Origin of the sequence: Kineosporia babensis, assembly GCF_021129305.1 — a bacterium.
In the GTDB taxonomy this organism is placed as follows: Bacteria; Actinomycetota; Actinomycetes; order Actinomycetales; family Kineosporiaceae; genus Kineosporia; species Kineosporia babensis.
Genome location: NZ_JAJOMB010000003.1, coordinates 1 through 115,343, shown reverse-complemented (window position 1 = coordinate 115,343; position 115,343 = coordinate 1). Strand labels below are relative to the sequence as shown.

Genomic DNA, 115,343 nt, shown 5'->3' with positions numbered 1-115,343 from the left:
AGCCCTTGCCCGGAGCTCTGCCCCGCGTACGGACGGCCGGGACCGTTGCGGACCTCGACGAAGAGTTCTTCCTCCGCGTAGCGCACCTCCACGCGGATCGGTGCGCCACCGGCGTGCTTGAGGGCGTTCGTCAGCCCTTCCTGCACCACGCGATAGGCGGCGTGCTCGGCGAGCAGAGGCAACGGCCGAGGCTCTCCGGCCCGGACCAGCTCGACCTGGGTCCCGGTCGCCCGGGCCGAGGCCACCGTCTCCTCGACCTCCGCGAGCGAACGCCCACCGGCATCGTCCGAGGCGTCCTGGTGGAGGATCTTCAGGATCTGGCGGAGCTCACCCATCGCCTGGCCCGAGGTGTCACGCACCAGGTCCAGGGCCTGCCGGCGTTCCGGGCTCAGCGCCGCCAGTTCCGGCGCCTGGGCCAGCCCGCCGGTGTAGAGCGAGAGCAGGGTGAGCCGGTGGCCGAGCGAGTCGTGCAGCTCCGCGGCGATCCGGTTGCGCTCGCGGGCCTGGGCCTGCCCCTCGATGGCCTGGCGTTCGGCGTGCAGTTCGACGTTGCGCTGGTGCATGGTCATCACCAGCAGGCGACGCTGCGCAGCCATGGCTCCCACGGTGCCCGGCAGGACGACGTAGGCGCTGAACTGGGCCAGGGCGAACAGGAACACGGTCAGCCAGGAGAGGCCCCCACTCAGGCCGACTCCGGTGATGCCGCAGGCAAAGACAGCCAGGTAGGCCAGGGCGAGTGGCACCTTGCGGCGGACGCGGTACCCGACCGCGGCGCTCAACGGGATCATGACCAGGCCCGTACTACCCAGCGGGATGCTCAGCAGGCCGCCCAGAACCAGGGCGGTCAACGGGCGGACCAGCCTCAGCGGCAGCACGACGGCCCAGGCCAGGAACGCGAGCACCGCGAACCCGAGCGCCGTCTGCGGGTTGCCTCCGAGGAGGTTGTCGGTGAAGCGCAGCGCCACGGCGATGGACCCGGTCCCGAAGACCAGGACCAGACCGACCTCGAAGGCCAGCCGGAGCCGGCTCACCGTCCTCACCGAACGCATTGCCACAGCTACTTTTCGACGCATCTGCTTCATCAGGGGATCAGGGTAGGCCTCAGAGAAGACGCAGGCCGTCGACGGTCGCCCGGCCGAGCACCCACCACGCCAGCGCGACCAGCAGAATCGCGGCGGCCGACCAGAGGAGCGATCGGACGACCTCGTGAACGCTCAGGTCGTCCGACGCGCCCGGGCTCTCCTCGTCGAACGCGTCGTCCGGTGGCTCCTGACCGGACGGGGATGCCGACATCGCCAGGATCGCCCACTGCGCTGGGGCTGCGTCCGGCAGTCGGCTGGGAGAAACATCGGCCGCAACTGCCGTGCGCCACTTCATTGCTGAGTATCCCGTCCACGATGAGTACGTTTCCGCGGATGCACCGAGCGCTCATCCGGCTTTCGGGGAGTCTGGCAGGGCAGGCAGGCGGGTTCGCCATCACGACGGATGATCTTGCGGTCGGCGGCCTCATCCGAAGGTCGGATGCAGGAGTGCACCAGGGACTGTAGTGCCCAGGTTCGTCACCTATGATCACCGCCGACAGCGCCCGGCGAGTGGTTGTGGGTAAGGAAATGACGCAGCTCAAGCGGTACGACGGCCCTTTTCAGGACAACGCGCGCTGGCAGTCGGTGACGCTGCGCCCAGATGATGTGATCGTCGCGGCACCGATGAAATCGGGCACCACGTGGGTGCAGTCGATCTGCGCGATGCTGCTGTTCCGGGCCACCGGCTTCGATGCTCCGCTGAGCCGGCTCTCGCCCTGGATCGACATGAAGGACACCCCGATCGAGGACGTCGTGGCGCGCCTGGAGGCCCAGGCGCACCGTCGCATCCTGAAGTCGCACACTCCGCTGGACGGCCTGCCCACGGCTGAGGGTGTGAAGACCGTGTTCGTGGCCCGGCACCCGCTCGACAGTGCGTTGTCCTGGTACCACCACCTGCACAACATGGACTCCCCGGCGATGATGACGAGCCTGGGCTTCCCGCCGGAGATCAGCCTGTACCCGACCACCGACGACCGGACCTGGCTGCGGGAGTGGGTGATGGCCGACAGCGCCCCGGCCGGCGAGAGCCAGTCGATGAACGCCTACCTGGACCATGCCCGGATCGCCTGGGAGCAGCGCGACCGGGACGACCTGGTGCTCCTGCACTACGCCGACCTCTCGGCCGACCTGGAAGGGCAGATGCGCGCGCTCGCCGAACGACTCGGCGCGCAGGTGCCCGACGAGCTGTGGGCCGAACTCCTCGAGGCCGCGTCGTTCAAGCAGATGTCGGCCCGGCCCGAGGTCTGGACGCCCACCCAGCCGTTCCACGACCGCGCCGCGTTCTTCCGTGAGGGTCGCTCGGGTGGCGGCGCAGCACTGCTCGAACCCGAGGTGCTGGAGGCCTACCGCGAGCGGGCGGCTCAGGTGCTTCCGGCCGAGCTGAACACCTGGCTGCACCGGCCGGAGCAGTAGGACCGGCAACCCCGGCAGTCGCACAAGTCCGTTTCGGTTGCCTGCCGTCACGCACGGTGCCTTTTCGTAATGTGATCCCGGCGACCCGGTGCCATGCTGCGGCGCATGCCGATGAGTTCAGCCGAAGGAAAGAGCTGGATCCGCGACCGGGTCGCCGAGCTCGCTGCCGACCGCCCGGTGTCTGTGCTGGACATCGGCCCGGGGGTCGGTACCTACGCCAAGCTGCTGCGGGAGCTGCCGATCGAGCGGATCACCGGGATCGAGATCTACGAGCCGTACGTGCACACCTACCGGCTGCGCGACCACTACGACGAGATCGTGCTGGGAGACGCCCGGAAGCTGGAGTTCCCCGACGCGGATGTGGTGATCCTGGGGGACGTGGCCGAGCACATGAGCGAGCCCGAGGCCCTGGCGCTGTGGGACAAGTCGCGTAAAGCCGCGGCCCGGGCCGTGTATCTGTCCATCCCGGTGGTGCATTACCCGCAGGGCGCGCTCGAGGGCAACCCGCACGAAGTGCACGTGGTGGACGACTGGGACCACGAACGGGTGCTGGCCACTTTCCCCGGGATCGGCAACAGCTGGACGGGTTCCGAGGTCGGCGTGTACGAATGCCGTACCTCGTGAGGCTGAAGGTTCTGCAGATCCCGGGTGAGCATCCGTACGTGCGCCAGGTCTGCCCCGGCCGGTGGCGATTCGCCAGCTCGCCCCTGGAGGTTCCGAGCCTGGCGCTGACCCCGGAGTGGATCGGCCGGCACCACCACGAGTTCGACCTGGTGCACCTGCATTTCGGCTATGAGCACCTCAGCGCCGACGAGATGCAGGTGTGGATCGCCCAACTGGGGATTCTTCAGGTCCCGCTGGTGCTGACCGTGCACGACCTGCGCAACCCGCATCAGCTCAGCTCCGAGGCCCACGACCGGCATCTGGATCTGCTGGTGCCGGCCGCGGCCGCGGTGATCACCCTCACCACCGGTGCCGCGGCCGAGATCCGTCACCGGTGGGGGCGCAAGGCTCAGGTGCTCGAGCATCCGGCGGTCTTCGGCACCCCGACCCAGCCGATGCTCGCCAGCGGCCGGGAACGCATGATCGGCATCCACTTCAAAGACCTGCGCCGCAACGTGGTCGAGCCCGACCTGGTGGTGGAGGCAGCGCTGATCGGGGCGCAGACGGCCTCGGCCCGGTTACGGGTCGACCTGCACCCCGGGGTACGAAACCGGTTGGAGCTGAGACTGACTCGCGGCCTCGCTGAGCAAGGGCTGATCGACCTGGCGGTCCACGAACGCTTCAGCGATCCTGAGTTCGCCGCCTACCTTCAGGGCCTGCACGCGTACGTTCTGCCCAACCGGTTCGGTACTCATTCTGGGTGGCTGGAGGCCTGCCGGGACTTGGGCACCCGGGTCGTGGCCCCTTCGTGCGGGTACTACGCAGACCAATGGGACGAGGTGGTCGGCTACCAGCACGACGAAACCTTCGGTCTGGATCCGGTTTCGCTGTCGGCCGCGGTTCAGCAGGCGCTCACCGCCGACCCGGTACCACCCGCGGACCCGCAGATGCGGGCGCGACAGCTCACCGACGTCCGAAGGCGGCACGAAGAGATCTACCGAGGAGCCGTGCGCCGACTGATCGAACCCCGGCAGGCGCAACCGATGGCGGTGATCTCCGGATGAGCGAGGTGACGCATCTGGTGATCGGGCCGCGTGAGCACGGGGTGGTGATCTTCGCGGACTGGCTGGCCCGCAGTACCGGGGGTCGGCGAGTCTTTCTGGCCGATCCGCAGAATCTGGAGCCGGAGGGTATCCGGCGGGCGCATGTGCATTACACCGAGGCGCTTTTCGGGCCGGACGCTCGTGCGGCCGCTGCTGCGTTCCTGCGGATGCGCGCGAACCTTCCGGTTCCGCTCAGCGTGACGCTGCACGACCTGCCGGACCCGGGGGACGAACCATCGCGGTACCGGCGCCGGGCGGACGGGTTCCGGGCGGTGGCCGAAGCCGCGGATGCGGTCTTCGTGAACAGCCGCCATGAACTCGGCCTTTTGCAGACGTTCGCCAAGCTTGTGGTTGCTCAGGTCGTTCCGCTGCCCATGGTTGCCGGTTCGCCGATCGAAGCGCAGCAGCGTCCCCGCCCACTTCGGCAGGCCGCCGTCTTCGGATTTCTCTACCCGGGCAAGGGGCACGAGGAACTGCTGGAGGAGATGCGCGAACTGCCGACCGATCTTGGGCTGACCGCGATCGGTCGTCCGGCCGAGGGCCATGACGGTCTGATCGCTCACCTGTCGTCTCGGGCCGCGCAATCCGGACGCGGCTTCGAGGTGACCGGGTACGTTCCGCAAGAGGATCTGCTGAAAAGGTTGCGGCAGGTTGCGCTTCCCGTCGTCCCGGCCCCGAACATCTCGGCGTCGGGCTCGCTGAACAGCTGGATCGCGGCCGGACGTCGTCCGTTGGTGGCTGCCGGTCCTTACTCCCGGGAACTGGCCGAGGCCTGCCCCGGGCTGGTGAATCTCTACCGGCCCGGGTCTTTCGCCGAATCGGCGAGGGCAGTCCTGGCCGAACCGGCCCGGTCCTGGCTGGAGGTCGGGCCACCTACGGATCGGCACGAGGCGTCGGTGGCGGCGGCCTATGCCCAGGCTCTGGAACCGTCCCGGCCCGGACCGGTCCTGAGCCGATGATCTGTCTGCCCGACGGCCGGTACGTGGTGCCGGGCAACCGCTGGGATCTGGTGACGGCAGCCCATCCTCGCCCGTTCCTCAGCGTCATCGTGCCCTATTACCAGGGTGAGCGGCAGTTGGCGATGCTGCTTGAAGGGCTGCGCCTGCAGAGCTATCCGCGTTCCCGGTTCGAGGTGATCGTGGCCGACGACGGCTCACCGCAACCCTTGACCCTCGACGCCTGCTCTCTGGACGTGCGCGTAGTACGCCAGGAGGATCTGGGTTTTCGGGCTGCCGCAGCCCGTAACCTGGCCGTTCGATCGGCCCGGGGGCAGGTGCTGGTGTTCTTGGACCAGGACACCATCCCGACCACCGGATACCTGGAAGCAATCTCGCGCCTACCGTCCCTGGTTCCTGATGCTCTGGTGGTCGGCCGTCGTGAGCACGCCGATCTGGCGGGCTGGACGCCATTGGAGGTGAGGGACTGGATCAACGGACACGGGCCGGCGCCTCGGGAGTTGGGCGCACCGGAGTGGTTGAGCCGGGGATACCGGGACAGCTCCGATCTGCTGAGGGCGGATTCGTCCAGCTACCAGTACGTGATCAGTGCGGTGATGTGCTGCAGCGCCCAACTGTTCAGCGAGATCGGCGGGTTCGACGAGTCGTTCCGGCACTACGGGGGCGAGGACTGGGAGTTCGCGTTCCGCGCCTGGAACGCTGGAGCCGTGCTGGCCCACGAGCCCGCGGCGGTGGCCTGGCACGACGGTCCGGACTGGGCCGGCCGATCCAGTCCCGACAGCCGCCGGCAGGAGAAGGAGGAGGAGAAGCGGGCGCTGCTGGAACGGATCCCGCCGGAGGACGTCAGCCGAGGGGAGTACCCGGCCAACCTGCTGCTGTCGCTGAACGGACCGGTCTCACCGCGGCTGCTCCAAGCATTGCTTGCGTGCCGATTGAACGTGGCCGTCTACCCGGACGGCGAGACACCGGGTCGGCTGGCCCGATCCCGAGCCCGTTACCAGGCCACGTTTCACGGCGAGGCACCCTCGGACGACCTGGTGGCTCTCCTGCAGGACGCAGTGGATCAGCTGCGTGAGAACACCGTGGGCGAGGTGCGTTTCGGTCGGCTCCTCGTACGGTCCTCACGTGTCCTCGGCCGGGTGGCGCGGTGGCAGCACGCCCTACCCGGCCGGGACCTGATGGCCGAACTCTTCAGGCGCTGAGGTCGATTCCCTGGTGCACCCAGTCCTCGAAGTCCGAGTTGGCCAGGGCCAGGTTCACTGTCATCAGCTCGGCCTGCCGGGCCTCGATCCGGAAGGCCTCCGGCACCTCGTCCGGATCGAAGTCCTCGGCGAATTCCTCCGGATTGAGCAGTCGTTCGGCGTGAACGGCCAGCAATCCGCGATCGTCGGTGCTCATGGCTTCGGAGTCCGCGACGAAAACCGCCTCGGGAGCATCCGCAGGCAGGGCCGAGACAATCTCCTCGTAGTGGGCGCCGGCCCAGATCGGATCGTCGATCAGCCGCGGCGTCGCCGGCTCGGAGTCCGGCACGCCCTGCATCGGCAGGTGCAGCTCGGCCACGATCCGGGCCCAGGCCTCGGGATGCTCGAAGTCGGTGCGTACCACCAGCGCGTCGAACTCGTTGTGATCGGACAGGTCGATCTCCGGGCGCTCCGAGGACCGCAGCCGGCGCTCGGGTATATCGGCCGGCCACTCGGCGTCCCGCAGCATGCCCTGAGGAGCCTCACCGGCCCACAGCACCTGGCCGGACCCGTCGGCCAGCGTGATCCGTCCTTCGTCGCTGACATAGCACTCGTGCACGCCCTGCCAGCTGGGGGCCAGGGTCCAGCTCGACACCGTCCCGTTGGGGTGCCGGACGTCCAGGCTGCCCTCGTCGTCCATCACCAGGCCGGCACCCGGCTCGAGCCGCCGTAGCCAGCGCACCCCCACGTCCTTCTCCCGCAGGTACACCTGGCCGCCGTGGTCCCACACCAAGGTGAAGCGGCCGTTGGCCGAAGTCAGGGACTGCCCCCGCAGCGTCTGGCCACGGCGCAGTCGGTGGCCGTCGGACACGGACTTCCACACGCGCCAGTACTCGGGCGGGCGCGGCGAGTACCAGACCTCCCGGCCCGAGCCGTCCACCAGAAGGGCCTGGCCCCGGTCGGTCACCACCAGGCTCAACTGCGCCGGGTTCGGCTGCGCCGGGCTCTGCCACAGGTAGATGCCGTCGGAGTCCTGCACCGCCAGCGAACCGTTCTCGCGTAGCGTCAGCCGGCCCGTGCGCGCGCCCAGATCGACATCGCCCTGGAAGTTGGTGCCGGTCGCCCAGACCGCGTGGCCGTCGGCGTTGCGGTAGATCACCACGTTGCCGTCGTGCTGGTGCACCAGGCTGAACTCGCCGTTCGGGCTGCTCACCGCCCGGTCGGAGAGATGTTCCCCGGGGCGGAGGACTGTTGCGTAGGTGGGCGGGAGCATCGCTGCCTTCTCTGGTCGGAACCGTCTCCCTGAAGCACGGCGAGGCCGGAGGCCGAGTTCACTTTCGAGGCTCCGGTGATCAGCCCCAAAAGCGCCGCAGGTCCTCGGAAGTCTCCAGACCGCTCAGCACGACGTCCGCGCCCAACCCGACCAGTGCGTCCATTGGTGTCCGCCCGGTAGCCACCAAGGCGCAGCGCGTACCGACCGCCCGGGCGCAGGCCAGGTCGCGTGGGGTGTCACCGATGATCCAGCACTCGGCCGCGCGGGAGCGCCACTCGGCCCCGAAGAGAGACTGCAGGCCGGCGGCAGCAACGTCGGCCCGGGTGGCGCCGCTGTCGCCGTAGCCGCCGGCCTCCACGTCGATGGGAGGCACCAGCCCGGCGGCGGCCAGCTTCATCGCGGCGACGGAGCGGATGTTGCCGGTGACAACGGTCTGCCGGACCTGGGCCTGGGCGAGTTCGGACACCAGGGCCTGGACGCCGGGCAGAGCCCGAGTCCGGGAGTTCAGTGCTTCGGTGCGCTCGCGCATCAGGTCGTGGTAGTGGGCCAGGGCGGCCGGGACATGGCTGACGTCGTGCTCGATGGTTTCCAGGAGCAACTGTGCGATCTCGGGATCGATCCGGCCGCCGAACTCGATCCCGTCCGGTATCGGCGCCCGGCCGGTCACCTGCTCGACAGCCTCGAGGAAGGCGCGGGCGGCAACTCCTCCGGAGGTGAGCAGAGTGCCGTCGATGTCCCAGAGCACGGCGGCGGGGGTCTGGGTGGCGGCCGGGTCCATCGGGCCAGGCTACGAGATGTGGACCGAACGGGTGACGTCGGGCGCCGGTGCAGAAGATGCTGCAGGCAACTAAAACGGTGACGTCAGAAGCTAAAGCGAACCGGCAAGATTGTTAGTCGTTCGTAATGAGCTGGTGAATCGGCTCTTGGGTAAGGCTTTCTCGGCTCCGGGGCATCGTTCCGGGGCCGGGTCGTGCGGCTTTGAGATTCTCGCGGGACGGGGCGCCAAAGGCGTTGATCTGGTGCGGGGATGGAGATCTCGCCCACTTTCGCCCGCGAAACATGCTGCCGCATCAGGCTACAGCCACATAACGGTCAGGCCCCGACGTGCCGACCGAGGGTAACTGTCGATAGGTTGACCCTATGAGCGCCCCTGCATCTACTGAGCGTCTCCGGTGGCCGCTCGTCCTCCCTGTCGTCTCCGCACTCGTCCTGGCCGTGACCTGGTTCCGGCACGACCACTGGCTGGAGCTCACGCTGGTGACGGTGGCGCTGATCGCGTCGATCGTCGCTGCGGTGCACCACGCCGAGGTGGTGGCCCACAAGGTCGGTGAACCGTTCGGCTCGCTGATCCTGGCGGTCGCGGTCACCGTGATCGAGGTGGCGCTCATCGTGCTGCTGATGACCAGCGGCGGCCAGGGGGCCAGCACCTACGCCCGGGACACGGTGTTCGCGGCGGTGATGATCACCTTCAACGGCATCGTCGGTCTGTCGCTGCTGCTGGGCGCCCGCAAGCACCACATCGTCAGCTTCAACGCCTCCGGCACCGGCTCGGCCGTGACCACGGTGATCGCGCTGGCCGGGATCGCGCTGGTGCTGCCCACCTTCACCACCTCCGCGGCGGGCCTGGCCTACTCCACGTCGCAGCTGGTCTTCGCGGCCGTCGCGTCGCTGGCCCTGTACGGCACCTTCGTGTTCACCCAGACCATCCGGCACCGCGACTTCTTCCTGCCGGTCTCCAGCGACGAGCAGGGCAAGGTCACCGGCCTGCTGGACCTGGACGAGGACGGTCACGCCGACCCGCCGCCGGCCAGCGCCGCCTGGGTCAGCCTGGGCCTGCTGATCGTGTCGCTGGTGTCGGTGGTCGGCCTGGCCAAGCTGCTCTCGCCGACCATCGAGAACGTGGTCAGCGACCTGGGCCTGCCCTACGCGGTGGTCGGTGTGGTGATCGCGCTGTTCGTGCTCGCCCCCGAGTCGATCGCGGCCGGCCGCAACGCCGCCCGCAACCGGGTGCAGCTCAGCCTGAACCTGGCCTACGGCTCGGCGATGGCCTCGATCGGCCTGACCATCCCGGCCGTGGCGATCGCGATGATCTGGCTGTCCGGACCGCTGGAGCTGGGTCTGGAGCCCACCCAGATGATCCTGTTCGCGCTGACCATCGTGGTCACCGCGTTCACCGTGGTGCAGGGCCGGGCCTACACGCTGCAGGGTGTGGTGCACCTGGTCCTGCTCGGCGCCTGGCTGTTCCTCACCGTCCAGCCCTGATCCTCGGCCCGCGCGGACGGCCCACCGGCTTGGAGCCGGTGGGCCGTCCCAGTTTCAGGCCATCAGCCGGGCGGTCGCCGCGACCGCCCGCCTGATCTGTTCCGGAGTGTGCTCCGAGGTGACGAAGAACCGCAGACGTCCCTCGGTCTCCGCCACCGCCGGATGCACGATCGCCGTGGTGTGGATCCCCTGGTCCAGCAGGGCCAGGCAGATCCGCATGGTGGTCTCGGTGCCCCCGGTGATCACCGGCACCAGCGGGGTACCGGGCTGGGCGAGACCGGTGTCCAGTCCGGCGGCCCGGGCCGCCCCGAGCATCTGCGCCTGGTTGTCACGCAACTGCTTCAGCCGTCCGGGCTCGGCCAGCATGATGTCGAACGCCGCCCCGGCCGCGGCCATCTGCGCCGGTGGTGGCGCCGCGGCGTACAGGCTGATCCCGGCCGCCGACATCTTCATCGCCGCCATCAGCTCCCGGGACCCGGCCAGATAGCCGCCGTAGCTGGCCATCGACTTCGACAGGGTCCCCATCCACAGATCGACGTCGGTGCCCGCCAGTCCGGTGTGCTCGTGGATCCCCGCACCGGTCTCGCCGAGCACCCCGAACGAGTGCGCCTCGTCCACCATCACGAAGCACTCGTGCCGGCGCGCCACCTCGACCAGCTCCGGCAGCGCGGCCACGTCGCCGTCCATGCTGTAGACGCCCTCCAGCACCACCAGAGCAGTACCGAAGTGCCGACGGCTGCGGCTCAGCAGCGCCTCCAGGGCGTCCGGGTCGTTGTGCTGGAACGACATCCGCCGGCAACCGGCCCACCGGGTCCCCGAGACGATGCTGTTGTGCACGAGGGAGTCGCACACCGCCAGATCACCCTCGCCGAGCAGGAACGCCAGCGCCGCCGCGTTGGTGAGGAAACCGCTGCCGGTGACCACCGCGTCGTCCACCTGGTAGGCCGCCGCCAGGCGTTCCTCGAGCTGGGCGTGCAACGGCAGTTCACCGCCGATCAGCCGGGCCGCCGAGGCCGACGTGCCGAACGTGCCGATCGCCTCGGCGGCGGCCGCCTGCACCCGCGGGTCACCGGCCAGGCCCAGGTAGTTGTACCCGGCGAAGTTGACCATGGTGCGCCCGAGGATCTCCACCTCGGCGCCGTTCACACCGTTGTGCGGCAGGTAGTACGGGTTGGGGGCGTCGAGCAGGGCCAGCCCGGCGGCCAGGAACGAGTCGCGCTCGCCGCTGAGCACGACCTGCGGCAGTTCCTCGATGGTGGCCACGCGGCGCTCGCCGGCCGCCACCTGGTTCGTGGGCCGGGCCTCGATCAGGCGGCGGGCGTTGGCCAGCAGGTCTTCGGGGTTCATGCCTTCTCTCCGGTCAGTCGCAGGGTGAAACGTCCGGCCAGGCCGTGCAGGCCTCCGCCCCGGCTGAACTCCAGGGCCGAGACCTCCAGGCCGAGGGCCAGGTTGATCCGGGCGCCCAGCTCGACCGCCATCAGCGAGTCCATGCCCAGCTCGGGCAGGGGAGTCGCCGGGTCGATCGAGTCGGCCGGGATACCCAGCACCGTGGCCACCTGATCGGTCAGGATCGCCGAGACCACCTGCGTCCGTTGCTCCTGCTCCAGCGCGAGAAGCTGGGCCCTCAGGGCACTGCCGGACTCGCCGCCGCCGTTCTCGGCGATCAGGCCGGCGAAGCGGGAACTGCGGGCAGCCTCCGGATGGGTGCGGGCCCACTGCGCCCAGTCGACATCCACGACCGCCACCTGACTCACCCCGGAAGCGATGACCTCGCCGAGGTATTCGCCCGCGCGGTCCATCCCGATCGGGTTCAGGCCGAGCAGGCCCAGGTACCGCTCGATCTCCTCGCTGGACTGAGCCATCCCACCGCCGCGCATGGCTCCCCAGTCGACGGCCACGGCCGGCCAGCCGTCGGCCCGCAGCCGGGCCGCGGCGGCATCCAGCACGCTGTTCGCCGCCGCGTAGGAGAACTGCGGCACCGTCCCGGTCAGGGCGCTGGTGGAGGAGAACAGGACCAGGTGGTCGAGCTCGGCCCCGGCCCGGACCAGCGATCGGTGCAGGTGTTCCAGCCCGGCGACCTTGGTGCCGATGACCCGCTCGGCTCCTTCCTGGGTGAGGTCGGCGAACGACTCGTCCTGCAGCACCCCGGCCGTGTGATAGACGCCGCGCAGTTCGCTGCTGCGCCGGATGACGGCGTCCAGGGCCCCCGCAACGGTGACGTCGGTGCGCTCGATCGCCACGTTCACCCCCTCGTCCTCGAGGTAGGCCAGAGTGGAGCGGGCCGCCGCGGACGTTGCGCCGCCGCGGCCGACCAGCACCAGCGAGCGCGCTCCTTGCCCGGCCAGCCAGCGGGCGATGGCCAGGCCGAACGCGCCGAACCCACCGGTGATCAGGTACGTCGCGTCCGGCCGGATCCCCGGGGTCGGGACGGCCGGCAGCGCGGCCGGGGCGGGGGTGCTCAGATCCAGGCAGACCCTTGCCTTCGTGCTGCCCCGCATCACCGCGTCGAAGGCTCCGGACAGGTCGCCGAGCCCGAACACCTGGGTCGGCAGTGGCCGGTACTGCCCCTCGGCGAACCGATCGCTCACCTCGCCGATCAGCTGCAGCACCAGGTCGCGACGGTGCCGCATCATCCGGTCCAGGTCGATCGCGGTGAAGGAGAGGTTCTTGTCGAACGGCCGCAGATCCAGCACCGCACCGGTGTAGATGCCCTGCTTGCCGACCTCGACGATCCGGCCGAACTCGGCCGCCACGGTGAGGTTCTGCTGGGTGACTTCACCGGGGGCGGTGTTCAGGACGACGTCGACGCCTCGTCCGCCGGTCAGGGCCAGGACCTCCTCGACGAAGCCGATCGAACGGGAGCGGACCGAATAGTGCGCGCCCGCAGCTTCGACCTCGGCCCGGCGTTGTGGGGTACCGGCGGCCGCGATGACCGTGGCGCCCAGAGAACGGGCCACCTGGATGGCGGCCCGGCCCGTGCCGCCGGCCCCGCCGTGGATCAGGACGGTCTCGCCCGCCCGCAGCCGGGCTGCGTGCGCCAGGCCGTAATGCGCGGTCAGGAACGAGACGGCCGAGGCGAAGTCCTCGGCGTTGTCCCAGCCTGCGGGGGCCGGGACGGTGCCGCCTTCGTCGAGCCGGATGGTGGCGAAGCGCCGGCCCATGCCCCGGGCGGCCACGATCAGCCGGTCGCCCACCTTCACCTCGGTGATGTCCGGCCCGGTGCGGGTCACCACGCCCAGGCCCTCCATGCCCAGCCCGGTGCCGAAGTACGTGCCCTCCATCTCGACCTCGGTGAGCAGGCCGATCGCCTTCAGTCCGTCCTTGTAGTTCAGGCCCAGGCTCTCCATCCGCACCTCGACCTCACCTCGTTCCGGAGCGCGTCGTGGCACCCGGCGCAGGCGGATCCCGGCCAGGGACCCCGGCGCCTCGATCGCGAACGACTCCTCCTGGTCGAGGACCGGTGAGGCCAGCCCGCGCAGTTCCAGCAGCTCGGGCAGCGTGCGGCGCAGGACCGGCACCAGGCGCACGCCGTCGCGCAGGGCCACCTCGTCCGGGCCGTCGGCGGACAGTTCCCGGGCGAGGTAGTCCAGGTCGTCCTCGGTCTGCTGTGCGGTGTCGACCAGCCGCCACCGCACGTGCGGTTGCTCGTTCAGCAGCACCCGGCGGGCTCCCACCAGCGCGGCCGGCAGCAGCTGGGGACCGGTCCGGTCACCGGGCAGGGCGAAGGCGTTCTGGGTGACCACGACCACCGCCAGCCCGGCCTCACTGGCCTCCGGCAGGCACCGGGCCACCCCGGCCAAGGCCCCGACCAGCGCCGTCACCTCAGCCGCGCCGTGCTCCGGCAGCAACTGGCCGGGAGCGACCTGAGCCGCTGGAGCGATCACGGCCACCACGACGGGCTGATCGGCCGGCAGGTGGGACAGCGGTTCGGTGAGCAGGGCCTGCACCCGCTCGGCGCTCAGCGGGCCCTCGCACCCGGCCAGAGCGTCGATCAGGTGCGTCCCGGGACGACGGGCGTTCAGTGCCGCGGCCAGAGGCAGACCGTCGGCGTGCAGGGGCAACGCGACCAGCGCTTCCGCTACCGAGGTGCTTTCCCGCTCGGCCACGGCCTCGAAGACCGGCTCGTACCAGAGCGGGCCGAGCTCGGCGAGAACCGGCTGGGCCGGCGTCAGCGGGCGGAACCGGACCCCCAGCAGTTCCATCACCACCGCGCCGTCCGGATCACGCAGGACGACATCGGCCTGAAGTTCTTCGCCGGCAACGCGATCGGCGGTGACCTGGATCCGCGCCGGCAGTGCAGCCAGCAGGCGCACGGCCCGGATCTCGGACGGCACCAGAGGACCGCCACCGGCCTGGGCCATCAGCGCGGCCACGCACTGCAGGGCTGCATCGGTGACCGCCGGATGCGCCGGATGCCCGTCGGAGCCGACCGAGCCGTCCACCTCGGCCACCACGCGATCCTGGCTCAGCTCCAGGTGCTGCACCCGCCGGAAGGCCGGGCCGTATTCCAGGCCGCGAGCCGAGAGACGGGCGTACAGATCGACACCACTGATGTGCTCCGCGGTGATCGGCACCCCGCTGACCCCGGGGACCGGCTCGGCCAGGGCATCGAGCACCCGCCCGGTGGCGTGCACCGTCCATTCGCCGCCGGTGGCCGGACGGGAACTGATGGTGAACCGGCCGGTGCTGGGCTCGACCGAGGTGCGTAGGACCGGCACCTCGCTCTCGCCGATCACCAGCGGCGCGATCACCCGGACCGCCTCCAGCACCGCGGACTCGGCCCCCAGCGCCAGGGTCGCCGACAGGGCTGCGTCCACGAATCCGGTGGCCGGCAGGAGCACCGTGCCCGCCACGACATGGTCCGGCAGCCAAGGCAGCTGGGCTCGCGACAGGTCGGCCTGCCACTGCGGCGCTGCCGTTTCGGTGCGGTCACCGAGCAGCGGCGGCGCATCGGGCGTTCCCAGCCACTCGCGCTCGACGCTCGGGGCCTGAACCCACAAGGGGGAGCGGTCGAAACGATGCCGGGGGAGTTCGAGGTGCGGGGCGACCCCGGGATCGGCGCCCGGGGCGTGGGCGGTGGCCAGGGCGGTGTCGAGACAACCGGCCGCGTAAAGGTCCGTCACCACCGTGGACATGCTCTCGGCGTCGTCCTGGCGACGCACCAGCGTGGGCACGGCCACCCCACTCACACCCGAGCGCACCAGGATCTCGCGAATGTTGCCGGACAGCACCGGATGCGGGCCGACCTCCAGGAAGGCGGTCTCACCGGCGTCGACGATCCTGGCCAGGGTCTCGGCGAACAGAACCGGCTTACGGACGTTCTGGGCCCAGTAGGCGGCCCCCCACAGTTGGTCGGCGGCCGGCTGCCCGGTCACGGTCGACCAGACCTCCAGTTCGGGCGGCCGAGGCGAGATTCCGGCCAGATCGGTGGTCAGCGGTTCCAGGATCGGATCCATCAGACGGCTGTGATAGGGCACCTCGACCCGCAGCTTGCGGGCGAACACGCCGTCCGCCTCCAGCAGCAGGGCCAGTTCGTCGATCGCCTCGGAACAGCCGGCGAGCGTGACCCCGGTGGGGCTGTTCACCGCTGCCACATCGATCTCGCGGCCTCGGATCAGTTCGGCGGCGGTGGCTTCGGAGAGGCCGACGGCCAGCATCACGCCGGTGTGCGCCAGCGTCGCCTGCAGGCGGCTGCGATGGTAGGCGACCGCGACAGCGTCCTGGAGGCTGAGCATTCCGCTGACGTAGGCGGCCGTCACCTCGCCGACGCTGTGGCCGATCACCCGGGTGGGCTGTACCCCGAGACTGCGCAGTTCGGCCATCAGGCCGACCTGCACAAGGAAATTCGTGGGCTGGGCGAATTCGGTGCGGGTGATCCGTGAGGAGTCCTCGTCGCGCAGCAGCTCGCCGATCAGCGAGACACCGCTGATGCTGCGGTACGCCTCGTCGACCTCGGCCGCGGCCCGGGCGAACGGGCCCTCGGCCTGCAGCAGGCCACGGCCCATACCCCACCACTGCGGTCCCATCCCGCTGAACACCACGGTCGGGTTCGTCGCGGTCACCGTCCGGGCCGGGACCCGGCCTTCACCGGCGGCGACGGAATCGAGCTTGCGGCGCAGGTCTTCGGCATCGGTGTAGGGCAGGCCGATCCGCTGCGGGTGATGCGCCCGGCGGGTCCAGGCCGCCGCGCACAACGCCTGGGGTTTCACCGTCTCCAGCGCCTGCGACCACTTGGTGGCGATCTCCCGGACCCCCTGAACCGTGCGACCGGACAGCGGGAACACCTGCACCGGCCCGGCCGTACCGGGGCGCCGCGCGGGCTCGGGAGCACTGGCCAGCAGGGCGTGGGCATTCGTCCCGCCGTAACCGAAACTGTTGACCGCGGCCAGACGTCGCTCCCCGAGCACCGGGAAGTCCTGGCCCTGGGTGAGGACCTGCAGCCGGTACTGCCCGAACGGAATGGCCGGGTTGAGCTCGTTCAGCCAGGCCTGCGGTACCAGTTCGGCGTGCTGCAGGCACAGGACCGTCTTGATCACGCTGGCCACGCCGGACGCGGCCTCGGTGTGCCCGATCGCGGCCTTCACCGAACCGACCCACAGGTCCCGGCGCCGCCCGGGCACTGCCCCCAGAGCGGCGCCGATCGCCTGCATCTCCAGGGGATCGCCCACGGCAGTGCCGGTTCCGTGTGCCTCGATGTAGCCCACCTCGGCCGGATCCACCCCGGCCTCGCCCAGAACCTGCCGCATCAGCGCGGTCTGGGACTGCGGGTTCGGCACCGTGATACCGGGCGTGCGGCCGTCCTGGTTCACCCCGGTTCCGCAGATCACCGCGTAGATCCGGTCTCCGTCCCGTTCCGCCGCCTCGCGGGTCTTCAGGACCAGCAGACCCGCGCCCTCACCCCGGGCGTAACCGTCGGCGGCGGCGTCAAAGGTCTTGCACCGGCCGTCCGCAGCCAGGAAACGGCCCTTGCTCATGGAGACGAACGTCTCCGGGCTGAGCATCGCGTTCACCCCGCCGACCAGCGCCACCGAGCACTCTCCGCTCAGCACGGCCCGGTGCGCCTGGTGGAAGGCCACCAGCGACGACGAGCAGGCGGTGTCGATGGTCAGGCTGGGCCCGCGCAGGTCGAAAACATGCGAGAGCCGGTTGCTGAGCATGGTGTGGGTGCCGGATGTGGCCGTGTGCGAGGTGATCTGGGACCGGGCCCCGGAGGTGTGCCGGGCCGCCTGGTTGTCGCTCATGAAACCACCGACGTACACCCCGACCTGCTCGCCGGCGACCCGCCCGGCCAGGCCCGCGTCGTCCAGCGCCTCGGCCGTGACCTCCAGCAGCAGACGTTGCTGCGGGTCCATCACCTGGGCCTCACGCGGGGAGATACCGAAGAACTCGGCATCGAATTCCCAGAGTGGATCGGTCAGGAAACCGCCGTGCCGGGTGTACATCCGGCCCGGGGTGTCCGGATCGGCGTCGTAGTAACGGTTGATGTCCCAGCGATCACCCGGGACGGCTGTGATGCCGTCCCGGGCCTGCACCAGGAACTCCCAGAACCCTTGGGGGGAGCGGATTCCCCCGGGGAAACGGCATCCGATGCCGACGATCGCCACTTCGGTTTTCTTCACACAGGTCTCCTGAGCACGGACGGGCATGATCGATGGCCTCCTGGCAGGGGACCAGGAAGCGAGATGGACGGCGGGCCGGGAAGACTCGGCCGGACGGCGAGAGCGCACGGTCAGGGCGTGCGGGCATTCGCCGGAATAACGATCAAGTGCTGCCAACCATACAAGTCAATTGGCGCAGAAACGGGCAAAGTGCAGAACCCGGGAACTTTTCTCGAAAACTACTCGGGATTAACCGCAATGCCCTCAGAGGGGGCCTGGGTCATCGCCGATCTCCGGGAAATCAATGGTTCAAAAAAATCCCATGAATGACTTCTGCAGCAGGAGATTCTTCCGTCGCACGGGCGTCGAGAATCCTTCGGGGATCACCTTTTCCGGCGAAAGTCCAGAGGTGTGCGGTTGCAGGGCAGCAGCGTCCCAGGGGGAAACACTGCGCCGGCGAAAGATGCGAGAACGAGACCCCTGCCGAGGTTTCGATCTGCGGATGGGGCGGTCAGTACCAGCCCTTGGCCTCGCTGTGCTCCCAGGCGCCGCACGGATTGCCGTAGCGCTCGGCGATATAGTCCAGGCCCCAACGGATCTGGGTGATCGGGTTGGTCTTCCAGTCCGAGCCCGAGGCGCCCATCTTGTCGCCGGGCAGGGCCTGAGGAATGCCGTAGGCGCCGGACGAGGGGTTCGTGGCCTGGTAGTTCCAGTTGCTCTCGCGGGTCCACAGCGAGTCCAGGCAGGTGTACTGGGTGGACGACCAGCCCCGGTCGGTCAGCAGGACCTTGGCCGCGGCCTGCGGGTTCTTCCGGGCGTTCTCCACCGCCAGCGCCTTCTTCCGGCTCGAGGTGGGGGCCGCCTTCTTCTCCTCGGCCTTGGGCTCGGCGGCCTTCTTCCTCTCGGCTGCCTGGGCGGCTTGGGCGGCCTTGGCCTCTCGCGCCGCCTCGGCCTTCTCCTTGCGCTCCTGCGCTTCCTTGCGCTCGCGGGCCTGCGTGGCCTTGGCCTTCTTCGCCTGGTCCAGGGCCGCCTGCGCCTTGGCCGGCGAAGCGTCTTTCACCTTCTCCAGGGCTACCGCCGTGGTCTCGGCCCGCTCTTTCTCCGCCGCCAGAGCCTCCTCAGCCTCTTGCGCCGCGGCGTCTCGCTGAGCCTGCTTCTGAGCGTCCTCGAGGGCGAAGGCAGCGGTGGTGGTGGCATTGCTGTCCGGCGCCGCGATCGGGCCCGCGAACTGGGAGAACGCCACGCCCTCGGCGCCGACGACCAAGGCCATCACCAGCAGTCGGGTGGCCGTGCCACGCAACCGCCCCGAGCGCGGGGAAACGTCGGACGGGGCGGACTCCTCCTCCGTGAGGTCCAGGCCCCAGTCGGTGGAGACGGCGATGGGCGCGGCTTGCGGGGGAACCCGGTGGAAGGCGTCGGGCGACGGGGGCATTGGGACGTCGATACCGGCCGGACGCCGCGGGCTGGTGCGCGGGGTAGGCAGCACGGCAGCGGTGGGGACCGTCGCGATCGAGTACCGATCCTGCAGCGCGGGGCGTCGGCTGGCCTGGGGGCTGCGCAGGGCGGAGATCGGAGCGGAGGGACGCTCGTGGCTGGGCAGCGAGTCGAACCGGCGGGCGCCGACGGGGCGGGTACCGGCGCCGCGCCGGGTGGTCGCGCGGGCTTCGGCCCGGCGAAGGTCCGACCGCTTGGGGTAGACCTTGGTGCCGTCGCCGTTCAGGACCGGGATGCCACCGGTGTCCAGCCAGTGGTCCGCGAGGTCTTGTTCCGTCACTACGCTCCCGGTCGTCGCCACGACCTCCACGGTGACGAATCTGGACAGGGACCACAACGGTGCTGCAGAGAGTTAAGGAAGGTTTGACAGCCCACCTACATTGGTCACCTGCTGTAGTCCAGATCCTGGGGCCTCGTGCCGGTCAGGTCACCACCAATGGACGCTTGTCTCCCCGACCAGGGGCGGCTTTCCCACCCGCTCGGGTCACCGCGGCGGCGGGTAGACGATCTTCGGCGGAGTCCGGTGCGGTGGAGCCCACGCCTGGGGTTCCGGGCTGGTGGGAGCGTTGTAGGTCGGCTGCGGCGGGGGCACGTACGAGGTCCACGGCTGAACCGGGGGTACGCCGGGCGGGGCGGCGTTGGTGAACCAGGCACTCTGTTCCTGGCGCTGGACCTCGACGAGTCGCGTGCGGGCGACGAGATAGCAGGGGAAGCCGATGATCCAGAACAGGAACAGGGCGAAGAACCAGGCGGCCGGGCCCATGTCCAGAAAACCGCCGCCGAGCCGGCCGCGTCGGGCCCCCAGGCGCGAGGAGTCGATGCCGGCCCACACGGCGGTGCCGAGGGCCACCAGCCCGAAAACAGTTTGCATGCTGTCCCATTCCCGATCTCTGGCGACCCGCCACCGAAGCTGTGCCGAACCTGTGGGCTGAATCGGCTGCGCCGGTACCGGTATGAGACCGGCCCACCCGAACGGCTGCGCGCCGTCCGGGGAACCAGTCACGACCTAGATCGGCTCGGTCACGTTGAGATCCCGGCCGGGTTCGCGCAGGTCGGTCAAGGTGGTCAGGGGCTCCGGCGGGAACAGGGCGTCGAAAACCCGCTCGCGGTCGAAGGCGACGGCGTGCTCCAGAGCCCGCCGGGCCATCGTCTCCCGTTCTTCCACACCCATTTCCAGTACCGCATGGTCCATCGCGTCGGACAGCGCCTGGACGTTCCCGGCCTCGATGACGATGGCCGTGTCGCCCACCGCCTCCCCGGTGCCGCCGGTGATCGTGGTGATCACCGGGCCACCGCCCGAGAGCATCTTCTCCACCAGGGCGATCCCGAACGTCTCCACGAAGTCGGGTTCGGGCTTGGTCGGCAGGGTGTAGGCGGCGCAGCCGTTCATCAGCATCGGCTTCTCCTCGTCGCTGACGTCGGTGAGGAAGATGATCCGCTCGTCCTCCAGCGCCATCGCCTGGATGTGCTCCAGGGCGGGCCCGGTGCCGGCGATCACCAGCTTCACCTGCTCCCGGCAGCGCGCCTGGGCGAAGGCCGTCACCAGGTCGTAAACGCCCTTGGCCCGGGCCACCCGGGACAGGAACAGCAGGTAGCCACCGCGCTGCAGACCCCGGCGCTCCAGCACGGCGTCCACCTCCGCCGGATCCAGGTCCAGGTAGGCGGACGTGTCGATCGGCGGGTACCCGATCGTCACCCGCTGCCGGCACTCGTCCGCGAACGTGGTCCCGGCCAGCCGGTCCACCTCCTCGGCGCAGGCCACGATCTCCTCGCGGGTGTATTCCGAGACGGCGATCACCTCGTCGTTGGCCAGGAACGTGGTGAACAGCGCGATCGCGGCGCCGAAATGGCCGTCCCGCAGCGCGTTCCTGATCACGTTGGTGACGTCCGAGCCGACCGCCTTGGCCATGGTGCGCACCTGCGGGCGTAACCCGGCCGCGCGGGCGGCGGTGACCGCGTTGTTCACCACGTCGGTGTGCGGGGTGAGGTACATCGACAGGCACACCGTGGGCACCGGTTCGCTCAGCAGTTCGACCAGCCGGCCGGTGAGCCCGGCGATGTACCGGCCGTCGGGCACCCGGTAGTCACCGATCGGCTCCGGGCGCTCGACCGTGATCCCCGGGCTGTAGGGCAGCAGCCGGTCCACCGGCTTCAGCGGCAGGCCGGCCGCCTCGAGGGCCTCCATCGGCCAGGTGAGCAGACGGACATCGTCAAATCCTCGAGTCAGCGCTGTTTCGGCCAGGTTTCGGGCCTCGCCCGAATGGCCACAGATCACCGGATCGGCTCGGACAGCGATGACGAGACGGCGGCGCGGAAGACTCATCGGGACCTACCTGGCAGAAATCAGTGGGACAGGGACGGGGGACGCACGCTCTGGCCCCACGAGGTGGGGCTGGAACCGAGCTGGAGGTGGAGACGACCGCCACGATGCAGCCGGGAAGCCGGGATGTGGGGCCCGTCCAGCGCTTTCCCGTCGAGCGTGGCCGACTGAACGTACTGCACGGGCGGCTCCTCGTCGATACCGTCGCTGCTGATCTTCTGCTCGATGTGCCCGGTGGTCTCGATGGTGAGCTCGCCCTGGCTGAACTGCATGACGCTGCGGGAAAAAGCCGGTGGATGAATGAGGAAGAGATTCTGTCCGGCCACCGGGAACAGCCCCAGCGAGGCCCAGACGTACCAGGCGCTCAGGCCCCCGGAGTCGTCGTTGCCGGGCAGCCCGCCCGGGCCGGTCCCGAACTGCCAGGTGAGCGCCGAGTGCACGACCTGCGCCGTGCGGTCGGGGCGCCCGGCCCAGTGGTAGGCCCAGGGCGCCTCCATGTCGGGCTCGTTGTTCAGCCCCTCGAACCGGTTCAGGGCGTACCCGTCGGCCATCTCCTGCAGCGAGGCGGCCCGGCCGGGCTGACGCACCGGCGGGGCGCCGAAACCGAAGAACGAGTCGAGCATGGCGACGAACGCGGCGTCGCCGCCGGCCAGCTTGATCCGGGCCGCCATGTCCTGCATCAGCCGGAACGAGTAGTTCCACTTGCCGCCCTCGTAGAACGTGGACTCACGCAGCAGGCCGGTGTCCTCCTCGAAGGCGTTCACCCAGTTCTCGCTGTACTCGAACAGACTGCGGGACAGGTCGTCGTCGCCCAGCGCGTGAGCGATCCGGGCGGTGCAGTGGTGCGCGAAGGCCAGGTCCAGGGTGTGCGTGATCGGGTGCACCACACCCTTGTCCAGGAAGTCCTCGCCGTACTGGCGGCGCAGGTCGTCGTCCATGTGCACCAGGGCCCACTGCCAGTCCAGATCGCCGATACCGAGCGCGTGGATGTCGGCCAGCGCGGTGTGGGCCAGGGCCGAGCCCTGCCGGGAGAAGCGGTCGGCGCCGCGAGCCATCCGGTAGCCGATCGGGAAGTTGCCCTCCTCCTCGCAGACCCGGATCAGCGACTCCATGATGTCCACCGCGCGCTTGGGGGCGATCGCCTGCAGCAGCGGCAGTTGGGTCTTGTAGATGTCCCACATGGTGCAGATGTCGAAGGCGAACGGCCCGCCGTAGGGCCAGAACGGGCTCTCGTCGTCGGCGATGCAGGGCTTGATCAGCGAGTGGTACAGCGCGCTGCCGAACACCGTGCGCCGGGCCTGCGTACCGCCCTCGACCTGGATCTGTTCCAGGTGCCGGGCCCAGCGCTCGCCGGTGTTGACCTGCACCCGGTCGAAGGCCGGCTGGCCCGAGCCGCACTCACGCCGCAGGTTCTCCTGGGCCTGTTCCTGCCCGCGCAGCGAGAAGCCGATGCGTAGCTCGATGCTCTGCCCGGCGGTGGCGGGCCCGATGAAGACCAGGCCGAAGGCCCGCAGGGTGGTGTGCCGGATGCTGTCGAAGTCCAGGCGGGTGCCGCCGTCGATCAGCCGGCGGTCGTGCCAGAGCATCTGCCTCCAGCCGGGGGAGTCCACCTCCAGGTAGAACGACAGCGGCACCCCCTCCACCACCACCGTCCCCTGAGCCTGGCCCTTGCCGGTGATCTCGACCTGGGCGCGCAGCGGAACCGTGCGGCTGCGGTCGATCGCCAGCCCGCCGCAGGTCAGGTCGACCACGGCGCGGGCGCTGCGGCTCTCGGGGAAGGTGTAGCGGTGCACGGCGACCTTCTCGCCCACGGTGATCTCGCAGCGGATGCCGGTGTCCAGGCTGGCCGCGTAGTAGCCCGGGTGCGCCGTCTCGTCGCCGAGCGCCCAGGACTGCCCCAGGTCGTCCAGCGGCTGGACCATCGGCGTGACCCGCACGTAGTTGTAGTACTTGCGGATCATGCCGGTACCGCTCTGCTGGAAGTGCGTGAACCCGCTGGCCTCCAGCCGGGGGAAGATCGTCTCCGGCACGCCCTGGGTGTTCTTGCCGTAGCGCCCGTACCCGGTCGGGTAGGCGCCGGAGTAGGCGCAGGCCGAGACCATGCCGAACGGTGAGGTGGCCCCCGGGTGGGTGTTGCCGACCTGGGGCTTGGGGAACCACCAGGTGGCGGCCAGGCCGCGGGCCGGTGGCAGGCCGGTCGCGGCGGTTCCGATGAAGGGATCGACATCCTGCAGCGAGGGATGCCGTGCATCGATCTGCGTCTGCGTAGGGATCGCCATGGCGCGAATATGGCATCTTGCCAACGCAAAAGGTGGTTCCGACGTCCGGTGCGGCGCGAATCACCGCCGTCCTCGCCCGCGGACATCTGCCCGACATCAGCGTTCACGGGCCGGTAACCCGCGCGGCCCGGCTTCGGGTTATGGCTGCGCGAGCAGAGCCTTGGCCACCTCGTCGGGATGGGTCAGCAGTGCCTCGTGGCCACCGGGCACCAGCACCGGTTCCACCCCGACCCGGGCGGCCAGCTCGGCGCCGGGCGCCGCCAGCGCGAAGTCGTCCTCGGCCAGCACGTACCGGATCGGCAGGCCGAGCGTCTCCACCCCGGGCAGGTCCTGAGCATCGAGCATGTACCTGCCGGGCTGTGGCATCAGCTGGTCGAAGACCACCCGCTGCAGGGGCTTCGGCTGCCCGGGCATCAGGCCCTGCGCGAAGCTGGCGAAGTCCACGCTGATCGTGCCGTCCGGGGCGGCGGCGATCGCGTCCCGCACGAAGCTCTCCATCGGGCCCATCGCGGCGGCCATCGACTCGCCCCGGCGCGGGATGAACGCACTGAAGTAGGAGATCCCGGCCAGCCTTTCGCGGATCCGGGGCGCGACGCCGGTGATCGGGATGCCGCCCCAGCTGTGCCCGACCAGTACCACGTCGTTCAGGTCCTGGTGCTCGATCGTGTGCACGATGTGGTCGATCGCGTCGGACAGCCGCAGCCCGGCCGGGTCGTCGCCGAGCGCGAGCCCCGGCATGGTCAGCGCGGTGGCGCGGTGGCCGGCGGCTAGTACCCGGTGGCCGACCGGGTGCCAGGCCCAGCCGCCGTGCCAGGCGCCGGGGATGAAGACGTAGTGCATGGGGATCCTCCTCAAGTGGGTGCGGTGACTCTAACAGTTCATCAGAGTCAACTCTGATGAGTAGAGCACGCTCCGTCGATATGCTGCTGCCATGCCAGCTGCCGCCACCCGCCGCGCCCAGTACGCGGCCCTGACCCGCCAGGCCATCCTCGACGCGGCCCGCGCCCTCTTCATCGAGCACGGCTACTTCGGCACCAAGGTCGAGCAGATCGCTGCCGCTGCCCAGGTCGCCCCGGCCACGGTCTACGCCGTGGGCGGAGGCAAGAACGGGCTGCTGCGCACGCTGATCGAGACTGCGGTGAACTCCCCGGAAAATGCCGATCTGCGCGGCGAGATCGAAGCTGCCGACGACCCGCAGCTGTTGCTCCAGCTGATTGTCGACGCCGCCCAGTCGCGGTTCGACCGTTGGGCCCCGCTCCTGCGCCAGGTCATAGCGGCTGCCCCGCAGGAGGCCGGCGTACGGGAAAGCCTGGGGATCGCGCACGAAAGCCTGCGACAAGGACTGCGGCTCGCGGCCGAGCGACTTGCCGCTCAGGAGGCGCTGCGGGCCGGCCTGGATGCCGGCCAGGCGACCGATCTGCTGTGGCTCTACCTTTGCAACACAGCCTGTTTCGTGCGCGCCGACGACCTGGGTTGGTCATCTCAACGGTCCCGGGACTGGCTGAACACGGTCTTGGTGCGCGAGCTGCTGGAGCGGTGATCAGGCTGGCGTGTTGGGCATCTCGTGCATCTGGCGCAGCTCCAGGTGGACCGGGGGTGGCAGGGGCTGGTCGTGGCCCGAGCGGAATGCCTGAAGGAAGTAGGCCGCCAGTCGCCGGGATGCCTCCACCGGCGCGTCCTGCGTGGCGGCGACCAAGCCGCTGTTGGCCAGGAGCGCCAGAGTGACGTCGGCTGGAGTGAAATCGTTTCGTAGAAAGCCGGTTTCCTGGGCGCGGCGAACCAGTTCGGCGACGCCGGCCTCGGCGTAGCTGTGGCTGTGTTCGTAATCGACGGCGTCCGGGAACTGCGCCAGAAAAGCGCTGGTGAAGCCGCGGTCGGTGGCCTGCATGACGAAGACCTCCTCGATCACCCGGCAGAACCCGTGCCAGGGGTCGGGATCGGCCAAGGCGTTCTCCAGAACCTCCACGCAGTGCGCCATCTGATCGGCGAAGGCTTCGGTGACCAGCGAGGCCCGGGACGGGAAATGGCGGTAGAGGGTGGCGGTGCCCACTCCGGCGCGTCGGGCGATCGCCGCAGTGGGAACTTCGATCCCACGGGAAGAGAACGCTTCCCGGGCAGCCTCCAGGATGCGCTCACGATTGCGCCGGGCGTCGGTCCGTAGCGCACCGGCCGCATCGTTCGGCGGTGAGGGATTCTGAGACGGCTGGGCAGGCACGTCTCTCACTTTAGATGAAGTGGGCAGGGCCGCCCGTTTCCGGGGATACGGTGAACGGGCCCGGCAGGTGGACATTGTCGAACGGCCGCCGGGATCGACCGGACCGTCTGTGGTGTGCAGAAGGTCATTCGTGCTGCCCTGATCCGACATGCTCTGCGAGGTATTCAGTGACGATCCGTCCCGATCGGCGGGCCCAGGTCCCGACCGGTCCCGAGCCCAGCGCCCGTCAACTGCGCCTGATCCTGATCTCGGTCTCGATCGCGCTGATGGCGGTGATCGCGTCGGTGTCGGGCCTCAACGTCGCCCAGACCCATCTGGCCGTAGCTTTCGGCGCCTCACAGGGCACGGTCCTGTGGATCATCAACATCTACACCCTGGCCCTGGCGTCCCTGCTGCTTCCGCTGGGGGCGATCGGCGACCGGTGGGGACGCAGGACGGTGCTGCTCGCAGGGCTGGCGCTGTTCGGCGTGGCCAGTGCCGCCGGCGCTCTCGCCCCGAATGCCGAGCTCATGCTCGTGGCCCGGCTGGTCGCGGGGGTCGGGGCGGCGATGATCATGCCCATCACCCTGGCGGTGATCACCTCCACCTTCCCCGAGGAACAGAAAGGCCGGGCGATCGGGGTATGGACCGGCGTCGGGGGCAGCGGCGGGGTGGTGGGGCTCTTCCTCTCCGCTTTCCTGGTCGATGTGGCCAGTTGGCGCTGGCTCTTTGCGTTGCCGGTGGTGCTGGCCGGGGCGGCGATGGTGATGACGTTGAGGGTGGTTCCCAACTCCGTCGAGCGCTCAGGACACGGCTTCGACGTTGTCGGTGCGGTCAGCTCGGTAGTGGCCGTAGCGGGACTGATCTTCGCCCTGCAGGAGGGCCCGGAGCACGGCTGGACCGATGGGCCGACCCTGCTCGGCCTGATGATCGGTGGCCTGAGCGTCGCGGTCTTCGTCCGGTGGCAGCTGCGGCTTCAGGATGCCGCCCTGCTGGACGTGCGGCTGTTCCGCGAGCGCGGCCTCAGCGCGGGCTCGGTCATCCTGGTGACCGCCTTCGGCGTCCAGGCGGGCATCATGGTGGCGCTGTTGCCCTTCTTGCAGGCGGTGCTGGGGTGGTCGGCGCTGGTCTCGTCGCTCGCCATGCTGCCGATGGCGGTGATGCTGGTGGTGGGGGCGGGTTTGGCTCCTCGGGTGAGCGGTCTGATCGGGGCCCGGTGGACACTGGCCGGTGGAACCGCGCTCTTGGGTGCGGGTCTGGTCCTGCTGGCCCTGCTCGTTGCGGCGGATGGCGGCTACCTGGCGGTCCTTCCGGGCTTGCTGGCCCTGGGCCTTGGCTCCGGGCTGGTGATGACCCCGTCGACCGAGGCCATCACCGGGGCGCTGCCGCAGCAGAAACAGGGGGTGGCGTCAGCTCTGAACGACGTCACCCGCGAGCTCGGAACGGCTCTGGGAGTCGCCCTGCTGGGAGCGCTCCTGTCGTCCGGGTACCGCAGCGCGATGAGCGGTGCGAGCCTGGACCTGTCTCCGGATGCCGCCGAGGCCGCCGGGGACGGCATCGCCAACGCTCTGGAGATCGCGAACAGCCCCGGAGCAGCCGGGCCGGAGCTGGTCCGGGCCGCTCAGGAGTCATTCGTCGAGGGATGGCAACAGGCAATGTGGGTCGGTGCTGCCATTACTGCTGTCCTGCTGGTTTACGTGCTGGTTCGGGGGCCCAGGGGAACGGGCGGTTCGGAAGCCGCCGGCTGAGGCGTCACGACCGAGGGTGGGCGACCTCGAGCGCGAGTTCGCAGAACATCGAGTCGGCCCAGGAGAACCAGGGCCGGCTGAACTGGGCCGGATCGTCCATGTCGAAGGCCTCGTGGATCCGCCCGGTGCCCGCATCCGTGGCCACCTGCAGCGCGACCAGTTCCCGCTGGCGCTCGGGCGAGCCGCTGGTCAGGCCCTCCACCGACAGGGCGATGGGCCAGATCCGGCGCTCGCGGGTGTGCGGACTGCCTACGCCGGAGGCCGCAGTGCCCGAGAACCACCAAGGGTTGTCCGGGCCCAGCACGAAAGCGCGCGTACGGGCGTAGACCTCGGGGTCGTACACGTCCGGCGACAGGAGGGGAAGGCTCAGCAGGGAAGGCATGTTCGCGTCGTCCATGAGCAGTTCCCCGCCCAGGCCGTCCACCTCGTAGGCGTAGATCTGCCCGTGCGTCGGGTGCTTGACCAGGCCGAATTCGTTGACCCCGGCGACCAGTTCACCGGACAGGGCCAGTGCATCTTGCGCCAGGGCGGCGTCGGCGAAACAGGATGTGGCGATCTCGGCCAGGTAGCGCAGGCCCTGGGCAGCCAGAAGGTTGCCGGGGACGTTGTAGCCGTAGGTGCAGGCGTCGTCGCTGGGCCGGAATCCGCTCCATGTCATGCCGGTGAAGCCCAGGGGAGTGCCCAGACCTTCCCGGACAAGGGTTTCGGTGGGGATGGCATCGGGGCGGACGAAGCGGTACGGGGAGAGCTCTTCGTGCCGTTGTTCCAGCCGGAACTGCGCCACGATCGTCCGGAACACCTGGTGGGCGCGGTCATTGAAGACGTCGGTGCGTCCGGTGGCCTTCCACCACCGGTGAGCGAGCAGCAGGGGGAAGGCGAGCGAGTCGATCTCGTACTTCTGCTCCCACACCCACGGGTCGTCGTTCAGGTCGTCCGGTTCGTAGTGGGCGCCGGTCGGGCCGGGGTTGAACGAATTCGCGTACGGGTCGTGCTCGATCTGGCGGAACTGCCGGCGCAGTACCCCCGCCACGATGTCCGACAGTTCCGGGCTCTCGCCGAGCATCCTTAGGTAGGGCCACAACTGGGTGGTGGAGTCGCGCAGCCACATGGCGGGGATGTCGCCGGTGATGACGAAGTACTCGTCCCCGTCACGGGTGAGCGTGTCGGCCAGTGTGCGTTCCAGCGCATCGGAAACCATGGAGGCGACGCGAGGGTCCTCGAAGGTGCGAGCGACCTGTTCTACGTACGCATTGAGGACGTCTTTCATCCCTGGACCTCGATCCTCACCGAATCTGTGGGCGGGTGCAGATCGTCGGAGACCCACACGTCCAGATGCCCTGGTGCCGTTTCCAGCAGCCCCTGGGAGTTCACCGTACCTAGCTGCTCCAGGCCGAGCCGGAAGACGATTTCCTGCTCAGCGCCGGGGTCCAGCATGACGGGGGAGTAGTCGATGATCTGACGCTTGCGAGGCCGTACCCCCAGCACGTGCCGCCGTCCGTACAGCGGCACGACGTAACGCGAACGAGCAGAACCAGAATTGAGGACGCGTACGCGCACCTCAGCCTCGGCCGCTGCGGTTTTGGTTGCGGAGAGGATGGTGCTCTCGAACGTGCTGTAGGTCAGCCCGGTGCCGAGCAGGATGTTGTCGGCGTAGGAGGCATTGGCGTACCCCCGCGATGTTTCCCGGCGCTCGTCGTGGGCGACCGGCCAGACTCCTTCGCCGCCGGGCAGGGTGACGGGGAGTCGGCCGGAGGGGGATTCGGCGCCGGTGAGGATGTCGGCGATGGCGTGTCCGCCGGTGGGGCCTGGGAAGGCGGAGAAGAGCAGGGCGTCGCAGTAGCCGGCGAATTCGGTCAGGGCGTGCGGCCTTCCGCCGATGACGATGCCGACGACAGGCTTGCCGGCTTCCCGGGCGGCCCGGGCCACCTCGATCTGGACCGGGTCGATGCTGACCCGGCTCATGTCCACGCCTTCGCCGTTGGTCATGCCGAGATCTGCGCCGGCGACGGCACCGTTCTCGGCGAACTCGGACTCGTACAGGCGGCGGCTGGAGCTACCCACCACGACGATCGCGATGTCAGAGGCGTCGACCGCCGACCGGACGGCTTCCACGCCACCGGGGATGCGCTCGCGAAGCTTGCTGCCGGTCGCGTGCAGGACGGGGAAACCGCACTCCTGCAGCGCGGAACGCACGGTGGAGGAATCCGGGTCGGGGGTAGGACGGGGCGCGGTGTAGTCGCCAAGCTGCGACAGGAGGTCGTCGGAGTTCGGCCCGACCACCGCCAGCCGCGACGTTTCCGACAACGGAAGCACACCGTTGTTGCGCAGGAGAACCACGCTCTCACGGGCCAGCCGCCGGGCCAGGGCGTCAGCGCGGGTCGTGGCTCCTACCGGATTGGCTGCCGGGGCCGGGACGGGTGTGAGCAAACCCAACCGCTCCTTGACCGAAAGCACTCGTGCGCAAGCCTGGTCGACGTCCTCCATCGAAATCAGGCCCCGGTCCAGAGCCTCGTCGAGCACGACGTACGCCTGGTCCCAGAAACTGATGTCCAGGCCGGCCTTCAGCGCCAACGCGCCGGCCGAGGCATGATCCGGCGTCTGGTCCAGCAGCCGGTCCAACGCGGTGCAGTCGGCCATGACGATGCCTTCCCAACCCCACGTCTCGCGCAGGACACCGGTCAGCAGATCGCGATTGGCGCTGCAGGCGATGCCGTCCACATCGTTGTAGGCCGCCATGTACCCGACCACCCCGGCCTGCGCCGCCGCCCGGGCCGCGGTCAGGTGGATCTCGTGCAGCTCGCGCCAGCCCAACGGAGCCCCGGAACCGTTACGGCCACCGATGCCCGCGCCCTGAGCAGCCAGGTGCTTGATCACCACGCCGACCCCGGCGTCCTGCATGGCGGTGACCGTGGCCCGGACCAGCCGGGCGGCCAGCATCGGGTCTTCGGAGAAGCACTCCTCGGCCCGGCCCCAGCGCGGGTCACGCAGCATGTCGAGGCCGGACAGCAGCGCGATGTGGATCCCCCGCGAGCGCAGTTCGACCGCTACTTCCTGGGCGAGCTCCGCGACCAGGGCGTCGTCCCAGGCTGCGCCGACCGCCAGGTTCACCGGCAGGACGTGCCCGCCCAGCCCCTGCAGGCCGTGCGGTGCTTCCTCCACGAACAGCGTGGGCAGCCCGGAGGAGGAGTTCTCGACGATGTACGACTGCACCAGGGCCGCGGCCTCGGCCGAACGCTCCGGCGGGATGCCGTTGCCCCAGTGCCGGCCGGACCAGGGGTCGGCGCGCTGCAGCCCGTAGAGGGAACCGATGCCGCCGAACTGATCCACCTCGCGCTTGAGCTCGTCGGTGACGATCAGCTGCGAGCCTTCGACGCGCAGCGCGTCCCAGCCGGGCAGCCGCTGGTTGAGCTGGCCGATCTTCTCTTTCAGGCTCAGCCGGTCAAGGATCTGCTTCATCCCTTCACCGCCCCGGAGACCAGGGCCTTCTGCATCTGCCGCTGGGTCACCGCGTAGACCGCGAACACCGGCAGCAGGGTGAAGACCGTTCCGGCCATCAGGACTCCGTAGTCGGTACCGGTGGTCAGCTGCAGCGTGGGCAGGGCGACCTGGATGGTGCGCTGGGCCGGATCGGGGCCGATGATGATCAGGGAGTAAAGGTATTCGTTCCAGAAGGACAGGAAGCACAGCAACACGACGGTGGCGATGCCGGGCACGCAGATCGGCAGGTGCACGTGCCGCAGGATGGTCAGGGTGGAGGCGCCGTCCATCGAGGCGGCCTCTTCCAGTTCCCGCGGGATGGTGCGCATGAACTGGGTCAGGATGATCACGGCCAGTGGCATGGCGGTGGCCGGCAGCAGGAACACCAGGAACGTGCGGGTGTGGAACAGGCCGGTGAACGCGGCGAGCAGGAACGTGGGGAACAGCGCCGCGAACGTCGGGATCAGGAAGCCCAGCGAGAACGTGGCCTCGACCAGGCGCCCGGCCCGGCCGGTGGCGCGGGAGAGGGCGAACGCGGCCGGGACGGCCAGCAGCAGGGTCAGGGCCAGGGCCAGACCGGTGACGATCACCGAGTTGGCCACCGCAGGAACCAGTTCGGCGCTGCTGATCGCCTCCCGGTAGTTGCCGAAGTCCCAGGTGCTGGGCAGGGACAGCGGGTTGGTGAAGATGTCGTCGTTCTCCTTCAGCGAGGAGATGACGAGGTAGTAGAAGGGGATCACCAGCAGGGCGGCGTAGCCCCAGGCCAGGAAACCGCTGATCCGTGGCATCTTCATCTGGACTCCTTAGTAGCTGGCCCGTAGCAGGCGGCGGATGCAGAACATCCCGAGCAGGCCGATCACGAACAGCACGATGCCGACCGCCTGGCTGTAGCCGAGATCGGCGTCGACGAAGGCCTTCTGGTAGATCAGGTACGACAGCGTGGTGGTCTCCGTGCCCGGGCCGCCCTTGGTCAGCAGCAGGACGTTCTGGGCCGAGCTGAACAGGATCGACAGGAACTGCAGCATGGCCACCACGCCGATGAAGTCCTTGGCGATCGGCCAGTAGATGCCCCAGGCCAGGCGGGCGTTACCGGCGCCGTCCACCTGCGCGGCCTGGACGATCTCCTCGTCCACGGAGTCCATCCGGGAAGCCAGCAGAACAGCCGAGTAGCCGATTCCGGCCCACAGGTCGATCACGATCAGCGAGGGCAGCGCGGTGGCCGGGTCGGCCAGCCAGGCCCGGCCGTCGTCGAAGCCGAGCGCCCCGAGCACGCCGTTGACCAGACCGTCGGGGTTCAGCAGCGAGTAGAACATCAGCGCAGTGGCCGGGGCCGAGATCAGCGCCGGGATGAACAGGGTGAAGCGCAGCACCTGGTGCCCACGCGGCTTGCGGACCACGTAGAAGGCCAGCGAGAAGGCCAGCAGGATCATCAGCGGCAGGCCGATGAGGATCTGGGTGGCGCTGTTGCGCACCGCATCCCAGAACACCGGGTCGTTGAACACGTCGACGAAGTTGTCGAACCCGGCGAAGGTGGGCTCGACCAGCATGCCCGGCCAGCGCAGGAACGCGATCACGAACATCGCGATCACCGGGCCGATCGTGAAGATCGCGTACCAGATCAGGCCGGGCAGGGCCAGGCCGGGGAAACGCTCACGCAGGGCGGAGTGGGTCTGTGAGCGGTGGTCGAGCACGGGCGGCGTGGAGACCCGCGGGGCCTGGATGGTCATCTGTGCTCCCTCAGGCGTTCTTGTACGAGGCTTCGAGGACTTCGACGATCTCCTCCGGGCTGGTGCCCGGCCCGAACGCCCGGGCCGTGGCCTGGGTCAGCGGCTCGAAAACAGCCTCGGGGATGAGCAGGTCGGGAAGGATCACCGGGTCCACAGTGTCGCCGGCGGCCAGCGCCTGGGCCTGGGCCACCAGCGGGAAGTCCTGACTGGTGACGTGGGTGAGGGCGTTCATGTCGCGGCCGGACTCCAGGACGAACTGGGTGATCACCTCCTCGCTGAACAGCCACTGCACGAACGGCTCGACGAGATCCAGCTTCTCGGCGCCGTTCTCGCTGATCCACACGCCCATGCCGTTGAAGCTCTGGATCACCGTGGGTTTGGTGGAGACCGCCTGGGGTGGGACCGGCCAGCCACCGATCGTGGTCTCGGCCGCCCGTTCGGCGGGAACCTTGGCCAGGGCCGAGGACATCGACGACATGATCGCCGCCTCGCCGGTGTTGTACTGCGTGAGCATCGAGTCCGAGGTGAAACCCTGCGCGCTGTCCACGAACACGCCGGCGTCCCGCAGTTCGGCGAAGTGCTTGATCCCGGCCATCGCGCCGGGGGAGGAGCTGAACGCGCCGGAGGCGAACACCTCGGCTGCTTCGTCGGCGGTGAGGTAGGACTGGATGATCTGGATGAACAGCTTCTGCCCGCTCCAGTCACCGCCGCCGATGCTGACCGGCCCGACTCCCTTGCTGCGCAGAGCATCCGCGGCATTGATGAGTTCTTCCGAGGTCAGCGGGATCTCGACCCCGGCTTCTTCGAGCAGGCGGTGGTTGAACGCGACCGGCCAGTTGGTGCGGGTGTAGGGGAAGGCCCGCAGATGGCCCTCCGGGGTGGTCCACTCCTCGATCGCGCCCGGCTCGATGCGCTCGGCCAGGCCCCAGGGCTGCAGGAACTTCTCCACCGGGACCGTGGCGTCGGCCCCGGTCCAGGCCAGCGTCTTGCCCATCATGTTGACGATGGCGATGTCGGCTTCCTTGCCGGCCAGGACCGAGGTCTCGAAGACGATCGGCAGATCGTTGCCGTTGCTCAGGGTGGCGACCGATCGCCCGGTGTTCTTGCGGTACTGCTCGACGATCGCCCGGAAGACGTCCGCGCCGGCCACCGCACCATTGAACTGCGAGTGCACGACGAGCGTGTCGGCGCCGCCGGAGGCGGGCCGAAGTGCTTGCACGGCACCGCATCCGGACAACGACATGAGGGCGGCGGCCGCACCACCGGCGGTCAGCAGGGTGCGCCTGCTGAAGGGCTCGCTCATCGGATCCTCCCGACGTTGGGAACGGATATAGCGGTGTACTAGGTCTGCGGGCTAAGGTATACCGGTGTACTGAAGAGTCAAGACGCTGCGAGCATTGGTTACCTGTTCACAACAAGCGGAGGTCGGCTGTTCATGAGCGCGAGCACGGGGAACCGGCGGCCCACCATCGCGGCCGTCGCCCAGGCGGCCGGGGTGTCGGTCTCGGCGGTGTCGCACGTCTTCAACGGGCGGACCAACATCTCGCCCGAGACGGCGCAGCGCATCCGTGAGGCGGCCGACGCGCTGAACTGGCGGCCCAACCTGGCCGGGCGGCGGATCTCCGGGGCGGTCGGCAACAGCATCGGCCTGGTGGTCACCCAGTCGGAGGAGTCGTTCCGGCGCGACCCGTTCTTCATCCGCCTGATCGCCGGTCTGACCGGCCCGCTGGCCACGGTCGGCTGGTCGTTGTCGCTGACCGTGGCGCCCGAGGCCGACGAGGCGCAGATCTACCGGCAGTGGTGGACCGAGCAGCGCGTGGACGGGTTCCTGCTGGTCGACCTGCGTACCAAGGACCCGCGCATTCCCCTGCTGCGCAGCCTGTCCGCCACCGCCGTCGCGCTGGGCCCGGCTCCCGCCGCCTTCCCGGCGGTCACCCTGGACGACGACAGCGCACTCACCGAAGTACTCGATCACCTCGCAGGTCTTGGCCATCGGCGGATCGCCCGGGTAACGTCTGCACCGGGCCTGGCCCACAGTCGCAAGCGCGACCGGGCGCTGAGCGCGGCCGCTCGCGAACGCGGCCTACAAGTGAAAACTCTGGCCTGGAACGAGAACGCCGCCGACCCGGTCGAGGAACTGCTGGCCGCCCGGGGCAACGTCACCGCCCTCATCCTGGACAGCGAGGCGCTGGCCACCCGGGTGGTCTCGCACGCCCAGGATCTCGGGGTCCGGGTGCCGGCCGAGCTGTCGGTGCTGTCCTGGGAGGACTCCTGGGTCAGCGAACTGGTCCGGCCCCGCCTGACCGCCCTGTCCGCCCCGATCGAGGACAGCGCCCGCCACGCCGTCGACCTGATGCACCGGATGGTGCGTGGCGAAAAACCGCCGTCCGTCGTGGTTCCCGGCCGGCGCCTGGTCGTCCGGGAGTCCACCGGACCCGTGCCCACCTGAAACCAGCAACCAAAGGAATTCTGTGAAAACGCGTTTCGGTGTCAACTACGTGCCCAGCCAGGACTGGATGTTCCAGTGGATGGCCATCGACGCGGACGCCGTACGGCGTGACTTCGAGGCGATCGCCGGCCTCGGCCTGGACCATGTGCGGATGTTCCCGCTGTGGCCGGTGCTGCAGCCCAACCGCACGCTGATCCGCCGGCGTGCCCTGGACGACGTGCGCCTGGTCGTCGACCTCGCCGCCGAGTTCGAGCTGCAGGCCTCGGTCGACGTGATCCAGGGCCACATGTCGGGTTTCGACTTCGTCCCGGCCTGGCTGGTGAACTGGCACGCGGGCAACATGTTCACCGACCGGCCCGCCGTGCAGGCCCAGGCCGATCTGGTCGGCGCGGTCTACGAGGCAGTGCGCGACGCCCCCAACTTCACCGGGCTCACACTGGGCAACGAGGTCAACCAGTTCCAGCCCCCGAACCCGGCCGCGATGCCCGCGGACAGCGCCCAGATCGAGCACTGGCTGCGCAGCCTGCTGGCCGGGGCACGCGATCCCGAGCCCGGCCACGTGATCACCCACAGCGAGAACGACCATCTCTGGTACCGCAACGAGCACCCGTTCCTGCCGGCCCACGCCGCCCGCCTCGGTGACGTGACCACCGTCCACTCCTGGATCTTCAACGGCACCGGCCAGCGTTACGGCGGACTGTCCGAGCAGGCCGTGACCCACGCCGAGTGGATGGCCGAGTTGTCCAAGGCCTTCGCCACCGACCCGGACCGGCAGGTCTGGGTGCAGGAGGTCGGCGCCCCCGCGCTGAACCTCGCCCCCGACGAGATGCCCGAGTTCTGCAGCCGCACGGTCGAATCCATCCTGACCACGCAGAACCTGTACGGCATCACCTGGTGGTGCTCGCACGACGTCAGCCGCGACCTGGGCGACTACAAGGACCTGGAGTACTCCCTGGGCCTGCTCGACGTGGACAACAAGGTCAAGCCGGTCGGCCGCGCGTACGCCGAAGCCGTGGCCGCCGCCCGCGCCACCCCGCCCGTCGCCCCGGCCCGCCAGGAAGCCATCGTCATCGACGTGGACGAGAACGATGTCCCCCTCGACCGCACCGCCCTGGCCCCTGGCGGCGCCGTCGTCGAAGCCTGGTACGAAAAGCGCTCTACCGGAAGCTTCCCCGCCGTAGTCACCAGCACCGTCGCTCGTGACTCAGCCGCGTTGGCCGCCCGAGGTATCACGCAGCTCGTTCACCCCACCGTCAACGCCTAGGAGTTCATCGCCATGCCCCGCACCGCCGTCACCACCACCGACGCGCCCGCCCCCGCCCACACGTTCTCCCAGGGAGTCCGCAAGGGCAACGTGCTGCAGGTCTCCGGCCAGGGCCCGGTCGACCCCACCACCAACGAATACCTTCACCCCGGCGACGTCAAAGCCCAGACCATCCAGACCCTGCGCAACGTCCACGCCATTCTGACCGCCGGGGGAGCCACCTTCGACGACGTCATCATGCTGCGCGTGTACCTGACCACGCGCAACGACTTCCCTGCGATGAACGAGGCCTACGGCGAATACATCCTGCAGCACTGCGAATCCGGAATTCTGCCTTCGCGCACTACGGTCATGACCGAACTGCCCCGCGAGGAAATGCTGGTCGAGATCGACGCACTCGCCGTCCTGGACTGAAAATTGAGGACGGGGTGCGCGCCTCGCGGACGTAGGTCACCTTGGGCACGGGGTAAGGGGTGATTTAAGAACGCCCCCGGGTGGGGGTCTGAGCAGTCACCACGCAAGTCTGGCCAACCACGCCCAGGACGTAGAGCACCTGGCTCCGGCCTCGTGATCGACTCGCGGAGACGAAGCCTCGCGTTGAGTACACCTGGTACTCCAGCTACCGGCTGTACCAGGTGTACGCGTCCGAAGCACCCCTGGTCTGCTTCCGCCCGCAATCGCGCGCCGGGTTTCCAGGCTGAGAAGACCGGCCAGAAATGGTGGGTGCCAGAAGGGGTGGTCGCCGCGGACCGGTGGCTCACTCTGCTCCTGGGGACCTACAGGGACTTGGAAACCCACAGCGACACTTGAATCGACCCGTGTCACCCGACCAGATGCGTCCCCCATTTGAAGGCCGACCCCCGAGAGCATCGGCCGCAACCACATAGGAGTGAGCACCTTGGTTGCTAGTGACATTGAGCCCGTGGTGGTACGTGGGGCGCTCCTGGCGGACGGTACGGGTAGGCCAGCACGTCGGGCGGATGCCTTACTAGTGGGTGGGCGCATCGCTGAGCTCGGGGAGGTAGGAATGACGGCGGGGGCGCGTGTGCTCGACGCCGGCGGTCTGGTTCTGGCCCCGGGGTTCATCGACATGCACGCCCACTCCGATCTGGCTGTACTGACCGATCCCGAGCACCTGGCGAAGACCACGCAGGGGGTTACCACCGAAGTGCTGGGGCAGGACGGGCTCAGCTACGCCCCGGCCGACGAAGCCACCCTCGACGTGCTGCGCGAACAGCTGGCGGGATGGAACGGCATCCCGGACATCGACTGGTCGTGGCGCAGCGTGGGGGAATACCTCGATCGCGTCGACCAAGGTGCCGCGGTCAACGTCTGTTATCTCGTGCCTCAGGGGACGGTACGGATGCTGGCCGTGGGTACCGGTAACAGGCCGTGTAGCGAACTGGAGCTACAGCGCATGCGTCAGCTCGTGGACCAGGGCATGCGCGAGGGCGCGTTCGGGATGTCCAGCGGCCTTACCTATGTACCGGGGATGTACGCGGACACCGACGAGCTCGTTGCCCTGTGCGAGGTCGTCGCGGCCCACGGTGGCTTCTACGCCCCACATCAGCGCTCCTACGGCAGGGGTGCGCTGGAGGCGTACGCAGAAGTTGTCGAGGTAGCTCGCCGATCCGGCGCCGCGCTGCACCTGACCCACGCCACCATGAACTTCGCTGTCAACGCCGGCCGAGGCGCCGACCTCCTGGCCCTCGTCGATGCGGCGCTCGCCGACGGTATCGACGTCACGCTGGACACCTACCCCTATCTGCCCGGCTCCACGACGTTGTCCGCCGTCCTGCCAAGCTGGGCTTCGGCGGGTGGGCCGGTCGCAACCCTGCAGCGCCTCGAAGATCCGGTACAGCTGGCCGGCATCCGTCACGCCGTCGAGGTCACGGGCTCGGACGGCTGTCATGGGGTGATCGCCGAGTGGGAGACCCTGGAAATCTCCGGCGTCCGCCACGACGAACTCACCGCCCTGGTCGGCCGCACCATCGCTCAGATCGCCGTCGACACCGGTCAGCCTCCGTTCAACGTCTTCGTCGGCATCCTGCGCCGCGACCGCCTGGGCACCACGATCCTGCAGCACGTAGGCCACGAGGAAAACGTGCGAGCCGTCATGGCCCACCCCCAGCACTGCGGCGGCAGCGACGGCCTCCTGGTCGGCGCCAAACCCCACCCGCGCGCCTGGGGCACCTTTCCTCGCTACCTAGGTCACTACGTCCGCGAGGAGGGAGTGCTCAGCCTGGAGGAGTGCGTAGCCCACCTGACCTCGCGCCCGGCCCGCCGCCTCGGCCTCACCGACCGCGGCGTCATCAAGGTCGGCGCCGCGGCCGACCTCGTCCTCTTCGACCCATCCACGGTCGCCGCTGGCGCTACCTTCGCCGAACCCCGCCGGCCAGCCGTCGGCATTCCGCATGTCTTCGTCGCCGGAGCTCCAGTGATCACGGACGGTGCCCGTACCGACGCACTACCTGGCCGCGCGCTGCGCAAGTAGCTGGCCCCTACCCCCGTTACAAGGGCAAAAGGTCCATCTGGTGCACTGGCAGTCCCCGCTTTGGATCAAGGAAGCGGAGGGACGACCAGGAAACGGAGATCGAGCACCACATGAACAGGCTCGGCCACCAAGCCGCCGCACAGGCAACCTGGCTTGGCGTCTGCTCTTATGAACAACTGATCGGTCGCTGGGACCTGGGCTGGCAGCACGTGCTGGCCGGTTGCATCGTCGCCTCGAGCATGTGCGCCGACGACTGGTCTCCCGATGTGGACCAGGGTGGGTGGATGGCCAAGTTCATCCCCGGCGGGCACCGCGGGATCACGCACATGCCCGAGCTCGTGGCGGCCGCGCTGTTCGCCCTGAGTCTGGTGATGCCCCCGGACCTGGACTGGTTCCTGATGGCGGCCGCAGCGGCCTGGGGCTCGCACCTGGCGGCGGACTTCCTCTGCGGCGGGGTTCCCTGGGCGGCGGCCACGCTGGGCGGTAACAAGAAACGGATCGGGTTCGGGGTGAAGACCGGCGGCCCGATCGAGAAGGCGATCACCACCTTCCTGACGGTGATCAGCTTCCCGCTGGCCTACATCGCGCTGGGCGGGCCGATGCCGTTCGCTCTGGTGGTCTCGTAGCGCAAGACGAGCGCAACGGCCCGGCCCTCGTCCAGAGGTGCCGGGCCGTTTCTCGTCAGAGTGACGGGACTTGCGCCGACCGGCGGGGGACCACGGACTCATCCGGCTGGCCGCCGCCCCGCCCGAGGATTGAGGGGTACAGACGGCATCACACAACAGCTGAGGTGAAGCATGACTGCCGCCGTTCAGCACGAAACCCCGCTCGAAGTTCACACCCTGGTCGAGTCCGGGCTGAAAGCCCTTGAGCAGTACCAGGACTTCGACCAGGAGCAGATCGACCACATCGTCAAGAAGGCCTCGGTGGCGGCGCTGGACCGGCATGCGGCGCTGGCCCAGCTGGCGGTGCAGGAGACCGGCCGCGGCGTGTTCGAGGACAAGGCGGTCAAGAACATCTTCGCCTGCGAGCACGTCACCCACAGCATGGCGAAGCTGCGCACGGTCGGGGTGATCAGCGAGGACGACATCACCGGGGTCACCGAGATCGCCGATCCGGTGGGGGTGGTCGCGGGGATCACGCCGGTCACGAACCCCACCTCGACAGCCATTTTCAAGGCCCTGCTGGCTCTGAAGACGCGCAATCCGATCGTGTTCGCCTTTCATCCCTCCGCGCAGCAGTGCAGTGTTGAGGCCGCACGCACGGTCAGGGATGCGGCGGTGGCGGCCGGGGCGCCGGAGTACTGCATCCAGTGGATCGAAAATCCCTCGGTGGCCGCCACAACCGCGTTGATGCACCACCCGGGCATTGCGACGATCCTGGCCACCGGCGGCAACAGCATGGTCCGGGCCGCCTACTCGGCGGGCAAGCCGGCGCTGGGCGTCGGCGCGGGCAACGTTCCGGCCTGGATCGAGAAGAGCGCCAAGCTCAAGCGCGCGGTCAACGACATCGTGCTGTCGAAGTCCTTCGACAACGGCATGATCTGTGCCTCCGAGCAGGCCGCGCTCATCGACCAGGAGATCTACGACGAGGCGCTGCAGGAGTTCCGCAACCTGCACGCCTACCTGGCGAGCGCCGACGAGAAGCGGAAGCTGGAGGAGTTCGTCTTCGGTGCCGGCGCCTACGGAACCGCCTGCAGCGAAGCCAAACTCAACCCCGACGTCGTCGGTCGTTCTCCCCAGTGGATCGCCCGGCAGGCCGGCTTCGAGATCCCGGCGCAAACGTCCGTCATTCTTGCCGAAGTTGCCGAGGTCGGACCGGACGAACCGCTGACCCGCGAAAAGCTCTGCCCGGTCTTGGCGGTACTCAAGGTCGGCAGCCGTGAGGAAGGGCTGAGGGCGGCCACCGAGATGGTCGAGTTCCACGGCCTGGGCCACAGCGCGGTGATCCACACCGAGGACCGGGACCTGGCCGTCGAATTCGGCACCCGGGTCAAGGCCGTGCGGCTGATCTGGAACTCTCCGGCCTCGCAGGGCGGGATCGGCGACATGTACAACGCGTTCCTGCCGTCGCTGACTCTGGGTTGCGGCAGTTACGGCCGGAACTCGGTGTCGAACAACGTCTCGGCGGTCAATCTGATCAACATCAAGCGGATCGGCAGGCGCACGAACAACATGCAGTGGTTCAAGGTGCCCAGCCGGATCTACTTCGAGCCGTACGCGATCCGCTACCTCACCGACATGCCTGACGTGCACCGGGTCACGGTGGTCACCGACGCCACGATGACCCGGCTGGGCTTCGTCGAGCGGATCAGCCAGGTGCTGCAGCGCCGGGCCGACCAGGTGGTGCTGCAGATCATCGACGACGTGGAGCCGGAACCGCAGACCACCACCGTCGATCGCGGCGCCGAGCTGATGCGCTCGTTCCGGCCGGACACGATCATCGCCCTGGGTGGTGGCTCGGCGATGGATGCGGCCAAGGTGATGTGGCTGAAGTACGAGCACCCCGAGGTGGACTTCGACGACACCCGGCAGAAGTTCTTCGACATCCGCAAGCGCGCCTTCGCCTTCCCTGCCCTGGGTGAGAAGGCCCGTCTGGTCTGTGTTCCCACCACGTCGGGCACCGGTGCCGAAGTGACGCCGTTCGCGGTGATCACCGACCCGCGGACCGGTAAGAAGTACCCGCTGGCCGACTACGCCCTCACTCCGACCGTGGCCATCGTCGACCCGGCACTGACCGCGAGCATGCCCCGAAGCATCGCCGCGGACAGTGGTTTCGATGCGCTGACCCACGCGATCGAGGCCTATGTCTCGGTGTACGCCAACGACTTCACCGACGGGCTGGCCCTGCACGCGATCCGGCTGATCTTCGGCAACCTGGAGAAGTCGGTGACCGGCAACGACAGCGAGGCCCGGGAGCGGATGCACAACGCCGGGACGATTGCCGGGATGGCCTTCGGCAGTGCGTTTCTGGGGATCGTGCACGCCATGTCGCACACTCTCGGCGCCACGTTCCACATTGCTCACGGCCGGACGAACGCGGTGCTGCTGCCGCACGTGATCAGGTACAACGGTAGTGCGCCGACCAAGCTGTCCGGCTGGCCGAAGTACGAGAACTATCGCGCACCGCAACGTTTCGCCGACATCGCGGGCATGCTGGGCCTGGAGGGCGAGGACCCGGTCGAGGCGCTGGCCGCGGCGGTGGAGCAGTTGCGGCGCAAGGTCGGGATCGAGGCCTCGTTCCAGGCCCTGCAGGTGGTCGAGGAGGAGTTCCTGGCCTCGTTGCCGCAGCAGGCCCTGAACGCCTACGAGGACCAGTGCGCCCCGGCCAACCCGCGGATGCCGATGCTGGAGGACATGCAGGAACTGATGCGGGCCGCCTACTACGGCTGATCTCGCTGCTCGTGGCGGCCCTGGCCTGATGGCTGCGCGGGGTCACGAACTACCGGACCTCGGGCAGAATGTGGGTCATGACGGCTGCGGTGCTCGAGATCGACCGGTTGGTGAGTTCGGCTCGGCTCGTGCGGTTGAGCGAGGTCGCGCAGGAGGGGGCCGGAACGGTCGAGGTGGATCTGAGTGATCCGGCCGAGCGGAGCAGTCTGCGCACGGCCCTGGCGATCGAAGGGCTGTCCGACTTCGCCTGTATGTGCATGGGTGACGTACGTTTTGAGCTTATGGACGGGGCGGGCCGGTCGCTGGGGTCGGTGAGCCTCCATCACGGGACGACTTTGCGTTACGAGCCTTTCGAGACCGATGCCGTTCTGGTGGATGGCCCGGCGCTGTTGAGTTGGCTGGATCGGCACGGCATGCCAGGGCCACTGCGCTACGTCGAGCAGCACCAGGCGCGGCAGCAGGTCTGGGCCGAACAGGAGGCAGACTGGGTCATGGCCGTTCCACCGGCCCTGACCGGGTTGACCGATCAGATGCTGGCCGCCTCCCGCGACGGCGTCATGCTGTCCGGCGAGCGTCTCGGGAATGTTCAGGCGAAGCTGAAGCAGACGTACCCGGATGTGGTCGAGGGGGTGCTCGATCTGCTGGCCTGGCATGCCGCGGGCAGCGGCCGGTACAGCGGATATCCGTTGCACGAAGGTATTCCCGAGCTCCTGCTGAGGGAAGTACCGATCGCCCACATCATTACGGCGTTGCAGCATCCGCAAGCTGCTGCCCCGCACTTTGCCGGGGCGGCTCGTCACCTGATCGGGTGGAAGAGCCGTCCCCAGCAGACCCGGGACATCGCTCAGCTGCCCCGAGAGCTGTCTGAGCGCCTGCGATCGGCAGCTCCGGCCGATGCTCAAGAACGGGCCGAGCGTCTGTTCAGAGCAGGATCAAGGCCAAAGCGCTCACGGCGGTAGCGCCCAGCACCACCCGCTGGAACACGCTCTGCTTCAGCCGGTCCACCAGCTTCACGCCCAGGAAGGCCCCCAGCAGGACGGCCGGCGCCAGGATCAGCGTGCGCACCAGCATCTCGCCGTCGAACAGCCCGAGCCCGGCGGCGAAAGGTACCTTGCACAGGTTGACCCCGGCGAAGAACCAGGCCGAAGTGCCCAGGAACCGGCGCTTGTCCAGGCCGCGGGCCAGAAGGTACAGGGACATCACCGGCCCGGCGGCGTTGGCCATCATCGTGCAGGCGCCGGCGGCCAGTCCGGTCGCGACGGCTGTACCCCGTGAGGGCCTGGGCGTGCGGGGGAGCAGTTGCAGCGCGGCCATCGCCAGCAGAATGCCCCCGATGATCCGGCGCAGCAGGGAGTCCGGGAGCACGGCCAGCAGCGCGGTGCCGACCAGCAGCCCGGGCAGCACTGCGGGCACCACCTGGCGGATCAGCTTCCAGTCGGCATGCTGGTGGTAGCGGGCCACCGCGCAGGCGTCGGCGATGATCAACAGCAGGAGGACGGCCGCGGTGGACTCCGCGGCCGGCATCACGGTGGCGGCCAGCACCACGGTGAACAGGCCGATCCCGCCGACCGCAGTCTTGGCGAAGCCGGCGCACAAAGCCGCGGTGACCAGGACGAGCCAGGTCACCGCGGCGGGGGCGTTCTCGAGGATCAAGGGTGGAGCCGTTCTGCTTCAGGAGTGGTGATCCTGAAGATACGTCCTACTTGGCGGCGCGGTAGGCCTTGCCCGGCTTGGTGATCGCGCCGCCGGGCCGGTACAGCCCGGTCTCGTCCTGGCCGTTGGTCGAGGTCGGGAAGGCGAACCAGCTGTAGTGCTCCACGTACTTCAGCTTGTTCAGCATGGCGGTGGACTTCTTCACGAAGTTGGCCTGGTTGGTGGCCGAGGGGAACTTCTGGCCCGCGCCGAAGTTCATCAGCGCGTACTCGGTGATCCAGATCGGCTTCTTCGGGTACTTCTTGCGTACGGCGGTCACGTACTGCTTCAGCTGGTTGGTGGCCTGGGCGCTGCGGAAGTCCGAGCCGTACCAGTGCAGGGTGATGAAGTCGACCCGGTAGCCGCGCTTCTTGGCCCCCTTCATGAACTGGTCCAGCCACTTGCCGTCCTGGTCGGCGCCCCAGGCCACGGCCGGTGAGCCCAGCCGCATCCCGGTCTTCTCCAGCTGCGGCCACAGGTCCAGAGCCTGCTGGGGCGTCATGTTCGACTGCTCGCCCAGGTCCGGCTCGTTGAAGCCGAGCAGGGTGTTGCTCTGCTTGCCGTGCTTCTTGGCCGCGGCCAGGTTGGCCTTGGTCACCGAGTCCTTGCCCCAGATCATCGGCACGAAGTCGACGCCCTTGGGCGCCTTCACCCCGTTGGGCTGGGGCGCCCAGTTGTAGTACCAGGACACCCCCGAGTTCTTCAGCTGCTTCGTGATGCCCTTCTGCTTCCACAGCGCGGCGCCCTTCTTGGGCCCGCCGATCGCGTCCTTCTTCTTGGCGGCAGTACCAATGGACGCTTCGGGCGCCGCGGCGGCGGCACTCACCTTCGCGGAGGTGTCGGTGGAGGAGCGGTTGACCGCGGTCGCCGCGGTGGCGGACGCGGTCAGGGCCACGGCCGCCGCGGCCAGGAGAGCCGTGGTGCGCTTCGTCAGGGAGGGCATGGTGGCTGAGCCTAGATCGGTTTCTGGACCTCTTCCGTAGGGCAAAAGTCCCATCCCCAGCGCCTATCCCAGCCCTGACCAGCGGGAACGCTGGAATCAGGCGGAGCTCGCCGGGCAGGACTTCACGATGCTTTAAATCGTGCTTGACCGATCCGTCTCAGTCGTCGATCGCCGCACGGGCTGCGTCCTGGTTGCGCAGCGCCACGTTCGCCAGGTCGACGGCCTTCTGCCGGGTGGGGTTGTCCGCCGACGGCGCGAGGTCGTCGAACTCGAGGTAGAAGATCTGCTCGGTGGTACGCCAGGTCAGGGTCTCGGCGACCGGGTTCCAGGTGGCGTAGGTGCCGATCCCGTCCACCTCCTCGAACCGTCCGTCCTCGACCGCCTTCACGTCCTGGGCCAGCTGCCGATCCCGCCACTTGGCATCCATGCTCGTGAGCCAGCTGGCACTCAGGGTGAGCCGGGCCTGGCCGGAATGCCAGACGCAGCGCGAGGCGTCGATCCGGGACTCGTCGTAGCCGGCCGAACCCCCGAGCGCCCGGTCGACCTCGCTGAACGGAAGCAGGTGGCACTGCCGGTTGTCGTCCGAGGGCTCGCCGGACACGGAGCCGGCCAGCAGAGCGCCGCCACCGAACAGCAGAGCGCCGGAGGCGAGCGCGGTCAGGATCTGCGCGGGCCGGTTCCGTTTGAACTTGTCCCAGCTGATGCCGCTGATGACGACGGGCTGCTTTGCGGCACCGGGAGTTCCCCAGACCGGTGCCGGTTGTTCATCCTGAACACCCTGCGGATCAGCATCTTTCGGTGCCTCGGGCGTTCCGTACAGCGGATTCGACACGGCTTCATCCTGGTCGCGGAAGGTCGCACTTTCAAGCCGTCGACCAGCTTGGCCGGACCCCCGCCGAGCGGGCACGAGTTCGGCGTCCGGTCGGCTCGCTAAGGCTCAGCCCGCGAACGTCTCGCTGGTTCCGGACACAGCTGGCCCGCAGCGCGGTGGTAGATGGTTCAGCACCAGAGCGACAGCCTGTTGGGCGGTGGTAGCACGGCCCAACGTCTGGAAGCGGTCGATGGTCCAGTTGCCGCGGACCTCGTAGTCCTCACCCAGGGGGACGACGAAGGGGACGTCGGCGGTGGGAGGCTGACCGGTGCAGCGGGAGAAATGCAGCGTGTAGTGGCTGAGGTAGGGCGAGAGCTGGCGCAGCTGCGGTTCGGCGGCCGCGGCCTCCGCCAGGGGTAGCGCATCCTGGCCCCGGGCCCGGATGCCCGGGTCGGCGGAGACGGTGTCTTTCTGCAGGCCGGTCAGAAGGTTTCGCCACCTCAGATCGACGACGTGGGCCGGGCCTCGTTCGTGGGCCTCGGCCAGTTCGCTGATCTGGAGAGAGGGAGCCGTCTGCTGGATCTCGCGCAGAGGCAGGCCCCGGCGCCAGCCGGCCGCGATCCGGGCGACCTCGGCCAGATCGTCCGTGTCGTCGGTCAGCAGTTCTATGCCCTGGCCCCAGCCTTCGTAGCTGAACAGGCCCTGCTCGGGCCACAGGAGAGCAACCCAGAACGGTTCACGCTCCGCCAGCAGGCTGGTGACTCCGGCGTATGGCACCTGGACATCCGGTTCGAGGACAACCTCGCCCAGGTCGAGATCCTGCTGGACGGCCGCGCCCAGGAGCGCGGCCCGCAGGCTTTCGCTGGAGTCGAGCTCCGGGCGGGAATCGGTCATGCCCCATGATCCCAGCCGCTGGGCACCGATGAATGTGCCGGCGCACGCCAGTCGTAGTCATGACACGGCGGACGAGGGTTCGCCGTGGTCACGGCCTTCTTCTCGATCGTGGGTCTCAGTCCGAGCTGAGGGTGAGGCGGCAGTTGGGCCGCGTCGGACGACTGACAGGGAGAGTGTTTTGAAGTACGTCATCCTGATCCACTCCAATCCCGATCCCTGGGGCCACCCCACGTCCCGATATACCCCGGAGGGCAAGGCGCTGCCGACTGAGGAGCATGTGGCGGCGGACAAGGCGTTCGAGGACCTGCTGGGTGAGCTGTCGGAGTCAGGGGAGCTGGTGAGCGCGGAGGCGCTCGCGGCGCCGGCGACGTCGAGCGTGTACACGTGGCAGCCGCAGGGGTACCTGGCCACGGATGGTCCGTACGCGGAGACCAAGGAGCAGTTGGCGGGGTTCTTCGTGATCGATACGGCTACCCGGGAGCGCGCTGAGGAGATTGCCGCGCAGTTCGCTCAGCCGGGCGGGACGATCGAGTTGCGTCCCTCGATGGCGGGGTAGTCCACCACGGCAACGCATAGGGGTATTGGCAGCACAAGTGTGTGCTGCCAATACCGCCGTGGGTGTGGTGCCGTGCGATTGTGGACGAAATGGCCACCGGTATCCCGGAGTGGCTTTACCTCAATACCCTTGCCAGTGAACTCATTCAGGGGGCTCCCTGATGTTCGCAATCGTTGTCAGGACCTAGCGTCGTGGGGGACGCCGATCAAGGGGTACTGATGGCAACCACGACGGGTAGAGCTCCAAAACTTCCACCGCGCTGGCTCATGCGCGGGTTCTGGCGCCTGCACCGGCAGGTCTTCGTTCTCAGCGGCGGGCGGGCCGGCATCCGGCTGCCGCAAGCGGGTCGCTGGGGGATGCTCCGGCTCACCACTGTCGGCCGGCGCAGCGGACAGGCGCGTGCGGTGATGCTGACCTATCAGGTGGACGGGCCGAACTTGTATGTGCTGGCGCTGAACGGGGTGGCGCCACACGATCCGGCCTGGCTGCTCAATCTGCGCGCGCAGCCCGAGGCCTCGGTGGAGACGTCCGATCTGAACGGTCGCAGTCGGCCGGTACGGGCGAGGGAAGCCACCGGGGAGGAACGCGAGCGGTTGTGGGCAGCGTCGTTGGAGATCGACCGGCATCTGGACGCGTACGCGGCCCAGCGGCCGGTGCCGACGGCGGTGGTGGTGCTGGAGCCCAGGCCTGCGCTGCCGGGGTAGCTCTGCTGCCGGGGTAGGTGGCACAGACGTGGCACAACCCGTGGCACGCCCTTGAAGTCGGGACCACCCGAGGTGGGTGGCCGATCAGGAGGGTGATCATGAAGATTCATCGATACCGGGGCCGGGTGCTGATTCTGCTGGCGCTGATGCTGGCGGCGGTGCTGGCGCCGATCGGGGTGTCACCGGCCCAGGCCGCCGGGATCACCGAGGCCTACTTCGTGGCTCCGGACAACACACTGCGCCGGGTCATCGGGGGTACCAACGTCGACACCGGATTCCTGGTGCGCGGTGGGGGCGGTGGGCCGGCCGTGGTGCGGCATCCGGGCAACGGCCTTGTGGAGGCGATCTTCGCCGACGGTAACGGGGTGCTGCGCTCGGTCGGGACCCATACCGGGGCCCGCCTGGTCGCCGGCGGTCCGGGCGTGAAGTACTACACCAAACCAGCAGTCGCTTCGATCGGCACGAAGCCGGTGATCGCGTTCCATCGCTCGTTCGACAGCCACCTGGTGGTCGTGGACGAGTCCGACCGGATGATGGACACCGGATTCGTGGTCCAGGCCGGCACCAGCCCGGCGATCACGGTCGAGGGACCGTGGCGGATGGTGGTGTTCACCAACGACGCGGACGGCCACCTGTGGTCGTTCAACTGGCGGGAAACCTCGTCCGGCCGCCAGACGCAGCGGTACAAGTTCGGCGGCGGACTGGGCGCGGCCCCGGCCTCGAGCCCGTCGATCGTGGCCGTGACCAGCACCAACACCATCGGCACGTTCCGCGCCAACGGCACCAACACGTTGTTCTTCGTCGACCGCAGCGGCGTCGGGCGCGCCATGCGCGCGACCGTGGCCAACGGCACCGACCCGGTGATCACCCGCCAGCGCAACGGTGAACCGGTGATCGTGTTCCAGAACGCCGGGGACAATCTGCTCTGGAGCCTGAAGCCGGAGACCGGGGTGTTCAAACGCCTGGGCAACGGCCTGGGCATCGACCACACCAGCACCCCGGCGATCGCCCCCGGCGTCAGCGAGAACGGGTTCGCCCTGGTCTTCAACGCCAACCAGGTCAACACGTTCTGGACCGTGGACGACGCAGCCGGCACCCAGAAGAACCACGGCTTCATCGTCCGCCCCGGCAGCACGCCCGGCGTGGCCGGAAAGTGATCCGATCGGTCACCGCCCCTTGGATGTCAAGGGGCGGTGACCCGTTCAGAGCACGACGTACCCGAAAACACACGCGAAACGGGCCTGTCAAGGATGCGCCGTCCACGTCACCCGTGCAGACTCCGCCCTGATGTCACGATCATTGAGCGCTGCCAAGGCCAACGCCGCGCTGACCACTGCTGCCTGGGCCACTGCCAAACTTCTCGTCGTCCTGGTCGGGATCTGGATCCTGCTGCGGATGCTGAACGCGTCCTGGTCGGTGGTCTGGCCGGTGGTGATCGCGCTGCTGCTGACCACGCTGACCGAGCCGCTCTCGCGCTGGCTGCGCAACCACGGCTGGCCCGCGGTCCTGGCCGCCACCGTCACCACGATCCTGGCCCTGCTGGTGGTGGTCGGCGCCCTGGTGCTGATCGTGGTGCCGGTCGCATCCCAGGCCGAGGAGCTGGCCAGCGGCGTCACCGAGGGCATCGACCAGGCCCGCGAGTGGGCCGCCGGACCGCCCCTGAACATCGGCGACGACCAGATCACCCAGGGCATCGACGCCGGCATTGCCCAGGTGCAGGAGCGGGTCAGCGACATCATCAGCGTCACCCTGACCGGGGTCGGCACGATCGTGAACGGTGTGGTCACCGCCGTGCTCGCGGTGTTCCTGATGTTCTTCTTCCTCAAGGACGGCCACCGCTTCCTGCCCTGGCTGTCCCAGCAGATGCCCGGCCGCCTGGCCGTCGACGTGCCGATCGTGGCCACCCGCACCTGGAACATGCTCGGCTCGTTCGTGCGCTCGCAGGCCTTCGTCGGGGCGCTGGACGCGATCTGCATCGGCATCGGGCTGTGGGCGGTCGGGGTGCCGCTGGTCCTGCCGCTGGCCGTGCTGACCTTCCTGGGCGCGTTCATCCCGATCGTCGGGGCGCTGTTCGCCGGGTTCGTGGCAGTGCTGATCGCGCTGGTGTTCAACGGTTTCACCGCGGCGCTGATCGTGCTCGGCATCATCCTGGCGGTGCAGCAGCTGGAGGGAAACATCTTCCAGCCGATGATCCAGAGCCGGGGCCTGGGCCTGCACGCGGCGGTGGTGCTGCTGGCCGTGACCCTGGGCGGCAGCCTGATGGGCATCGTCGGCAGCCTGCTGGCCGTGCCGGTCGCCGGGATGGTGGCGGTGCTGTGGGTTTACCTGCGCGAGCAACTGGCCGAAGACGCTCCTGAGCCGGAAGAACATCCGGAGGCCGAGGATGCCGTCAGTGACCCCTATGCCGAGGACACCCAGCCCGAACCCAGCTGAGCGAGCAAACTTGCAGAGCCTGCAAATTTGCAGGCTCTGCAAGTTCGTCCCTAAGGTGTGGCTGTGAGCCCCGGGGACAAGCCGCCACTCGGCCTGCGCGAGCGCCGGAAACGCGCCACCCGCAAGGCCCTCACCCTGGCCGCCCTCACCCTGGCCGCCGAGCACGGGATCGAGCACGTCACGGTCGAGGCGATCAGTGAGGCCGCCGGGGTCTCCGAGCGCACCTTCTTCAACTATTTCGCCACCAAGGACGACGCGATCCTCGGCGATCCGGCCGAGGACATCGCCCGGATCTGCGAGCAGATCCGTTCCGCGCCCGCCGAGCTCACTGCGCTGCAGGCCCTGTACCAGGCGCTGCACGGCGAGGTCGAGGAGATCCGCCACCATCCGGAGCTGTTCACCCTGCGGATGGCCGTGCTGGAACGTACTCCTTCGCTGTTCCCGCGGATGATGGCCGGCGGCGAGTCGGTGATCCGCGACCTCACGCATGCGATCGCCGAGCGTGTCGCGGTGCCCTGCGACCACCCTTTCCCGGCTCTGCTGGCCCTGACCGGGGCCTGCACCCTGCACAGCACGATGGTGCGCTGGCACTCCGCGGGTGGCCCGGGCGACCCCCAGATGCTGCTCAGCGAAGCTTTCGACCTGCTGCGCAACGGCTTTCCCGACCCCGTCACGACCACCGGCAAAGACGCCGAACCCGGCACCTGACCACCCCATCTTTCGACTGAGAGAGCAGGCATGTCTGTTCTGACCAGACTCAGCCTGGCCAACCGCGCGTTGGTCCTGCTGGTGTCGATCGCCATCACCGGGTTCGGCCTGATGGCCATCCCCTCGCTGAAGCAGCAGTTGCTGCCTTCCCTGGAGTTCCCGGCGGCGTTCGTCACCGCCACCTACTCCGGCGCCGCTCCCGACGCCGTGGAGTCGCAGCTGGTCGAGCCGCTCGAAGGAGCCGTGCGCGGCGTCCCGGGCGTGACCGGCGTGGTCTCCACCGCCTCGGAAGGTTTCGCCACCGTCCAGGTCGAGCTGGACTACGGCACCAACATCGACCAGGCCAGCAACCGGATGCAGACGGCGATCACCCGGATCAGCTCGCAACTGCCCGAGGGCGCCGACCCGCAGGTCCTGGCCGGCAGCACCGACGACTTCCTGCCCGCGGTGCTGCTGTCCGCCTCGGCCGGCAGCGGGGGCGACACCACGGCCCTGGCCGACAAGATCGAGCAGCTGGTCATCCCGGAGATCCAGGAGATCGACGGGGTGCGCTCGGCCGAGGTCACCGGTGCCCCGGACCGCCAGATCGTGGTCACGCCCGATCCCACCGAGATGGCCAAGGCCGACGTCGACAGCCAGGCGATCAGCGCCGCCCTCTCCGCCGCGGGCACCGCGATCCCGGCCGGTTCGGTGGCCGACGGCTCGCAGTCGCTGACCGTGCAGGTGGGCGGCGCGATCTCGACGATCGAGCAGCTGCGCAAGGTCTACGTCGGCGCGGTCGCGCTCGGTGACATCGCCGAGGTCGAGTCGGTGGATGTGCCGCCCACCTCGCTGACCCGCACCGACGGCGCCGAGAGCCTGGGTATCTCGGTAACCTCCACCCCGGACGGCAACCCGGTCGACATCTCGCACGCCATCCAGGACAGCGTGGACGACTGGCAGGCCGCCCTGGGCACCGACGCCCAGCTGGTCACCGTGTTCGACCAGGCGCCGTTCATCGAGCAGTCGGTGGAGTCGCTGGCCACCGAGGGTGTGCTCGGCCTGGTGATGGCCGTGATCGTGATCCTGGTCTTCCTCACCTCGATCCGCTCCACCCTGGTCACCGCCGTGTCGATCCCGCTGTCGGTGCTGGCCGCGCTGATCGTGATGTGGGTCGACGGGATCTCGCTGAACGTGCTGTCGCTGGGCGGTCTGACCATCGCGATCGGCCGGGTGGTGGACGACTCGATCGTGGTGCTGGAGAACATCAAACGGCACCTGGAGTACGGCGAGGAGAAGATCCACGCGATCACCACCGCGGTGCGCGAGGTGGCCGGGGCGATCACCGCCTCGACCATCACCACGGTGGCCGTGTTCCTGCCGCTGACCCTGGTCGGCGGGATCATCGGCGAGCTGTTCCAGCCGTTCGGCATCACCGTCAGCGTGGCCCTGCTGGCCTCGCTGCTGGTCTCGCTCACCATCGTCCCGGTGCTGGCCTTCTGGTTCCTGAAGCAGCCGACCGCCGAGGAACTCGAGCACGCCGAGGAGATCCGGGCCGCGGCCGAGGAGAAGGAACGAAAGAGCTTCCTGCAGCGGATGTACGTGCCGGTCATCCACTTCGCGGTGAACTGGCGCAAGAGCGTCATCCTGGCCTCGGTGGTGATCTTCGCCGCCACCCTGGGCATGGCCTCGCTGCTGAAGACCAACTTCCTCGACCAGTCCGGCCAGAACACGATCAACGTCACCCAGACCCTGCCGGTCGGCAGCAGCCTGCAGACCACCGATGCTGCCGCCGAGAAGGTCGAGGGCGTGCTCGCTGAGGAGGGCGACCTGGACTCCTACCAGGTCACCGTCGGCGGCGGGATGATCCCGGGCCTGGGCGGCAACGCCAACTCCGCCACCTTCTCGCTCACCGTCAACGAGGACGCCGACATCGAGGCGGTCACCGAGCGCCTCGAGAAGAAGGTCGCCGCACTCAGCGACGCCGGTGACGTGGTGGTCGGCGGGGCCCAGGCCGGGTTCGGCGCCAGCGACATCCAGGTGCAGGTCCAGGCCGGCGACCAGGACGTCCTGGCCGAGGCCTCCGAGCAGGTGCGGGCCGCGGTCGCCGAGGTCAGCGAGCTCAAGGACGTCACCAGCGACCTGTCCGAGGAGATCCCGCGGGTCGAGGTCGCCGTCGACCCGGAGAAGGCGGCCGGCGCCGGGCTGACCGAGCAGGCGGTGGGTGGCCTGGTGGCCAACGCCTTCCGCGGTTCGCAGGCCGGGCAGCTGACCATCGACGGGGTGCAGCAGAACGTCGTGATCAGCAGCGGTACCGAGGCCCCGGCCACGGTCGCCGAGGTGCGCAAGATCCAGATCCCGACCGCCGGGGGCCCGGTCAACCTGGGCCAGCTGGCCGAGGTCAGCACCGTGCCCGGCCCGGTCCAGGTCACCCGGATCGACGGCGCGCGCAGCGCCACGGTCAGCGGTACCCCGACCAACCCGGACAACCTGGGGGCGGCCACCAGCGCGGTCACCAGCAAGCTCAAGGGCCTCGAGTTGCCGGCCGGCGCCAGCTACACCATCGGTGGGGCCTCGGCCGAGCAGGGCGAGGCGTTCGGTCAGCTCGGCCTGGCCCTGCTGGCGGCCATCGTGATCGTCTTCGTGGTCATGGTCGCCACCTTCCGCAGCCTGGTCCAGCCGCTGGTGCTGCTGGTCTCGATCCCGTTCGCGGCCACCGGCGCGATCCTGCTGCTGCTGGTCACCGGCACCCCGCTGGGCGTCGCGGCGCTGATCGGCATGCTGATGCTGGTCGGCATCGTGGTCACCAACGCGATCGTGCTGATCGACCTGGTGAACCAGTACCGGCGCGAGGGGATGCCGCTGAACCAGGCGGTGGTCGAGGGTGGCCGGCACCGGCTGCGCCCGATCCTGATGACCGCCCTGGCCACGATCTTCGCGCTGCTGCCGATGGCGGTGGGCCTGACCGGGCACGGCGGCTTCATCTCCCAGCCGCTCGCGGTGGTGGTGATCGGCGGTCTGACCACCGCCACGGTGCTCACCCTGGTGCTCGTGCCCAGCCTGTACGTGCTGGTCGAGGGCGGCAAGGAGAAGCGGGCGGCCAAGCGCGCCGCCAAGAAGAGCGCGACGGCGGGCGAGGCCGAGTCGGCGAAGGAGCCGGTGAACGTCTGAGCCATCCGTAAGGGGCGGTCCTCGGGTTTCCGGGGGCCGCCCCTTCGGCTTTCAGCCCAGACTCGCGTAATGCCCTGCCAGCTCGGCAATATTGCTCGCCGGACAGTCGCTGACCTGCCCGTCGCCCAGCTCGATCACCCGCCAGACGCCATCGCGGCGCTGAGCCAGATCCACAGTCACGAACGGCAAACCCAGAGCACCAACTATGGACGCGTACGGCTGGGTGTCGACGGTGGCCGCGGGGAGCGCTTCGGGAGAGTCGGGGTGCGGGCCCGCCAGCACACAGACCCCACCGACCCACCAGGTGCGCACCTCAGCCGGCCCGAACTCCTCGAACCGGCGCAGCACATAGCCGCCGGTGAAGTCGTCCTCCCGCAGCTCCCGGAAGCGGCTGGCGACCTTCCACGCCGCCTGCGCGTCTTCCAGGTCGGGGATGAACGCGGCCTCGTGCCAGTAGTGCTTCATCGACTTCGTGTAGTCCCGGAGCACCGCCGCCCCGGAGCCCAATCTGCTGCGGGCATGGTCAAAGCCCTCCCGGGAGTCGTCCGAGCTCCAGGCGGCCTGCGGCGTCACGGAAGCCAAATCGCGGTACCAGCAGGGAAGTTCGTGGGCCCGCCGATAATCCTCGGCGCTGGTGACCATCTGCACGCCCTGCGCCTCCAGCGCCTGCGCCAACCCCGCGTACTGGCTCGCCGAGAGCATCCACCCCCGATACAGCGCCCGCCCGCCATCTTTCACCACCACGGAGCGCGCATCACCCCGGACCAGCGCGTCATGATCGACGCACACCACCTCCAGCCCCAGGTCGCGGGCGTGCGCCGCCTCGGCCGCGTAGTGCTCATCAGGACGGCGGGGGCGCAGTGGGTCGCCCGGGACCAGAAGCATCACGCCCGGCAGTATTCGCGCCGCGTCGTACCCCCGTCACGTTGTTTACGTCCTGTCCTGTGCACGTCAGGCGTAGGTGCCGACCGTGCCGTAGACCGGAATGAAGACCACGATCACTGCTGCGGTAGCCACCACCGCAATCAGCGCCGCTCGCCACGACGGCAGCCGTAGCAGCATCATGCCGACCAGGAAGGCCACACCGGCCACTCCGCTCAGCACCCAGTACACAGGACTGGTGGACTCCCCGACGTACCGCACGCCGTAGATGGCCTCGCCAATCGTTACCCCTGCCAGCGCGGCCGTTCCCAGAGCGGCTCGGATACCCCCGGCGCGCAGCCAGGCCGTGGCTACGCCGATGAACGGACCGGCCAGCGCTGCCGCCAGAGTCCAGAGCCAGGGGTCGTACGTCTCGCCGTAGTAGAGGGTGCGTCCGGCCGTGTAGCCGAGCATGAGCAGTACCCCGCTGACCGATCCCAGGACGGCCGCAAGCCTTACCTCGGCGCGAACCCACACCAGGAGGGCCACCATCAGCAGGAGCCAGCCGTTGGCTGAGTTGGCGAACGAGAAGAGTTCGTAGGGCAGCACCTTCTGTGCCCAGGCGGTCAGGGCGCCCAGTACCAGGCTGAGCACTGAAACCAGAATGCAGGTGTACGCCGTAATGCCGAAATTGCCGTGCCGGGGACTGCTCTGGCGCGTAAGGGATTCGCTCACCCCGGAAAGCGTGCCGCCCGCAGGGAGTGCGCGCGTCCGCCTGGAGTACCGAACCACCAACCAGAGGACGATGTGGCTGGTACCGGGGAACGACGTCCGTTGGTGGTGCCGAACCACTGATCAAAGGACGGTGTGGCTGGCAGTCGGGGACGGCGTCCGTTGGTGGTGCCGAACCACTGATCAAAGGACGGTATGGCTGGCAGTCAGGGACGGCGTCCGTTGGTAGTGCTGGACCACCGATCAAAGGACGGTGTGGGCGGCACTCGGGTACGGCGTCCGTTGGTAGTGCCGAACCACCGATCAAAGGATGGTGTGGCTGGCATCCGGGACGACGTCCGTTGATCTTGAAAGGCAGTGTCGGTGAGCCGCCGGCGTGAGCGGCCACCGACGTCCCGGCTCGGCTGCTGCTACTGCGGGGTGAGGATCGAGAGCTTGCAGTTGTGGTCCCAGTCGAAGGCGGCCTGGTAGAACCGGCCCTGCGGGTCACGGTGATTGCTGCCGGTGAAGGCCGCGATCGGGGAGTCGAACTGCTTGGTGGCCTTGTTGTTCGGGATGCTGTAGCTGACCAGGCGGGTGCCGCCGCCCCCGGAACCGGCGGTGGGGGAGATGATCGGCCAGCCCAGGATCTGCTTCTCGTCGGCGGTCATCTCGATGCCGTAGAAGTACATCACCCGGAATTTCTTGGCGTGGTTGTAATCGACCGGGTCGATGAACGAGCCGAGCGCGGTGAACGCCCCGGTGGCCACGTCCAGCCGGTACAGATTGCCGGTGACCGTGGACAGGTAGATCTTGTTGCGGTCGGCGGTGACGGCCTGGCCGTTCCAGAAGCCGCCCTTCAGCGAGACGCCGGTGTTGGTGAACGAGCCGGTAGCGATGTCGTAGACCCAGACCGGGTTGGTGTTCTCGCGCAGGCTCGGGTCCTCCGGACCGCGATAGGTGTAGATCTTGCCGGTCCTGGTCACCACGATCTCCCGGCTGACCATCTTGTTCATCGCCCAGGGGATGCCGGTGACGGTCTTCTTGATCGTGTTGGTGGCCGGGTCGAACAGGATGATCTTGCCGTGCGGGTGCGACAGGCAGACCAGGAGCTTGTGCTCGGGGGAGTAGCTGAGCGCGACGATGCCCTCGTTCTTGATCACCACCCCGCCGGGCAGGCCCTTGCTGATGTCGTCGAACGCGCCGGTGTCGAGGTCGTAGCGGAACAGGTGCGCGCCGCGGTAGTTGGGCAGGTCGGTGATCGCACCCTTGAAGTCGTGAAAGCCCTGCGAGGCCATGTAGAGCTTGCGCCCGACCTGCACGATCCGGGTGTGGCCCTTGGGGATCTGCTCGCCGGTGCGGATGTTGTCCTGCGCGGTGGCGACGTCGATGAAGCTGCCCAGGAACTGCTTGCCGCCGGTGTACGGGTTGTAGCGGAACAGCGCGGTGTCTTCCCGGCCGTCGGATCGGGTGCTGGTCCAGTTGATGTACAGCCGGTTCGTGTCGTCCAGGCCCAGCGAGTTCCAGCACTGGGTGGGTGTGAGATAGCTCGGGGTGACGGCGGCGAAGTCGGTGTAGCTGACCGCGAACGTGGCCGTTTTCTTCTTCGGGGCGGCGGGTGCGCCGAACGGTTTGACCGTCGGTAGCAGGGGGAGCAGGCCGGCCGCGGCGAGTACGGAACGCCGGGACGGTTGCGGTGGCTCGAGCGGTCGGGATGACTTGGACGACTGGGGCGGCTGGTCGGCGCTGGACTCGCTGATCGCTGTGGTGTCGCTGGACGAGCCGGCCGGGCTACCGGCGCTGATCCGGTTCGCAGGGCCGGCCGGGTTCGTCGGGCCGGTTGGGCTGGTCGGGCTGGTGGGGTTGAGGCGTGAGTCCATCTTCTGGTTTCCCCCATGACGACGGAGCCGGCGGCCGCGTCCCCCGACGCACTGTCCCGGCGCATGACGACGGCCCGGCCGCTCGGTGGCCGCGCCCCTGAGATGATCAAAACCCTTTTGACTGAGCGACCTTCGGGTAAGTTCGCGCCCGGTCGCCCTCAACAGGTTCACCCTGGGCAGGCGGTCCGTCAAGGGTTGCGCAAGAGCCTGATCGGGTGAAGGTGCCGATCGCTTTCGGTGGTTGCTCGTTGTCGGCGGTGGCGCCGAGGGGTTTTGGGTGGTTTTGAGATGCGAGTGATGGCGATTGCGTTGATCATGGGCGCGTGGTGGATGAGCTGACCGAGATCGCGGTACTGGCTCGCCGGCGGCACGAGCGCCAGTTGCGCTGGGCAGCAGTGGTTTACGCGGTTGTTCTGCCGCTCGGCCTGGTCGGCGGACTCTTTGTTGCTGCGGCGCAGGCCGGGGAGTCGGTACCCACGTGGTTGTGGGTTCTGGGCGCGGTGTTCGGTGGGTCGGTGGCGCTGATCGTGGTCCTGCTGATCCGGCGGGCATGGCGTCGGGGTTCTTCGTCGCTGCAGCCGCTGCTGCTGGGCGGGGTGGACAAGCAACGGCGCAAGGCGATCCTGCACGCTGTTCGCAGGGGTCGGCCGGTGGAGGCCCGGGATCACCGGATCGCTCGCGAGGTGGCTGAGCGGATCGTGTCGCAGCGGTGGCTGATCTGCCTGATGCCCCCGTTGGTGCTGTTGATCGCCCTGTCCCGGTTGCTGGCCGCCACCTGGTACCCGACCGACATCCTGGTCGGGGTGAGCGTGCTCGGGTGCCTGATCTCGTGGCCGTTCAGCCTGCGCTCGTTCCGCGGTGCCCGGGCCTGGCTGGCTCAGCACGGGAGCGAACCGGACACCCCGGCGTGAGAGAGCGGGCCCAGCAGGAGCAGGACCGGCGGCTTACCCGGGTGCTTCCGCTGCTCGTTCCGGTTGTACCCGCAGTGGTGGCACTCATGCTGTGGCTCGGGCGGGTGCCGTTGAACGCCTGGAGTGTGGCGGGGGTTGCGGCTTCGGCGGTGCCGCCGCTGGTCTTAGTGATCGAGTTCTTCCGGGTGCGAGGCAAGGATCGGCACTGGTTGCGGGCTCCGCTGGCGCTGGGGGTGGAGCCGGAGCGCCGCAAGGAGGTGCTGGCCCGGGTTCGCGCCGGGCAGGCGGTGGCTGAGCAGGACCAGGTGATTGCCGTGGACGTGGCGCGCAGGGCGTTGCAGCGCAAGCCGGTCACGTATGGTTCGGCGGCCCCGGTCGGGTTCCTGATCGTGGCCCGGTTGCTCTCCGGCGAGTTCCTTCCGGCGGACGTCGTGTTCTACCTGATCTTCGTCGGCATGATCGTCGTGGTCTCACTGAACCAGCGCGAAGTACGGTGCGCAGAGAACTGGCTGGCTCAGCACGCACCCAAGGTGAGCCGCCGCGGGCGATGAGGCGATCGTCCGTTAGTAGTTGACCGATTACTCGGCGTGCCAGTGGTAAAGGTTTTTCGGGCGGCCGGAGTTGCCGTAGCGCTGCGTCTGGGCCGCCATCCGGCGGGCGGTGAGCTCTTCGAGGTAGCGGCGGGCGGTGACCCGCGAGATGCCCAGGGCCTCGGCCACCTCGTTCGCCGTCACCGGGCCGTCCGAGGTGCGCAGGTGGGCGGCCACGCTGTCCAGCGTGCGCAGCGAAGTGGCGCGCGAGGCAACGGCTTCGGTGTGCACGTCGGGGCGTAGCTGGGCGATGGTCGAGTCGATGTCGTACTGGTTGATCGGCCCGGTCGAGGTGGACGTGCGGCGGTGGTAGGCCGCGTAGCGCCGCAGATGCCCCTGAAAAGAGCGCAGGGTGAGCGGTTTGAGCAGGTAGTGCACCACGCCGAAGGACAGGGCCGAGCGGACCAGGCCGAGCTGGCGGGCCGAGGTGATCACGATGATGTCGACCGGACAGTTGCGGGCCCGCAGGATCCGGCACAGCTCCAGGCCGCTGATGTCCGGCAGTTGCAGGTCGAGCAGGATCAGGCCCGGGGGCTCGTAGTCGATCTGCTGCAGCGCCTCGGCCGCGGTGTGCGCGACCCCGGAGACGGTGAAATCGGCCGTCTTCTTGACGTACTCGCCGTGCAGGGTGGCCTGGACCGGATCGGGCTCCACGATCAGCGTGCGGATCAGGTTCCCGGACCTCACAGCGGGCTCACAGTCGTCAGGGCCGGCCGGCGGGACGAGGCTGACGGCTGCGAATCGGGCAGGCCGCGGCCGGGAAGGCGGCGGTACCTCAATGTTCCTCCTCGCGCGCGGGTGGTCGATCCCCCCGATCGCGGCGTGGCGGACCGGGATGCCGCTGAGCCGAAGCGCTGATTGTATGGACAAGCTGTCGCCGGGCACCAGATGCGCGGTGTGGCCCGGCTTCGCATATCGCACGCAGGACTGATCGGGCGAGCGCCGGTGGGATGACGAGTCTCACGATTTGGACAGTTGGTGAAACACGCTGGGTTTGCTTATGGTTGCCCAACGTAGTCGAATTCCTACCTGGCGGGCCAGTGTTGGACCCTGGGCAGACTTCTGGCCGATGGCCTGGGAATGTTTGCCCGGTGAACATGGTTGCCGGGCAGGGTGATTCATCTCGGTTCTTGACAGACCCGGGGGAATCTGGTCGCAGGTGAACTCTGTCGTCCGCCAAAGATGTCCGGCGGCGATACGACCCTGTATGCACGCTGGTCACCGGCTTGTCCGGGTCGGCCGGTGGGTTTCGTAAGTTTTGTCGAGCTTGCATGTTCTTTTGGTTCTTTTGTAGAACGGTGCTCGACGCTTCGTCATCCGGTAGCCCTGCTCTCGCCTTGCGCCTGCCGACGGTTGGATCTCTAGGGAGAACTGGATGTTTCGCGAACCGCGACGATTGGAGGAGCTTCCTCCTTTCGATACGCGGACGATCGAGGTCGTGCGCAAGAGCTGCCAGGCTCTGCCGAAGGACAGCGTCCAGCTGACCGAGGAGTTCTACCAGCAGCTGTTCGACATGGCCCCGCAGGCCCGGGCCCTGTTCCCGCAGGACATGAGCCAGCAGAACGAGCGTCTGCTGAAGGCGATCCTGATGGCGGTGAACCACCTGGACCGCCCGGAGATGGTCGAGCTGCAGCTGCGCCGCTGGGGCGCGATCCACCGCCAGAAGTACGGCATCACCAACGATCTTTACGTCTACGTGGCCCATGCGCTGGTGCGCGCCCTGCGGGCGATGAACGGCGGCTACCTGGAGACGACGGTCGCCTCGTGCTGGATGGCCGTGTACGAGTGGATGGCCGCCGTGATGATCGACGGCGCCGACGCGGCCGAGGCCGGGGACCAGCTCGCCGATCCGGCCGGGCCGGGAGCCGGTTACGGCCCCGAGCACGGTGGCGGCGCTGAGCACGGCGGCTACGGCTCCGGTTACGACGTCGCGCCGGGCGGCGGCTACGGCGGAGGTTACGGCGCTGGTCCGGGTGCTGCTGTGCCCGTTGCCCAGGCTCCCGTCGTTCCCGAGCCGGTGCGCCCGGCTGCTCCGGTTGCTGTGCGCGGCAACGGTGTGCGGGGCGTCGGCCCGGCGGCCTCTGATCCGCCGCCGACCGCTCCGGCCGGGGTGCGGCAACTGAACACCGGTCAGATCCTGGCCAGCAACGCTGCGCAGTCGGGACCTAACGCTGCGCCGCAGCTTTACGCCGCTCCGCCGGCCATGTACGCGGCCCCGCCCGCGCTGTATGCCGACGCTGCGCAGGGCGAGGCTCAGCATCCGGAGTCGCAGCCGATGCCGGCCGGGCCCCAGTTCGCCGAGCGCCCGCAGTACGCGCAGCAGCCCCAAGTTCAGTACGACGAGGCGCAGGCAAGCTCGTACGGCGACCAGCAGTACGCACAGTCGCAGTACGCCGACGGTGAGTACGCCAACCCCCAGCAGTTCGATCAGCAGTACGCAGATGCCCAGCAGTACGAGGGTGTTCAGCAGTACGGCCAGGCGCAGCCGCAGTACGGGGGAGACCAGCAGTACGGCGGTATGCAGCAGTACGGGGACGTTCAGTACGCCGGCCAGCAGTACGCCGACGGGCCGTACGACGATCAGCAGTACAGCGACCAGCAGTACCGCGAAGCCCAGTACCCGGAGCAGGAGTACCCCGGGCAGCCGGAGCAGTACGGCCAAAGCCATTACCCGCAGCAGCAGTACGCAGACGCTCCGTACGACGAGCAGCAGTACCAGTACGCCGCGCCCGAGGAGCAGCAGTACCCGGCGCAGCAGGGTCCGTACCCGACGCAGCCGCACGGTCTGCCGCAGCACCCTGGGCGCACCACGCAACCTCGGCCGGGCCTGCCGGCTGAGTCTTGGTAAGGGACTGTATGACTCAGCAGAACCTTCACCGCAGCTCCGGCTACGGGGCGGACGGCTACGAGAGCGCCGCTCCCACCGTCCAGGTGAAGACCAGCACCGCCCCCGCCGGACTGCCCCTGGCCCCGATCGCGGCGCCTGAGCACCCGATGTTCCGCCCGACCAAGGCCTACCGGCACGACACCCAGCGCCCGGCGATCGACCCGGACCGGGTGGTGGCCGAGTGGCGGCTGATGTACGAGTGGCTCGAGCGGGATCCGGAGATGGTGACGGTCTGCGGGTTCGACCCCGCCGACCTCACCCCGCACGCCCAGCGGATGCGCCTGGTCGAGCTGATCGCCGAGGTCGGCCCGGGCCGCACGTTCACCGTGCACCCGGCCGAGATGCAGTTCTGGGTGCGCTATTCCTGGATCAACTCCGACCGCTGCTCCGGCCGGCAGCACGCCCTGCAGCACGCGGTGATCCAGTACCGGCCCGAGGTGCGCAGCGCCGTCGACATGCTCAAGGCCACGGTCGAGCACGCGGATCTGGCGATGACCGCGCCGGTGCCCCCGCAGACCGTGATCACCGTGCTCGGGATGCCCACCCCGCCGGGTGAGCTCGGGCAGATGTTCGTCACCGAGCAGATGCTGCGCGCGGCCGGCTACCGCACCGGCGACGGCGAGTGGACCGGTGACGGCGGCTACCTGGACGTCACCGACTGGGTGCGCTCCTACAACGCCCAGCACCTGATCGAGCCGATGCCCGGCTACCGTCCCGGCTCGTTCGACGTGCTGCCGATGATCGCGATGGGGGCCGCGGGCGAGCTGGTGATGGCCCCGGTGCCGAACATCAGCCGCTACCTGATCGACATCCCCTGGCCCAGGCACCCGGAGAGCGAGGGCCCGGCCGACGACTCCGGTTACGGCGAGCCGTTCGCCTGCTGGCCGGCCATCCCGCTGCAGACCAACTTCGACCTGGACATCGCCGGGCAGCGCTACTGCACGATCTTCAACGGCTGGTACGTGGACGAGGAGCTGGCCACCAACTTCCTCGACACCACCCGCTACAACTGGGCCGGGCGGATCAGCGAGGCGATCCACGGCCCGATCGACGAGCAGATGCTCTCGGCCACCGACCGGTTCGACGAGTACCGGATGGCCCAGGTCGAGATCGCCACCCTGCGCGCCATCCGGGCCGGGTTCAAGAGCGCCCGGATGAAGATGAACAACCTCACCGCCAGCCAGAGCGGGTTCGCCAAGTTCTGCCAGCGCCACCTCACCACGCACGGCGAGATGCCGCCGAACGACACCGGCTGGACGTCGAACCGGGTCGGCTCGCGCTACCGCTTCCCCAGCTACCCGGTGCCGCACGCGCCCCAGGTGAAGGGGGCCGCGCTGGTCAAGCACTGGCTGTCGGTGAAGTCGCTGCGCCCGGGCGTCCCGGTGCACGTGGTCGACCTGGACAAGCCCAACGAGTCGATGCGCTACGGCCGGCACGCCAAGTTCGCCGACTCGCCGGTCGCGATGTGGTCCGACGACGAGCCGGCCGCACCGCGAGGCTGTCCGGTAGGGCACTGACCGCCCGTCCTCACTGTTCATCTGGAGGTCGCGGCGATCGTCCGCGCCCTTCACGTCACCGATCGGCCGCTCCGGTCTGATCGGGGAACGTGACGATCGGTGCGTTCGGGATCCCGGAGCTGGTCCGTAGCAGGTTCTCGGGCGGGTCGTCAGACTCCAGACCGGTTCGCAACACTGCGCTGGGGCTGCTTGCGAGCGCGTTCGTCCTGCTGATCGTCCCTACGTTCCTGGGTTCTTCCGCCGCCACGCCGCCCCTGGGCGCCCGCACTTTCTGGCCGCCCTACGATCTCGGCCTTACCCCGGCGCCCGGTCTGGTGGTCGTGCTTCTGGCTACTGGCTTCGTTCTGGCTGCGCTGGGTCTGTGGCAGGCGCTGCGGGCGATCCGGCTGGGCTGGGCGCCGCGGGTGGACCGAGTTCTCAAGGCCAGCACGCTGATGACCCTGGCGCTCGTGCTCGTACCCCCGTTCGGCTCCGCCGACCACCTCAGCTACGCCGCGTACGGCCGGATCAGCGACTTGGGCGCCGACCCGTACGTGGTGGCGCCCAACACCTGGCCTACCTCTGACGCTGTGATCGCCGCGGTGGAGGCCCCGTGGGAGGGCACACCCAGCGTCTATGGCCCGATCGCCACCGCTCTGTTCCAGCTCCTGGCCGCGCTGGGGGCGGGGGAGCTGCGGATGACGGTGTGGCTGTGGCAGGCCGTGGTCGGGGTGGCGTTTCTGGCGACGGGCGCGCTGCTGTACCGCCTGGCCGGGCAGGACGAAACGCGGCGGGCCCGAGTGGCGGTGCTGTGGCTGCTGAACCCCGCGCTGCTGGCCATCCTGGTGGGTGGTGCTCACCTGGACGTGCTGGCGGTGGCGGCGGGCGTGGCCGGCATGGCGTTGCTGATCCTGCCCCGGCGGGGCGCCCTGCTGGTCCGGGTTCCCTTGTGGGTTCTGGCCGGCGCGGCCTTCGGGCTCGCGGCGGGTACCAAGCTGCCGTACCTGGCGGTGGCCGCGGCAGCCTGGTGGGCGATTCACCGGCGGCCCCCGGCGGAGCTGGCCGTGGCCACAACGTCGGCGCTGGTCGGGGGTTTGGCGGTGCTACTCCCGGCGCATGTCTGGGCCGGTCCGCACGCCTACGACCAGACCCAGAAGGCCAGTCACTTCGTCTCGATCGCCAGCCCCTGGCGTACGGTGATCAGCCTCCTGGAGGCCCTGTTCGGCCAGGCGGCGCGAAATGCCCTACCCCTGCTGTTCGCTGCCCTGGCGGTGCTGGTGATCCTGGCCGCCCGGCGGATCTGGCAGCCGGTGGCGTACAGCCGGGTCGGCACCGACGTGGAGGTCCGCAGCGCCGCCCGCGCCCTGCTCGTTCTCTCGCTCGCCTACCCGCTGGCCGCCCCGTACGTTCTTCCCTGGTACGACGCACCTGTATGGATAGCGCTCGTCCTGGCCGACGTCCCCTTGCTGTTGGAAGGTCTGCTCGTGGCCCGGCTGGCCGTGATGGCGATTTCCTACGTCCCCGGCAGGGCGGACGTACCCTCGTCCTTGGCCACCGAGGTCATGCTCGGAGTGCGCCACGTGGCCGCGCCGGTGCTTGTCTGCTGGTTGCTGGGCTGGTTGTTCGCCTCGGCCTGGCGGTCCGTGCGGTCGGAGGGGCTGCGGATCTCCAGGCTGCGGACCAGGACGAACGCGAGCGCCAGCACGGTCAGCCCGCGCACCACCATGGCCGTGTTACCCATCCAGCCGGGCGTACCCCACAGCCACGACCACTGACCCCACAGCCAGATGTCGGTGACGGTGAACAGAGCTACCCAGCGCCACGGCACCGCCAGGACGACGAGGAACGGCACCAGCCACAGGCCGTACTGCGGGGAGTCGACCCGGCCGACCGCGATGTAGCCGGCCACCATCGCCCCGGCCACCGCGACCGCGGGAAAACGCTCCTGCTTCAGGCCGATCCGGATCAGTACCGCCCACAGCGCGAACACCGTGGCCCAGGCGCAGAGGTTGGCGATCGAGGTCTGGTGCGCGTCGAAGACCCAGTACCAGATCGAGTTGGTGGTCCTGTCGTTCACCCGTTTGGACTGCATGGCGAAGGGCCCCCACCAGCCCTCGAAGTTGATCACCATGAACGGCACGTTCAGCAGCAGGGCGGTGCCGATCGCGGCGGCGACCATCCGCACGCCGTCCAGCACCCGCTTGTCCAGCAGGAGGGCGATCAGGAACGGCAGCAGCAGGAACCCGGGGTAGATCTTGGCGCAGGCTCCCAGCGACAAAAGGACGCCGGTGGCCACGTAACGCTGTTTGTGCCACGTCCACAGGGCGCCGGCGGTGGCCGCGACCGGCAACAGGTCCCAGTTCAGGTACGCGTAGGCGGCCAGTTGGGGTGAGAGGGCGAACAGCAGGGCGCGGGGGCCGGCGATCTTGTGCAGCGGAAGGACGCTGAGGAAGGCGAACGGGGTCAGCGCCAGGGCGGTGACGATCCAGAAGCCGTTCACGGAGTCGACCGGCAGCGCCGACAGCCAGGCGAACACCCCGGTCACGACCGGGTACTCGATCTGCCCGGCGCCCAGCCGGATCACCTCGTTGCCGGCGGCGTCGACGAGGTGCTCCACCGAGCCCTGGTACGGGGCGGTGTGCTGGGCCATGTCCCGCTGGTACCAGAGGGTCTGGATGTCGTTGTAGCAGACCTTGGGCTGGCTTCCGGGTTCCCAGTCGGTCAGGCAGTACGACTTCAGGCCGGCGGCGACGACCAGGGTCAGACCGGTGAGCAGAAGCAGGGGCAGCAACCTGAGAGCAAGGGCGCGTGACGACACGGGCCCCGACGATAGGGTTCGATCACGACGGGCAGGAACACCTGGGTCGCGGCGGTGCGAATGCTCAGCCAACATCAGGTGTTCCCGCCCTCGGCGTTTACGAGCTGCACAGCGGCCACCGGGCACCGGCTCAGCCAACACCGTGACCACGAGCGCGGCCACGTCCGGCCTCTGCACCCGCAGCGCATCGACTTCCCTTTAAGGAGGCGCGATCAGCGGTGCCCCCAGCCACAACACCGTCAGAACCACCTGCAGTGCGGCGAGCCCCGGCACCACCCAGGCCATATGCCTATGCGGCATCCACATCCCTACGGCAACAAACGCCGGCAGCAGCAAAACCTCAGCCCGCGGCCGGAAACCCACCTGGCTCGAGACCAGGCTGATCCCCACCAGCACGACCACGTAGGTCAGCCAGGGCAACGGCATCGGACGTTTGACCAGAGCCAGTACCGCCACGGCCAGACCGGCTACGGCCACCACCAGCACCACCCGCGACGGACTGTCCCACGGCCGCAGCACCCCACCCAGCGAAGTCAGCGCATGCTTGCCCCAGTCCATGTGCTGATCCCAGCCTTCCGACTGGGTACGTGACCACGTCGTCGCAGACCCCGTCCACGCCCAGACAAAACCCAAGTACCCCAAGATCCCAATGGGGGACGCGGCGACTGCGGCTACCGCTCGCCAGTCACCTTGTTTGTGTCGGAAGCTCAGGGCGGCCGCCACCAGCATCGCCACCGTTAAGGCAATACCCACGTCCGCCCGGACCGACCCGGCCAGCGCAGCCGCCAACCCCGCGATCAGCCAGCGTTCTCGGTAAGAGGCGACCAGCGCGATGCCGGCCAAAGCCACCGCCAACGCTTCGGAGTACCCCCACGAAAAGACCACGGCGCCAGGAAAGAACGCGAACAACACCGCGGCCCGCCGGGCTGCCTCGGGGGTGCGGATGAGCCGGCCCATCCGCTCGACCAGCAAAGTGGCGATGGCCCCGGCGATCAGCGAAACCACGAGCGCCGCCACCAACGGGCTCAGCCCCAGGACGTCCCCGGCCGCGATCGTGGCGGGATACCCAGGGAAGAACGCCAGGGTGGTCGGCCCGCCGTCGGCCGGTAGCGCACGCGGATACCCCTCGGCCGCCACCCGCAGGAACCACTGGGTATCCCAGCAGCGCAGCAACTCCCCGTACCCGTTGATGGGCTGGTCGGTGACGTCACCGCACCGAGGCCCGGAAAGATCCAGCCAAGCAACCGTCGCCGTGGCTGCGACAACGGTCAGCCGCGAGGCCAGGTAGATCAGCAGCAGAGAACCCGTTGCCCAGGCCGGCCCCGGAAGGCGCCGCCACCTGTCCGTCCACGAAGCATTCCGGTCCAGCTCGGCCTTCGGCGGCCCCAAAGTGGTTTCAGCCATGGCCGAACGCCCAGATCACGCGGAGAGGCTAGTCACCCCAGATGACCGGCAGGCAGACGCGACGGGACCAGCAGCTGTCGTTTTCGGGCACCAGGTTCGGCTGAGCGAGCTGCCCCTTTTGCCCTAGGATCGAGACTTCCTTGGGGGAGGAGGTCCGGATGCTGGTGCTGGCCATGGCGTTCACTGCGCTGTGGGGCGTGCTGCAGTTGGCGGTCCTCGGCTACGCCACCCGCTCGGTCCGCCTCGGCCTGCTGGCCCTGGCTGTGGGGCTCGGCTTCTACGGGTGCGGTCTGCTCGCCGTTGGCATCGAGTTCGTTCTGACCAGGGTTTACGCCACCGCCACCGGAGAGCCGCTCAGGGCTGTGGTGGAAACGGCCTCCTACACCACCGACCCGTTCGTCGAAGAGATCGTCAAGATTGCGCCGCTGCTGATCCTGGCCTGGTCGGTGCGCCACCGGGCGCAGCGCGGCCTGACCGACTTCCTGGTGCTGGGCGGGGCCTTCGGCGCCGGGTTCGGGCTGCTCGAGGCCACCATGCGCTTCGGCTCCCGGGCCGCCGGCGCGATCGGTGTGCCGCAGGGATGGGTGCTGCCCACCGGACTCTCCCCGCCCATCGTCCCGGACCCGTTGCACACCCTCACCCTTTGGTTACCGGCACCGGTCGGCGGTGACTACCTCTCCCTGAACCAGAGCCCCGGCCTCTCGGTGCACCTGGTCTGGAGCGCGGTGGCCGGGCTCGGGATCGGACTGCTGCTGCGCGGCCCTGGCCGGTTTCGTCTGCTCGGGCCTCTGCTGGTCCTGCTGGTCTCGCTCGACCATGCTCTGGTCAACTACGCCCTCACCCACCCCGGCAGTTCACTGACCTCGCTGGCCGGATACTCGCAGGACCTGCGCTGGATCTGGCCTCTGCTGGCCCTCGCCGCCGCGGTCGCGCTGGATCATCAGGTGCTCAGCCGGATGCGCCAGGCCCACCCGGCCCCGCTCGCCGCGGAACAAGCTGGTGCCCAGGGCCTGATCCGCTTCGCCGGGCTCGGCCTGCCCTGGACCCCGCTGCTGTTCACGCGGTACCTCAGTCTGCGCCGCGCCACCTGGTACAGCTTCGAGTCCCGCCGGGGCGACGGAGAACAGCTGCTGGCCGAGCTGGAGACGGTCCGGCAGCAGATGGATGCCGCGGACACGGCTGACTCCTGGCGTCCGTGGCGGGGATTCAGCCGGATCAGTCGTGACCGCCGGGCCGCCCTGACCCGGTTCTGGCCGCTCCTGCTCTGGGCCGTGCTTCTGCTCCCGGCCGCGATCTACTACGGCCTCGGCTCCACGCCATGGGCTGCTGGTGTGCAGCGTTCGGTGAGCGAGCATCGTCCGTTGTTCGTCCTCATGCTCCTGCTCCCCGGATTGCTGGGGCTGGCCCTGCTGGGGTGGCAGCTGTTCACCGCGGTGCGCAGCCTTCCCACCGTCCGGACCTCCTCGTGGGCCGACCCGGCCACCGGCCTGTACCTACGCATCGGCACCGCCTTGGGAGCCTTCGCCCTGGGCAGCCTTTCGCTGGTCCACTGGGTGGGCGGTGGTGCGCCGGACCAGCCGGTGATCCAGAACGTCCACGTACTCGATGCCCTTTCGTCCATGCTGCTGATCGGCGGCATCGCCCTCACCCTGGGCGCCTTCGTCTTCTTCCCGCCCTCGATCGGGCTTGCGGCCGTGGTCACCTCGGCTGGCGCCACCGTGCTGGTGCCGACCGCGACGATGAGCGGCGCGTTCGTCACCACGGCCACCCTGGGACTGGCCGGGGTCATGCTGTCGCAGGCCGCCGGGCCCGGGCAGCCCGGCTCCGGCAACTCCGGCGGGGTACCAGACTTGCCGCAGAAACCCCCGGCCCCGATCCCACGGGTACGGCACTGGAGACTGCAGAACATCGTCAAGGAGCTCTACAAAGGCACCACCCGCAGCAACCGGGTGGGCGACGGGACCACGATGGACGCCATCCGCAACGAACTGCGCACCGGGCGGCCGACCGGGGGTACCTTCCACCGGGAGAAGGGCGAGGTCAGTCTCAACGGGATCAACCGATGGCTGAGAACCTACGAACGCCAGGCCAGCAGCGAAGACGTGAAGTGGGCCCGCTGGCTGAAGACCGAACTGCAGCGGGCGCTGAAAGGACAATGATGACAACCGTGCTGGACGAGTTCGCCGAGCGCGTGCTCGCCGCCGTCCCCGCCGCCCACGAGCGCTACGAAGCCGTGGCCGCCCAGTGCCGCGAAGAAGGCCTCGACGAAGCAACCCCCGAGATCTTCCTGGCCCGCTACAGCGGCGACGTCCTGCGCGGTTTCGCCGCCGATCCGGCCTCCTGGCGGGCGCAACTCACGGATCTGGCCGCCGTCCTGGAGCACGAGTTCGGCCGCGACCCGGAAGTTGACTCGGTCATCGACTTCGCCTTCCTGTCCCAGTTCCCCGGCTCGTCCGCCCACCCCGACCCAGCGCAGTACCTGGGCCCGAAACTCCGGCCGCCGGTGCAGACCGCCCGGGACTGGCGGGCCGCCCCGGGCTACATGGACCTGGTGCACCAACTGCTCGCCGCGGTGCCCGCGCTGCAGCGCTGGGCCCAGGAAAACACTTACGGCGACCACCAGGACGTCCTGATCCACACCTTCTTCGGCGATGTCCTGGCCTGGCTCACCGAAGAGGTCGAGGCCGGCCGCACCGACGAGGCCCGCGCAGTCATCGACGTCCTGGAACAGGCGTGCACCGGCTCCCTGGCCGAACCCATCGCCTCCGGTTTCGTGGAGGGGTTGCCCGAGCCGGGTGAGGACGGGCAGCAGATACTCGAGTTCCTCGGCCCGCGACTGCGTGCTCAGCTCGCCCTCCAACGTGACGGCTAGCGGGCTCCGGCCGGCACCCGTCGCCGGCCGGCCAGGAACACCAGCGTCGCCCCGGCCAGGAACCAGCAGCCGAGCACGAGCACGGGCTGAAGCCAGCCGTTGCCGTCGAAGAACGCGGTGGAGCGCAGCAGGTAGCCGGATGCGCCCGGCGGCAGGAACTGGCCGATGGCGCCGGAGAAGCCGGGCAGCATCTCGGGTGCGCTGGTCGTGCCCGACAGCGGGTTGCCCAGGAGCATCATGGTCGCGGCGCCGAGCCCGAAACCGGGCATGCCGAGCAGGGCTTCCAGCCCGAGGATGATGGTGGACGTGGCGGCGACGGCGAGCGCGATGGCGCCCGCGTTGGCGAGGTAGTTGCCTTCCAGGGAGCCGAGCCAGAACTGCAGGATCGCGGCCATGGCCAGGCCGCCGGTGACCGAGAACGCCAGGGCTCCGGCCAGACGCTGGGTGGCACCCTTCACCCGGTTGGTCAGGAAGAGCGCGGCCAGGATCCCGCCGATCACCAGGGGCAGCGATCCGGCGGCAAGGCCTGCGCCGCGGGGGTCGTCGGCGGGTAGCGGAGCGAGGTCGCGGACGGTGGCGGCCGGGGTGTCGCCGGCGCTGAGAGCGGTGCCGAGGGCTTGCAGGGTCTGGGCTACGGCCGGGCTGGCCGCGGTGGCGGTCAGGACGGTGGGGGTGCCGGTGCTGACGTCGATCGCGCCGTAGACCTCGCGGTCGCGGATGGCGGCTTCGGCGGCTGAGGTGTTGGCCACGGGGGTGATGTCGAAGGCATCGGGGGCGCGCTGTTCCAGGGCGTTGGTCACCTGGTCGACGGCCTGGGCGGGGCCGGCCACGGCGATCGGGACGTCGTGGATCGAGGAGCGGGCGGCGGGCCAGGCGAAGGCGGTGAGCAGGACGCTGATGATCACGGTGAGCAGGGTCACGACGGCGGCGACCTGGTTCCACGGCGATACGCCCGGGCTGGTGGGCGCGTGGGCTGAGGTCGGCTGCGGGGCGGTGCTGAGCTGGGACCTGGGGTCAGGGACCGGTGCCGGGGTGTGCTCCGGGGTCATGACTGCTCCTAAAGAGAACGGACGTTCGTTTTATGCCTTGGGTAGCGTGATCCCGCCCCGCGTATTTGTCAAGAACGAACGTTCGCTTTTAGGCTGGCCGCATGCCGCGCGTCACCGAGGAGTACCGAGCCGCCCGCCGCCAGGAGATCCTCGCGGCCGCCGGAGAGCTCTTCGCGCGTAACGGCTTCCACGCCACGTCAATGGCGGACATCATCTCGGCCTCGGGCATGTCGGCCGGTGCGGTCTATCGCTACTTCCGCAGTAAGGATGAGCTGATCGGGGCAGTGGCCGAGAACGTGCTGCAGAATGCCGACGGGGCGTTCGCCCGGCTGCTGGAGAGAGAGGCTACGCCGGCGCCGGTCGAGGCGCTGCGCACCATCCTCGAAGGCGTGCTCGACGGCGTTCTGCGCAACAACGAGCTCGGCATCGACCTGACCCGGATCGTCCTGCAGGTCTGGGCCGAGGCCGGGCGGAACTCGGAACTCGGCCAGCGGGTCGATGACGCGTACCGGCGCCTGCGGGGGCATCACGCCGAGGTTGCCCGCCGCTGGCAGGCCGCGGGCAACCTGCCGGCCGATGCTGATCCGGAACAGGTCGGTGCTGCCATGCTCGGCCTGGCCCAGGGCTTCCTGATCCAGAACCTGCTGGTCTCCGACACCTCGCGGCTGGGCTACGTGGCGGGTGTCGAGGCTCTGCTGGGCGGGGCCGATCGTGGCACGCCCAAGGCTGTTACAGCGGCGAAGGACGCGCCCGCTTAGGGGAGCAGGTACATCCGGTTGGGTAGCTTGAACGTCCGCCGGGCGTAGGCGCCCTCAAGGTCTGACTGCTGATCCCCGATGTTCGCGATCACGTCATACCCCTGCGCCTGCAGGTGGGCCCGCGTCGCCGTCTTGAAAGCCACTGTGCTGTGCGAAGAAGTACCCTCCACGAGGGCCGGAAGATACTCCGGGAACGGTTGCGTGCCGGGCTTGCAGAACAGCTGCGCCGGTTCCGCATAGCCCTGTTCGAGCAGATTCTGCAACGTGATCTGATGAATCTGATCGGGCCGAGAAGTCAGGTAGAACAGGGCGAAACCGCGCTCGGCGGCCCAGTGGGCGAACTCCGGCACACCAGCCACCGCCTGCATCTGGCAGCTCATGACGTACTTGGCAAACGGATGGACGTCGTGCCAGCCGGCGAAATCCGTTGCCGCGCCGTAGGTATAAGTACTCAGCGCGGTATCGTCCACATCCAGCACGATCGCCGCCCGCTCCGGCACCTGATACTCGCCCAGCCAGACCTGCGCATCGTCGAGTACCGACCGCACGTCGGCCAGATAGGGCGACGCTGCGGCAATCTGGCCGGAGCCGGAGTCGCCGTAGTACGAGCGCACCTGCGCCGGCGTGTAGCCGGAAGGCTCGAAGCGCAGCAGCGGGGCGGAACCGGCAGATGAACTCATCGGTGACCTCTCTTTGACCAACGACCGACAATACCCATCAAACCAGCCACCCAAGGACGCTTCGTACCCGACCCGGCCACAACGTCTCCAGTTGGAAGCGCCGCAGGCCAGAACCAAAGAACCCAACAGCCAAACAGCAACGGACGAGGGCGACCGGTTGAGCCGGCCGCTCTCGTCCGTCGGTGGTTCTGCTTCTACTTCAGGTCGAACCGGTCGGCGTTCATGACCTTCACCCAGGCCGCCACGAAGTCGTGGACGAACTTGGCCTTGGCGTCCTCGCTGGCGTAGACCTCGGACAGGGCGCGCAGTTGGGAGTTGGAGCCGAAGATCAGGTCGACCGCAGTGGCCGTGTACTTGGCCGAACCCGTTGCCAGGTCGCGGATCTCGTACAGGTGCTCACCCTCGGCGGCGGCTTTCCACTGCGTGCCGGGGGAGAGCAGGTTGACGAAGAAGTCGTTGGTCAGCTGACCCGGCTTGTCCGTGAGCACACCGGCCTGGTTGCCGCCGACGTTGTTGCCGAGCACCCGCAGGCCACCGATCAGCGCGGTGGTTTCCGGCGCGGTCAGGTCCAGCATGTAGGCACGGTCGACGAGAAGGACCTCGGGCTGGGTCTTCTCGCCGGGGCGCAGGAACTGGCGGAAGCCGTCGGCGCGGGGCTCCAGCACCGCGAACGACTCCACATCGGTCTCTTCCTGCGTGGCGTCGGTCCGGCCCGCGCTGAACGGCACGCTGACCTCGACCCCGGCGTCCTTGGCGGCCTTCTCGACCGCGGCCGAACCGGCCAGCACGATCAGGTCGGCCAGGGAGATCTGCGCGCCACCGGCGCTGTTGAACTCGCCCCGGATGTTCTCCAGCGAGGAGAGCACCTTCGAGAGCTGCTCGGGCTGGTTGACCTCCCAGCTCTTCTGCGGCTCCAGGGCGATCCGGGCACCGTTGGCGCCACCGCGCTTGTCGGTGGAACGGAACGTCGCGGCGCTGGCCCAGGCGGTCTGCACCAGCTCGGCCACGGACAGGCCGGACTCCAGCACCTTGGCCTTCAGCGTGCTCACGTCCGCGTCGCCGACCTGGGTGCCCGCAGCAGCCGGAACCGGGTCCTGCCACAGCTGCGGCTCGGCCACCCACGGGCCGAGGAAGCGGCTGACCGGGCCCATGTCACGGTGCAGCAGCTTGTACCAGGCCTTGGCGAAGGCCAGCGCGAACTCGTCCGGGTGGCCCAGGAAGCGCTTGGAGATCGGGCCGTAGATCGGGTCGAACCGCAGCGACAGGTCGGTGGTGAGCATGGTCGGGCGGTACTTCTTGGACGCGTCGTAGGCGTCCGGGATAATCTCGTCCTCGGTCTTGGCCACGTAGTGCTTGCCGCCGCCCGGGCCGGTGGTCAGTTCCCACTCGTAGCCGAACAGGATCTCGAAGAACCGGTTGCTCCACTCGGTGGGCCGGTCGGTCCAGGTCACCTCGATGCCGGAGGTGATCGTGTCCGCGCCCTTGCCGGTGCCGTGCGGGTTGAGCCAGCCCAGACCCTGCGCCTCGATCGACTCACCCTCGGGCTCGGGGCCGACGTCGGCGGTGTGCGCGCCGTGCGCCTTGCCGAAGGTGTGACCACCGGCGATCAGCGCGACGGTCTCCTCGTCGTTCATCGCCATCCGGGCGAAGGTCTCGCGGATGAACGCGGCCGCCTTCAGGAAGTCGGCGCTGCCCTTGGGGCCCTCGGGGTTGACGTAGATCAGGCCCATCTCGGTGGCCCCGACACCCTCGAGCATCTTGTCGTCGGCGACGTACCGGCTGTCGGCCAGCCAGGTGTCCTCCGGGCCCCAGAAGATCTCCTCGGGCTCCCACACGTCCGGGCGGCCGAAACCGAACCCGAACGTCTTGAAGCCCATCGACTCCAGGGCCACGTTGCCCGCGAGCACGAGCAGGTCGGCCCAGGAGACCTTCTGGCCGTACTTCTGCTTCACCGGCCACAGCAGGCGGCGGGCCTTGTCCAGGTTGGCGTTGTCCGGCCAGCTGTTCAGCGGGGCGAAACGCTGGCCGCCGTCACCGGCGCCACCCCGGCCGTCCTCGATCCGGTAGGTACCGGCGGCGTGCCAGCTGAGCCGGATCATCAGGCCGCCGTAGTGCCCGAAGTCGGCCGGCCACCAGTCCTGCGAGGTGGTCAGGACCTGGGTGATGTCGGCCTTCAGCGCCTCGACGTCGAGCTTGGCGAACTCGCTCGCGTAGTCGAAGTCCTCGCCCAGCGGGTTGCCCTTGGAGGAGTGCGCGTGCAGCACCGACAGGTCGAGCTGGTTCGGCCACCAGTCCCGGTTGCTGCGCGGGTTGGGGGTCGTGGCCTTGGGCGCGTCGATCGCCGGGTTCTCGCTCTCGCTACCCGAGGCGGTGGCCGAGTCGTGTGCGACCGGGCAGCCGGAGGCCTTCGGGTCCTGGGCGTCGCTGCTCATGAGCATCCTTCCGGACTGGCGAATTCAGTGAGAGTTGCGTTCGGCCGCGCACTCGGGGCAGGTACCCCAGTACACGACCTCCGCCTCGTCGACCACGAAGCCGTGGTCCTCGGAGGCGGAAAGACAGGGGGCGTGGCCGACGGCGCACGCCACGTCGGCGATCGCGCCACAACCGCGGCAGACGATGTGATGGTGGTTGTCACCCACCCGCGTCTCGTACCGCGCGGTGGCGCCCATCGGCTGGATGCGCCGGACGATGCCGGCATCGGTCAGGGCCCGCAGCACGTCGTACACCGCCTGGTGCGAGACCGCCGGGTGCTCGGTCCGGACCAGATGGATCACCGTGTCGGTGTCCACGTGCGGGTGGTCGTGCAGGGCGGCCAGAACGGCCAGCCGGGGCCGCGTCACGCGTAACGAGGCCGCCCGCAGGATGGCCTCGTGCTCGGACGTCATGCGGACGAACCTAGACCCTTGTTTGGAGTCAATCAAGTTTTTGGACGCGTGTTCGTTCGCGCGCCGTTGCGCCCGGCGGGTGCTGGGGGCATCGGAGGAGGCGCCCGTGCCTTCACGAATATCGTCAGCGCAGCCGGTGGGGATGCGTCGGCACTGGGGGCAGGTCCACTGGGGTATGGCCAATCTCAAACCCTACGGAATCGCCCCCGTACTGCCCTCGCTTCGCTGTGGGCCGGGGTGGATGCCTGACTGCGACTACGTTCGTCCTTGACCGCATTGCAAGTGCATTGCAACATAGGTGTGCGATGAACGAGGATCAGCCGTCCTACATCATCACCGACAACGCTCGCAGCAACTTTCGCAGCGAGGGGGTGAAGGAGTCGGAGGTCGTCTCAGCGCTGGCGTGGAGCAGGCGACTGTCGCTGGCTCTGGGGGAGGACGTGACCGCGGTGCTGGCCCGGTCTCATTCGGGCAGCATGCTGTATGTCCTGCTGGAGGAGGTGGAGTCGGTCTGGCCGATCGCCTGGACCGTGCTGGCGGCCCGAAAGATGATGCCGGTCGAGGAAAACCGCTTCAAACGGTACGTGGAGGATGACTGAGATGGACCAGGACAAGGTGCAGGAACTGCTGAACACCGACCTGACCCCGTTGATGACCGAGGAGAACCTGGAAGTCAACAAGACGGTACGGCTGTCGCTGGCAATGACTCAGGCCATCGAGGCCGAGGCGAAGCGGCAGGGGGTAAAGCCGTCAGCCCTGATGCGCCGCTGGATCGAGGACGGGCTCAGCCGAAGCGCCGGTCAGCCCAACAACCTTTCCGTTCCGCTGGAGGAACTTCTGCGAGTTGTGCAGCAACTCGCGCGCCCGGCGGCCGCCTGAGCGCAGAGCTTGGGGTCTTCACCTTTGCTCCGGTCGTTCAGGCCCGGATACACCTTCTGCCGCAGAACGGGGCGGCTCACCGAGACCGATCTCGGCGAGCCGCCCCGGCGTTCACCCGGCCGCTGCGGGGTAGAACAGTTCGGCCGTGTCCTTGCGCACGTACATGTCCCAGTAGAGGCCGGCGAGTTCATCGGGATCGGCCACCGGGAAGGACGGTTCGCCGTCGCCAGTCTCCAGCGGGCCCGCCTCGGCGGTCTCGCTGCGTTGGATCAGGGCGCCGATGGTCAGCATGCCCGCGTGAACGCCGGTGCCCTGCAGCTCGAGGTTGAGCGTGTGCATGAAGTTGCGGGCGGCGGCCATGGCCGGGCCGACGCCGCTCATGCCGGGCAGGGCAACAGCGGCGGTGAGGCCTTGGCTGAGCAGGATTGCGCCCTCGCCGCGCTCACGCATCTGCGGCAGCACGCCGCGCACGACCTCGATCGGGGTGAGCAGGAACAACGGGAGGAGCTTGTCCAGGGCTTCGGGGGTGAGCTCGACCGCGGGCGTGAAGGCGGTGTTGTTGCTGGCCGGACCGTAGTGGACGACGTCGATCCGGCCGAAGCGCTCGCGGATCTCGGCCAGTAGACCCGGGACGTTGGCCGGTTCGGACAGGTCCGCGCCGAAGGTCGCAGCTTCTACTCCCTCGGCCTTGAGTTCGGTGGCCAGGGCTTCGAGCCGGTCCAGCCGACGGCCGACCAGGGCGGTGCGGAATCCCTCCTGGCCGAACCGGCGGGCGAGCGCGGCGCCGAGGCCGGTGCCGGCTCCGAGGATGGCGATGACGCGGGACATATGGACGTTCCTTTCGGGGTGAACAGCTCTTCCGCAGGTTCTCAACGCAGGCTGGATTCATCCGTTCCAAATTTCCGGTACCCACTATTTGGTAAGTACTCTGCCGGGATGAGCGAACTGCCGCCTCTGACCCCGATCCCGGCCGACTGCGACGCGCGGGCGGTGCTCACCCACGTCACGAATAAATGGGGGACGCTGGCGATGCTGGCTCTGCGGGGCGGGCCGCGGCGCTGGAACGAGTTGCTGCGCGGGATCGACGGGGTGAGCGAGAAGATGCTTGCCCAGAACCTCAAGGCGCTGGTCGAGGACGGGTTCGTGATCCGTGAGCAGCGCCCGAGCATGCCGCCGCACGTGGTGTACTCGCTCACCCCCGAGGGCCTGGAGGTGGCCCACTTGCTGGCGGCGCTGGCCGAACGGGTGGCTGCGCACGTGGGGGAGAGCCTGCCCTGGGAACTCGAAGGGCTTCTTGACCCCACCGTCAAGATGGCCCAGACTTCTTGACCATGGAGTCAAGTTCTGTGCTGCCCGATGCGGCGGCGCCCTCGGAACCGGTCGTGCCGGTCCTGACCACCCTGACCGTGCTGAACCCCGGGCAGAGCGCCGACGTGTGCGGCCCGGACGGGGTGTGCGCCTGATGAGCAGCGCCTTCGGCCCGGCGGCCGACCCGATCACGATCGATGTCTGGAGCGACATCGTCTGCCCGTTCTGCTACCTGGGTGACGCCACCCTGCAGCAGGCGATCGACGCGTCCCCGCACGCGTCCTCGATTCAGGTCCGCTACCACAGCTTCCAGCTGCACCCGGATGCCGTGAAGCCGATGAAGACCATCGACTACCTGGTCGGCGTGCGCGGTTTCCCGGCCGAGCAGATGAAGGCCTCGCACGAGATGTTCCGGACCCGGGGCGCCGAGCTCGGGCTGGACTACCGGTTCGACGACGCGCTGGTGGCCAACACCAAGGACGCGCACCGGCTGATCCACTTCGCCAAGGCCCAGGGCCGCGAGCACGAGATGGTGATCCGGCTGTTCAAGGCCGAGTTCACCGACGGGCTGGACGTTTCCGACTTCGAGGTGCTGGCCGATCTGGCCGCCGAGATCGGCCTGGACCGCGCCGAGGCCGCCAAGGCGCTGGCCGAGAACGCGTACGAGCTGGAGTTTCAGGCCGACGTGCAGCAGGCGCAGGCGCTGGGCATCACCGGCGTGCCGTTCTTCGTGTTCGACAACAAGCGCGCGGTTTCCGGCGCTCAGCCGCTCGAGCTGTTCCAGCGGGCCCTGGACCTGTCCTGGCAGGACCGGGCGGCAACGTCCGCGTGAGCACTCCGGATCGCCCTCGGCGCGCGGATGCCCGTCGTAACGCCGAGGGCATCCGTCTGGCCGCTCTGGAAGTCTTCCGGACCGGCGGCCTGAGCACGCCTCTGGACGAGGTGGCGCGGGCGGCGGGGGTCAGCAAAGGGACGATCTACCACCGTTTCGGGAGTCGGCGCGGCCTGATCGACGCGGTGGTGGAGGATCTGGTAGCCGAGCGGATCCAGGGCATCGTTGCCGCGGTGGCCGAACTGGACGATCCGCTGGAGCGGTTCGAGCAGTACCTGCTGGGGATCTGGCTGCTGCAGTTCGACGAGCCGGCCGCCAACGACGTGCTGATGCGGGCCATGCCGGAGTCCGAGCCGCTGAGCGACCTGTGTTGCCATGCGCAGAATTTCGCGGCTCAGGTGCTGGCCGAGGCGCAGGCGGCGGGCCGGGTGCGGCCGGATCTGACGCCGGTGGACCTGAACCAGCTGATCCTGGAGCGCGGGGTAATCGTGCGGGCGTGCGATCAGCAGACCCGCGAGGATTTTCGACGTCGGCTGGGCCTGGTGCTCGACGGCCTGCGGGCCGGGGGATACCGGCAGTCAGAACCCGAGTGAGCAAAGGACGGCCGGGTCGCCTCCGTAGAGACGACCCGGCCGAACTGGTGCCTGGGTCAGCGGTTCACGGACCGGCGTGACCACATCGGCTCGATCACCGCGATCAGGACGGCGGCCGCCCCGATCTGCAGGATGTGCCGGATCCAGTCGATGCCCCGGGTGTCCTCGACACCGAAGGCACCGGCCAGCGCGTTGCCGATGACCGCGCCGAGCACGCCGAGCGCGATGGTCAGCCAGAGCGGGATGTGCTGCTTGCCGGGCAGGACGAGCCGGGCGAGGCAGCCGATGATGAGACCGGCGATGATGGCCCAGATGAACGACACGGGGGGACCTTTCCATTGGGCTGATGCGTTTGTCCCGGTGGGATGCCAAAACCGTATCGACGGATTCACAGGTTCGCACTTTATGCGCCAAAGGGTGCCCCTGAACTGGTAATTCAGCTGGGATTAAGGTTTCTCAGCCCTTCGGCAGGCCGGGGACGTGCCAGCCCTGGTAGTGCGCCGACACCTTCTTCTCCGACCTGGTGTGCAGACTGCGCACGGACTGCTGTTCCCACCCGCCGGTCTTCTTCCGCCAGACGTAGGTCGTGCTGACGATGTCCCAGCCGCGGTCGCCGGCATGGTCGCGGACTCCGTCGTGGAAGGTCACGGAGACGTTGCCGTTCTTGACCTTTCGGGTCACGCCGGAGAAGAGTCCGTAGGAGCTGCCCAGCGGCCACTGGCCGGGGAAGTACACCTCGGACAACGGTGACTTCACCAGGACCAGTCGGCCCTGGCGATAGGTCAGTGTCTTGTACCAGACCGTGTTGGCACCCACGGCGTAGGCGTAGACCAGTTCGGCGCCGCGCACACCGTCAATGCGGGCCGCACCGAAGTAGGCGCCCTGGCCGACGCCGCGCTCGATGCGCATCCGCTTGACCAGTAATCGCTTTCGAGCGGTGAGTACCCGGAACTGCAGCGAGGTCCGTGAGCTCTGGCGCACGCCGACCTCGTCCTTGGCGCCGTCTCCGTCCACGTCGATCTGCTTGACGATCCGGCAGTCGGCCAGACCGGAACAGGCGGTCCGGGGTGAAGGGGCGGCCTGGGCCGATTCGGTCGTTGCGACCAGTGATCCGGTGGTCAGTCCGGCGGCCAGGGCAGCGGTGGCGATGGCGCGGAAGACACGCATGACGAGCCTCTCGTTGGGGAAGACGGTCACCGGGGTATCGAACAGCGACCGGGCGAAGCCGAGGGGCGCCGAGCGGCTGTGCCCGTTCGGGCGATGCGGAACCCGGGCGTGCCGGGTGGGGCGGGCCGGAGCCCGGCGCCGGTCGGCCGGCTCGTTGAAACGGTTCACTCTGGATCGGGAAAACTGGGTAACCGCTTTCCGCAAGGCCGTTGACAGGGTGGAAAAGTCCGGGCAAAGCTGTGACGCACCGGCTACTGAATCGATTTACCGACCTGTCTCGACGTATCGGAGCCGAGTCCAGCGAGCCTGCGCCAGAAGCGGCCCGAGCTCGACGTGACCAGAGCAAGAGGTAAGAGGAGACCCAGTGACGAGTCCCCACCCGAGCCGCGACCGCCGCCCAGCGTCGCGCTGGCGCCTGAGCGCCGCCCGCCCCGACGAGAGCAACCCCGCGGCCGGGGGCAGCCGGGCCGATGCCGTCGAAGCCGGTTACCCCACCAGGGCTGATCACCGCGCCAGCGCCAACAGCGTTGCCCGGGCTGATCACCCCGGAACGCAACGTGCAGACCGTGGCGCGCACCCACGTCCCAAATTGGCAGCCAGCACCCTGCTCAAGGTGACCGTAGCCGCCGCGACCGGGGTAGGCCTGATCCTGGCGGGGACCCCCGCCTCGGCAGCCCCCGGCGAAAGCAAAGGCAGCAAGGTCCAGCTGGAAGACCTGGACCGTGGCCTGGTCGCGGCCAGCACCGACGAAGGCGTGTTCCTGAGTTGGCGCCTGCTCGGCGAGGAAGCCACCGGGCACTCCAAGACCGGCCTGACCGGCACGGACTTCAACGTCTACCGAGGCGGCAAGAAGATCGCCACGGTCAAGGACAGCACGAACTACCTGGACAAGACCGGCGATCCCAAGGCCACGTACCGCGTGGTGCCGGTGCGTAAGGGCTCGGAGTACGGCAAGAGCACCAGCGTGAAACCCTGGTCGGGGGAGAGCTACGACCTGCCCCTGAAGAAGCCGGCCGGGGGTACGACGCCGGCCGGGGAGGCGTACACGTATTCAGCCAACGACATGAGCGTGGGCGACGTGGACGGCGACGGCCAGTACGAGTACGTGGTCAAGTGGGACCCCAGCAACGCCAAGGACGTCTCGCAGATCGGCTACACGGGCAACACGTACATCGACACGTACCGGATCGACGGCACCCTGCTGCACCGCATCGACCTAGGGGTGAATGTCCGCGCCGGGGCGCACTACACGCAGTTCCTGGTCTACGACTTCGACGGTGACGGCCGCTCGGAGATGATGTTCAAGACCGCTCCCGGCACCAAGATCACCCGGTACAACAAGGCCGGCAAGGTGACCTCGGAGAAGTTCATCACGCTGCCCAAGCGCGACACCCAGGCCGGGGTCAAGCACTCCGACGACTATCGGCTCAGCAAGTCGGGGTACTACGCGCACGTCGTGGACATGTTCCAGAACTGGCAGAAGCACTCCGAGGTCAAGGCCGGGAACTGGCCCAAGACCCTGGAGGAGGCCTTCGGGATCGAGCCGCAGTACCAGTACCCGCTCAGCAAGGCCGACGCCGAGAAACTGACCGACTACTTCATGGACGTCTACGCCCCGGCCCGCAGCACCCGCAACGTGCTGCGTGACTTCGAGGGCTTCATCGTGGACGGCCCGGAGTACCTGACGGTGTTCGACGGCGCCACGGGCAAGGAACTGCAGACCGCCGACTACAAGCCCGGCCGTACCGACGACGGCCTGCTGTGGGGCGACTACGCGATGGCGCGGATCGAGCCGGGCAACCGGGTGGACCGCTTCCTCAGCGGCGTGGCCTACCTGGACGGCAAACGTCCGTCTGCGGTGTTCGCCCGGGGGTACTACACCCGCACGACGCTGGTGGCCTACGGCTGGAACGGCAAGAAGCTGACCGAGCAGTGGTACGTGGACAGCGGCTGGACCCCGATGAAGAACCCGTTCAACGACGGCCCGCACGGGGTGGACGGCACCAGCAAGGAGTTCGGGAAGATCACCACGCAGGGCTTCCACTCGCTCAGCGCGGCGGACGTGGACGGCGACGGTAAGCACGAGATCGTCTACGGAAGCGCAACGATCGACCACGATGGAAGCCTGCTGTACTCGTCCTTTGCTGAAATGCCGGAGGGGAGCGCAACGCCCGGGGTACAGGCGCGGCTCGGACACGGCGACGCCATGCACGTGGCCGACATCGATCCCGACCGCCCCGGCCTGGAGATCTTCACCGTGCACGAGGGCGGCACGTACGCCCCCTACGGCATGGCGATGCGCGACGGAAAGACCGGCGAGGTGCTCTTCGGTACCTACTCCGGGCGCGACACCGGGCGCGGCATGATCGGCGACGTGCTGCCGGAAGAGCCGGGCATCGAGTCCTGGGCGAGCATGCCCGGCGGCTCCGAGGCCCTGGGCCTGCACACCGCCAAGGGCAAGGTGGTCACCGACACCATCCCTGGCACCAACCAGAGCATCCGCTGGGCCGGCGACCTGACCACCCAGCTCCTGAACGGCTCGCTCGAGGTCACGCCGACGATCGACGACTGGAAGCGGGGCACCCTGCTGACGGCCACCGGCACGCTGGCCAACAACCACACCAAGGGCAACGCCGGCCTGATCGCCGACGTGTTCGGTGACTGGCGCGAGGAACTGCTGGTGCGCACCGCGGACAGCTCGGCGATCCGGATCTACCTGAGCACCGAAGTCACCCAGCACAAGCTGTACACGCTGATGCACGACCCGCAGTACCGGGCCGAGATCGCCCGGCAGCAGACCACCTACAACCAGCCTGCGTACCCGAGCTTCTACCTGGCTTCGGACATGTCTCTGGCTGACTGGTCGAAGGTTCCGCTGACCCGGCGCTGAAACCCGGTGATGCCCGCCCAGCGAGTTCGGCTGGGCGGGCATTGCTGTGCAACGAGTGCGGCGCGGGCATCGTTTGTCTGCTTGGGGACGGTTCACGCACCATCCGGGGTGCCGGCACCGTCCGGATCGAAGGGGACACGAAAACGATGACCGACCCGAACTTCACCGCAATCGCCGTGGTCATGGACCGTTCCGGCTCGATGGCCGGCATTGCCCGGGACGCCGAGCAGGCCCTGGCGGCCTTCATCGCCGAGCAGGCCGGGCTCCCGGGCCGGTGCACCATCCGGCTGGCCGATTTCGACACGGAGTACACCACGGTCTACCCGTCCACCCCGATCGACCAGGCTCCCGCGTACGAGCTGCGACCTCGGGGAGGCACGGCGCTGCTGGACGCGCTGGGCCGGACCATCACCGAATTCGGCGAAGAGCTCGCCGCGCTGCCGGAGGATCAGCGCCCGGGAAACGTGGTGCTGGTGGTGCAGACCGACGGTCACGAGAACTCGTCGCAGGAGTGGACTCACGAACAGGTCCTTGCCTCGATCACCCGGCAGAGCGATGAATACGGCTGGAACTTCGTGTTCCTGGGGGCCAACCAGGACGCCATCGACGCCGGCGGTCGGCTGGGCTTCAAGGCGGAGGCGTCGATCACTTACGCGGCCAGCGGCGCCGGGGTGAGGTCGGCGATGAAGTCGGCCAGTTCCTACGTGGGGGCTGCTCGCCGGGGCGAGGCAGCCGGTTTCACCGCTGCGGATCGGCAGGCGGCCACTTCGGAGCCTCAGCCGCAGCCGGAGCGGTCTTCGCGGCGGCGCTTCGGTAGCTGATCGCGGCTTGCGCGGCGTGGTTGGCCAGTCACAAATCGGGGACGTTGTGGCTGGCCGCCGCGGTAGCGGCACTTGGGTACCGAGGCCCCTGATGACCGTTCGTCCCCTGGATGATCAGTAGTAATAGGCAAATTCGTGGGTCCCATCACGCGCATCCGCCGCTCGGGGCCCGGGCGGTCCGGCCGACCCTGAGCACAAATGCTGCACCAGGTGACCAGAGGCGTTCGCCACGTAACCGCATTACTGCCGTGGTCTTTCGCGACCAGGGGAAACCCCTATAGGCGAAAATCCCGCCGATGTGGGAATGTTCGCCCCGTGAAACCGACGCCCAAGGTGGCGACGGTGCAGTATGCGGGAGGGGAACCCTAAGTGCGTGGTCGTGTGCTCAGAGCACTCGCGGTAGCGGTCGCCGTGGGGGCGAGCACCGTAGGGTGTGGAGCCCTGCAGGAAAACAGCCAGGTGCAGCGGCAGATGGTGGAAGCGGCCTACGCGCAGACCAGCCCCGGCGTGCGCCTGGCGCTGCCGGTCGAGCTGCCCAAGGACTACCAGCTCAAGCGCTTCTGGTCGGTCGCCAACGTCTACGACGGGGCGGGCCGGCTGAGCTCGGTCGCGCGCAGTGCCGAGTTCTCCGGCCCGCACGGCACGGTGCGGGTCTGCGAGGAGCTGGAAGAACTGCCCGGCCGGATGTGTCCCAAGTCCAACGTGGGCATCACCGAGACCAAGGACGGCCTGGTCCGCACCGTCTCGATGGCCTCCGAGGACCACGCCGACCCGCGGGCGGTCTGGGGCGAGGTCGCCTACTCGGCCGCGCTGGACGACTGGTCCTGGCTGAGCAACGTCTGATCCGACGCGCCGGGAAAACCGCTGGAGTGCGCCCGGCCGGATGCTCGATCATGCCAGCGTGACGCTGCCCCGCGAATCCTGGCCCAAGTCTGTGACGATCACGCCCCTGACGAGCCCACCGGACGTCACGCTGAACCCACCAGGCTCCAAAAGCATCACCAATCGGGCGTTGTTGTGCGCGGCGCTGGCCCAGGGGAGCAGCACGGTCTCCGGGGTGCTGCTGGCCGACGACACCGAGGCGATGCTGCACAGCGTGCAGGGTCTGGGTGCCGGACTGGATCTGGATCGCGACCGGTGCCGGGCGGTGGTGCAGGGCCGGGACCCGCGGACCGACCACTCGGCCGTGACTCTGCAGGCGCGGTCGTCGGGAACGACGTCGCGTTTCGTCCTGCCCGTGGCGGCGGTTCGAGCCGGCCGAACCACGGTCGACGGTACTGAGCAGCTCCGGGCCCGTCCCTTCGGTCCGCTCCTGGATGCGCTGCGCGGGCTCGGCGGCCGGCTCGAGGGATCAGGACCAGCGGCCGACCGGCTCCCGGTGCAGGCCGCCGGTGGCGCGGTCGGCGGTGAGGTCTGCGTGCCCGGCCATCTCAGCAGCCAGTTCCTGTCCGGGCTGCTGATGGCGGCGCCCCTGATGGAGAAGGGACTGCATCTGACGCTGTCATCGCCCCTGGTCTCGGTTCCGTACGTGACCATGACGATGGCGGTCATGGAGGCCTTCGGCGTGCAGGCGACCCGCGAGGACGACGGCAGCTTCCGGGTCAGTCCTCAGGCGTACCAGGCCGCGAACTTCACGATCGAACCCGACGCCAGCGCCGCGTCCTACCTCTTCGGCGCGGCCGCGATCAGCGGTGGCCGGGTCACCGTGGAGGGCCTCGGAACCGGCGCTCTGCAGGGCGACCTCGAGTTCGTGCGAGTGCTCGAGCAGATGGGCGCCACCGTCACCATGACCGCCACCAGCACCACCGTGCAAGGTCCGTCGGTGCTGCGCGGGGTGGACATCGACATGCGCGACATCTCCGACACGGCCCAGACCCTGGCCGCGGTGGCCGTCTTCGCCGACCGGCCGACCCGGGTGCGCGGCATCGGGTTCATCCGTGCCAAGGAGACCGACCGGATCGGCGCCGTCGTCACCGAGCTACGGCGGGCCGGCATCGACGCGGTCGAGCACGACGACGGCTTCACCGTGAACCCCGGCCGCCCGGTCCCCACCGCCTTCGAGACCTACGACGACCACCGGATGGCGATGAGCCTGGCGCTGCTCGGCCTGAAGGTGCCCGGCGTGGTCGTCCTCGACCCGCAGTGCGTGTCCAAGACCTACCCGAACTTCTTCGACGACCTGGCCCGGGTGGGGAAGTAGGACTCGTCAGCGCTCGGGTTCGAGGACGGTCTCGGCGTCGCCGCAGCTGACCCCGTAGGCGTTCTTGTACTTGGGCGAGTCGTAGTCGAGGTTGCCGAGATCGGTGATCTGGCCGTTCGTGGCCTTGGTGCCGTTCTCGCCCAGGTCGATCCGGGTGCGGATCACCTGGTCGCTGTTGTCGATGTCGTCCGGGGTGGAGTTGAAGCCCGCGAGGTAGAGGTCGTCGCCGTCCTTCAGGCAGGCGACTCCGGTGCCCATCCCGTTGATGCCCAGGTCGAACTTGTACTGGTTGCCCTGCACGTTGAGGCTGGGGACGATCTCGCAGTCGACCACGGCGTACAGGACCGCGCTGTAACCGGTGGCCAGCAGGATGATCGCGGTCTCGTCGTCCAGGCGGTTGGCCACCGCCGTCGCCGAGGCCTTCTCCACCTGGTCGGCGGTGAAGCTGGTGGAGAAACTGGCGCCGCTGGCGGTGCGCACCCCGAGCAGGCGCTTGTCACCCTTGATCGCGAGCCAGATCTGATCGGTCTGCCCGTCGCCGTCCAGATCCCCGGCCTCGGCCACCGCGGCGTCGGCCGGGATGTCGGTGCCGCCCACCATGCAGCCCGCGGCGCCTCCGGTGCTGCCGCCCGAGCCGGCCGGATCGGTCAGCACCGGTCCGGCGGTCGCGTCCACCACGGTCTGGACCGAGGGCTCCCCCTGGCCACAGGCGGTCAGAGCCAGCAGCGCAGCCGCGCCGGCCGACGTCGCGCCCAGCAACCGGCGTCGGCCGGGCGGGATGCTGCGGGGGCTGAACATGGATCTTCCCTTTCCTGGTCACCGGGCGGGCCCGAAGCTTTGGATGCGGCGGATCCCGGAAAAGTTCACCGCTCCCGGAACGACCTTAAAGCCCGTGCTCGAGGCCGAGCGCCACAGAGCTGCTTCGCCGGGTAGGCTTGGGGCGGTTTCACCCGGGGCCGCCTGGGACCCGTGGGGCCGAAAAAGCAATAACTGGAGGACGCGTGCGGCTGGGCATCGTTGCTGTCATCGGTTTGGTCGTCGCGCTCGCGGGCTGCGGTCAGGAGGACGCGATCGAGGTCAGAACCTCCGGCGCGACCCCGGCAGCCACCCAGGACTGCGGTGAGTCGGTGCTGCAACAGGGCGAGCGGATCAGCGAGCAGGCGGCCGACTGCTTCCTGGACGCGGTCGATGCGCACAGCCCGGCCAGCCTCGAGGTCAGCTTCCCCACCACCGAAGGCGACCTGATCCAGCAGACCTACGAGTCGCTGGAGACCGGCAAGGTCGAGGTCACCACCGACACCACGCAGGACCGGTACGGCTCGGGCGAGGTGCAGACCCAGGTGTGCAGCGGGCCGGTGCGTTCCTCGTTCGCGTTCACCTTCACCACCTGCGCCTGACCTTCAGCTGAAGATCAGATAGCCCGCCACCGCCAGGGCCACCAGCACCGCCGCGATCAGCAGATCGGGCAGGGGCGAGCGCCGGGGTTCCTCGAGCGTGGGGGCATCCGGCGTCCGAAGAGTTTTCATGGTGCAGCCGCAGCGCGGACACGTCTCCAGGACGGTCGCGCTGGGCTCGGCGCAGGTAGGGCAGACGATCGCGGAACCGACCGCAACACCGCCGGCGCCGGGAAGACGCTTTGCTTCACCCGGGACAGTGGTTGGTGCGACGGGCTCGAAAAGGGGCGGGAGAACGTCCTCTGATCCGCCGTCACCGCAGAACGGGCCACCCGGAACCGCAACGTAAGTTGCGACGTCCTCGGCGGTTTCCGGTTCGGCGGGCTGCGGGAGCGGGCCGGTGAACAACTCGGCGGGCTCGTCGGGGGTCGGCACCACGATCAGCTCGACCTCGACGCCGAGCGGAACCTCGGCGCGGATCAGGTCCAGGACGGCCTGACGGTCAGACGCCTGCGGCAACGGCATCCGCACCTGGACCCACTGGGGGTTGCGGCGAGGGCACTCGTCCTCGCGGTACACGCCACCACCGTCAGCTATTTCGACTGGATAACCGCCCGACAGTTCCTGCAGGAGTTCACGCAGGCTCGTGTGCGTACCGCGGGCGCTGAGGGCCCGGGCGTAAGCGCGGATCCAGGCGCGCTGGTCGAGAGGACGGTCTGGCGCAGCGACCCAGCGGCCCAAAGCCTGCACCATCGGGGCGGGTGCAACATGCAGATCGGCCGCCTGCTCGAGGTTCTCGCCGGCCTTGACCAGAGTCTCGACGATCGCGGTCAGGCCGGCCGTGACGTCCTCGCGCAGGGCCAGCCGGTCCGGGGCGGGGGCGCTCAAAGCGTCACCACGATCATCTCGGCCAGGAGAAACAGGCTGTCAGCATCGAGTTCCAGGGTTTCCCGGGCCGGCCCGACCCGGGTCTGGAGGCGACAGTCGTAGGCGTACAGACGGACGTCTTCGATTGAGGTGACCCCGCCGGTCGCCCGGATCCGGTCAGCCACGGCCCTGGTGGTGAGGGGCTGGTCGAAGGGCCAGCTCCCGTCGATCGGGTCCAGCCAGGTTCGCAGCCTCGTGTGAACGTCGCGGACGGCCTGGTCGGTGTGCACCTGGATCGTGCACTCCAGCGCGACCCCGATGTAGTACGGCGTGGTCAGTTCGATGCTGGTCCCGATCACCCGCTGAGCCTCCACCGCGTCGGTCAGCTGCGTGAGCAGGCCCTCTTCCAGCGCGAAATCGTCGATTGACCGGAAGGTGCCCGCCGGCGGCCGGTGGGGAACGATCATCAGCTGAGCCGGTTGGTCGGGCTGACTGGCCGGAAGGCAGCGGGCGCGGGCGACACGCGGGCTGGTCGCCAGGGCAACCTGCTCGTAGTCCGCGGCGGTGACCGCGCGCTGCCCGGTGCGCAGGGTGAGCGGACCCCGGATCCGGAACTGCTCCAGCGTTTCGGCATCACTGCCCCCGGTGGCAGCTTTCCGGTTCGTCACACCGGCGATTCGGGGTAGCGCGGTCAGCGGGGTGGTGAGGGTGTGCGCGGCGACATTGCCCGCAACGCCACCGCCCACCCGGTACTTCGTGACCCAGATCAGAGCGTCGGCCGGTGGCACGGCGCCCTGCTGCTTGACCCAGCCGTCGGGCTGCCGGACGGCCGGACCGAACTGGATCGCCGCGTCCCAGACGAAATGACGATCGGTGGGGCCGCTACGACTGAAGTCCGCCACCTCCGTCCACAGGTCTTCTCCGTCGGGCCCGGTGACCGCCACCTGCTCTCCGTGCTGGCGAGGGGCCACGGGGCTCTGGGAGGTGGTGAAGGTTTGTCCCGGCTGCCCGTTGCTGTGCCCCAGGACCTCGGCGGACACGAGTTCGGAATGCTCGGCCGGGGTCGTACCGCCGATGACCGCCACGGTGACCTTGCCGGCGCCTGCCCCAACGGCCTGGATCCAGTAGGCGTCGCACTCGGCGATCGTGCGGCGGCCCAGGAATCGGGGCATCAGCAGCTCGAACTCGCCGTTGTGCGCGCGGTGCACCGGGATCGGGATCCAGTCGTGGCCGGTCCAGGCCTGCCAGCGCACTGTTTCAGCCGATTCCTCGAGCCTGAGCCGCAGGGTGTGCCCGGACAGGGGTTCGGCGAAGCCCAGGTTCAGGGCGTCTGCGGTAGGGATGACGCGGGTGAGCGTGGGCGGGGCCAGCACCAGATCCTCGAGCGTGCTGAACACGACGCCGGATGCTGCGGCGACCTGGCTGCCGGCCGGAATGCGCAGCTCCCGCTCCAGCTCGTCCTCAAGCCGGAACGTCAGGTCGCAGGTGGCGACTCCCGGGGCGAACGGCCGAACCCCGAGCAGATCGAGAAACTGCAGATGCAGGCGTTCCGGCACCTGGTTGAGCCGGTGCGTGAACAGGTCGCACATCCGGGCGAAGAGCTCGGTGAGCTCGCCGTGCTCCTCGCCGAGCACCTCACGGGCCTCGTCGACGAAGTCCTGAAACGTGCGGTCCTCCAGCAGAGCAGAACGCGATTCGCCGGCTCCGGCGGCGATCGTAGCCAGAGTCTTGTCGTCGCCGTCCACCCTGACTTACTCGTCGTTGTGCGCCCGGCCTTGAGCCGACGTACCCGACTTCGCGGTGAGGAGTGTCGCTGATTTAGGACGCTTCGGGCTGGGCAGCCGGGTGCCATCGCAAGTGCTCCTACGTGCAACAGGCGACTGAGGGGAATTGGGAATATCCCGATTCATGTGGCATATTCCTGATCACGGAGTGGCGCGCTCCGCAAGGGGTCGAGAAGCCGTCTGGCGGCACAGCGAGGTGTCTCGGGTGGTCAGTACTGGAAGCCGAACACGGGGAGCAGTTTGATGGCCAAGCTGAAGGACCGGATGACCACCGTAGAGAACGTGCTGGGCCTGGAGAAGGGCGTCGTCACGGCGCCGGAGGGTAGCCTGATCGCCGTGGTGCGATCTCACAGCAAGATCCTCGAAAAGCAGCAGGACGTCTTGTTCGAGCTGCGTACGGGGCAGGCCGGACTCCGGGACGACGTGGCCGAGCTGAAGGCCGGCCAGGTCGAGCTGGGGGCCGGACAGGACCGCTTGCGAGCCGATGTCCGCGAGGTCAAGGCCGACGTTGCCGAGCTGAAGGCCGGGCAGGAGGAGCTGAAGGCCGATGTTGTCGGGCTGAAGGCCGGGCAGGAGGAGCTGAAGGCCGATGTTGTCGGGCTGAAGGCCGGACAGGAGGAGCTGAAGGCCGATGTTGTCGGGCTGAAGGCCGGACAGGAGGAGCTGAAGGCCGATGTGAGCCAGCTCAAGACCGATGTGAGTGGGCTCAAGGCTGACATGGTGGAGGTGAAAGCCGAGATCGGTGGGCTGAGGGGCGATTTTCAGCGCGTCATCGGCATGATCACCGACCTGGCGATGCGAGTGGCGCCGGGCAAGGAGTAGCCGAACCGCTGTCTCTTCGGTGCCTCGCTGTCGCCAGACAGCGGGGCACCGACGCTTTGCCCTGTCCTTGAGCCGACCTACCCGACTGTGCGGTCCGGGGTGTGGGTGCCACGCCGGATTCACCGCACGATCCTCCCTTTCGCCAGATACTCAGGAGTTGGAGGGGATTGGTGATGCTGCCTGGCTAATCTCGCCCGCATGGGGGATGGAATCGCGCCACGCTGGCAACGCTTCCTGGGCGGGCTGGATGCCGCAGTGCAACGCCGTGTGCATCTGCGGGAGCAGTCGATCGCGCAGGGCAAGGCGCCGGCCGGTGACGTCGATGCGCTGCTGGGCAGCCAGCTCGCCGTGGTGGAGGCGTGGAACGGTGCGCCGGTGCTGTTCGGTCAGCTCGATCAGGCGCTGGACGAGCTCGGCGGGGCAGCTGGGCTGAGCCACTTCGAGAGCGATCTGCTGGCGGTGCTGGTGGCCGCCGACATCGACCCTTCGCTGGCGGTGGCGCTGGACCAATTGCGCCCGGCCGGTCATCAGGTCGACCGGCCCACCATCGGCGCGGTTCTGGAGGTGCTCGGCGTGGCCAACGTCGAGCCTGCGGTCCGAGCGGGGCTTCGGGCCGGGGGAGCGTTGTCCCGGACCGGCCTGATGTCGGTTCAGGGCAGCGGCCCGTTCATGGGGCGCACGCTGGTCCTGCCCGACCGGGTGGCCGGGCACCTGCTGGGCGATCACCAGCCGGACGCTGAGCTGGCCCCGCTGCTGGCCAACGCGGTGCCGCTGGACTGGCCGGGTGGTGACGACCTCACGCGGTACTGGCAGGAAGGCGCGAGCCTGATCTGGGTGCACGGCCCGGCCAGCGCGGCCGGAGTCTCGATGGCCGCCGGGGCTGCGGCCCAGCACGGCCTCGAGGTGATCACCGTGGACCTGAGCCGTGCACCGGCCGAGAACCTCCACGCCGTGGTCGGGGCTGCAGTGCTGGAAACGGTGCTACGTGGGGGCGTCCTCATCGTCGTCGGGCTACCTGTGGCCGAGACCGATCACGCCACCCCGGCACTGCTGCACCGGCTTTCGGTGGCCCGGATCCCGGTGGTCGTGGTCGCCGAGACCGCGTGGGACCCACACTGGGCCTCCTGGCTCCCTCCGATGGTGGCCGCGCCCCGGCTGGACGAGGACGATCGGCGCAGTCTCTGGGCCGCCCACTGCGACGAACCGGACCGTGACCTGCTCGCCCTGCGGGTCACCCCGGAAGAGGTCCGCACGGTCGTCGACCTGGCCCGGATCGACACCGGTGAGATCACCTCGCAAGGTCTGCTCACGGCCGCCCGCCGGCTGAGCGACCAGGCCGGGGTGATGCGCCGGGCCGACGTGACCCTGGACGACCTGGTGCTGACCCCGGCGACCCGGGCCGGGCTTGAGGAGATGATCAGCTGGGGCCGGCACCGCGACGCGGTACTCGCGCAGGGACCTCTGATGGGCAAAGGACGCGGGCGGGGGATCGCGGCCCTGTTCGCCGGCGGCTCGGGCACCGGCAAGACGCTGGCCGCCCAGGCGGTGGCCGGCAGCCTCGGGCTCGACCTGTACCAGGTGGATCTCGCTTCGGTGGTGGACAAGTACATCGGTGAGGCCGAGAAACGCCTGGCCCGGATCTTCGCCACGGCGGAACGGCTGAACTGCGTGCTGTTCTTCGACGAGGCCGACTCGCTGTTCGGCGCCCGCACGGCCGTGCAGGACGCCCACGACCGCTACGCCAACCTCGAAGTGTCTTACCTGCTGCAGCGGCTGGAACAGTTCGACGGGCTGGTCGTGCTGGCGACGAACCTGCGGGGCAACGTCGACGCCGCCTTCACTCGCCGGCTGCACTTCATTCTCTCGTTCCCCGAGCCGGACGAGGCCGGGCGAATGTCGCTGTGGGACACGCATCTGCGCAACGTGGCGGTGTTCGATCCCGGTGATCCGGTGGACACCCTGGCCTTGTCGGCGGTGGACGGTCTGACCGGCGGGGTGATCCGCAACGTCGTTCTGGCGGCCGCTTTCAATGCTTTCGGCGACGGTGACGGAGCGGTCGGTCAGCGGCATCTGGTCACAGCCCTGGAGCGTGAGCTGCGGAAGATGGGGCGGCGCAGCTCGATGCTGCCCGGCCCCCGACGAGCACTGCTTGAAGACGTGGGTGCGCCCGGTGCGCGCTGAAGTCGGCTTCGGGGACGGGGAGGCGGAACAATGCCAGTAATCGCGCTGGAGCACGCTTTCGAGATCTGGCTGCGCGACGAGCTCCCGCTGCCTGAGGAGGTCGGTGACGTCTCGTTCGAGAGTCCGGAAGGCACCTGGGGCAGCTCGATCACCCGTCCCACGATCAATCTCTTCCTCTTCGACGTCTCCCGGGCCGCTCAGCCGGCCGTGGCCCCATCACCCCGACGCGATGCCACCGGTGTCGTGGTGCAGGACCGGGCCGCACCCGCGATGTCGTTCTGGTACCTGGTCAGTGCCTGGGGCGGCGGCGTCCGGGAAGAACATCAACTGCTGGGGGACGCCGTCAAAGCCGCGCTGCGATCGTCCTCAATCAGTGTTCCGGCGAAGTACCCCGGCCTGATCGGGCCGGCCCAGGTCGCGCTCGCCGACGCCAGTCAGGTACGAGGGCGGGATCTGTGGGGCAACCTCGGCGGAAAGTTGCGCCCGTCGGTGGTGTTCGTGGCTACGGCCGCGGTCGCGCTGGACAAGCAGACTAGAGTCGCTCCGCCGGTCGAGCGAGTCCGGATCGACGTGGCTCCGGTTCGGCCGAGTTCGGATGAACCGAGCCGGTGGTCGGTGTGGTTCGGCCAGAATCGCTCGCGCGTCCGGGAACCCCGCTGATGGACGTCTCGCTGCTGAACGACGAGATCAGGCTGGAGCCGGATGTTCCCACCGAGCTCCTGGTCGATGTCGTCAACACCGCCGACGTCATCGACGTGGTCCAGCTCGATCTCACCGGGGCCCCGGGGGCGACGTCGCATCTGGAGAGCACGCCCACGCTCTTCCCGGGCGAGCGCCGCAGGCTTCCGCTGCGGGTGCGACTGCCGGCCCAGATGCCGGCGGGCCGGCACGAACTGGCGGTCCGGGTCCGGCCCACCGCCACCGACAAGAGCCGCGAGGCCGCTCTCACCGTCGATGTCGACCCAAAACCGGCCATGGTCGTCGGTGTTCACCCATCGGTGCGTAAGGCCGGACGCCGCACTGTTTTCCCGCTCACGGTGGCCAACCGCGGAAACACTCCGCTGCTGGTGCAGCCCCGGCTGGTCGAGGTGCCCGACGGCGTGGGAGTCAGCTTCGAGCCGAACGAGTTCACGCTGCAGCCCTGGCAGACCGGTAGGTCCTTGATCCGGGTGCGAGGGCCCCGCAACCTGGTCGGGGCAGCCCTGGAGCATCCGCTCGACCTGCGCGTGACGGCGTTCTCGGTCACGCCCGGGCAGCCGTTGCTGCAGCAGGAGCTGAACCGGGACCTGCAGCTGACCTATCGGCAGAAGGCGCGGTACAGCACCTGGCTGCTGTTCTCGATCGGGCTCGTCGTGATGCTGACGATCTGGTGCGTGCTGGCCTACCTGGGGATGAAGCGGTTCGTCGAGGCTTCGGCCGTACCGCTGAAACTGGCCCCGGGCCTGGCCGGGCAGGGCCGCCTCGACGAAGAGGTCCCCAGGGACGTCTCCATCACGATCTCCGGCACGGTCCTGTCCAAGTTCGACGGCTCACCGGTTGCCGGGGTGACGGTTCTGGCCTGCGACGCCGAAGATCCGCAGCTACGCCCACGGCGGAACGCTCTCTCGGGGCGAGCGTTTCGGCCGAGATGCGAGCGAGGTGGCCAGAAGCTGGATCGCCACAGCCGGGAGGTCGATCGGTCCGGCAAGGCCGTCGAGCAGGACGTGAGCGCGGCCGACGGAACCTGGTGGATCGAGAACATCTCACCCGGAAAGTACTGGCTCACCTTCGATTCTCCGCACGCCCGCGACCTGCAGACGCCCTCCTACTGGTACACGTACTCCTGCACTCTGGCCCAGCAGGTGCCGAGCCGGCCGGGCGAGTATCGCCTGGCGGTGCGCACGAGCGAGGATCTGGTGGGAGAACGCGTCCGCGTAGTTGCTACTCCAAGCACGAAGACGACGAGTACTCCCGTTCCCACTGCAACCGAAGCGGTCGAGACCGACCCGCAGTGTCCCGACGCCCGGGAACCTCTCGACGAAACACCGGCGGCGCCCACTCCGTCAGCGGTCCCCGGGAACCAGCGCGAGCAAATGACGAGCCACCTGGAAACATCCTCGAGGAGAGCCGTCCTCGTTGCCTTGCCGCCCGCTGACGGCAATCCGGGTCCGCTGCCGGAGGGTACCGGCCGTCCCGTCACCGAGCGTCCTCGTGATGGTGCTCAGGACGAGGCCTTGGCCGAACCAGACCTGACCGGCGCCGCCACAGCCACTCTGCATCTGAAGGGACTGCAGGTTCCCGGCCGTTACGACCTGACCATCCAGGTCGGTGGCCGCACGATGCTGGTGCGCGATGTTCCCGTGCAGCCTGGAAAGAACCGCGGTGTGACGACGTACCGGTTCAGCCCTGCAGACGACGAGGCGGTGCGGTGACGTCGTGATCGCCAACGTCAGCCCGAACCACTTCGTTCAGCAAGCCGGCGTGCCGGTACAGATGTCGGTGAGCGTGGAGAACCCACGTGACGTCATCGCCGGCGTGAGCATCCGGGTGCTGGGGGCCGACCCGGACTGGGCGCAGATCAGTGAGGCCGACTTCTCGCTCTTTCCGGGGGAGACCCGCACGGTATCGGTGTACCTGTCGTTGCCCGACGGGTTTCCGGCCGGTGCCTATCCGATCACGGTGCAGGTGCAGGAGATCGGTGGCCTCGGCGAATGTGTGCTCTGCCCAGTGACGGTGGACATCCCGGACCAGGAACTGCTTCTGCTGAACCTGAAACCGCACCTGGTGCACGGCGGTAAGGAGGCGCGGTTCGGAATCCTGATCGAGAACGCCGGCAACACCTCGATCTCGAGACCCCTGACCGGCCAGGACGAGGAAGACGAACTGCGTTTCCGCTTCGACCCCGAGCACGTGGAACTGGCCCCAGGGGAGCGGACCCGGGCGAGCGTGACGGTGTCCCGGCATCGTCCGTGGACAGGAATGCCGATTCCGCACATGTTCTCGGTCTTCGCCGACCCGCGTCCGATCGATGAGCGGAAGGCGGGCATCCCGGTCGATTCTCTGGGAACTCAGGGAGCTTTCCTGCAGAAGCCCTGGATCAGCCGGACCACCCTGGCGCTCGGCAGCAGCCTCCTGGCCATCCTGGTGATCATGGCGATCGGAGTGGCTACGGTGGCCGCCATCCTGCACAAGAACGAAGCAGACCAGGTCCACACCGACAATCGGCTGGCCGGTTTCGCGGATCCCGACTCCCGCCCTCCGGAGGTCGGCCCCGACGCCTGCCCATGCTCCTTCTCCGGCCGGGTGAAGGTAGTGGGCGACGGATACTCGCCCACCCCGCGTAACGCCGGATCGATGCCGCAGTGGCGCATGCGGCAGCTTCTCTACGACATGAGAGTCTCGATCTACCCGGTCGATGACACCGAGCACCCGGTCTGGGCCGAGCGCCCGAACCGGGACGGTAGTTGGCGGGCGGAGGTGCGCACGGCCGGTGAGTACCTGATCCGGTTCGGCGGCGCGGGACTGGTGCCTACCTGGTACCCGCAAGCCGTAGACCCGGGTCAGGCGCTGAAAGTGGTTGCCCGGGGAGGCGATACCAAGACCTCCAAGGACAGCGTGACGGAACTGCCGACGATGCTCATCGGCGTGGCCCGGGGGTCGGTGACCGTGGACCTGAACATCGATGATCTGAGCGGCGCAAAAGTGGAGGTCCTTACCGGCGAAGGCACTGCGGTGCCGTGCGCTCGGGCGGCCCTGGCCAAGTCCCCCGAGAACGACAACGTCTTCGTGGCGACCGACCTGCCCACCCCGGGGAGCTATCTGATCACGGCCACGAAGGAGGGCTACACCTCCGAGGCCGTACCGATCACTTTGCTTCAAGGCGAGAACCGTGACGTCGACAGCCTCGCTCTGCGCAAGACCGGCGAGAAGCAGCCCTTCGAGGACGATCTGTGCATTCCGAAGAGGTGAATCGGGCCGTCGCGGTCGGTGATCTGCGAATCGAGGTGGACGACGCCCTGGTGGATGCCGGGGGAACGGCGGTGGTTCCAGGGCGGGTCACGAACCTGTCTGATCAGCCGGTTCGGGTAGTGCTTCTGGCCCAGGGGTTTCCGCGGGAATGGTGCCCCTCGCCGCAGGTTCTGCTGCTGTCCGAGAAGAAGACCGCCAATGTCTTCGTCTATCTCACCCCGCCGCCCGGGACTCCGGTGGGCCGGTATCTGTGGTCGTTGACCGCGCAGACCGCCCAGCATCCGATGCAGGCGGCTACGGCGGAGCTGACAGTACGACGCCCGCAACCGGATCCGGTGCGGGCGAGCCCGAAGTCTCGCCGACGTCCCTGGTTGGTCGCCTTGACGGTGCTGGCCGTCCTGGTGGGCGCTGTGTCAGTGGCGCAGTTGGTCCGGGAGCCGGGCCAGGCGGTGCGGTCGGAATTGCAGCACGCCCAGACTCGCGAAGAGCCGCGTGAGGAAACGTGGATGGAGGCTCCGTCGGTGAAGCCTGCCCCGATGGAGATTCGCGGTGAAATTCAGGCCGAGGGGGTGCAGAACCCGGACCGCGTCACGCTCGAAGTCACTGCTCTGACCCTGGCCGGCATCAGCGATCTGGGCCACCTGCACCCACGCAGGGCCGTTCCTCGGCCCGTGACGGTGAGGGGCAAACACTGGACGACCAGGGTGACACCGGGCCTGTACGCGATGAAGTTCTCCCGGGAAGGGCATGAATCCCAGACGATCCTGGTCGACACCGGGGTGATCGATCCGCAGAACCCGCCCCGGGTGCGGCTACCGACCGAAGATCAGGAACCCGGCGACGACCAGCGCCAGGAGCAGCCCGGCCATCAGTAGGTCACTCACCGGAATCCGGCGAGGCTCCTCGTCTTCCCACGGCTCCTGCGACCACAGCGGCGGTTCTTCGGCCTCTGGCTCTGGTACGGGAGCGGCTGGTACCGGCACCGGCTTGCGAGGGGAATTGCACCGCCGGCAAGCTGGTTCGCGTGAATCACCCGGCTCGGCACAGGCCGGGCAGATCCAGTCCGGGCGTACTGCCAGACCACCGGTGCCGGGCAGGCGCCTGATGACATCGGGCAGGCCCGGATCGGGCGTCTCCACCACCGCTGGTTCGACGTCCTCACGCAGGGGCGGATACACGTCCCCCGTTCCACCGTCCCAGAAGTAAGGACCACCGGGCACTGCGGCGTACGTCTGCGGTTCGATCGCCGGCTCAGATCGCCTGGGCAGGCGAAGCGGTTCGGCGAAGGCCTCGGGCGGATCGTCCGGGGTGGGCACCACCAGCAGTTCCACATCGATGCCGATCGGTACCTCGGCCCGGATCAGCTCCAGAACGTGTTCCGGTTCGGCTCGGCCCGGCAACGGCATCCGGATCTGCACCCAGCCCTGGCTTTCCGGTGGGCACTGGCCCTCACGGTAGATGCCGCCGCCGTCGATGATCTCCACCGGATACCCGCCGGACAGTTCCTGGAGGATCTCCTGCAGACCGGTGCGGGTGCCTCGGGCACTCAGCGCCCGGCCCTGGGTACTCACCCAGTCGCGCTCACGGAGGTCGTACGAACCCTCCTCGGGATCGGCTGGGGCGGCGATCCAGCTGCCCAGCCAGGGCACCACCGGATCCGGAGTGACACTGAGATCCGCAGCCCGGCCGATGTTGTCGGTGCTCTGCCGCAACGTGTCCGCGACTTCCTCGAAGATCGAGGTGAAGCGGGCGGTGAAGTCGTCCTGCAGCATCGCCACCGGCAACTGCCGGGCCAGCCACCCCGGCGCAGGCGCGCTCACCGGGTGATCACCGTCAGCTCGGCGGGCAGAAACAAGCTGTCGGCTTCCAGTTTCAGTACCTCGGTAGCAGCCCCGCCGCGAGTTCCCAGACGACAGTCGTACGCGTACAGGTGCACGTCCTCCACCGCCATCACGCCGTCCAGACCTTCGAGTCGCAGGGCGATGGCCGCCGCGGTCAGGGTCTTGTCGAAGGGCCAGCCGGTCGCGTCGGCGCCTCCGTCCAGCGGATCCAGCCAGGTGCGCAGCAATGATTCGGCCTCGTAGCGCACGCTCGCCGCGTTCCGGCCGGCCGTCACCCGGATCGTGGTCTCGACCGAGACTCCGATGTAGTAGGGGGTGGTCAGCTCGATCCTGGTACCCACCAGCCGCCGGGGTTCCAGCGCCGCGGTGACCTGCTGCAGCAGAGCATCTTCCAGCGCGAATTCGTCCAGCGACCGGAAGGCGTCGGTGGGCAGCAGTTGCGGCACGACCAGCAGCCGGACCGGGCCGCCGGGACCGGCCGGGGCGATGCAGCGCACCCGGGCGATCCGGGGACTGCTCTCCAGAGTGAGCTGTTCGAAGTCCGCCGCGGTCACGGCCCGGCGGCCGGTGCGTAGGGCGAGCGGGCCGCGGGCCTTGACCTCCTCGACGGTCTCCGGGTCCGAGCCTCCGCTGGCTGCCTTCAGGTTCGTGACCGTGGTGATGTACGGCAGCGGCGTACGCGGCGAGACCAGGGTGCGGGCACCGACGTTGCCGATCGCGCCTCCGCCCACCCGGTAGCCGGTGACCGAGATCAGTGCGCCCTCGGGCGGAACGGCGCCGTGGCGCTTCACCCACCCGCTGGGCTGGCGCACCGAGGGCCCGAACCGGATGGCGCCACTGGCACTGTCCCAGACGAAATGCTGATCGTAGGGGCCGCTGCGGGTGAAGTCCGCAACCTCCGTCCACACGTCCTCGCCGTCCGGTCCGGTCACGGAGACGTGCTCGCCGTTGCGCCGGGGTGCCACCGGGCTGCGCGAGGTGCTGAACACCTGCCCGGGGCGGCCGTCGCTGCGGCCGATGACCTCGGCCGGGACCAGTTCGGAATGCTCCGCCGGGGTGGTGCCACCGACCACGTCGGCGGAGATCCTGAGCAGATCGGGAGGCCGGAGGTAGCTGGGGTGCCCGGGATCGGGGTCCTTGAGCACCGCCCGTACCCAGTACGCGGTGGCGTCGCCGATCACGCGGGCCCCATGGGTGCGGGGCATGAGCAGGATGATCTCCCCGGCTCGGTTCAGGCCGCCGGTGGTGTCGCGGTGCACCGGCACCGGTGCCCAGTCCTGCCCGTTCCACGACTGCCAGACGACCGGTGGATGGTCCGGGTGGATGCCCGCGCCCTGGGCCGTGGCCGAGAGGGTGAGCTTGAGCGCCTGCCCGATCAGCGGCTGGGCAAAGCCCAGGTTCAGTGCGTCGCCCTCGACCTCGAAGCACCGCTCGGCAATGCCCGCGCTCAGCGAGGGCATCAGGTCCTTCGTCTTTTCTGCAGTGGTGGCCACGACGTGCGTCAGCACTGGCGGGACCATCACCAGTTCCTCGGTCGTGCCGAACACCACGGCCTCCCCGATGATCCCGCTGCCGGTGGCGATCTGGCTGCCGGCCGGTACCCGGACCTCGTGGTCGAGCACGTCGGACAGCCAGAAGGTGAGGTCCGCGGCGGCCACCCCCGGGGCGAACGGCTGGATCCCCAGCAGATCCAGGAACTGCAGGTAGAGCCGCTCGGGCACCTGGTTCAGCCGGTAGGTGAGCTGGTCGCACATCCAGGCGAAGAGCTCGATCAGGGCGACCCCGGGATCGTTGAGGTTGTGGTTGGTCCACTCCGGGCAGTGCCGGGGGATGGCTCGTTTGGCCTCGTCGACGAAGTCCTGGAACTTACGGTCGTCCAGAGTGGGCACGGGCAACGGCATCAGACGGTGGACTCGCCTTCTTGCGGAATCAGGTAGAACGGGTGCACCAGGTTGCGGCGGTCGTTGGTGGCCCGGATCCGGTACCCGACGTGGATGCTCACCTGGCCGGTCGCCTCGTCGCCGGGCCGGGCGTCGACCTCCTCCACGGCGATCCGCGGCTCCCAGCGAGCCAGGGCTTCCCGCACCGAGTGCTTGATCAGGCCCAGCGTGTTCGGGTTGACCGGCTCGAACATCAGGTCGTGGATGTGGCAGCCGAACTCGGGCCGCATCACCCGCTCGCCGGGCGCGGTGAGCAGGATCAGGCGGACCGAGGCGTCCACGTCGACCGGGCCCCGGGTCAGGGCGATCGAGCCGCTCGCGTCCACCCGCATCGGCCAGGTGAAACCCCGGCCGATGAAGTCGACCACCTCCCGGGCCGTCGCGACCATCGGGGCGGGATCCAGCTCGGATGCGCGATGCGCGACCGTGGTGGGTGCCGGCTGGTGGAGCATCAGTGCGGAGGGACGACGCTCGCTGGGAACAAGGGTGGCGGTCGCCGGCTGCGCGGGTTCGATTTCAGTGACATCCACTGATGCCGCCGCGGATTCGTCGTCCCGGTCCGACGGTGGGAGCTCGTCGCCGTTCATGATGGGTTACTCGTCGCACCGGACGGCGGCTTGAGCCGAACGAGCGAAAAACGCGCGGATCAGCCGGCCTCAGCCGCAGACCTACCCTCGTTCGTCGCGATCAGCCCCTCGATCGTGCGCACCACGTCCCGGCAGGCGATCCGCAACTGCCGGCTCGAGCGCGGCGAACTGGCCAGCGACTGCCAGAAACCGAGCTGCCCCAGCGCCGCCCGGGCCAGGACCCCCGGCGACGCTGATGGGGGCAGGCCCAGCCGCGCTGCATCTGCGAAACCGTTCCCGCCCAGCAGCCGCTCCGCCTCGTCCCGATGATCCGCGGGTAGCTCGACCACCCCGGCCCGGAGGTCGTTCAGCAACTGGATCTCCCGGAACTCGTGCGCCGACGACGTCACCTCTTCCGCGAGCGTCTCCAAGCGACCGGGCTCGGCACAGCCCCCACGGCGCACCACGGCCCGGACCGCAGCCAGCGCCGAGCGTGCCTGAAGCAGGCGGCTGCGCTCGGTGAACTGGCGCAGGAGAATCTCCCTGAGCTCGTCCAGCCCGCTCACCTGGTTCAGATGAGCTGCCAGTTCGGTGGCCGACCCGAGCTCGCCGGATCCGATCGCGGACAAGGAACTGCGCAGGCCGAACAGGCCGAACCGGTCCAGCAGATGGGCACGCTCGCGGCGCGGGACCGGGATCATCAGCCCGTCGGCGAGAAACCGGTCCGCGGTCAGTAGCAGGTGTTCCAGATGGTCCTCGGGGAGAGCCGCGAGCCTGGTCAGCGTCTGAAACTCGGCCTCGCGCAAGGTCATGGCCGCGTGGCCCACCAGCCCGGTGACCGGGACGACCACCGGGCAGAGCTTTCTGATGCGGGAGTCTGCGCGGTAGCGCCTGGCCACGCGGGCCGCGACGTCGAGTGCGTCCAGCCTCAATGAGCCGATCTCGTCCGCTCGTGAGAGCACCCCGACCGCGTTGACCGGCGTGCCCCGACCGAACTGGTCGTCATGAAAGGCGTCCAGGAAGCGGATGTCATCAGCATGGGCATGCCGTAGCAGGTAGAGCACGGCATCCACCGTGGCGATGCTCTCCTCACCCTCGGGGAGCAACTCGGCTGCCCGGAGCGAGGTTTCCGGGGACAGGGAACCGATGCCCGGGGTGTCGATCAGCGTGACGTCACGCAACCGCGACGACGGCCAGGTGACCACCAGATGATCAACGGCCTCGAGCGGGGCGCCGAGGTCGACGGCCAAGGCACCGGTGCCGCGCTTGTACAGGCGCTGCTCGATGCGCCCGTCACGGTGGTGAACCGCGACGCCAGGGCTGTTGCCACCCACGTACCAGGTCACGATGCGCGTGCACTCGCCGGCGTCGGTGGGTGCCAGTTCCTCACCGACCAGAGCGTTGAGCAGCGTGGACTTGCCGGCCTTGACGCGACCGGCGATAGCTACCCGTAGCGGCTCGGTAAGGCGTCGCTGAGTTTCCTTCAGTTGCTGCGCTGAAGAATCGTCCACGGCCAGGAGCAGCGCCTGCGAGACCAGATAGTGCACGGACGCCGTCAGGTTGCTTGGGATGTCGGTCTCAGGGTTCGTGGTCATCAGGACACCTGGGGACGATTGAGGGCGTCGACGGCTCGCCGGGCACCGACGAGGTGGTCGGCTCGCTGACTGCGCTGGGCGGGGTCAAGCGAGTTCGCCTTTTCGACCGAGGCGATGGCCCGGTGCGCGGTCTCGTGCATGACCTCGGCCCGGGCCCGGAACTCGTTGCGTAGTTCCCGGCCGGTCCGGCGCAACGAGTCCATGCAGTCCTTGCCGAAGACGAAGGTCGCCTCGTCGAGGAACCGCTTACAGGCTTCCCGGGCCTGTTCCCGGCGCTTGTGCACCTGGCGTTCGTAGCTGTCGCGCAGCACCCGCTTTCCGATCACGGCCCCCAGAGCCAGACTGATCGGGCCTAGGAACAGTGCCATTTCTGGTGCGCGAAGCAGCACCGGACCTAGGACTGAGGGCACGACGGCCGCGGTCCGGGCCAGGCCTACCGCACGGGTGATGACCGGCTCGCCGGGGGGCGCCTCGATCGGCTCCAGATGGACACCCCGCAGCAGTTCGGACGGAGCCTTCAGACCGAGCCGCAGTTCCGTCCCGGACTGGGCCGCGAACGAGTCGGCCACGGCGGCCGAGAGTTCGGTGGCCCGGATGAGCAGGAGATCGTGGTTGGCGGTGGCCGCGACGATGATCTGACGGTGCAGCCAGGCCTCCATCGTGTCCCAGTTCTGCTCCGGGTCGGTCTGGCCGATCATGTCGTCCGCGCGGTCGGCGAGATCCCGCATCCGCTCGTCCAGGTCGTGCCGGACGTCCGAGATCAGGTCCTCCATCCCGTCCGAGAGTTGCTGCTGCCAGCGACTGTCCGATTGCAGAAGGCGCTCGGCCCGCTGCACGTTCAGCTGGAGTTCCTCGATGAGTTTGGTGGTGCTCTCCGGTTCCTGCAGGACCTGCTGCTCGGCGGCCAGGGCCAGGCTCAGCTGCTCGCGGACGAAGGTCAGATCGCGCTGGGCGGCCGCAGCCACCTGGACGGCCGCGGACTCGGTGACCTCAGACCTCAGCCAGTTCAGGATCGCGCCGATGCCCGACTCGTCCTCGGCCGGATCGGTCTGCGCGTGACGCAGCCGGAGGAAGGACGACACCGGCAGGAGCTCGACGTTGGCTCCGGCGTCGGCCAGATGGCGGCGATCGAGCTCGACGATGGTGCGCCAGTGCGGATAGATGTCGGTCTTGGTGACCACGCAGATCGCGAGTGGAACCCGGTCCAGGGCCTCCTGCAGAAAAGCCATCTCGGGTGCGGTGAGTTCCTGCGAGGCGTCGGTCACGAAGATCATCGCGCAGGCGCTGCTCAGCACTCCCATGGTCATCGCACCGTGGCTCGACTCCAGCCCACCCACGCCGGGAGTGTCGACCAGGCACAGGCCTCCGGCGAGCAGCTCGTTGGGCAACCCGACCTCGACCGAGTGCAGACTCTTCGATTCACCGATGAAATCGGGCAGGTACTCGACGGCGACCGGTTCCTGGTCGAGGTTCAGGTCGTTATCCGGATCCGCTCGTTCACTCCTGAAGTAGCCGGTGGCCTGAGCCTGGGTGCCGTACCGGACGAACATCGGTGCGGTTGTCGCCACGTCGGCGTCCACCGGGCAGATCTCGGATCCCAGTAACGCGTTCACCAGGCTGCTCTTGCCCCGCTTGTACTCGCCCACGACGACCACGCCGAGCATCTGATGCGCCAGGCGGTTCTGGGTGTCCGCCAGATGCCGGCCGAGGTCGGGGCGCTCATGCTGCTCGGCCAGCCGCCGGCCCTGCTCCAGATCCGCGGCGGTCTCGGCCAGACCGGTCAGTAACGGTTCTCCGGCCTGGGCGGGCGGCTCGGCCGGGAGCAGGCGCTGACCGCAGCCGCCGCAGAAGGACGAGTCGCCCGGATTGTCCCGTCCGCACCCCGAACATGGCCTGGCCAGTAACGTTTTCCCCGGATACACGCTGTTCATTGTTGCAAATCCAGGCGCCGATGATGGGAAACTGAACCGGTACGCAACATCTTTGGGGGGAAGATGTCCAGCACTGAAGCCGCAGCGCCGGATCTGGAGACGGCGCCGCCGGTCTGTCCGGGCTGTCACACCGTGAACGAGCAGGAGCGTCGTCTCTGCAAGCGGTGCGGTGCCTGGCTCATCGAACCGCCTGCCGCCCGGTCGGCGGTCCACGTTCCTTTGCGGAAACGTTTCCAGGCGTGGCTCTTCGGGACCGCGGAGTACGGAAACGGCTTCGGCCGGGGTGCGTTGATCGCCTGGATCGCCGTGGTGGTGGTGCCCTTGGCCGTGCTGGCGGGCCTTATGGTGACGAAAAAGATTGAACCGATTCGCGGGTCGAAGGATCAGCTTGGGCACATGCGGGGATCTCATCCGGTCGACGCTTCCGCTGCGCTAGGTAAGAAGGGGTCGTCCACTGCTGTGCTTGCTATCGATGACTACCGTAACACCGCATGGCAGGCCACCTGGGGAGGGCAACCGAAGACCCTGACGATCCGGTTCAGCGACAAGCCAGATCTTCGGGAGATCGGATTTCAGAACGGCTACCTGGGCAATGACCCGACCGTGACCCGGCCGAAGAAGGTCATCCTGAAGGTCAAGGGCAAACCCCACGGCCAGACGATCGAGCTCAGGGATCGGCCTGGTCTTCAGCGTTCGTACGTCTACTTGGAAGCTGCTTCCGAGTTCGAGATCGTGGTGGCCGAGGTGTGGCAGCCCAGCAACGAAGTTCAGGTGGCGATCGGTGCGCTCTCGTTCTGGGAACGGCCTTAACAGCCGGACCGGTCTGTTGAGACCAGGCCCCGATGATGGTCGTAAGCCTTTATCAGATAGCAATTCTGAGGCCGCCCCCCGCGGTCGATCAACTCTTCTACGCCCTTCTTGGGGAGCTTCAGTGGCTTCAGATCCGGCGCGATGCGCCACAACTCGAAATCCTCCACCTCGGCTGGCTGATCCCAGGTGATTTTCATACCCTGATCGACTTCTTCGGCTTCAATTCCCATGCCGTCCGACAAGGTCTCGGTTTCTTTGGTTGTACCCTCGACGGTAGCGCTCAGGGCCGAAAAACCCAGCCCCAGCATCATCAGCACCAACACCGCTGCAGTAAAGATCTTGAAGCCACGGAACGTGACCGGAACCTGGTCGAAAGCGCCGTGGATCACCGGAGTTCCCGGCGAGGGGGCCGGCCCTTTCAGCCGGTGCGTCAGTCGAAACGGGTGCCAAGCCTCCATCCCGCGAAACGAGAATCGTCGCAGGCCGATCCGCACCTGTGCACTGGCCTTGCCGCCGACCGGCACCACGAGTTCATCTGGCGAGACCCGGAACCGGAGCGAGTCGTCCGAGGCGTGCGTCGAGATCCGGACCGTCACGTCCGCATCGCCCCAGTTGGTGTAGACGACGCGGTGCCGGGCCCACCAGCGGCCCTTGGAGGTGACCGGTTTCATCACGGCTTGCAGGCCCAGTACCTGGAGCACTTCCAGGTCGCCCTCGGTGACGGACGAGCAGCGCTGATTGACCACCGAGGTGGCGCTGACCCGAACCCCGAACGGGAGCGCCTCGTCCGAGACATAGGTGGTCGCCGGCGGATGGAGAACCAGGAGAACGGTGCCCTCCTCACCGCCCGAGAGTTCGATCTCGGACGGCTGCAGCTGCCACCAGCCCTCGGGCAGGCCGATCACCTCGACGCGGAAGGTCTCATGACGCTGGCCGCGATTCTGCACCAGGACCGGGATCCGTTCCTGGCCACCAGGACCCACCCGGACCCGGGCCGAATCCAGCACTATCCGAGGCATCTCCACGGTCCGCTACGTTATCTGGTGAGCAGTGCTACCGGCGGGGACCGGAGCGGGCGAGTGCTCGTAGTCCCACACCGACCTCGGCCTTGGCCAGCATGGCTCCGGCGATCAGACCGCCCACTGTGCAGGCGCCGAGGAGTTCCGGGGTGAGCAGATGATCGCCTGTGGTCCAGCCCAGTGCGCACGCGCTGACCCCGGCCAGAGCTCCGGACAGAGCGACTTTGAGGGTGGTGTGCGGAGCCGCCAGATTCCGGCGCCGCACCAGGCGAAGCAGCGACTGAGCCGAGTTCGATGCGAAGAGAAGCAGGATCATGGCAGCGACACCGGAAAAGCTCAGTAACCCTCCGAGACCGTTATCGACAGCGGGATGGACTACGGTCGATTCCGTGTTCCCTTGCTCGACGGCGAAGGGGCCGGTCAGGATGTACTTGTAGTTGCTGAGATCGACACCCTCGTCCGATACGGACGTACCCGGCAGAGCGAGACTGACGCCGGCGAGGGTGATCCGCACCGAATCCTCGCCTGTATCCGTGATCGATAACGAGTTGTCCAGATCAGATTCGCGGTCGGGCTTGTCGACCGCCGTCGAAGCCAAGAGCCACTGGTCTTCGATTCCCGTCACGGCCAGCCCGGCCGTTGCCGCAGCGACCAGCACCGCAGCCGCCCTGAGCGCGATCGGCCGCCAACTGACCGTTCTGGTGACCGGAGCCGACCGCACCCGCTTCTGCGGTATCACCGGCTGGGCCGGCTCCGGCACCGGTTCACCGGTGATCTCGCTGCGAGCTGCAACCAGTTTCGTGGCCAGCAATTCATGCGCCCGAATCGCCGCGCCCATCGCCACGATCTGCTTGGGATCTGCGTTCACCGCCACCGGTCGTCCAAGATCGTCCGAAAGCAGTTCCGAGATCAGCGGTATCCGCGACGATCCGCCGGCCAGGAGCACCGCGTTCAGATCCGCCGCCGCCAGTTCCGAGGACTCCAGCGAGCGCCGGAAGGCCTCCAGCGTCAGATCCAGGAGCGGCCGGATCGACTCCTCGAGTTCGGCGCGGGTCAGCCGGACCACCAGGTTGGCGCTGGGCAGATTGACCGGGATGGTGGTCTCGACGTCGTGCGACAACGCTTCTTTGGCCAGCACGCAGTCGCGCCGCAGCTTGTGCAGGGCGGTGTTCATCACCGGATCACTGAGGTCCACGTCGAGCGCATCGTCACCGATCACCCGTCGCACATGGTCGAAAACGGCCTCGTCGAAGTCGATTCCGCCCAGTTGCTCCACGCCGACCGGCCGCCCGACCAACTCGAACTGCCTTTCGCCGCGCCGCAGCATGGCCGCGTCGAAGGTGCCTCCGCCCAGGTCGTACACCCCGACCGTGCCGCCCGGATCGATGCGGTTCATCGCCGCATACTCCACTGCAGCCGCTTCTGGCTCGGTCAGCAGCACGAGGTTCTTGATCCCGACCTGCTCCACCGCCTGCGCAAGAATTTCCTTGCGGTACTCACCCCAGTTGGCCGGATACGTCACCGCGACACCGGCCGGCGGCTCGCCCTGACGAGCCGTGACGGCGTCCAGAACCCACTGCAGCAGCACCGCCATCAGCGCCTGCGGGGAGTAGGGCACCCCGTCCAGAATGACCGGCGTGGCATCGCCGAGTCTGCGTTTGAACTCGCGGGCGGTGCTTTCGGGCGAGGTGGCAGCCCTACGTTCGGCGGCTTCGCCGACGACGACGTCGTGCCCCTTCTCCATCACCAGGACCGAAGGCACGAAGAACTCGTGATCCCCGAGCGAGAAGATGCGAGGCTCGCCGCCGTCCTCCATCACCGCCGCAGACGTGTACGTGGTTCCCAGATCCACGCCGAGCACATAGCTCATTACTACCCTCACCGAAGTCTTCCCCGAACGCCCCGAAGTACTGGAATCGGCACGTAGCCTGGCGAAGTAAAGCGAATCAGTTCACGGTCACCATCGAACCCTTGATCGCGGCCACGCCGTTCGCCGTCACGTTGACGCTGGCCCCCTTGAGCGCGCAGCTGGCGGTGCCCTCGAGCGTCAGGTTCGCGGTGGCCTTGGTAGTGACCGCGGGGGCGTTCAGATCCATCTTGCTGGTGGCCGTGACCGAGATCTGCACGCCCTCGATCTTCACGTTGCCCTGGGCGTCGAGCGTGATCGAGGCCTTACCGGCCTCCAGCCGGATCTCTTTCCCGGCCGCGGCCTTGATCAGGATCCTCTGGTCGTTCAGCGAGATGCTCTGTCCGCCGGCCTGGTTGAGGACCATGCCGTTCTTCGCCTGATCAGTGGTGTCGGTGAGAACCAAGGAGTGGCCGTTGCCACTGGTCAGGCCGGCCGAGAGGGCCGCGTCGCGGGGCGCGGTACCGGTCGGGGCGGTGTCCTTTCCGTTGTGCAGGGCGCCCAGCACGACCGGCCGCTGTAGGTCGCCCTCCTCGAACGCCACCAGCACCTCGTCGTCCACCCGGTGCGGCACCACCATCCCGCGGCTCGGCCCGGCGGCCGTGAGAACCGTTCGGGCCCAGCCGGTGATCACGTTCTCGCCCAGAGTCGGAAGTTTCACCTTGACCCGTCCCCAGTTCTTCGGGTCTTTGATGTCGGAGATCAGGCCGGGCACCATGCCGGTGCTGCCACCGACCGTCTGGGAGAGAGGCTGAGCGGGCGCCACCGCCTGGACCGGCCCGCTGTCCGGGATCGGCGCCGCTCCGAGCGCAGGGTCACCGGCGACGACGGTGGTTGCGGTGACCGGGCCCCAGTCGTGCCGGATTGCCACCACTAGGTGCTTGCCCGACATCGGTCCGGCGCCGTTGAGCTGAAGCTGATCCCGCAGGCCGATCCCCGGCTGAATGCGTCGGGTCCGCGCGGTCAGCACGGTTCCGGCCGTGGCGAAACGTCGGGCTCGGGCCGTGGCCTGTGCGGTGACATCGGCCGCGTCCACGCTCGACTTGGCCTGGACGTGGTACTCCTTCGCGGAGTCCGCCTGGGCGAATTCGTTCAGCAGGGCCGGGCCCCCGGCGGTAGCGGCCGCGGCGGTGTTACGGCCGTTGAGTTCGGTCTTGGTCAGCGGATTCCAGCCGCGCATGATCACCGAACCGGTGGTCTTGCCCGCGGTCCGGAAGTCCAGATCGCACAGGTCCGCACCCAGTTCGAGCGCGTGCACGGCCGGCGAGGTGGGTGGCGCTGCGACGTTGAGCGACTTGTCAGCCGGGTCCACCCACCAGGTCAGGCCGTAGTGGTCGCAGACCTGCTCCAGCAACTCCTGCGGCGAGCAGGCCATGATCACCGCATCTCGAGTGCCCGCGGGAAGGCCGGCGAGTTTCACCGAACTGACGTGCGCGCTCAAAGCGGTTCTCAGGGCATCAGTCAGGCTGGTGTTGGCGGTGCTGATCGTCTTGGCCACATGGCCCAGACCATGAGCCGCGTCCTCGGCGGTGATGGTGATGGCGGTGTGGTGATCTCCGTCTTCCGGGCACACCACCCGAAGGCTGGTCACGGTACCGGCGAAAACCTTGACCGGAGAGCCGGAAGCATTCGGGAACGACACCACCACATCGGTACCGGGCGCGAACTGCGACGCCTGATCGGTCAGCAGCGTAAAGCCGGGATCCTTCAGGGTGATCTCCGCCGTGGCGACTCGCCGCAGACCTCGCTCGACCTTGACCGACAGCAGATTCTGGCCCAGCGCCCAGGACAGCTGCTGCCCACCGAACTGAATGATCGGCGCACTCGTCATCAGGTCACTCAAGGCGGGCCCCCGGAATCGCCAGCTGGGTACCGGCCCGGACCGCCAGCGGATCATGAATGTTGTTGGCGTCGGCAATAAGCCGCCAGGCCCCCGGGTCGGCGTAGTAGCGCGACGCGATCCGGTCGAGGGTCTCACCAGGGCTGACCAGATGGACGGTGTGGGGGCGCGGGGTGCCGGAGGTCGGGTTCTGCGGACCGAAAGCATCGTCCTGTTCGTACTGCCGCAGGGTTACCTGCGCCCGGGCCCGCAACGGGACGCCGGTCGTCGAGAAGTAGACCAGACGGACGTCCAAAGCAGTCAGGACCGAACGGAACGAACTCAGATCGCCCCAGTGAAAGGTCAGGGTAGGCGGGCGTAAACGGCCGGATACCTGGTCGCTGCCCGGCAGCTGCGGGTTCACATTCATCAGACCCATCAGGGCACCGGTGTGCGTGGTGACCGCGGTGCCGGTGCTGGTGGTGTCGAAGAAGACCTCGAACGTCATCTCACCGTTGTTCGCCCCGGCGTATTCGAGCGTGGAGACGTCGCGGCCGGCTCGCGTGGTGGCTCGCCATTCGTTGCTGCGGGAGATGGCCAGCTCGGATGGGTTGAACAGGCAGTTGATCTGCGGCCCGGTCTCCGGTTTGAAGTAGGCCTTGGTCTGCGTACCGGTCTGGCTCATGTCAGTGTGCTGGAGCGGAAACCGTTGTGGGCCACTTCCAGCTCCTCCGAGAGCATCGTCCCGTCCAGGGTGTCCAGAGAAGGACCAGACCAACGGACGGCGAACGCACCTTCGATCTCGTAGGCGCGCAGTCGGGTGCGGGCGGCGTCCAGAACGGTGACCGACGCCGTGTTCCGGACCAGCTTGCCACCGGCTGCCTGAAAACCGGCTCCAGCGCTCTTCTCCATCCAGGTGAACAGGTTGTCCGAACGGGCCAGGCCCCGGCTGAAGACCAGGTTGGGCCAGCGCATCTGCCCAGGAAAGCGATGCACGAAACCACTCACCCCACCCTCGGCGTACTCGTCGACCTCGATGCTGACCTCCAGCCCGCTCACCCGGCCGAACATCCCGATCTCGAGGCCGTCGACCTCGAGGACGAAATCCTTGGCCACCGGCGGCTGCCCGCCCAGCGAGTCAAGGTCTCCCGGCGCCATCTCACTCCGCTCTGTCCTGATCCGTTGTGGGGCCGGCCCGGTTACCCGGGCCGGCCCCACCGGGTTTACTTCGTGCGCTTGAGCAGGTCGAACTCCAGCAGGATGGTCTCCTTCAACGGCTCTCCGCTGGAGACGTCCAGACCGGCCAGCTCGATCTTCGAGGGCCAGCCCTTCTCGAAGTTGTACCGGGCCAGTTCCTTCCCATCGGTGGAGTAGAGCACCACCGAGCCACTCTTGCGGGAGGTGTTCAGCGCTCCCTTCTCGACGATCTCCTGGAACCACTTCCAGAGGCCGTCCGCCCCCGAATCGGTCGGCGCCAGCCGGTTCAGGGTCAGGGTCCCCCCGGACTTCTGGTTGCCCGGCAGCCGGGTCGAGGTGATCTTGCCGTCCTTGAGGCCCTGCTGCGTGTCGGTCACCTCGACACTGATCTCCAGGCCGCTCACCGCGGTGAGCATGCTGATCGGGGAGCCCTCGATGTCCAGGAAGAAGTTGTTGGACAACAGGGTGGTATCGGCCACTACTTCGGTCGCGCCCATGGAACGGATCTCCTTGCGTCAGGTCTGCGGAACGTGGGGGAGCGGCCTCAGGCCGCGGTCTGCTTCTGCTGGGCGATCCGGAAGATGACGAACTCGGCGGGCTTCACCGGCGCCAGCCCGACCTCCACGACCAGCTGGCCGGCGTCCACGCCCTCGGGCGGGTTCGTCTCCTCGTCGCACTTCACGTAGAACGCCTGGTCCGGCGTGGCCCCGACGAGAGCCCCCTGCGTCCACAGACCCCGCAGGAACGCGGTGAGCGTCCGCTTCACGCCCTCCCACAGCGCCACGTCGTTGGGCTCGAAAACTGCCCACTGCGTCCCGTCCTGAATGGTCTTCTCGGCCATGTTGAACAGCCGGCGCACGTTGATGTACGTCCAGTCCGTGTCGCTGGCCAGTGTGCGGGCGCCCCAGACCCGGATGCCCCGGACCCCGAACGGCCGGATGCAGTTGATCCCGATCGGGTTCAGCAGCGACTGCTCGTTCTGCGTGATTGCCCGCTCGATGTCGAGCACGCCGCGCAGGGTGTCGTTGGCCGGCGCCTTCCACACCCCACGGCTCTGGTCGGTGCGCGCCCACAGGCCGGCTACGTGACCGCTCGGCGGGACCAGGATCTCCTTGTTCGATCCCGTGCCGATCGGGTTCTCGATCTTCACCCAGGGGTAGTACATGGCGGCGAAAGCGCTGTCGTACATCGCGGTCTCGCTACGCCATTCCTTGATCTGCTGGGCCCCCATCCCGGGCGGCGAGTCCAGGATGGCCATCCGGTTGGTGTACTGCTCGCAGTGCGCGATCAGCGCGGTCTGCACCGCCTTCCACAACCCCAGGTCGATCGAGCCGTCCTCCTTGGTCGCGGCCGTGACCAGGTCAGGCAGGATCACCATGGTCACGTCCTCGGCGATCGCCAGACCACCCAGCCCCTTGCGCTCGGTCGCGCTGCCCGCAAAGTGCCGTCCCGTCACCTCCACCGGCGTCGGGGCGGCCTTCACCAGTTCGTAGTGCCCCGGCTTGAGCAACTCCAGCTGAGCGGCCAAGTCGGCGTCCGCGCTGACCTCGACCTTCACCTTGACCCGGGTCGAGGTCCCGTTCACCTTCGTCGAAGCCTCGTCCGGCCCGTCCAGCGTCAGACCCGGGTACGACTCGACGGTCTCGCCACCCTCGTGCACGTCCAGCCGGAAGGTGAGCGGCGCCTCTGGATCGCTGCTCTCCTCGGGGTGCACCGAAATGCTGAGCGGCGCATCCGGCTCGATCGACTCGACGTTCAGCGGCGTCCCGAGCGCACGGTCGGCAGCCGGAACGGCAATGGCCGACGGCTCACCGGCCGGGGTGGTGTGCGGCACCCGCACGATGTAGGCGAGCTGCCCGCCGTTCTGGAAGTAGGCGTACACCGACAGCGGCAGCATCGCCCCGGCCACGAAGGAACCGTAAAGGCTTTCGAACTGCTGCCAACTGGTGACGAGTCGCGGCGAGAGACCTTCCGGGTCACGCGAGTCGTCCATCGGGAATCGCTCGGTGAAACCGACGAACGCGGCCACGGCCGTCGGCGCGGCCGAGAGCACCTTCTGGGTGGAGGCAACTTCCTCCACGTAGACACCTGGAGCGGTGTAGGTGGGCATGCGGGAGCACTCCTGAACTTCGACTCTGAAAAGAGCTGCGCGGACGCAGTCAGGCCAAAGCCCCAACTCACCCCCGTGGATCCATCCCCGTAGATCCGGCCGTTCCGGGCTTGATCGTCCTGCCTGCACCCTCGCCTGGCAAGATCCCCGAAACGGAGCAACCTTCACAGCTTTCGGTGGACGCTTCAAACATCTTGAGCAGCGGCGATGAGGACAGCCCCTTGTCCAGCCTCAGGACACCTGGGTCCGGACCGCCCCCGGCATCTGCACACTGATCACCCCGGCGAACGCACAGATGCAGGTGCCGCCTGCCGCCAGGACCGGCAGGTTGCTGCCCATCGTGCGAGTGGCCGGACTTGTCCACGGCCCGGCGGGCACCGGCAGACACGGCATCGGTGTCAGCACCCCGAGGGCCGCCGTGGTCGCTGCGGCCACGGCCGGGTTGGCCAGGCTCCGGCAAAGCCCGAACGGCTTGATGTTGACGCCCGGCACATTGTCGGTGATCCGCGCCACGGGCTGCCCTTCGACCATGACCCGGCCCAGGGGGAGCACCCCGATGGGTGCCGGCACCGTGCCCATCGAACACTGCAGCAGGGCCCCGTTCACCACCGGCGCCGGGCTCATGCCCGGGCTCCCCGAGCTGGTTCGGTGGTGCCAGAAGGGCAAGGGTCTACGGCCGGCTCCTGGGTGCCGTCCAATTGCTTGCGGCACTCAGGCCTGGCGTCCTTCGCCAGAGCCCGCCGGACCAGGCAGGTCGCAGCTTGCTTCGGGGCCGGAGGCCGATTGACGAATGCTGGGAGCGGGTTCAGTTCATCGACCTTCCTACCTTGCGCTGACCAGGCGTCCGCCCCTGGGTACAGGTAGGTGAGGTCGTAGGCCTGCTGCGGGGGAGTGCCGTCCAACGGCCGGGTTTTGCCCAGG

Annotated in this window: 97 protein-coding genes (1 of these 97 running past the window's edge); 47 read left to right on the top strand and 50 right to left on the bottom strand. The window is 68.5% G+C overall.

Annotated elements, in window-relative coordinates; genetic code table 11:
* Together LR394_RS06405 and LR394_RS06400 are read right to left on the bottom strand one after the other, a co-directional pair.
* Positions 1-1,031 carry the 5' portion of a sensor histidine kinase gene (locus LR394_RS06405; protein WP_231439481.1) on the bottom strand. Its footprint begins 517 nt before the window's first position, so 1,031 of the gene's 1,548 nt are visible here — the first part of the coding sequence; its start codon is at positions 1,029-1,031; the stop codon falls past the left edge of the window.
* A gap of 70 nt (positions 1,032-1,101) precedes the next feature.
* Entirely contained in the window at positions 1,102-1,377 is a 276-nt protein-coding gene (locus LR394_RS06400; protein ID WP_231439480.1) for a hypothetical protein, read from the bottom strand.
* A gap of 188 nt (positions 1,378-1,565) precedes the next feature.
* Here LR394_RS06400 and LR394_RS06395 point away from each other — a divergent pair, with 188 nt between their 5' ends.
* The 5 genes from LR394_RS06395 to LR394_RS06375 all read left to right on the top strand — a co-directional run bounded on the left by LR394_RS06395 (position 1,566) and on the right by LR394_RS06375 (position 6,359).
* On the top strand, positions 1,566-2,495 hold the full coding sequence (locus tag LR394_RS06395) for a sulfotransferase domain-containing protein (protein ID WP_231439479.1): 930 nt from the start codon (positions 1,566-1,568) through the stop codon (positions 2,493-2,495).
* 105 nt (positions 2,496-2,600) lie between these two features.
* On the top strand, positions 2,601-3,119 hold the full coding sequence (locus LR394_RS06390; protein WP_231439478.1) for a class I SAM-dependent methyltransferase: 519 nt from the start codon (positions 2,601-2,603) through the stop codon (positions 3,117-3,119).
* Positions 3,116-4,162: a glycosyltransferase family protein gene (locus LR394_RS06385; RefSeq protein ID WP_231439477.1), complete on the top strand. Its 1,047-nt coding sequence runs from the start codon at positions 3,116-3,118 to the stop codon at positions 4,160-4,162. The genes LR394_RS06390 and LR394_RS06385 overlap by 4 nt, the downstream gene beginning before the upstream one ends.
* Positions 4,159-5,160: a glycosyltransferase family protein gene (locus LR394_RS06380; RefSeq protein WP_231439475.1), complete on the top strand. Its 1,002-nt coding sequence runs from the start codon at positions 4,159-4,161 to the stop codon at positions 5,158-5,160. Before LR394_RS06385 ends, LR394_RS06380 begins: the two co-directional genes overlap by 4 nt.
* Positions 5,157-6,359 carry a glycosyltransferase family 2 protein gene (locus LR394_RS06375; protein WP_231439473.1) on the top strand — a complete coding sequence of 401 codons (1,203 nt, stop codon included), beginning with the start codon at positions 5,157-5,159 and terminating at the stop codon, positions 6,357-6,359. The genes LR394_RS06380 and LR394_RS06375 overlap by 4 nt, the downstream gene beginning before the upstream one ends.
* On the opposite strand, the gene LR394_RS06370 is transcribed toward LR394_RS06375, so the two are convergent.
* Together LR394_RS06370 and LR394_RS06365 are read right to left on the bottom strand one after the other, a co-directional pair.
* Positions 6,349-7,611 (bottom strand): DUF6924 domain-containing protein, encoded by a 1,263-nt coding sequence (locus LR394_RS06370; RefSeq protein ID WP_231439471.1) that lies wholly within the window; start codon positions 7,609-7,611, stop codon positions 6,349-6,351. The genes LR394_RS06375 and LR394_RS06370 overlap by 11 nt on opposite strands.
* Positions 7,612-7,690: 79 nt before the next feature.
* Positions 7,691-8,389, bottom strand: a complete 699-nt coding sequence (locus LR394_RS06365; protein WP_231439469.1) for an HAD family hydrolase — start codon at positions 8,387-8,389, stop codon at positions 7,691-7,693.
* 362 nt (positions 8,390-8,751) lie between these two features.
* Here LR394_RS06365 and LR394_RS06360 point away from each other — a divergent pair, with 362 nt between their 5' ends.
* Entirely contained in the window at positions 8,752-9,873 is a 1,122-nt protein-coding gene (locus tag LR394_RS06360; RefSeq protein ID WP_231439466.1) for a calcium:proton antiporter, read from the top strand.
* A 54-nt stretch (positions 9,874-9,927) separates the two neighbouring features.
* On the opposite strand, the gene LR394_RS06355 is transcribed toward LR394_RS06360, so the two are convergent.
* The 7 genes from LR394_RS06355 to LR394_RS06325 all read right to left on the bottom strand — a co-directional run bounded on the left by LR394_RS06355 (position 9,928) and on the right by LR394_RS06325 (position 24,404).
* Positions 9,928-11,220, bottom strand: a complete 1,293-nt coding sequence (locus LR394_RS06355) for an aminotransferase class I/II-fold pyridoxal phosphate-dependent enzyme (RefSeq protein ID WP_231439465.1) — start codon at positions 11,218-11,220, stop codon at positions 9,928-9,930.
* The gene (locus tag LR394_RS06350) at positions 11,217-17,492 is read right to left on the bottom strand and encodes a type I polyketide synthase (RefSeq protein WP_231439463.1); all 6,276 of its coding nucleotides are present in this window, start codon (positions 17,490-17,492) and stop codon (positions 11,217-11,219) included. Before LR394_RS06350 ends, LR394_RS06355 begins: the two co-directional genes overlap by 4 nt.
* Positions 17,493-17,982: 490 nt before the next feature.
* Positions 17,983-19,245, bottom strand: a complete 1,263-nt coding sequence (locus LR394_RS06345; RefSeq protein ID WP_231439461.1) for an aggregation-promoting factor C-terminal-like domain-containing protein — start codon at positions 19,243-19,245, stop codon at positions 17,983-17,985.
* Between the two features lie 204 nt (positions 19,246-19,449).
* Positions 19,450-19,836 (bottom strand): hypothetical protein, encoded by a 387-nt coding sequence (locus LR394_RS06340; protein WP_231439460.1) that lies wholly within the window; start codon positions 19,834-19,836, stop codon positions 19,450-19,452.
* Between the two features lie 135 nt (positions 19,837-19,971).
* On the bottom strand, positions 19,972-21,288 hold the full coding sequence (locus tag LR394_RS06335) for a glycosyltransferase (protein WP_231439458.1): 1,317 nt from the start codon (positions 21,286-21,288) through the stop codon (positions 19,972-19,974).
* Positions 21,289-21,308: 20 nt separating this feature from the next.
* Positions 21,309-23,573, bottom strand: coding sequence for a GH92 family glycosyl hydrolase (locus LR394_RS06330; protein WP_407936999.1), 2,265 nt, complete (start codon positions 23,571-23,573; stop codon positions 21,309-21,311).
* A 129-nt stretch (positions 23,574-23,702) separates the two neighbouring features.
* Positions 23,703-24,404, bottom strand: coding sequence for an alpha/beta fold hydrolase (locus LR394_RS06325; RefSeq protein ID WP_231439455.1), 702 nt, complete (start codon positions 24,402-24,404; stop codon positions 23,703-23,705).
* 91 nt (positions 24,405-24,495) lie between these two features.
* Here LR394_RS06325 and LR394_RS06320 point away from each other — a divergent pair, with 91 nt between their 5' ends.
* Positions 24,496-25,104 (top strand): TetR/AcrR family transcriptional regulator, encoded by a 609-nt coding sequence (locus LR394_RS06320; protein ID WP_231439453.1) that lies wholly within the window; start codon positions 24,496-24,498, stop codon positions 25,102-25,104.
* On the opposite strand, the gene LR394_RS06315 is transcribed toward LR394_RS06320, so the two are convergent.
* A complete protein-coding gene (locus tag LR394_RS06315; protein WP_231439451.1) occupies positions 25,105-25,779 on the bottom strand; it encodes a TetR/AcrR family transcriptional regulator in 675 nt (224 codons plus the stop codon). It lies immediately after the preceding gene.
* Between the two features lie 266 nt (positions 25,780-26,045).
* Between LR394_RS06315 and LR394_RS06310 the strand changes: the two genes are divergently transcribed.
* Positions 26,046-27,506 carry an MFS transporter gene (locus LR394_RS06310; protein ID WP_269328799.1) on the top strand — a complete coding sequence of 487 codons (1,461 nt, stop codon included), beginning with the start codon at positions 26,046-26,048 and terminating at the stop codon, positions 27,504-27,506.
* Positions 27,507-27,510: 4 nt separating this feature from the next.
* On the opposite strand, the gene LR394_RS06305 is transcribed toward LR394_RS06310, so the two are convergent.
* Genes LR394_RS06305 through LR394_RS06285 form a run of 5 tightly spaced genes read right to left on the bottom strand, consistent with a single transcriptional unit; the run spans position 27,511 to position 34,013 of the window.
* Positions 27,511-28,773 (bottom strand): glycoside hydrolase family 125 protein, encoded by a 1,263-nt coding sequence (locus tag LR394_RS06305; protein ID WP_231439447.1) that lies wholly within the window; start codon positions 28,771-28,773, stop codon positions 27,511-27,513.
* On the bottom strand, positions 28,770-30,962 hold the full coding sequence (locus LR394_RS06300; protein WP_231439445.1) for a glycoside hydrolase family 3 protein: 2,193 nt from the start codon (positions 30,960-30,962) through the stop codon (positions 28,770-28,772). Before LR394_RS06300 ends, LR394_RS06305 begins: the two co-directional genes overlap by 4 nt.
* A complete protein-coding gene (locus LR394_RS06295) occupies positions 30,959-31,777 on the bottom strand; it encodes a carbohydrate ABC transporter permease (protein WP_231439443.1) in 819 nt (272 codons plus the stop codon). The genes LR394_RS06300 and LR394_RS06295 overlap by 4 nt, the downstream gene beginning before the upstream one ends.
* A 9-nt stretch (positions 31,778-31,786) precedes the next feature.
* Positions 31,787-32,710 carry a carbohydrate ABC transporter permease gene (locus LR394_RS06290; protein ID WP_231439441.1) on the bottom strand — a complete coding sequence of 308 codons (924 nt, stop codon included), beginning with the start codon at positions 32,708-32,710 and terminating at the stop codon, positions 31,787-31,789.
* Between the two features lie 10 nt (positions 32,711-32,720).
* Positions 32,721-34,013, bottom strand: a complete 1,293-nt coding sequence (locus LR394_RS06285) for an ABC transporter substrate-binding protein (protein WP_231439439.1) — start codon at positions 34,011-34,013, stop codon at positions 32,721-32,723.
* 132 nt (positions 34,014-34,145) lie between these two features.
* On the opposite strand from LR394_RS06285, the gene LR394_RS06280 reads away from it, so the two are divergent.
* The 7 genes from LR394_RS06280 to LR394_RS06250 all read left to right on the top strand — a co-directional run bounded on the left by LR394_RS06280 (position 34,146) and on the right by LR394_RS06250 (position 43,268).
* Positions 34,146-35,159 (top strand): LacI family DNA-binding transcriptional regulator, encoded by a 1,014-nt coding sequence (locus LR394_RS06280; protein WP_231439437.1) that lies wholly within the window; start codon positions 34,146-34,148, stop codon positions 35,157-35,159.
* A gap of 22 nt (positions 35,160-35,181) precedes the next feature.
* Positions 35,182-36,423: a glycoside hydrolase 5 family protein gene (locus LR394_RS06275; protein ID WP_231439436.1), complete on the top strand. Its 1,242-nt coding sequence runs from the start codon at positions 35,182-35,184 to the stop codon at positions 36,421-36,423.
* 12 nt (positions 36,424-36,435) lie between these two features.
* Positions 36,436-36,837: a RidA family protein gene (locus LR394_RS06270; protein WP_231439435.1), complete on the top strand. Its 402-nt coding sequence runs from the start codon at positions 36,436-36,438 to the stop codon at positions 36,835-36,837.
* Positions 36,838-37,450: 613 nt separating this feature from the next.
* Positions 37,451-38,917, top strand: a complete 1,467-nt coding sequence (locus LR394_RS06265) for an N-acyl-D-amino-acid deacylase family protein (RefSeq protein WP_231439434.1) — start codon at positions 37,451-37,453, stop codon at positions 38,915-38,917.
* A 110-nt stretch (positions 38,918-39,027) separates the two neighbouring features.
* Positions 39,028-39,543, top strand: a complete 516-nt coding sequence (locus LR394_RS06260) for a hypothetical protein (RefSeq protein ID WP_231439433.1) — start codon at positions 39,028-39,030, stop codon at positions 39,541-39,543.
* Positions 39,544-39,714: 171 nt separating this feature from the next.
* Complete coding sequence (gene adhE / locus LR394_RS06255) at positions 39,715-42,309, top strand: bifunctional acetaldehyde-CoA/alcohol dehydrogenase (RefSeq protein WP_231439432.1); 2,595 nt, start codon at positions 39,715-39,717, stop codon at positions 42,307-42,309.
* A 77-nt stretch (positions 42,310-42,386) separates the two neighbouring features.
* Positions 42,387-43,268 carry a hypothetical protein gene (locus LR394_RS06250; RefSeq protein ID WP_231439431.1) on the top strand — a complete coding sequence of 294 codons (882 nt, stop codon included), beginning with the start codon at positions 42,387-42,389 and terminating at the stop codon, positions 43,266-43,268.
* Here LR394_RS06250 and LR394_RS06245 read toward each other — a convergent pair.
* From LR394_RS06245 to LR394_RS06230, 4 genes are all read right to left on the bottom strand, one after another.
* Positions 43,231-43,962, bottom strand: coding sequence for a sulfite exporter TauE/SafE family protein (locus LR394_RS06245; RefSeq protein ID WP_231439429.1), 732 nt, complete (start codon positions 43,960-43,962; stop codon positions 43,231-43,233). The two genes, LR394_RS06250 and LR394_RS06245, sit on opposite strands and share 38 nt — an antisense overlap.
* A gap of 46 nt (positions 43,963-44,008) precedes the next feature.
* Entirely contained in the window at positions 44,009-44,944 is a 936-nt protein-coding gene (locus tag LR394_RS06240; protein ID WP_231439428.1) for a glycoside hydrolase family protein, read from the bottom strand.
* 157 nt (positions 44,945-45,101) lie between these two features.
* Complete coding sequence (locus LR394_RS06235; RefSeq protein ID WP_231439427.1) at positions 45,102-45,776, bottom strand: hypothetical protein; 675 nt, start codon at positions 45,774-45,776, stop codon at positions 45,102-45,104.
* Positions 45,777-45,881: 105 nt separating this feature from the next.
* Positions 45,882-46,649 (bottom strand): DUF6193 family natural product biosynthesis protein, encoded by a 768-nt coding sequence (locus LR394_RS06230; RefSeq protein ID WP_231439426.1) that lies wholly within the window; start codon positions 46,647-46,649, stop codon positions 45,882-45,884.
* Positions 46,650-46,827: 178 nt separating this feature from the next.
* Between LR394_RS06230 and LR394_RS06225 the strand changes: the two genes are divergently transcribed.
* The 6 genes from LR394_RS06225 to LR394_RS06200 all read left to right on the top strand — a co-directional run bounded on the left by LR394_RS06225 (position 46,828) and on the right by LR394_RS06200 (position 54,200).
* Entirely contained in the window at positions 46,828-47,205 is a 378-nt protein-coding gene (locus LR394_RS06225; protein ID WP_231439425.1) for a YciI family protein, read from the top strand.
* Between the two features lie 218 nt (positions 47,206-47,423).
* Positions 47,424-47,909, top strand: a complete 486-nt coding sequence (locus LR394_RS06220; RefSeq protein ID WP_231439424.1) for a nitroreductase/quinone reductase family protein — start codon at positions 47,424-47,426, stop codon at positions 47,907-47,909.
* A gap of 98 nt (positions 47,910-48,007) precedes the next feature.
* The gene (locus LR394_RS06215; RefSeq protein ID WP_231439423.1) at positions 48,008-49,066 is read left to right on the top strand and encodes a hypothetical protein; all 1,059 of its coding nucleotides are present in this window, start codon (positions 48,008-48,010) and stop codon (positions 49,064-49,066) included.
* A gap of 130 nt (positions 49,067-49,196) precedes the next feature.
* Positions 49,197-50,342: an AI-2E family transporter gene (locus LR394_RS06210; protein ID WP_231439421.1), complete on the top strand. Its 1,146-nt coding sequence runs from the start codon at positions 49,197-49,199 to the stop codon at positions 50,340-50,342.
* A gap of 63 nt (positions 50,343-50,405) precedes the next feature.
* Positions 50,406-51,050 (top strand): TetR/AcrR family transcriptional regulator, encoded by a 645-nt coding sequence (locus LR394_RS06205; protein WP_231439419.1) that lies wholly within the window; start codon positions 50,406-50,408, stop codon positions 51,048-51,050.
* 30 nt (positions 51,051-51,080) lie between these two features.
* The gene (locus tag LR394_RS06200) at positions 51,081-54,200 is read left to right on the top strand and encodes an efflux RND transporter permease subunit (protein WP_231439417.1); all 3,120 of its coding nucleotides are present in this window, start codon (positions 51,081-51,083) and stop codon (positions 54,198-54,200) included.
* Positions 54,201-54,251: 51 nt separating this feature from the next.
* Here the strand turns inward: LR394_RS06200 and LR394_RS06195 are convergent, their stop codons facing one another.
* From LR394_RS06195 to LR394_RS06185, 3 genes are all read right to left on the bottom strand, one after another.
* Positions 54,252-55,088, bottom strand: coding sequence for an ATP-grasp domain-containing protein (locus tag LR394_RS06195; RefSeq protein ID WP_407936990.1), 837 nt, complete (start codon positions 55,086-55,088; stop codon positions 54,252-54,254).
* A 63-nt stretch (positions 55,089-55,151) separates the two neighbouring features.
* Entirely contained in the window at positions 55,152-55,796 is a 645-nt protein-coding gene (locus tag LR394_RS06190; RefSeq protein ID WP_231439416.1) for a DUF6518 family protein, read from the bottom strand.
* Between the two features lie 407 nt (positions 55,797-56,203).
* Positions 56,204-57,652, bottom strand: a complete 1,449-nt coding sequence (locus tag LR394_RS06185) for a hypothetical protein (RefSeq protein ID WP_231439415.1) — start codon at positions 57,650-57,652, stop codon at positions 56,204-56,206.
* Between the two features lie 323 nt (positions 57,653-57,975).
* Here LR394_RS06185 and LR394_RS06180 point away from each other — a divergent pair, with 323 nt between their 5' ends.
* Entirely contained in the window at positions 57,976-58,563 is a 588-nt protein-coding gene (locus tag LR394_RS06180; protein WP_231439414.1) for a hypothetical protein, read from the top strand.
* Positions 58,560-59,114 carry a hypothetical protein gene (locus tag LR394_RS06175; RefSeq protein WP_231439413.1) on the top strand — a complete coding sequence of 185 codons (555 nt, stop codon included), beginning with the start codon at positions 58,560-58,562 and terminating at the stop codon, positions 59,112-59,114. The genes LR394_RS06180 and LR394_RS06175 overlap by 4 nt, the downstream gene beginning before the upstream one ends.
* A 27-nt stretch (positions 59,115-59,141) precedes the next feature.
* Here LR394_RS06175 and LR394_RS06170 read toward each other — a convergent pair whose 3' ends face one another.
* Positions 59,142-59,840 carry a response regulator gene (locus LR394_RS06170; protein ID WP_231439411.1) on the bottom strand — a complete coding sequence of 233 codons (699 nt, stop codon included), beginning with the start codon at positions 59,838-59,840 and terminating at the stop codon, positions 59,142-59,144.
* A gap of 751 nt (positions 59,841-60,591) precedes the next feature.
* Between LR394_RS06170 and LR394_RS06165 the strand changes: the two genes are divergently transcribed.
* Both LR394_RS06165 and LR394_RS06160 read left to right on the top strand, forming a co-directional pair.
* Complete coding sequence (locus tag LR394_RS06165) at positions 60,592-62,001, top strand: globin domain-containing protein (RefSeq protein WP_231439410.1); 1,410 nt, start codon at positions 60,592-60,594, stop codon at positions 61,999-62,001.
* Positions 62,002-62,009: 8 nt separating this feature from the next.
* Entirely contained in the window at positions 62,010-63,557 is a 1,548-nt protein-coding gene (locus LR394_RS06160) for a nitric oxide synthase oxygenase (protein WP_231439409.1), read from the top strand.
* 1,492 nt (positions 63,558-65,049) lie between these two features.
* Here the strand turns inward: LR394_RS06160 and LR394_RS42725 are convergent.
* Complete coding sequence (locus LR394_RS42725) at positions 65,050-66,354, bottom strand: glycosyltransferase 87 family protein (RefSeq protein ID WP_331283047.1); 1,305 nt, start codon at positions 66,352-66,354, stop codon at positions 65,050-65,052.
* A 198-nt stretch (positions 66,355-66,552) separates the two neighbouring features.
* A complete protein-coding gene (locus tag LR394_RS06150; protein ID WP_231439407.1) occupies positions 66,553-67,758 on the bottom strand; it encodes a mannosyltransferase family protein in 1,206 nt (401 codons plus the stop codon).
* Positions 67,759-67,916: 158 nt separating this feature from the next.
* Here LR394_RS06150 and LR394_RS06145 point away from each other — a divergent pair, with 158 nt between their 5' ends.
* Both LR394_RS06145 and LR394_RS06140 read left to right on the top strand, forming a co-directional pair.
* The gene (locus tag LR394_RS06145; protein WP_231439406.1) at positions 67,917-69,917 is read left to right on the top strand and encodes a PrsW family glutamic-type intramembrane protease; all 2,001 of its coding nucleotides are present in this window, start codon (positions 67,917-67,919) and stop codon (positions 69,915-69,917) included.
* A complete protein-coding gene (locus LR394_RS06140; protein ID WP_231439405.1) occupies positions 69,917-70,630 on the top strand; it encodes a DUF7674 family protein in 714 nt (237 codons plus the stop codon). Before LR394_RS06145 ends, LR394_RS06140 begins: the two co-directional genes overlap by 1 nt.
* Here the strand turns inward: LR394_RS06140 and LR394_RS06135 are convergent.
* Positions 70,627-71,679, bottom strand: coding sequence for a YhgE/Pip domain-containing protein (locus tag LR394_RS06135; protein WP_231439404.1), 1,053 nt, complete (start codon positions 71,677-71,679; stop codon positions 70,627-70,629). The two genes, LR394_RS06140 and LR394_RS06135, sit on opposite strands and share 4 nt — an antisense overlap.
* Before the next feature lie 101 nt (positions 71,680-71,780).
* Between LR394_RS06135 and LR394_RS06130 the strand changes: the two genes are divergently transcribed.
* The gene (locus LR394_RS06130) at positions 71,781-72,437 is read left to right on the top strand and encodes a TetR/AcrR family transcriptional regulator (protein WP_231439403.1); all 657 of its coding nucleotides are present in this window, start codon (positions 71,781-71,783) and stop codon (positions 72,435-72,437) included.
* Here LR394_RS06130 and LR394_RS06125 read toward each other — a convergent pair.
* The 3 genes from LR394_RS06125 to LR394_RS06115 all read right to left on the bottom strand — a co-directional run bounded on the left by LR394_RS06125 (position 72,434) and on the right by LR394_RS06115 (position 76,002).
* Positions 72,434-73,138 carry an HAD family acid phosphatase gene (locus LR394_RS06125; protein WP_231439402.1) on the bottom strand — a complete coding sequence of 235 codons (705 nt, stop codon included), beginning with the start codon at positions 73,136-73,138 and terminating at the stop codon, positions 72,434-72,436. The two genes, LR394_RS06130 and LR394_RS06125, sit on opposite strands and share 4 nt — an antisense overlap.
* A 173-nt stretch (positions 73,139-73,311) precedes the next feature.
* Positions 73,312-75,549: a catalase/peroxidase HPI gene (katG, locus tag LR394_RS06120; RefSeq protein ID WP_231439400.1), complete on the bottom strand. Its 2,238-nt coding sequence runs from the start codon at positions 75,547-75,549 to the stop codon at positions 73,312-73,314.
* Positions 75,550-75,573: 24 nt separating this feature from the next.
* Positions 75,574-76,002 carry a Fur family transcriptional regulator gene (locus tag LR394_RS06115; protein WP_231439399.1) on the bottom strand — a complete coding sequence of 143 codons (429 nt, stop codon included), beginning with the start codon at positions 76,000-76,002 and terminating at the stop codon, positions 75,574-75,576.
* Between the two features lie 305 nt (positions 76,003-76,307).
* On the opposite strand from LR394_RS06115, the gene LR394_RS06110 reads away from it, so the two are divergent.
* Together LR394_RS06110 and LR394_RS06105 are read left to right on the top strand one after the other, a co-directional pair.
* Positions 76,308-76,601, top strand: a complete 294-nt coding sequence (locus LR394_RS06110) for a hypothetical protein (protein ID WP_231439398.1) — start codon at positions 76,308-76,310, stop codon at positions 76,599-76,601.
* 1 nt (position 76,602) lies between these two features.
* Positions 76,603-76,881 (top strand): hypothetical protein, encoded by a 279-nt coding sequence (locus LR394_RS06105; RefSeq protein ID WP_231439397.1) that lies wholly within the window; start codon positions 76,603-76,605, stop codon positions 76,879-76,881.
* A 111-nt stretch (positions 76,882-76,992) separates the two neighbouring features.
* On the opposite strand, the gene LR394_RS06100 is transcribed toward LR394_RS06105, so the two are convergent.
* Positions 76,993-77,709, bottom strand: a complete 717-nt coding sequence (locus LR394_RS06100; RefSeq protein WP_231439396.1) for an SDR family NAD(P)-dependent oxidoreductase — start codon at positions 77,707-77,709, stop codon at positions 76,993-76,995.
* A gap of 108 nt (positions 77,710-77,817) precedes the next feature.
* On the opposite strand from LR394_RS06100, the gene LR394_RS06095 reads away from it, so the two are divergent.
* Genes LR394_RS06095 through LR394_RS06085 form a run of 4 tightly spaced genes read left to right on the top strand, consistent with a single transcriptional unit; the run spans position 77,818 to position 79,614 of the window.
* Complete coding sequence (locus LR394_RS06095) at positions 77,818-78,210, top strand: winged helix-turn-helix transcriptional regulator (RefSeq protein WP_231439395.1); 393 nt, start codon at positions 77,818-77,820, stop codon at positions 78,208-78,210.
* 2 nt (positions 78,211-78,212) lie between these two features.
* Positions 78,213-78,344, top strand: coding sequence for a hypothetical protein (locus LR394_RS41275; RefSeq protein ID WP_269328760.1), 132 nt, complete (start codon positions 78,213-78,215; stop codon positions 78,342-78,344).
* Entirely contained in the window at positions 78,344-79,021 is a 678-nt protein-coding gene (locus tag LR394_RS06090) for a DsbA family oxidoreductase (RefSeq protein WP_231439394.1), read from the top strand. The genes LR394_RS41275 and LR394_RS06090 overlap by 1 nt, the downstream gene beginning before the upstream one ends.
* A complete protein-coding gene (locus tag LR394_RS06085) occupies positions 79,018-79,614 on the top strand; it encodes a TetR/AcrR family transcriptional regulator (protein WP_231439393.1) in 597 nt (198 codons plus the stop codon). The genes LR394_RS06090 and LR394_RS06085 overlap by 4 nt, the downstream gene beginning before the upstream one ends.
* A 56-nt stretch (positions 79,615-79,670) precedes the next feature.
* Here the strand turns inward: LR394_RS06085 and LR394_RS06080 are convergent, their stop codons facing one another.
* Positions 79,671-79,937: a GlsB/YeaQ/YmgE family stress response membrane protein gene (locus LR394_RS06080; RefSeq protein ID WP_231439392.1), complete on the bottom strand. Its 267-nt coding sequence runs from the start codon at positions 79,935-79,937 to the stop codon at positions 79,671-79,673.
* 133 nt (positions 79,938-80,070) lie between these two features.
* Entirely contained in the window at positions 80,071-80,949 is an 879-nt protein-coding gene (locus LR394_RS06075; protein WP_231439391.1) for a hypothetical protein, read from the bottom strand.
* A 445-nt stretch (positions 80,950-81,394) separates the two neighbouring features.
* Here LR394_RS06075 and LR394_RS06070 point away from each other — a divergent pair, with 445 nt between their 5' ends.
* From LR394_RS06070 to aroA, 5 genes are all read left to right on the top strand, one after another.
* On the top strand, positions 81,395-83,671 hold the full coding sequence (locus LR394_RS06070) for a rhamnogalacturonan lyase (RefSeq protein WP_407936998.1): 2,277 nt from the start codon (positions 81,395-81,397) through the stop codon (positions 83,669-83,671).
* Between the two features lie 146 nt (positions 83,672-83,817).
* Complete coding sequence (locus LR394_RS06065) at positions 83,818-84,492, top strand: vWA domain-containing protein (protein ID WP_231439388.1); 675 nt, start codon at positions 83,818-83,820, stop codon at positions 84,490-84,492.
* Positions 84,493-84,512: 20 nt separating this feature from the next.
* On the top strand, positions 84,513-84,584 hold the full coding sequence (locus LR394_RS43560) for a KxYKxGKxW signal peptide domain-containing protein (RefSeq protein WP_407936997.1): 72 nt from the start codon (positions 84,513-84,515) through the stop codon (positions 84,582-84,584).
* A 367-nt stretch (positions 84,585-84,951) separates the two neighbouring features.
* Positions 84,952-85,335 carry a hypothetical protein gene (locus LR394_RS06060; RefSeq protein ID WP_231439386.1) on the top strand — a complete coding sequence of 128 codons (384 nt, stop codon included), beginning with the start codon at positions 84,952-84,954 and terminating at the stop codon, positions 85,333-85,335.
* A 58-nt stretch (positions 85,336-85,393) separates the two neighbouring features.
* Positions 85,394-86,692 (top strand): 3-phosphoshikimate 1-carboxyvinyltransferase, encoded by a 1,299-nt coding sequence (gene aroA / locus LR394_RS06055; protein WP_231439384.1) that lies wholly within the window; start codon positions 85,394-85,396, stop codon positions 86,690-86,692.
* A 6-nt stretch (positions 86,693-86,698) separates the two neighbouring features.
* Here the strand turns inward: aroA and LR394_RS06050 are convergent, their stop codons facing one another.
* Positions 86,699-87,490, bottom strand: coding sequence for a hypothetical protein (locus LR394_RS06050; protein ID WP_231439382.1), 792 nt, complete (start codon positions 87,488-87,490; stop codon positions 86,699-86,701).
* Positions 87,491-87,693: 203 nt separating this feature from the next.
* Here LR394_RS06050 and LR394_RS06045 point away from each other — a divergent pair, with 203 nt between their 5' ends.
* A complete protein-coding gene (locus tag LR394_RS06045; RefSeq protein ID WP_231439381.1) occupies positions 87,694-88,089 on the top strand; it encodes a hypothetical protein in 396 nt (131 codons plus the stop codon).
* Between the two features lie 3 nt (positions 88,090-88,092).
* Here the strand turns inward: LR394_RS06045 and LR394_RS06040 are convergent, their stop codons facing one another.
* Positions 88,093-88,974 carry a hypothetical protein gene (locus LR394_RS06040; RefSeq protein WP_231439380.1) on the bottom strand — a complete coding sequence of 294 codons (882 nt, stop codon included), beginning with the start codon at positions 88,972-88,974 and terminating at the stop codon, positions 88,093-88,095.
* Complete coding sequence (locus tag LR394_RS06035) at positions 88,971-90,698, bottom strand: putative baseplate assembly protein (RefSeq protein ID WP_231439379.1); 1,728 nt, start codon at positions 90,696-90,698, stop codon at positions 88,971-88,973. The genes LR394_RS06040 and LR394_RS06035 overlap by 4 nt, the downstream gene beginning before the upstream one ends.
* A gap of 282 nt (positions 90,699-90,980) precedes the next feature.
* Between LR394_RS06035 and LR394_RS06030 the strand changes: the two genes are divergently transcribed.
* The 6 genes from LR394_RS06030 (at position 90,981) to LR394_RS06005 (ending at position 98,563) form a co-directional block, all read left to right on the top strand.
* The gene (locus LR394_RS06030) at positions 90,981-91,559 is read left to right on the top strand and encodes a hypothetical protein (RefSeq protein WP_231439378.1); all 579 of its coding nucleotides are present in this window, start codon (positions 90,981-90,983) and stop codon (positions 91,557-91,559) included.
* A 198-nt stretch (positions 91,560-91,757) separates the two neighbouring features.
* Positions 91,758-93,740 (top strand): ATP-binding protein, encoded by a 1,983-nt coding sequence (locus LR394_RS06025; RefSeq protein WP_231439377.1) that lies wholly within the window; start codon positions 91,758-91,760, stop codon positions 93,738-93,740.
* Positions 93,741-93,770: 30 nt separating this feature from the next.
* Complete coding sequence (locus LR394_RS06020) at positions 93,771-94,400, top strand: Pvc16 family protein (RefSeq protein ID WP_231439376.1); 630 nt, start codon at positions 93,771-93,773, stop codon at positions 94,398-94,400.
* Entirely contained in the window at positions 94,400-96,151 is a 1,752-nt protein-coding gene (locus LR394_RS06015; RefSeq protein WP_231439375.1) for a hypothetical protein, read from the top strand. The genes LR394_RS06020 and LR394_RS06015 overlap by 1 nt, the downstream gene beginning before the upstream one ends.
* Positions 96,152-96,155: 4 nt before the next feature.
* Positions 96,156-97,688, top strand: a complete 1,533-nt coding sequence (locus tag LR394_RS06010) for a COG1470 family protein (protein ID WP_231439373.1) — start codon at positions 96,156-96,158, stop codon at positions 97,686-97,688.
* Positions 97,670-98,563, top strand: coding sequence for a COG1470 family protein (locus tag LR394_RS06005; protein ID WP_231439372.1), 894 nt, complete (start codon positions 97,670-97,672; stop codon positions 98,561-98,563). Before LR394_RS06010 ends, LR394_RS06005 begins: the two co-directional genes overlap by 19 nt.
* Here the strand turns inward: LR394_RS06005 and LR394_RS06000 are convergent.
* From LR394_RS06000 to LR394_RS05980, 5 genes are all read right to left on the bottom strand, one after another.
* Positions 98,501-99,508, bottom strand: a complete 1,008-nt coding sequence (locus LR394_RS06000) for a hypothetical protein (protein ID WP_231439371.1) — start codon at positions 99,506-99,508, stop codon at positions 98,501-98,503. The two genes, LR394_RS06005 and LR394_RS06000, sit on opposite strands and share 63 nt — an antisense overlap.
* On the bottom strand, positions 99,505-101,430 hold the full coding sequence (locus LR394_RS05995; RefSeq protein WP_231439370.1) for a putative baseplate assembly protein: 1,926 nt from the start codon (positions 101,428-101,430) through the stop codon (positions 99,505-99,507). The genes LR394_RS06000 and LR394_RS05995 overlap by 4 nt, the downstream gene beginning before the upstream one ends.
* Positions 101,430-101,999 (bottom strand): GPW/gp25 family protein, encoded by a 570-nt coding sequence (locus tag LR394_RS05990; RefSeq protein ID WP_231439369.1) that lies wholly within the window; start codon positions 101,997-101,999, stop codon positions 101,430-101,432. Before LR394_RS05990 ends, LR394_RS05995 begins: the two co-directional genes overlap by 1 nt.
* A 116-nt stretch (positions 102,000-102,115) precedes the next feature.
* The gene (locus LR394_RS05985; protein WP_231439368.1) at positions 102,116-103,630 is read right to left on the bottom strand and encodes a dynamin family protein; all 1,515 of its coding nucleotides are present in this window, start codon (positions 103,628-103,630) and stop codon (positions 102,116-102,118) included.
* Positions 103,630-105,552, bottom strand: a complete 1,923-nt coding sequence (locus LR394_RS05980; RefSeq protein ID WP_231439367.1) for a dynamin family protein — start codon at positions 105,550-105,552, stop codon at positions 103,630-103,632. Before LR394_RS05980 ends, LR394_RS05985 begins: the two co-directional genes overlap by 1 nt.
* Before the next feature lie 72 nt (positions 105,553-105,624).
* Here LR394_RS05980 and LR394_RS05975 point away from each other — a divergent pair, with 72 nt between their 5' ends.
* A complete protein-coding gene (locus LR394_RS05975) occupies positions 105,625-106,371 on the top strand; it encodes an NADase-type glycan-binding domain-containing protein (RefSeq protein WP_231439366.1) in 747 nt (248 codons plus the stop codon).
* On the opposite strand, the gene LR394_RS05970 is transcribed toward LR394_RS05975, so the two are convergent.
* The 8 genes from LR394_RS05970 to LR394_RS05935 form a co-directional block, all read right to left on the bottom strand.
* Entirely contained in the window at positions 106,368-107,396 is a 1,029-nt protein-coding gene (locus LR394_RS05970; protein ID WP_231439365.1) for a COG1470 family protein, read from the bottom strand. The two genes, LR394_RS05975 and LR394_RS05970, sit on opposite strands and share 4 nt — an antisense overlap.
* Before the next feature lie 28 nt (positions 107,397-107,424).
* A complete protein-coding gene (locus tag LR394_RS05965; RefSeq protein WP_231439364.1) occupies positions 107,425-109,260 on the bottom strand; it encodes an Hsp70 family protein in 1,836 nt (611 codons plus the stop codon).
* Between the two features lie 76 nt (positions 109,261-109,336).
* A complete protein-coding gene (locus LR394_RS05960; RefSeq protein ID WP_231439363.1) occupies positions 109,337-111,127 on the bottom strand; it encodes a phage baseplate assembly protein V in 1,791 nt (596 codons plus the stop codon).
* Positions 111,128-111,131: 4 nt separating this feature from the next.
* On the bottom strand, positions 111,132-111,800 hold the full coding sequence (locus tag LR394_RS05955) for a CIS tube protein (protein WP_231439362.1): 669 nt from the start codon (positions 111,798-111,800) through the stop codon (positions 111,132-111,134).
* Entirely contained in the window at positions 111,797-112,273 is a 477-nt protein-coding gene (locus LR394_RS05950; RefSeq protein ID WP_231439360.1) for a phage tail protein, read from the bottom strand. The genes LR394_RS05955 and LR394_RS05950 overlap by 4 nt, the downstream gene beginning before the upstream one ends.
* Before the next feature lie 65 nt (positions 112,274-112,338).
* A complete protein-coding gene (locus LR394_RS05945) occupies positions 112,339-112,809 on the bottom strand; it encodes a phage tail protein (protein ID WP_231439358.1) in 471 nt (156 codons plus the stop codon).
* 47 nt (positions 112,810-112,856) lie between these two features.
* Entirely contained in the window at positions 112,857-114,422 is a 1,566-nt protein-coding gene (locus LR394_RS05940; RefSeq protein ID WP_231439356.1) for a phage tail sheath family protein, read from the bottom strand.
* A 231-nt stretch (positions 114,423-114,653) separates the two neighbouring features.
* Positions 114,654-115,046: a DUF4280 domain-containing protein gene (locus LR394_RS05935; RefSeq protein ID WP_231439355.1), complete on the bottom strand. Its 393-nt coding sequence runs from the start codon at positions 115,044-115,046 to the stop codon at positions 114,654-114,656.
* Positions 115,047-115,343 lie beyond the last annotated feature (297 nt).

Coding starts and splice junctions, on each gene's coding strand:
- LR394_RS06150 (WP_231439407.1), bottom strand. CDS start 67,758: ATGGCTGAAACCACTTTGGGGCCGCCGAAGGCCGAGCTGGACCGGAAT.
- LR394_RS06015 (WP_231439375.1), top strand. CDS start 94,400: ATGGACGTCTCGCTGCTGAACGACGAGATCAGGCTGGAGCCGGATGTT.
- LR394_RS06145 (WP_231439406.1), top strand. CDS start 67,917: ATGCTGGTGCTGGCCATGGCGTTCACTGCGCTGTGGGGCGTGCTGCAG.
- LR394_RS06375 (WP_231439473.1), top strand. CDS start 5,157: ATGATCTGTCTGCCCGACGGCCGGTACGTGGTGCCGGGCAACCGCTGG.
- LR394_RS06210 (WP_231439421.1), top strand. CDS start 49,197: ATGTCACGATCATTGAGCGCTGCCAAGGCCAACGCCGCGCTGACCACT.
- LR394_RS06215 (WP_231439423.1), top strand. CDS start 48,008: ATGAAGATTCATCGATACCGGGGCCGGGTGCTGATTCTGCTGGCGCTG.
- LR394_RS06300 (WP_231439445.1), bottom strand. CDS start 30,962: ATGAAGCAGATCCTTGACCGGCTGAGCCTGAAAGAGAAGATCGGCCAG.
- LR394_RS06220 (WP_231439424.1), top strand. CDS start 47,424: ATGGCAACCACGACGGGTAGAGCTCCAAAACTTCCACCGCGCTGGCTC.
- LR394_RS06295 (WP_231439443.1), bottom strand. CDS start 31,777: ATGAAGATGCCACGGATCAGCGGTTTCCTGGCCTGGGGCTACGCCGCC.
- LR394_RS06325 (WP_231439455.1), bottom strand. CDS start 24,404: ATGCACTACGTCTTCATCCCCGGCGCCTGGCACGGCGGCTGGGCCTGG.
- LR394_RS06365 (WP_231439469.1), bottom strand. CDS start 8,389: ATGGACCCGGCCGCCACCCAGACCCCCGCCGCCGTGCTCTGGGACATC.
- LR394_RS06100 (WP_231439396.1), bottom strand. CDS start 77,709: ATGTCCCGCGTCATCGCCATCCTCGGAGCCGGCACCGGCCTCGGCGCC.
- LR394_RS05960 (WP_231439363.1), bottom strand. CDS start 111,127: ATGACGAGTGCGCCGATCATTCAGTTCGGTGGGCAGCAGCTGTCCTGG.
- LR394_RS06355 (WP_231439465.1), bottom strand. CDS start 11,220: ATGAACCCCGAAGACCTGCTGGCCAACGCCCGCCGCCTGATCGAGGCC.
- LR394_RS06065 (WP_231439388.1), top strand. CDS start 83,818: ATGACCGACCCGAACTTCACCGCAATCGCCGTGGTCATGGACCGTTCC.
- LR394_RS05950 (WP_231439360.1), bottom strand. CDS start 112,273: ATGGCGCCGGGAGACCTTGACTCGCTGGGCGGGCAGCCGCCGGTGGCC.
- LR394_RS05985 (WP_231439368.1), bottom strand. CDS start 103,630: ATGACCACGAACCCTGAGACCGACATCCCAAGCAACCTGACGGCGTCC.
- LR394_RS06340 (WP_231439460.1), bottom strand. CDS start 19,836: ATGCAAACTGTTTTCGGGCTGGTGGCCCTCGGCACCGCCGTGTGGGCC.
- LR394_RS06105 (WP_231439397.1), top strand. CDS start 76,603: ATGGACCAGGACAAGGTGCAGGAACTGCTGAACACCGACCTGACCCCG.
- LR394_RS06140 (WP_231439405.1), top strand. CDS start 69,917: ATGACAACCGTGCTGGACGAGTTCGCCGAGCGCGTGCTCGCCGCCGTC.
- LR394_RS05975 (WP_231439366.1), top strand. CDS start 105,625: ATGTCCAGCACTGAAGCCGCAGCGCCGGATCTGGAGACGGCGCCGCCG.
- LR394_RS06290 (WP_231439441.1), bottom strand. CDS start 32,710: ATGACCATCCAGGCCCCGCGGGTCTCCACGCCGCCCGTGCTCGACCAC.
- LR394_RS06090 (WP_231439394.1), top strand. CDS start 78,344: ATGAGCAGCGCCTTCGGCCCGGCGGCCGACCCGATCACGATCGATGTC.
- LR394_RS06095 (WP_231439395.1), top strand. CDS start 77,818: ATGAGCGAACTGCCGCCTCTGACCCCGATCCCGGCCGACTGCGACGCG.
- adhE (WP_231439432.1), top strand. CDS start 39,715: ATGACTGCCGCCGTTCAGCACGAAACCCCGCTCGAAGTTCACACCCTG.
- LR394_RS06285 (WP_231439439.1), bottom strand. CDS start 34,013: ATGAGCGAGCCCTTCAGCAGGCGCACCCTGCTGACCGCCGGTGGTGCG.
- LR394_RS05940 (WP_231439356.1), bottom strand. CDS start 114,422: ATGCCCACCTACACCGCTCCAGGTGTCTACGTGGAGGAAGTTGCCTCC.
- LR394_RS06200 (WP_231439417.1), top strand. CDS start 51,081: ATGTCTGTTCTGACCAGACTCAGCCTGGCCAACCGCGCGTTGGTCCTG.
- LR394_RS05955 (WP_231439362.1), bottom strand. CDS start 111,800: ATGAGCCAGACCGGTACGCAGACCAAGGCCTACTTCAAACCGGAGACC.
- LR394_RS06380 (WP_231439475.1), top strand. CDS start 4,159: ATGAGCGAGGTGACGCATCTGGTGATCGGGCCGCGTGAGCACGGGGTG.
- LR394_RS06320 (WP_231439453.1), top strand. CDS start 24,496: ATGCCAGCTGCCGCCACCCGCCGCGCCCAGTACGCGGCCCTGACCCGC.
- LR394_RS06135 (WP_231439404.1), bottom strand. CDS start 71,679: ATGACCCCGGAGCACACCCCGGCACCGGTCCCTGACCCCAGGTCCCAG.
- LR394_RS06370 (WP_231439471.1), bottom strand. CDS start 7,611: ATGCTCCCGCCCACCTACGCAACAGTCCTCCGCCCCGGGGAACATCTC.
- LR394_RS05965 (WP_231439364.1), bottom strand. CDS start 109,260: ATGAGCTATGTGCTCGGCGTGGATCTGGGAACCACGTACACGTCTGCG.
- LR394_RS05995 (WP_231439370.1), bottom strand. CDS start 101,430: ATGCCGTTGCCCGTGCCCACTCTGGACGACCGTAAGTTCCAGGACTTC.
- LR394_RS06310 (WP_269328799.1), top strand. CDS start 26,046: ATGGCGGTGATCGCGTCGGTGTCGGGCCTCAACGTCGCCCAGACCCAT.
- LR394_RS06030 (WP_231439378.1), top strand. CDS start 90,981: ATGGCCAAGCTGAAGGACCGGATGACCACCGTAGAGAACGTGCTGGGC.
- LR394_RS06025 (WP_231439377.1), top strand. CDS start 91,758: ATGGGGGATGGAATCGCGCCACGCTGGCAACGCTTCCTGGGCGGGCTG.
- LR394_RS06240 (WP_231439428.1), bottom strand. CDS start 44,944: ATGCCCTCCCTGACGAAGCGCACCACGGCTCTCCTGGCCGCGGCGGCC.
- LR394_RS05945 (WP_231439358.1), bottom strand. CDS start 112,809: ATGGGCGCGACCGAAGTAGTGGCCGATACCACCCTGTTGTCCAACAAC.
- LR394_RS06265 (WP_231439434.1), top strand. CDS start 37,451: ATGACGGCGGGGGCGCGTGTGCTCGACGCCGGCGGTCTGGTTCTGGCC.
- LR394_RS06250 (WP_231439431.1), top strand. CDS start 42,387: ATGACGGCTGCGGTGCTCGAGATCGACCGGTTGGTGAGTTCGGCTCGG.
- LR394_RS41275 (WP_269328760.1), top strand. CDS start 78,213: ATGGAGTCAAGTTCTGTGCTGCCCGATGCGGCGGCGCCCTCGGAACCG.
- LR394_RS06360 (WP_231439466.1), top strand. CDS start 8,752: ATGAGCGCCCCTGCATCTACTGAGCGTCTCCGGTGGCCGCTCGTCCTC.
- LR394_RS06020 (WP_231439376.1), top strand. CDS start 93,771: ATGCCAGTAATCGCGCTGGAGCACGCTTTCGAGATCTGGCTGCGCGAC.
- LR394_RS06230 (WP_231439426.1), bottom strand. CDS start 46,649: ATGACCGATTCCCGCCCGGAGCTCGACTCCAGCGAAAGCCTGCGGGCC.
- LR394_RS06335 (WP_231439458.1), bottom strand. CDS start 21,288: ATGAGTCTTCCGCGCCGCCGTCTCGTCATCGCTGTCCGAGCCGATCCG.
- LR394_RS06260 (WP_231439433.1), top strand. CDS start 39,028: ATGAACAGGCTCGGCCACCAAGCCGCCGCACAGGCAACCTGGCTTGGC.
- LR394_RS06110 (WP_231439398.1), top strand. CDS start 76,308: ATGAACGAGGATCAGCCGTCCTACATCATCACCGACAACGCTCGCAGC.
- LR394_RS06115 (WP_231439399.1), bottom strand. CDS start 76,002: ATGACGTCCGAGCACGAGGCCATCCTGCGGGCGGCCTCGTTACGCGTG.
- katG (WP_231439400.1), bottom strand. CDS start 75,549: ATGAGCAGCGACGCCCAGGACCCGAAGGCCTCCGGCTGCCCGGTCGCA.
- LR394_RS06305 (WP_231439447.1), bottom strand. CDS start 28,773: ATGAAAGACGTCCTCAATGCGTACGTAGAACAGGTCGCTCGCACCTTC.
- LR394_RS05935 (WP_231439355.1), bottom strand. CDS start 115,046: ATGAGCCCGGCGCCGGTGGTGAACGGGGCCCTGCTGCAGTGTTCGATG.
- LR394_RS06280 (WP_231439437.1), top strand. CDS start 34,146: ATGAGCGCGAGCACGGGGAACCGGCGGCCCACCATCGCGGCCGTCGCC.
- LR394_RS06160 (WP_231439409.1), top strand. CDS start 62,010: ATGACTCAGCAGAACCTTCACCGCAGCTCCGGCTACGGGGCGGACGGC.
- LR394_RS06270 (WP_231439435.1), top strand. CDS start 36,436: ATGCCCCGCACCGCCGTCACCACCACCGACGCGCCCGCCCCCGCCCAC.
- LR394_RS06130 (WP_231439403.1), top strand. CDS start 71,781: ATGCCGCGCGTCACCGAGGAGTACCGAGCCGCCCGCCGCCAGGAGATC.
- LR394_RS06185 (WP_231439415.1), bottom strand. CDS start 57,652: ATGGACTCACGCCTCAACCCCACCAGCCCGACCAGCCCAACCGGCCCG.
- LR394_RS06400 (WP_231439480.1), bottom strand. CDS start 1,377: ATGAAGTGGCGCACGGCAGTTGCGGCCGATGTTTCTCCCAGCCGACTG.
- LR394_RS06050 (WP_231439382.1), bottom strand. CDS start 87,490: ATGTTCAGCCCCCGCAGCATCCCGCCCGGCCGACGCCGGTTGCTGGGC.
- LR394_RS06390 (WP_231439478.1), top strand. CDS start 2,601: ATGCCGATGAGTTCAGCCGAAGGAAAGAGCTGGATCCGCGACCGGGTC.
- LR394_RS06395 (WP_231439479.1), top strand. CDS start 1,566: ATGATCACCGCCGACAGCGCCCGGCGAGTGGTTGTGGGTAAGGAAATG.